This is a genomic window from Streptomyces umbrinus (genome assembly GCF_030817415.1).
GTDB lineage: Bacteria > Actinomycetota > Actinomycetes > Streptomycetales > Streptomycetaceae > Streptomyces > Streptomyces umbrinus_A.
This window is the reverse complement of the sequence record NZ_JAUSZI010000002.1, coordinates 3,262,797-3,378,139: the sequence shown is the minus strand read 5'-3', so window position 1 is coordinate 3,378,139 and position 115,343 is coordinate 3,262,797. Positions and strand designations below refer to the sequence as shown.

Annotated in this window: 99 protein-coding genes and 4 pseudogenes (2 of these 103 cut by a window edge); 47 read left to right on the top strand and 56 right to left on the bottom strand. The window is 71.2% G+C overall.

The window, feature by feature from the left end; genetic code table 11:
• The 10 genes from QF035_RS14890 to QF035_RS14845 all read right to left on the bottom strand — a co-directional run.
• Positions 1-112, bottom strand: partial view of an alpha/beta hydrolase gene (locus tag QF035_RS14890; RefSeq protein WP_307520792.1) — the start only. The gene continues 1,463 nt to the left of window position 1, outside the view; the window shows 112 of its 1,575 coding nt (coding positions 1-112); it begins with the start codon at positions 110-112; its stop codon lies beyond the left edge, outside the window.
• A 129-nt stretch (positions 113-241) separates the two neighbouring features.
• On the bottom strand, positions 242-1,018 hold the full coding sequence (locus tag QF035_RS14885; RefSeq protein WP_307520790.1) for a TIGR04222 domain-containing membrane protein: 777 nt from the start codon (positions 1,016-1,018) through the stop codon (positions 242-244).
• 103 nt (positions 1,019-1,121) lie between these two features.
• Positions 1,122-1,994, bottom strand: a complete 873-nt coding sequence (locus QF035_RS14880; protein WP_307520789.1) for a DUF4142 domain-containing protein — start codon at positions 1,992-1,994, stop codon at positions 1,122-1,124.
• A 423-nt stretch (positions 1,995-2,417) separates the two neighbouring features.
• A complete protein-coding gene (locus QF035_RS14875) occupies positions 2,418-3,800 on the bottom strand; it encodes a DUF692 domain-containing protein (RefSeq protein ID WP_307520787.1) in 1,383 nt (460 codons plus the stop codon).
• Between the two features lie 171 nt (positions 3,801-3,971).
• Positions 3,972-4,781, bottom strand: a complete 810-nt coding sequence (locus QF035_RS14870; RefSeq protein WP_307520786.1) for a DUF4142 domain-containing protein — start codon at positions 4,779-4,781, stop codon at positions 3,972-3,974.
• A gap of 186 nt (positions 4,782-4,967) precedes the next feature.
• Positions 4,968-6,164: a glycoside hydrolase family 64 protein gene (locus QF035_RS14865; protein WP_307520785.1), complete on the bottom strand. Its 1,197-nt coding sequence runs from the start codon at positions 6,162-6,164 to the stop codon at positions 4,968-4,970.
• Positions 6,165-6,390: 226 nt separating this feature from the next.
• The gene (locus QF035_RS14860) at positions 6,391-7,932 is read right to left on the bottom strand and encodes an amidohydrolase (RefSeq protein ID WP_373466655.1); all 1,542 of its coding nucleotides are present in this window, start codon (positions 7,930-7,932) and stop codon (positions 6,391-6,393) included.
• A complete protein-coding gene (locus QF035_RS14855; RefSeq protein ID WP_307520784.1) occupies positions 7,929-8,573 on the bottom strand; it encodes an FMN-binding negative transcriptional regulator in 645 nt (214 codons plus the stop codon). The genes QF035_RS14860 and QF035_RS14855 overlap by 4 nt, the downstream gene beginning before the upstream one ends.
• Before the next feature lie 17 nt (positions 8,574-8,590).
• Positions 8,591-9,598: an ABC transporter ATP-binding protein gene (locus tag QF035_RS14850; RefSeq protein WP_373466654.1), complete on the bottom strand. Its 1,008-nt coding sequence runs from the start codon at positions 9,596-9,598 to the stop codon at positions 8,591-8,593.
• Positions 9,588-9,737, bottom strand: a complete 150-nt coding sequence (locus tag QF035_RS14845) for a hypothetical protein (RefSeq protein WP_307531118.1) — start codon at positions 9,735-9,737, stop codon at positions 9,588-9,590. Before QF035_RS14845 ends, QF035_RS14850 begins: the two co-directional genes overlap by 11 nt.
• A 34-nt stretch (positions 9,738-9,771) precedes the next feature.
• On the opposite strand from QF035_RS14845, the gene QF035_RS14840 reads away from it, so the two are divergent.
• Positions 9,772-10,446, top strand: a complete 675-nt coding sequence (locus QF035_RS14840; protein WP_307520783.1) for a transposase — start codon at positions 9,772-9,774, stop codon at positions 10,444-10,446.
• A 37-nt stretch (positions 10,447-10,483) separates the two neighbouring features.
• Here the strand turns inward: QF035_RS14840 and QF035_RS14835 are convergent, their stop codons facing one another.
• From QF035_RS14835 to QF035_RS14815, 5 genes are all read right to left on the bottom strand, one after another.
• Positions 10,484-11,911 carry a cellulose binding domain-containing protein gene (locus QF035_RS14835; protein ID WP_307520782.1) on the bottom strand — a complete coding sequence of 476 codons (1,428 nt, stop codon included), beginning with the start codon at positions 11,909-11,911 and terminating at the stop codon, positions 10,484-10,486.
• A 47-nt stretch (positions 11,912-11,958) separates the two neighbouring features.
• Positions 11,959-13,494, bottom strand: coding sequence for a beta-N-acetylhexosaminidase (locus QF035_RS14830; RefSeq protein ID WP_307520781.1), 1,536 nt, complete (start codon positions 13,492-13,494; stop codon positions 11,959-11,961).
• 65 nt (positions 13,495-13,559) lie between these two features.
• Complete coding sequence (locus QF035_RS14825; protein WP_307520779.1) at positions 13,560-14,402, bottom strand: carbohydrate ABC transporter permease; 843 nt, start codon at positions 14,400-14,402, stop codon at positions 13,560-13,562.
• Entirely contained in the window at positions 14,399-15,388 is a 990-nt protein-coding gene (locus QF035_RS14820) for a carbohydrate ABC transporter permease (RefSeq protein WP_307520777.1), read from the bottom strand. Before QF035_RS14820 ends, QF035_RS14825 begins: the two co-directional genes overlap by 4 nt.
• A gap of 44 nt (positions 15,389-15,432) precedes the next feature.
• Positions 15,433-16,701: an extracellular solute-binding protein gene (locus tag QF035_RS14815; RefSeq protein ID WP_307520776.1), complete on the bottom strand. Its 1,269-nt coding sequence runs from the start codon at positions 16,699-16,701 to the stop codon at positions 15,433-15,435.
• Positions 16,702-16,962: 261 nt separating this feature from the next.
• On the opposite strand from QF035_RS14815, the gene QF035_RS14810 reads away from it, so the two are divergent.
• Positions 16,963-17,802: a GntR family transcriptional regulator gene (locus QF035_RS14810; RefSeq protein WP_269651089.1), complete on the top strand. Its 840-nt coding sequence runs from the start codon at positions 16,963-16,965 to the stop codon at positions 17,800-17,802.
• 25 nt (positions 17,803-17,827) lie between these two features.
• Here QF035_RS14810 and QF035_RS14805 read toward each other — a convergent pair whose 3' ends face one another.
• Positions 17,828-19,438, bottom strand: a complete 1,611-nt coding sequence (locus QF035_RS14805; protein ID WP_307520774.1) for an MFS transporter — start codon at positions 19,436-19,438, stop codon at positions 17,828-17,830.
• A 156-nt stretch (positions 19,439-19,594) separates the two neighbouring features.
• On the opposite strand from QF035_RS14805, the gene QF035_RS14800 reads away from it, so the two are divergent.
• Complete coding sequence (locus QF035_RS14800) at positions 19,595-20,206, top strand: helix-turn-helix domain-containing protein (RefSeq protein WP_307520772.1); 612 nt, start codon at positions 19,595-19,597, stop codon at positions 20,204-20,206.
• A gap of 92 nt (positions 20,207-20,298) precedes the next feature.
• Positions 20,299-21,186, top strand: coding sequence for a class I SAM-dependent methyltransferase (locus QF035_RS14795; RefSeq protein WP_307520770.1), 888 nt, complete (start codon positions 20,299-20,301; stop codon positions 21,184-21,186).
• A gap of 29 nt (positions 21,187-21,215) precedes the next feature.
• On the opposite strand, the gene QF035_RS14790 is transcribed toward QF035_RS14795, so the two are convergent.
• On the bottom strand, positions 21,216-22,019 hold the full coding sequence (locus QF035_RS14790; protein WP_373466653.1) for a peptidyl-tRNA hydrolase: 804 nt from the start codon (positions 22,017-22,019) through the stop codon (positions 21,216-21,218).
• 97 nt (positions 22,020-22,116) lie between these two features.
• On the opposite strand from QF035_RS14790, the gene QF035_RS14785 reads away from it, so the two are divergent.
• Both QF035_RS14785 and QF035_RS14780 read left to right on the top strand, forming a co-directional pair.
• Positions 22,117-23,088, top strand: coding sequence for an ABC transporter ATP-binding protein (locus QF035_RS14785; protein WP_307520769.1), 972 nt, complete (start codon positions 22,117-22,119; stop codon positions 23,086-23,088).
• A pseudogene (locus QF035_RS14780) lies at positions 23,085-23,752 on the top strand (ABC transporter). Before QF035_RS14785 ends, QF035_RS14780 begins: the two are co-directional and overlap by 4 nt.
• A gap of 23 nt (positions 23,753-23,775) precedes the next feature.
• Here QF035_RS14780 and QF035_RS14775 read toward each other — a convergent pair.
• The 8 genes from QF035_RS14775 to zapE all read right to left on the bottom strand — a co-directional run bounded on the left by QF035_RS14775 (position 23,776) and on the right by zapE (position 31,500).
• Entirely contained in the window at positions 23,776-24,027 is a 252-nt protein-coding gene (locus QF035_RS14775) for a hypothetical protein (protein ID WP_307520768.1), read from the bottom strand.
• 25 nt (positions 24,028-24,052) lie between these two features.
• A complete protein-coding gene (locus tag QF035_RS14770) occupies positions 24,053-24,913 on the bottom strand; it encodes an aldo/keto reductase (protein WP_307520766.1) in 861 nt (286 codons plus the stop codon).
• A gap of 190 nt (positions 24,914-25,103) precedes the next feature.
• The gene (locus tag QF035_RS14765; RefSeq protein WP_307520765.1) at positions 25,104-26,486 is read right to left on the bottom strand and encodes a PhoX family protein; all 1,383 of its coding nucleotides are present in this window, start codon (positions 26,484-26,486) and stop codon (positions 25,104-25,106) included.
• A gap of 95 nt (positions 26,487-26,581) precedes the next feature.
• On the bottom strand, positions 26,582-27,451 hold the full coding sequence (locus QF035_RS14760; protein WP_307520763.1) for a slipin family protein: 870 nt from the start codon (positions 27,449-27,451) through the stop codon (positions 26,582-26,584).
• A 139-nt stretch (positions 27,452-27,590) separates the two neighbouring features.
• Complete coding sequence (locus tag QF035_RS14755; protein WP_307520761.1) at positions 27,591-29,060, bottom strand: SulP family inorganic anion transporter; 1,470 nt, start codon at positions 29,058-29,060, stop codon at positions 27,591-27,593.
• Between the two features lie 32 nt (positions 29,061-29,092).
• Complete coding sequence (locus QF035_RS14750; protein WP_307520759.1) at positions 29,093-29,683, bottom strand: carbonic anhydrase; 591 nt, start codon at positions 29,681-29,683, stop codon at positions 29,093-29,095.
• A gap of 155 nt (positions 29,684-29,838) precedes the next feature.
• Positions 29,839-30,213 carry a hypothetical protein gene (locus QF035_RS14745; RefSeq protein ID WP_307520758.1) on the bottom strand — a complete coding sequence of 125 codons (375 nt, stop codon included), beginning with the start codon at positions 30,211-30,213 and terminating at the stop codon, positions 29,839-29,841.
• Positions 30,214-30,387: 174 nt separating this feature from the next.
• Positions 30,388-31,500 (bottom strand): cell division protein ZapE, encoded by a 1,113-nt coding sequence (zapE, locus tag QF035_RS14740; RefSeq protein WP_307520756.1) that lies wholly within the window; start codon positions 31,498-31,500, stop codon positions 30,388-30,390.
• A gap of 252 nt (positions 31,501-31,752) precedes the next feature.
• On the opposite strand from zapE, the gene QF035_RS14735 reads away from it, so the two are divergent.
• From QF035_RS14735 to QF035_RS14715, 5 genes are all read left to right on the top strand, one after another.
• Positions 31,753-32,580, top strand: coding sequence for a pyrimidine reductase family protein (locus QF035_RS14735; protein ID WP_307520754.1), 828 nt, complete (start codon positions 31,753-31,755; stop codon positions 32,578-32,580).
• Positions 32,581-32,714: 134 nt separating this feature from the next.
• Positions 32,715-33,188: an indole-3-glycerol phosphate synthase gene (locus tag QF035_RS14730; RefSeq protein WP_190226942.1), complete on the top strand. Its 474-nt coding sequence runs from the start codon at positions 32,715-32,717 to the stop codon at positions 33,186-33,188.
• A gap of 144 nt (positions 33,189-33,332) precedes the next feature.
• Positions 33,333-34,721: a UDP-N-acetylmuramate--L-alanine ligase gene (murC, locus tag QF035_RS14725; protein ID WP_307520753.1), complete on the top strand. Its 1,389-nt coding sequence runs from the start codon at positions 33,333-33,335 to the stop codon at positions 34,719-34,721.
• 28 nt (positions 34,722-34,749) lie between these two features.
• The gene (msrB, locus tag QF035_RS14720; protein ID WP_307520751.1) at positions 34,750-35,157 is read left to right on the top strand and encodes a peptide-methionine (R)-S-oxide reductase MsrB; all 408 of its coding nucleotides are present in this window, start codon (positions 34,750-34,752) and stop codon (positions 35,155-35,157) included.
• A 788-nt stretch (positions 35,158-35,945) separates the two neighbouring features.
• Positions 35,946-36,401 carry an RpiB/LacA/LacB family sugar-phosphate isomerase gene (locus tag QF035_RS14715; protein ID WP_307520750.1) on the top strand — a complete coding sequence of 152 codons (456 nt, stop codon included), beginning with the start codon at positions 35,946-35,948 and terminating at the stop codon, positions 36,399-36,401.
• Between the two features lie 48 nt (positions 36,402-36,449).
• Here QF035_RS14715 and QF035_RS14710 read toward each other — a convergent pair whose 3' ends face one another.
• The 11 genes from QF035_RS14710 to QF035_RS14660 form a co-directional block, all read right to left on the bottom strand.
• A complete protein-coding gene (locus QF035_RS14710) occupies positions 36,450-37,484 on the bottom strand; it encodes a lysylphosphatidylglycerol synthase transmembrane domain-containing protein (RefSeq protein WP_307520748.1) in 1,035 nt (344 codons plus the stop codon).
• A 670-nt stretch (positions 37,485-38,154) separates the two neighbouring features.
• Positions 38,155-38,769 carry a GTP-binding protein gene (locus QF035_RS14705; RefSeq protein ID WP_189841316.1) on the bottom strand — a complete coding sequence of 205 codons (615 nt, stop codon included), beginning with the start codon at positions 38,767-38,769 and terminating at the stop codon, positions 38,155-38,157.
• Positions 38,756-39,112, bottom strand: coding sequence for a DUF742 domain-containing protein (locus tag QF035_RS14700; RefSeq protein WP_269651803.1), 357 nt, complete (start codon positions 39,110-39,112; stop codon positions 38,756-38,758). Before QF035_RS14700 ends, QF035_RS14705 begins: the two co-directional genes overlap by 14 nt.
• Position 39,113: 1 nt before the next feature.
• Positions 39,114-39,542: a roadblock/LC7 domain-containing protein gene (locus QF035_RS14695; RefSeq protein ID WP_269651805.1), complete on the bottom strand. Its 429-nt coding sequence runs from the start codon at positions 39,540-39,542 to the stop codon at positions 39,114-39,116.
• 11 nt (positions 39,543-39,553) lie between these two features.
• Positions 39,554-42,007: a sensor histidine kinase gene (locus QF035_RS14690; RefSeq protein ID WP_307520745.1), complete on the bottom strand. Its 2,454-nt coding sequence runs from the start codon at positions 42,005-42,007 to the stop codon at positions 39,554-39,556.
• A 294-nt stretch (positions 42,008-42,301) separates the two neighbouring features.
• Positions 42,302-43,324 carry a substrate-binding domain-containing protein gene (locus QF035_RS14685; RefSeq protein ID WP_307520744.1) on the bottom strand — a complete coding sequence of 341 codons (1,023 nt, stop codon included), beginning with the start codon at positions 43,322-43,324 and terminating at the stop codon, positions 42,302-42,304.
• A 196-nt stretch (positions 43,325-43,520) separates the two neighbouring features.
• Positions 43,521-44,483 carry an ROK family protein gene (locus tag QF035_RS14680; protein ID WP_307531115.1) on the bottom strand — a complete coding sequence of 321 codons (963 nt, stop codon included), beginning with the start codon at positions 44,481-44,483 and terminating at the stop codon, positions 43,521-43,523.
• Between the two features lie 65 nt (positions 44,484-44,548).
• Entirely contained in the window at positions 44,549-46,798 is a 2,250-nt protein-coding gene (locus QF035_RS14675; protein WP_307520743.1) for a dipeptide ABC transporter ATP-binding protein, read from the bottom strand.
• On the bottom strand, positions 46,795-47,679 hold the full coding sequence (locus QF035_RS14670) for an ABC transporter permease (RefSeq protein ID WP_307520742.1): 885 nt from the start codon (positions 47,677-47,679) through the stop codon (positions 46,795-46,797). The genes QF035_RS14675 and QF035_RS14670 overlap by 4 nt, the downstream gene beginning before the upstream one ends.
• Positions 47,676-48,635 (bottom strand): ABC transporter permease, encoded by a 960-nt coding sequence (locus QF035_RS14665; protein WP_307520741.1) that lies wholly within the window; start codon positions 48,633-48,635, stop codon positions 47,676-47,678. The genes QF035_RS14670 and QF035_RS14665 overlap by 4 nt, the downstream gene beginning before the upstream one ends.
• Before the next feature lie 21 nt (positions 48,636-48,656).
• Entirely contained in the window at positions 48,657-50,450 is a 1,794-nt protein-coding gene (locus QF035_RS14660) for a peptide ABC transporter substrate-binding protein (RefSeq protein WP_307520740.1), read from the bottom strand.
• Positions 50,451-50,691: 241 nt separating this feature from the next.
• On the opposite strand from QF035_RS14660, the gene QF035_RS14655 reads away from it, so the two are divergent.
• Together QF035_RS14655 and QF035_RS14650 are read left to right on the top strand one after the other, a co-directional pair.
• Positions 50,692-51,897, top strand: coding sequence for an ROK family transcriptional regulator (locus QF035_RS14655; protein WP_307520738.1), 1,206 nt, complete (start codon positions 50,692-50,694; stop codon positions 51,895-51,897).
• Positions 51,898-51,981: 84 nt separating this feature from the next.
• Positions 51,982-53,511: a M81 family metallopeptidase gene (locus QF035_RS14650; protein WP_307520737.1), complete on the top strand. Its 1,530-nt coding sequence runs from the start codon at positions 51,982-51,984 to the stop codon at positions 53,509-53,511.
• 82 nt (positions 53,512-53,593) lie between these two features.
• On the opposite strand, the gene QF035_RS14645 is transcribed toward QF035_RS14650, so the two are convergent.
• From QF035_RS14645 to QF035_RS14635, 3 genes are all read right to left on the bottom strand, one after another.
• Positions 53,594-54,409 (bottom strand): SAM-dependent methyltransferase, encoded by an 816-nt coding sequence (locus tag QF035_RS14645; RefSeq protein WP_307520736.1) that lies wholly within the window; start codon positions 54,407-54,409, stop codon positions 53,594-53,596.
• Between the two features lie 121 nt (positions 54,410-54,530).
• Positions 54,531-54,743, bottom strand: a complete 213-nt coding sequence (locus QF035_RS14640; RefSeq protein ID WP_269647977.1) for a DUF397 domain-containing protein — start codon at positions 54,741-54,743, stop codon at positions 54,531-54,533.
• Positions 54,744-54,783: 40 nt separating this feature from the next.
• Positions 54,784-55,659, bottom strand: a complete 876-nt coding sequence (locus QF035_RS14635; RefSeq protein ID WP_307520735.1) for a helix-turn-helix domain-containing protein — start codon at positions 55,657-55,659, stop codon at positions 54,784-54,786.
• A gap of 376 nt (positions 55,660-56,035) precedes the next feature.
• Between QF035_RS14635 and QF035_RS14630 the strand changes: the two genes are divergently transcribed.
• From QF035_RS14630 to QF035_RS14615, 4 genes are all read left to right on the top strand, one after another.
• Positions 56,036-56,629 (top strand): ATP-binding protein, encoded by a 594-nt coding sequence (locus QF035_RS14630; RefSeq protein WP_307520733.1) that lies wholly within the window; start codon positions 56,036-56,038, stop codon positions 56,627-56,629.
• The gene (locus QF035_RS14625) at positions 56,607-57,086 is read left to right on the top strand and encodes a hypothetical protein (protein ID WP_307520732.1); all 480 of its coding nucleotides are present in this window, start codon (positions 56,607-56,609) and stop codon (positions 57,084-57,086) included. Before QF035_RS14630 ends, QF035_RS14625 begins: the two co-directional genes overlap by 23 nt.
• A 203-nt stretch (positions 57,087-57,289) precedes the next feature.
• Entirely contained in the window at positions 57,290-57,976 is a 687-nt protein-coding gene (locus QF035_RS14620; protein ID WP_307520731.1) for a hypothetical protein, read from the top strand.
• The gene (locus tag QF035_RS14615; RefSeq protein WP_307520730.1) at positions 57,940-58,662 is read left to right on the top strand and encodes a DUF1775 domain-containing protein; all 723 of its coding nucleotides are present in this window, start codon (positions 57,940-57,942) and stop codon (positions 58,660-58,662) included. The genes QF035_RS14620 and QF035_RS14615 overlap by 37 nt, the downstream gene beginning before the upstream one ends.
• A 40-nt stretch (positions 58,663-58,702) precedes the next feature.
• On the opposite strand, the gene QF035_RS14610 is transcribed toward QF035_RS14615, so the two are convergent.
• From QF035_RS14610 to QF035_RS14590, 5 genes are all read right to left on the bottom strand, one after another.
• Entirely contained in the window at positions 58,703-59,383 is a 681-nt protein-coding gene (locus QF035_RS14610; protein ID WP_307520729.1) for a response regulator transcription factor, read from the bottom strand.
• Between the two features lie 53 nt (positions 59,384-59,436).
• The gene (locus tag QF035_RS14605) at positions 59,437-60,618 is read right to left on the bottom strand and encodes a sensor histidine kinase (RefSeq protein WP_307520728.1); all 1,182 of its coding nucleotides are present in this window, start codon (positions 60,616-60,618) and stop codon (positions 59,437-59,439) included.
• Positions 60,619-60,735: 117 nt separating this feature from the next.
• Complete coding sequence (locus QF035_RS14600; RefSeq protein ID WP_307520727.1) at positions 60,736-62,946, bottom strand: MMPL family transporter; 2,211 nt, start codon at positions 62,944-62,946, stop codon at positions 60,736-60,738.
• Between the two features lie 210 nt (positions 62,947-63,156).
• Positions 63,157-63,609 (bottom strand): MarR family winged helix-turn-helix transcriptional regulator, encoded by a 453-nt coding sequence (locus tag QF035_RS14595; RefSeq protein WP_307520725.1) that lies wholly within the window; start codon positions 63,607-63,609, stop codon positions 63,157-63,159.
• Positions 63,610-63,741: 132 nt separating this feature from the next.
• Entirely contained in the window at positions 63,742-63,879 is a 138-nt protein-coding gene (locus QF035_RS14590) for a hypothetical protein (protein WP_307520724.1), read from the bottom strand.
• Between the two features lie 21 nt (positions 63,880-63,900).
• Between QF035_RS14590 and QF035_RS14585 the strand changes: the two genes are divergently transcribed.
• The 9 genes and pseudogenes from QF035_RS14585 (at position 63,901) to QF035_RS14545 (ending at position 73,020) form a co-directional block, all read left to right on the top strand.
• Positions 63,901-64,443 (top strand): MarR family winged helix-turn-helix transcriptional regulator, encoded by a 543-nt coding sequence (locus tag QF035_RS14585; RefSeq protein ID WP_307520723.1) that lies wholly within the window; start codon positions 63,901-63,903, stop codon positions 64,441-64,443.
• Positions 64,444-64,605: 162 nt separating this feature from the next.
• A pseudogene (locus tag QF035_RS14580) lies at positions 64,606-65,001 on the top strand (response regulator); the annotation flags it as partial.
• Entirely contained in the window at positions 64,883-65,386 is a 504-nt protein-coding gene (locus tag QF035_RS14575) for a winged helix-turn-helix domain-containing protein (protein ID WP_307531113.1), read from the top strand. The pseudogene QF035_RS14580 and the gene QF035_RS14575, both read left to right, overlap by 119 nt.
• 427 nt (positions 65,387-65,813) lie before the next feature.
• Complete coding sequence (locus tag QF035_RS14570; protein ID WP_307520722.1) at positions 65,814-67,058, top strand: cytochrome P450; 1,245 nt, start codon at positions 65,814-65,816, stop codon at positions 67,056-67,058.
• 58 nt (positions 67,059-67,116) lie between these two features.
• Positions 67,117-67,314, top strand: coding sequence for a ferredoxin (locus QF035_RS14565; RefSeq protein WP_055617289.1), 198 nt, complete (start codon positions 67,117-67,119; stop codon positions 67,312-67,314).
• Positions 67,311-68,531 (top strand): NAD(P)/FAD-dependent oxidoreductase, encoded by a 1,221-nt coding sequence (locus QF035_RS14560; protein WP_307520721.1) that lies wholly within the window; start codon positions 67,311-67,313, stop codon positions 68,529-68,531. The genes QF035_RS14565 and QF035_RS14560 overlap by 4 nt, the downstream gene beginning before the upstream one ends.
• A 58-nt stretch (positions 68,532-68,589) precedes the next feature.
• A complete protein-coding gene (locus QF035_RS14555) occupies positions 68,590-69,432 on the top strand; it encodes an SDR family oxidoreductase (RefSeq protein WP_307520720.1) in 843 nt (280 codons plus the stop codon).
• A gap of 45 nt (positions 69,433-69,477) precedes the next feature.
• Positions 69,478-71,307 (top strand): flavin-containing monooxygenase, encoded by a 1,830-nt coding sequence (locus tag QF035_RS14550; protein WP_307520718.1) that lies wholly within the window; start codon positions 69,478-69,480, stop codon positions 71,305-71,307.
• A gap of 84 nt (positions 71,308-71,391) precedes the next feature.
• On the top strand, positions 71,392-73,020 hold the full coding sequence (locus QF035_RS14545) for a hypothetical protein (protein WP_307520717.1): 1,629 nt from the start codon (positions 71,392-71,394) through the stop codon (positions 73,018-73,020).
• A 109-nt stretch (positions 73,021-73,129) separates the two neighbouring features.
• On the opposite strand, the gene QF035_RS14540 is transcribed toward QF035_RS14545, so the two are convergent.
• Entirely contained in the window at positions 73,130-73,780 is a 651-nt protein-coding gene (locus tag QF035_RS14540) for a TetR/AcrR family transcriptional regulator (RefSeq protein WP_307520716.1), read from the bottom strand.
• Between the two features lie 178 nt (positions 73,781-73,958).
• On the opposite strand from QF035_RS14540, the gene QF035_RS14535 reads away from it, so the two are divergent.
• Positions 73,959-75,752, top strand: a complete 1,794-nt coding sequence (locus QF035_RS14535; RefSeq protein ID WP_307520714.1) for an ABC transporter ATP-binding protein — start codon at positions 73,959-73,961, stop codon at positions 75,750-75,752.
• 66 nt (positions 75,753-75,818) lie between these two features.
• Here the strand turns inward: QF035_RS14535 and QF035_RS14530 are convergent, their stop codons facing one another.
• A complete protein-coding gene (locus tag QF035_RS14530; protein ID WP_307520712.1) occupies positions 75,819-76,904 on the bottom strand; it encodes an ABC transporter substrate-binding protein in 1,086 nt (361 codons plus the stop codon).
• Between the two features lie 433 nt (positions 76,905-77,337).
• Here QF035_RS14530 and QF035_RS14525 point away from each other — a divergent pair, with 433 nt between their 5' ends.
• Both QF035_RS14525 and QF035_RS14520 read left to right on the top strand, forming a co-directional pair.
• On the top strand, positions 77,338-79,140 hold the full coding sequence (locus tag QF035_RS14525; protein ID WP_307520711.1) for a S8 family peptidase: 1,803 nt from the start codon (positions 77,338-77,340) through the stop codon (positions 79,138-79,140).
• A gap of 224 nt (positions 79,141-79,364) precedes the next feature.
• Positions 79,365-80,042: an AIM24 family protein gene (locus QF035_RS14520; protein ID WP_307520710.1), complete on the top strand. Its 678-nt coding sequence runs from the start codon at positions 79,365-79,367 to the stop codon at positions 80,040-80,042.
• A gap of 89 nt (positions 80,043-80,131) precedes the next feature.
• Here QF035_RS14520 and QF035_RS14515 read toward each other — a convergent pair whose 3' ends face one another.
• The 3 genes and pseudogenes from QF035_RS14515 to QF035_RS14505 form a co-directional block, all read right to left on the bottom strand.
• The gene (locus QF035_RS14515; RefSeq protein ID WP_307520709.1) at positions 80,132-81,604 is read right to left on the bottom strand and encodes an LPXTG cell wall anchor domain-containing protein; all 1,473 of its coding nucleotides are present in this window, start codon (positions 81,602-81,604) and stop codon (positions 80,132-80,134) included.
• 32 nt (positions 81,605-81,636) lie between these two features.
• Complete coding sequence (locus tag QF035_RS14510) at positions 81,637-82,194, bottom strand: hypothetical protein (RefSeq protein ID WP_307520708.1); 558 nt, start codon at positions 82,192-82,194, stop codon at positions 81,637-81,639.
• A gap of 108 nt (positions 82,195-82,302) precedes the next feature.
• A pseudogene (locus QF035_RS14505) lies at positions 82,303-83,602 on the bottom strand (cytochrome P450).
• Positions 83,603-83,757: 155 nt separating this feature from the next.
• Here QF035_RS14505 and QF035_RS14500 point away from each other — a divergent pair.
• The 5 genes from QF035_RS14500 to QF035_RS14480 all read left to right on the top strand — a co-directional run bounded on the left by QF035_RS14500 (position 83,758) and on the right by QF035_RS14480 (position 89,130).
• Complete coding sequence (locus tag QF035_RS14500; RefSeq protein ID WP_307520707.1) at positions 83,758-84,747, top strand: ABC transporter substrate-binding protein; 990 nt, start codon at positions 83,758-83,760, stop codon at positions 84,745-84,747.
• A gap of 23 nt (positions 84,748-84,770) precedes the next feature.
• Entirely contained in the window at positions 84,771-85,550 is a 780-nt protein-coding gene (locus QF035_RS14495) for an ABC transporter permease (protein ID WP_307520705.1), read from the top strand.
• Between the two features lie 326 nt (positions 85,551-85,876).
• Entirely contained in the window at positions 85,877-86,668 is a 792-nt protein-coding gene (locus QF035_RS14490; protein WP_307520703.1) for an ABC transporter permease, read from the top strand.
• Positions 86,665-88,374, top strand: coding sequence for a benzoylformate decarboxylase (gene mdlC, locus QF035_RS14485; RefSeq protein ID WP_307520701.1), 1,710 nt, complete (start codon positions 86,665-86,667; stop codon positions 88,372-88,374). Before QF035_RS14490 ends, mdlC begins: the two co-directional genes overlap by 4 nt.
• 9 nt (positions 88,375-88,383) lie before the next feature.
• On the top strand, positions 88,384-89,130 hold the full coding sequence (locus QF035_RS14480; protein WP_307520699.1) for an ABC transporter ATP-binding protein: 747 nt from the start codon (positions 88,384-88,386) through the stop codon (positions 89,128-89,130).
• A 259-nt stretch (positions 89,131-89,389) separates the two neighbouring features.
• Here the strand turns inward: QF035_RS14480 and QF035_RS14475 are convergent, their stop codons facing one another.
• Positions 89,390-89,647: a hypothetical protein gene (locus QF035_RS14475; RefSeq protein WP_307520698.1), complete on the bottom strand. Its 258-nt coding sequence runs from the start codon at positions 89,645-89,647 to the stop codon at positions 89,390-89,392.
• 100 nt (positions 89,648-89,747) lie between these two features.
• Here QF035_RS14475 and cyc2 point away from each other — a divergent pair, with 100 nt between their 5' ends.
• Both cyc2 and QF035_RS14465 read left to right on the top strand, forming a co-directional pair.
• On the top strand, positions 89,748-91,934 hold the full coding sequence (gene cyc2 / locus QF035_RS14470) for a germacradienol/geosmin synthase Cyc2 (RefSeq protein WP_307520697.1): 2,187 nt from the start codon (positions 89,748-89,750) through the stop codon (positions 91,932-91,934).
• A 184-nt stretch (positions 91,935-92,118) separates the two neighbouring features.
• On the top strand, positions 92,119-92,793 hold the full coding sequence (locus QF035_RS14465; RefSeq protein WP_307520696.1) for a S1C family serine protease: 675 nt from the start codon (positions 92,119-92,121) through the stop codon (positions 92,791-92,793).
• Positions 92,794-92,880: 87 nt separating this feature from the next.
• On the opposite strand, the pseudogene QF035_RS14460 reads toward QF035_RS14465, so the two are convergent.
• Positions 92,881-93,207 (bottom strand): annotated as a pseudogene (locus tag QF035_RS14460) (phosphodiesterase); the annotation flags it as partial.
• 406 nt (positions 93,208-93,613) lie between these two features.
• On the opposite strand from QF035_RS14460, the gene QF035_RS14455 reads away from it, so the two are divergent.
• The 3 genes from QF035_RS14455 to QF035_RS14445 all read left to right on the top strand — a co-directional run bounded on the left by QF035_RS14455 (position 93,614) and on the right by QF035_RS14445 (position 97,622).
• Positions 93,614-94,987: a transposase gene (locus QF035_RS14455; RefSeq protein WP_307520694.1), complete on the top strand. Its 1,374-nt coding sequence runs from the start codon at positions 93,614-93,616 to the stop codon at positions 94,985-94,987.
• A gap of 535 nt (positions 94,988-95,522) precedes the next feature.
• Positions 95,523-96,647, top strand: coding sequence for an aminopeptidase P family protein (locus QF035_RS14450; RefSeq protein ID WP_307520693.1), 1,125 nt, complete (start codon positions 95,523-95,525; stop codon positions 96,645-96,647).
• Positions 96,648-96,692: 45 nt separating this feature from the next.
• Complete coding sequence (locus tag QF035_RS14445) at positions 96,693-97,622, top strand: aminoglycoside phosphotransferase family protein (RefSeq protein ID WP_307520692.1); 930 nt, start codon at positions 96,693-96,695, stop codon at positions 97,620-97,622.
• Between the two features lie 39 nt (positions 97,623-97,661).
• On the opposite strand, the gene treZ is transcribed toward QF035_RS14445, so the two are convergent.
• Positions 97,662-99,407 carry a malto-oligosyltrehalose trehalohydrolase gene (gene treZ / locus QF035_RS14440; RefSeq protein WP_307520691.1) on the bottom strand — a complete coding sequence of 582 codons (1,746 nt, stop codon included), beginning with the start codon at positions 99,405-99,407 and terminating at the stop codon, positions 97,662-97,664.
• A gap of 181 nt (positions 99,408-99,588) precedes the next feature.
• Here treZ and QF035_RS14435 point away from each other — a divergent pair, with 181 nt between their 5' ends.
• The 3 genes from QF035_RS14435 to QF035_RS14425 all read left to right on the top strand — a co-directional run bounded on the left by QF035_RS14435 (position 99,589) and on the right by QF035_RS14425 (position 102,240).
• Positions 99,589-100,146, top strand: coding sequence for a DUF1707 and FHA domain-containing protein (locus QF035_RS14435; RefSeq protein WP_307520690.1), 558 nt, complete (start codon positions 99,589-99,591; stop codon positions 100,144-100,146).
• 222 nt (positions 100,147-100,368) lie between these two features.
• Positions 100,369-101,772, top strand: a complete 1,404-nt coding sequence (locus QF035_RS14430) for a M14 family zinc carboxypeptidase (protein ID WP_373466652.1) — start codon at positions 100,369-100,371, stop codon at positions 101,770-101,772.
• A gap of 42 nt (positions 101,773-101,814) precedes the next feature.
• A complete protein-coding gene (locus QF035_RS14425) occupies positions 101,815-102,240 on the top strand; it encodes an SSI family serine proteinase inhibitor (protein ID WP_307520689.1) in 426 nt (141 codons plus the stop codon).
• A gap of 293 nt (positions 102,241-102,533) precedes the next feature.
• On the opposite strand, the gene QF035_RS14420 is transcribed toward QF035_RS14425, so the two are convergent.
• The 3 genes from QF035_RS14420 to glgX all read right to left on the bottom strand — a co-directional run bounded on the left by QF035_RS14420 (position 102,534) and on the right by glgX (position 108,666).
• A complete protein-coding gene (locus QF035_RS14420; protein WP_307520688.1) occupies positions 102,534-103,784 on the bottom strand; it encodes a M14 family zinc carboxypeptidase in 1,251 nt (416 codons plus the stop codon).
• A 181-nt stretch (positions 103,785-103,965) separates the two neighbouring features.
• Positions 103,966-106,371, bottom strand: a complete 2,406-nt coding sequence (gene treY, locus QF035_RS14415) for a malto-oligosyltrehalose synthase (RefSeq protein WP_307520687.1) — start codon at positions 106,369-106,371, stop codon at positions 103,966-103,968.
• A 165-nt stretch (positions 106,372-106,536) separates the two neighbouring features.
• Positions 106,537-108,666: a glycogen debranching protein GlgX gene (gene glgX, locus QF035_RS14410; protein WP_307520684.1), complete on the bottom strand. Its 2,130-nt coding sequence runs from the start codon at positions 108,664-108,666 to the stop codon at positions 106,537-106,539.
• Between the two features lie 179 nt (positions 108,667-108,845).
• Between glgX and QF035_RS14405 the strand changes: the two genes are divergently transcribed.
• The 4 genes from QF035_RS14405 to QF035_RS14390 all read left to right on the top strand — a co-directional run bounded on the left by QF035_RS14405 (position 108,846) and on the right by QF035_RS14390 (position 113,338).
• Entirely contained in the window at positions 108,846-109,661 is an 816-nt protein-coding gene (locus QF035_RS14405) for a Tat pathway signal sequence domain protein (RefSeq protein ID WP_307520683.1), read from the top strand.
• A gap of 100 nt (positions 109,662-109,761) precedes the next feature.
• Positions 109,762-111,108, top strand: coding sequence for a copper amine oxidase (locus tag QF035_RS14400; protein ID WP_307520682.1), 1,347 nt, complete (start codon positions 109,762-109,764; stop codon positions 111,106-111,108).
• Positions 111,109-111,211: 103 nt separating this feature from the next.
• Positions 111,212-112,444: an SAV2148 family HEPN domain-containing protein gene (locus tag QF035_RS14395; RefSeq protein ID WP_055616093.1), complete on the top strand. Its 1,233-nt coding sequence runs from the start codon at positions 111,212-111,214 to the stop codon at positions 112,442-112,444.
• Between the two features lie 150 nt (positions 112,445-112,594).
• Positions 112,595-113,338 (top strand): 3'-5' exonuclease, encoded by a 744-nt coding sequence (locus tag QF035_RS14390; RefSeq protein ID WP_307520681.1) that lies wholly within the window; start codon positions 112,595-112,597, stop codon positions 113,336-113,338.
• Positions 113,339-113,351: 13 nt separating this feature from the next.
• On the opposite strand, the gene QF035_RS14385 is transcribed toward QF035_RS14390, so the two are convergent.
• Entirely contained in the window at positions 113,352-114,362 is a 1,011-nt protein-coding gene (locus tag QF035_RS14385; RefSeq protein ID WP_307520680.1) for a DMT family transporter, read from the bottom strand.
• Positions 114,363-114,466: 104 nt separating this feature from the next.
• Here QF035_RS14385 and QF035_RS14380 point away from each other — a divergent pair, with 104 nt between their 5' ends.
• On the top strand, positions 114,467-115,343 hold the 5' portion of the coding sequence (locus QF035_RS14380) for a LysR family transcriptional regulator (RefSeq protein WP_307520679.1). Its footprint extends 26 nt past the window's final position; the window shows 877 of its 903 coding nt (coding positions 1-877); it begins with the start codon at positions 114,467-114,469; its stop codon lies off the right edge, out of view.

Sequence of the window (115,343 nt, the reverse complement as noted above, 5' to 3'; positions counted from 1 at the left end):
TGCCGTGCAGTTCGGGCCGGCCGAGGGGGGTCTGGGCGCTGCCCGCGGGGGCGGCGACGACGGCGGTCAGAACCAGGGACCCGGCCGTTCCGTAGAGGGCGGCAGCTCGCATCGCGTTCCCTTCAGTGCACGGCAGCAGCAAAAGGGATATTTGGTTTGGTGCTTGGCGAAGTAAAGCACCGGCTCGCCGGTGTCGGCCCAATGACCCCGATGCGCGTCCGGCGCGCGTCCAGGGCGCGCTCTAGGCGTGCGGTTCGCGGTGCGCGAAGGCAGCCCGGAGGCCCGGTTCGCCGATCGCGCGGATGCCGCGTACGGCCACGGTGGTGAGGTACGTACGGTCGTCGCTGCCTGTGTCCGCGCGGCGGGCCAGGGCGCTCAGCAGGTGCTGGCCGGCCGGGGACGCCCAGCGCGTGTAGGGGTGGACCTCGATCCGGGCTATGGCGAGGCAGCTCAGGGTGAGGATGAGCGGGAGCGTGAACCAGATGGCCACCAGGGCCCGGTTCTCCTGCGCCTGAGACGGCATCAACAGGGCGACCGCGCCCAGCACCAGCACGGCCGCCGCTGCGGCCCGCACCTGGCGCACCGCACCCGCGACGGTGGTGCGGGCGCCGTCCGGCACGGCGAGGCCCGCCGCGACGAGGCGGTCGGCGAGGACACGTACGGATTCCGCGGCGGCCGCGGTCGTACGGACCGGCGCGATCCGGGACTGTCCGTACGGGCCTATCGCGCCCAGTACCGAGCGCTCCATCTCGTCCCGGCCGCGCGGGTCCACGACGGTCGCCCAGCCCGTGTGGGCGAGCAGCAGGCGGCGCTGGCGGGCCATCGACACCAGTGTCAGATCGGCGACCCGCGCGGGGCCGCCCGACAGGAACGCCGCCTCGTACAGCGTGAGACCGCGGCCCTGGAACCGGTCCGTCTCGTCGACGACGGCGGCGGCGCGGACCGAGGCCAGGCACAGACGCGTGCACGTGGTGCCGGCCGCGACCCAGGCCAGGAGCAGGAGGAGGACCCAGAACATGCGGGATTTCTATGCGAAGGAGGCCCGGGCGCGCCACGGCTTGTTCACAATTTGGACGGAGCGTCGCCACAGTGTGACGTTTCGCTTCGCTGCGTTCCGGTTGTCAGGGCTTCTTGTCCTCGGACTTGCCCTCGTCCTTGTCCCCGCCCTTCGAGGCCGCGGACTTCTTGGATTCCGTGGATTCCTTCGGCTTGTCGTCCTCCGGTGGGCGGCTCGTCGCGGGCGGCGGCAGCGTGTACGTCGGCGAAGGGGAGGGGGAGGCCGGGGACGGGGAGACCGGGACGGGCGCGCTCGGGGAGTCCGTCGGACCGGGCGGGGCCGGGGAGTTGGTGAGCGGCGGCGGGCTCGCGGTGGCCGCGTCCCGGGCCAGGGCGTCGAAGTCGACGAGTCCGGTGGCCTCCAGGACCGTGATGTGGTCCAGAACCGTGGTGTTCGCGTCGTCGGCGAGACCGCGGACGAGCGAGTTGCGGGTGCTCGCGCGGACCTGGGCGACCAGGCCGAAGACCTTGCCGTGCGCCTTGCGCAGGATGTTCGCGAACTGGACGTCGTATTCCTCGCCCCGTGCCGCGCTCAGCGTGCCGAGCCACGCCTGCTGCTGCTCGTTGGGCTGGTTGGGCAACTGGAGCCCGAGCCGCGAGGCCACGTCGCGCACCCGCTCGTCCAGGAACGTGTGCCCCTCCACGAGGTGCTCGCCCGCCGTCTTGACCGCCTGGGTCGTGCCGCGTTCCTCGGCCTGCTGGCCGGCGGGCAGCTCCCACAGGCCAGCGAGCCGCACCTTGGTGACGAACTCCCGGTCCAGCGCGGACAGCGGGCCGTACCTCGTCGACAAGGTCTGGGCGTTGAGCGTGTCCACACCGGTGCCCGACCGGTCCGAGTACGACCAGACCGGGAAGATCAGCGCCACGAGGGTCGCCGCCAGGCCCGTGACGATGAGCCCGGTGCCGCTGAACAGTCTGCGGCTGTTGATGGATCGCATGGTGCCTCCTGTTGCGGCACCGCACGTTAGTGCGCTTCGGGTTGAAGGTGGAATATTACTGCGCGGTGTACGTCAACTGAGGTACGGGTTCGGACGGTTGCCGTACGAATCCGGACAGACGGCCGCAGGCAGGGTGTTTTCGCAGGTGGCGGGCGGTGCGGCGGCGCGCGGCCCACGGCGGGCGGGCTTTCGTGCACCACGCGCACACGCGGGGTGCGCCCGGCGCCGGCCGGATGCGAGCCCGCGCGCCCGGCCGTCGGCGCAGTGGCACTGAGCAGGCAAGGGGCCCGCTGTTCTGTACAGATCCGGCGCCCGTGTCGCCCGGTGAGCGATGTCACGCGGTGACGAAGGCCTCTACGCCCGGTGTCGACTCGTTCTCAACGCCCCGGGCGGGACCCCGTCATCGCCTCAGCGGGACGCGCCTCATCGCCTGAGCAGTACCCGCCGCGTGGCGCGCGCCAGCCTGGCAGCCGGGTGCTGCGACAGCGGCGCGGGACCCGAGCGCTCCAGCCACCAGTCGCTCACCCGCCGCCGTACGTCCGGGTCCTCCAGCCGGCCGCCCAGCAGCAGATGCTCGGCGAAGTCCAGCGCGTCCCGCCGGTAGCCGCCGGTCATCGGGTGGCCGTGCGCGTACGCGACGAACGACGTGCGGTACGCCGCCGCCAGAATCTCCGGCAGCTCAGGCGCGACCTTGGCCACGACATCGGCCCGCTTGCCCGCCAGCGCCCGGGCCTGCACGGACAGCCGGGTCCCGTCGAAGCCCTCCGGCACGGGCGTCCCGGCGACCAGCGCGGACAACAGGGCCGCCTGCGCGAGGGCGAGCCGCTGGCGGGAGGGGTCGGTGGAGGGTGACGCCTTCGGTGCGTCACCGGAATCCGGGTCGGTGGTTCCGGAAGCGTCGGAGGCCTTGGAAGCGTCGGAGGTCTCGGAGGCGGCGGTCTCGGATGCGGCCTCGGCGGACACCGTCGGAACCACCGAGAGAGCCCCCTTCTCCACCGTCTCCCGGATCGCCGTCAGCTCTCGCTCCAGCTCGGCCGGTGCGGGGAAGTTCTCGTCGCGCTCCAGGAGTACGCCCGGCGGGCGGACCCGGGAGGACAGGTCGGCGAGGATCGCGAGGACGGCGGGCGGCACGGCGTGGGCGTGGCTGTCGTGCCACACGCCGTCGCGTTCGAAACCGCCGGCGACGTGGACGTACGCGATCGCCTCGACGGGCAGCTCGTCGAGGGCCTTGGCGGGGTCCTCACCGCGGTTGACGTGGTTGGTGTGGAGGTTGGCCACGTCGATGAGGAGGCGTACGCCGGTGCGGTCGGCCAGGTCGTACAGGAACTGCCCCTCGGTCATCTCCTCGCCCGGCCAGGAGATCAGCGCCGCGATGTTCTCCACCGCTAGCGGCACGGGCAGCGCGTCCTGGGCGATGCGGATGTTCTCGCAGAGGACGTCGAGGGCGTCCCTGGTGCGGGGGACTGGCAGCAGGTGCCCGGCCTCCAGGAGGGGCGAGGCGGTGAGCGCCCCGCCCGCGCGGACGAACGCGATGTGCTCGGTGACGAGAGGGGAGCCGAGGGCCTCGGCGGCCGCCGCGAGATCGGCGAGCTTTCCCTCGTCGGGGCGGTCGGCGCCGCCGAGGCCGAGCGACACCCCGTGCGGAACCACCGTGACGCCGCGCTCGCGCAGCCGCACCAGCGACTCGGGGAGATGCCCCGGGCACACGTTCTCCGCGACGGCCTCGACCCAGTCGATGCCGGGCATGCCCTCCACGGCCTCCGCGATCTCCGGCCGCCACCCGATTCCCGTACCCAAGTGCTTCATCTCGTCCCCCTCCTTCACCACGGCTTCACCAGGACCTGTGCGTCGTCTCCTTCGACGGACCTGTGTTCCGGCGTGACGGGGTCATGGCCCCGGGAAGCGGGGCCGAACCCATCGGCGGGGACGTTCAGAGCAACATTTGAGCTTCGGGACGCGGGCGGCGGTCATGCCCCGCTACGGCGCGGACGAGGTTTGAGTCGAGACCGGGTTGTCCGGGTCCTCGGCCTCCGGCCGGTTCGTGTTGACCGTGCCCGGCGCACCCGGTGAAGGCCGTGAGGTGGTCTGGATGTCGCCTGTGGCCTCCGCGGGCGGCGCCGCGGGCGGAGCCACGCCCGAGACCGGCGGCGGCGGACCACTCGGGCTGGCCGTCGATCCGGCCACCGAGTCGTTGGCGATCGCGTCGAAGTCGATCGCGCCGGTCTTCTCAAGGACCGTGATGTGATCCAGCACGGTCTGGTTGGTGTCCGAGGCGAGCTGACGCACCAGCGTGTTGCGCGTCTGGTTCCGGACCGTGCCGATCACCGGAAAGATCTTGCCGTGCGCGGACCGGAGCAGGTTCGCCCACACCTTCACGTAGTCCTCGTCCGACGCCGCGGACATCTGGTTCAGCCAGCCCTGCTGCTGCTCGTTGGGCTGGTTCGGCAGTTCGACACCGAGATCCCGGGCGACGCTGCGTGCGCGCTTGTCGAGGTCGGTGTGACCGACGATCAGGTGGTCGGCCGCCTCCCGTACCGGACCGTTCGGGAAGCGCTCGGCAGCCTGCTGCCCCGCCGGCAGCTCCCACAGACCCGCCAGTCGCACGCGGACGATCAGGTCGCGGTCGTTGGCGGTCAGCGGACCCCAGCGAGTCGGTACGGTTCCGGAGGCGAGGTTCGCCTGCCCCGTACCGGCGCGGTCGGCGTACGACCACACGGGGAACGCGAGCGCGCCGAGTGTGCCGACGAGTGCCACGATGACGAGGGCCGTGCCGTTGATACGCCGCAAAGGTGCCTCCCGGGATATGCCAACTGGTCGTTGGGAATCTGTACTTGGCCAGCGCAGGGAGATACGTGCGGGGCGGTCGGTGTGTTCAACAGTTGATGTTTGCTGAGTCACTTTTGTTGTTCGGGCGTGTCGCGAGGACCGGGCAGACCTGCCGGGTCCTCGCGACACGCTGTCGGATCGGCTCGCTCAGCTGAACGGGTCCAGCGTGATGTACGCCGTCTGCGGGTTGTTGTCGTTGACGAGCGACTCGTGGTTGCCGACGTCGTCGAAGGCGAAGCCGTACGCCTTGCCGTCGACCATCTGGGCGTGGATCTTCCGCGAGTAGTGGTTGGTCACGGTGTCCTGGTAGAAGCCCGCGGAACTCGTGTCGGGCTGGTTGGGGTTGGTCAGGAGCGTGGAGCGGTTGAAGCCCGCGCACAGGGTGCGGGAGATCGGGCCGCGTACCAGGTCGTTCGGCGCGTCCAGCAGCTTGTAGCAGCCGAAGATGCTGTCGGAGTCGGGCTTCTGGAAGCTGGTGACGACGGCGCCGGAGCCGTTGGTGAAGTTCATGACGTTGCCGGAGACCCTGCCGTAGTACTTGGTGCCCGGCTGGTCGGCGAACGGTGTCACCGTCAGTGTGGAGGTGGAGTACTTGGACCACACCCGGTTGATGTAGTCGTTCATGACGGTGGCGGGCAGGGCGCCTGCCTCGATGCCGTGGCCGGGTGCGAGGGCCCGCAGGACGGTCCCGTCGGAGCGGGTCCTGATGAGGTTGGCCCAGCCGCCGGGCTGGCCCCTGAGGGCGTTGAAGAACCCGTTGTAGCCGCCCGGCTTCAGGTGACCGGTGTTCTTGACGGCGCCGGCGGTGTTCTTGACGCCGACCGCGTACGGGGCCGAGAACATGTCGACCTGTGTGCTGTTGATCCACAGTCCGGCGTCGTTGAGCGTGTACTCGGTCCAGTTGAAGAGGATGTTCACGTTCGGGTCGGACGGGTTCTGCACCGCGGGCTGTACGAGACCGCCGGTGGTCAGCTTGAAGACGAGCTTCTGGCCGTAGGAGAAGTAGACCCGGCCGGAGAACTTGGGCATCCGGATCGTCTTGGTCTGGCCGTTGGCCGGTCCGGCGATCGACGCGTCGGGGGCGGGGGTCGGCGGGTTGCCGCCGGCGGGCCAGGCGTGGAACGTGCCGTTCGCGTCGGCCCAGCCCTGCTGGCCGGTCGAGAGCAGGGTCCCGATGTTGTAGATGTACACCTGATCGCTGCGCCCGGAGGTGTTCTTGATCTCGAGCGGGATGGTCGTGGGCACCGCGGCTTCGGCGCGGGATGCGGGGCCCACCGTCGTGAGTCCCGCGGTGACGGTTGCCGCGGCGACCAGGGCCACCAGCGCTTTCCGTAGGGCAAGCACGCTCGTCCTCCTGCCAGGTGGGCTTCTCCCACCGGAGTCGAAATGCGACGGACGGATGGTCGGGGGCCGCGTCCCGTGATGGGGAGGCAAGGGCGGCGCGGCCCCCTCCGGTCGTTTTGAGAGCGCTCTCAGAGTGGTCCTCATGAGTGGGACACGTCAAGGTCTAGACCAAGATGGTCATCGTCGGGCCGGAACAGGTCACAGCGCACCGGGTACGGCGAGCCGGTCACAGTGACGGCCCGTGGGTCCAGGCGCCGGCGAGCAGCGTGGCGTGCACCGGCATCTCGCGCAGGGTCCGGGCGTCCGCGGTGAGCGGATCGGCGTCGGTCACCACCAGGTCCGCCCGGTCGCCGACCCGGATCAGCCGCCGGCCCCGGGACGAGCCGGCGAGGGCGGCCGCCACCGGTATCCGCTGTTCCGGGTGCCACGGCGGGCGCTCGTCGCCGGTCCGGGTCACCGCGGACGCCATGGTCAGCCAGGGGTCGAGCGTGGCGACGGGGGCGTCGGAGCCCAGCGCCAGGACGGCCCCGGCGTCGAGCAGGTCGGCGAAGGCGTACGCCCGGTGGGTCCGGCCCGCCCAGTGCCGGTCGGCGACGTCCCGGTCGTCCACCGCGTGGGTGGGCTGGATGCTCACGGTGACGCCCAGTTCGGCGAAGCGCGGGATGTCCTTGGGGGCGAGCAACTGGCCGTGCTCGATCCGGCCGTGGCAGCGCACCGCCTCGAACGCGTCGAGAGTCATCTCGTTCGCGCGGTCCCCGATCGCGTGGACCGCGGGCTCGATCCCGTGGGAGGAGGCGTGGCGCAGCAGGGACACCAGCTCCTGCGGGGGCAGTTGCTCCAGTCCGTGGGAGCCGGGCTCGCCGGGGACCGCGCCCGGGTACGCCTCGTGGCACAGCGCGGTACGGGTGTTGAGCGAGCCGTCGGTGAGCAGCTTGAACGGCCCGACCTCCAGGAGCCCGCCGGGGGTGTCCAGGGTCTGGCCGGTGCGGAGCCCGCGCCCGATCGCCGCCTCCAGTTGCGGGGACCAGATGGAGGCGGCCACACGGAGCGGCACCGGGGCGCCGTTCATCCGGCGGGTCCAGTCCGCGATGTTGTCCGCGTACTCGAAGTCGACGATGCCGGTGATCCCTCGCGCGGCGGCGGCGACGCAGGCCTCCTGCACCCATTGGTCCGTCAACTCCACCGAGGCGGTGGGGAGTTGGGCCATGGCCTGGATGCACTCGTCCTCGCGCAGCAGTCCGGTGGGGTGGTCGCCGCGTCCGACCAGGGCGAGTCCGGCCGAGTTGAGCCAGGCGGAGTGCAGATCCATGCTGATCAGCAGGGCGGGGCGGTCCGGGACGAGGGCGTCGAGGAGGTTCTTGTGGGGTGCGTCCGGCCACAGTCCGTCGCGGAAGCCGTAGCCGATCATGTGCTCACCGGCCGGCAGGGCTGCGGCCTGCCTGCCGACCGCGTCCGCGGCCTCCCGCGCCGAGCGGGCGCCGGACACGTCGAGCCGCCGGCGCAGGCCCGCCCACTGGACCATGTGTACGTGTGAGTCCCACAGCCCCGGCAGCAGCGTACGGCCGTCGAGGTCGAGGCTCTGCCCGTCCGCGCGCGGTGCTTCGCCCGCCGGAAAGACGGCCCTGACGAGACCGGACTCGATACGGACGTCGCTCAGCGGTCCGCCCGCGCCGAGGTGGACGCGGTGCAGGGTGAGCGGCTCGGCGGTGGCCGAGGGGGCGCCGGTCGCCGCGGTGTTCGGGTCGGTCACGCTGTTCGGCTTGGTCACGGCTTCCTCCGGATGTCGCGCATGGCGCGGGCGAGTTCGGGAACGGCGTACGGCCCGCCGGATTCGAGGGCCCCGGCGAGGCGGAGGACGATCTCCTCGCGCTCGTCCTGGCTCAGCTTCGCCTTGGCGGTCACCTTCGTGGCGGGCAGCCGGAATCCGGTGACGGCGGCGGCGATCCGGTGGGCGTAACTCTCCACGCGGGCCGGCCGCCATGGCTCGGGCAAGCGGTCCTCGAAGTGGTCGACGGTGGCCGACAGCACGTCGTACGTGTCCGCCGGGTCGAGGACCTCGGGGCGGCCGTGGACGTGCAGGACGGTGAAGTTCCAGGTCGGGACGTGGGGTGTCTCCCCGTACCAGCTCGGCGAGATGTAGCCGTGCGGCCCCTGGAGCACGACGACGACCTCGTGGGAGCCGAGTTCGTGCTTCCTGGCGTCGGTCCTGGCGAGGTGACCGAGGAGCGTGCAGCCGGCGTCCCGGGTGTCACCGGTGTCCTGGCTCGAGTCGTCGACCAGGACCGGCAGGTGGGAGACGACCAGTCCGCGGTCGGGAGTGTGACTGATCAGGGTGGCCCAGGGGTGGGCTCTCGCGAGATCACGGATCCGTCCGGGGTCGTCGACCCGGAAGATCTCCTGCTCCAGCATGCGGCTGTTCCGTCCTGTCAGTTCTCGGGGAAGTGGCAGGAGACCTGCCGCCGTCCGACGGCCAACTCAGGGGTCGGAACAGGCTGTTGATCCACGCAGATCTCCTCGCTCTTCCAGCAGCGCGTGTGGAAGGCGCAGCCGGTGGGTGGCCGGGTCGGGCTGGGAGGGTCGCCCTGCAGCACTATGCGGCCGGTGGCGCCCCGCCCGCGCGGGTTCGGATCCGGGACGGCCGAGAGCAGCGCCCGGGTGTACGGATGCGCGGGGCGAGAGTAGACGGTGTCGCGGTCGCCGTGCTCGACGATCCGCCCCAGATACATGACGGCGACCTCGTCGGCGACGTGCCGGACCACGGCCAGATCGTGCGCGATGAACACGTAACTGAGCCCGAACTCCCGCTGCAGCTCCTTGAACAGGTTGATCACCTGGGCCTGCACGGACACGTCGAGCGCCGACACCGGCTCGTCGCAGACCAGGATCTTCGGGCGGAGCGCGAGTGCGCGGGCGATGCCGAGGCGCTGGCGCTGCCCGCCGGAGAACTGGTGGGGGTGGCGGTGCGCGTGCCCGGGGTCGAGCCCGACCATGTGGAGCAACTCGTGCGCCCAGGACGCGCGTTCCTTCGTCGGCATCAGGTCGCGGTGGATGTCGAGCGGTTCACGGACGATCTCCAGGGCCGTCATCCGGGGATCGAGGGAGGCGTACGGGTCCTGCATGACCAGTTGGATGTCCCGCCTGCGGCGGCGCAGCTCGGCCGACGGCAGGGTGAGCAGGTCCCGGCCCTCGACGAGGACGGTGCCGGAGGTGGGCCGGTCCAGTGCCATCAGCAGGCGGGTGAGGGTCGACTTGCCGCAGCCGGACTCGCCCACGAGACCGAGGGTCGAGCCCCGCCGCAGGGTCAGGTCGACGCCGTCGACGGCCTTGACCGTGGCCCGGCGCCTGCCGCCGAGGGGCAGTCCGCCGGACCGGTAGTGCTTGACCAGGCCGCGCGCCTCAAGGAGCGGGGCACAGGTCGGGACGTCATCGGGCACCGGAGACCTCCAGCGGATAGTGGCAGGCGACGAGGCGCGCGGGCGGGTCGGGGAGGGCCGGGAGCAGCATCGGCTCCTGCGTCGCGCAGCGTTCACCGACGTCAGGGCAGCGCGGATGGAAGGCGCAGCCGGCGGGCAGCAGGCCGGGGCCCGGCGGGCTGCCCGGGATCGGAGTGAGGTCGTCGGTGTGCTATCTGGACCGGCAGGAACAGCTCGCCGAGCGGGCCATCGAACTGCTCGGCCCGGAGGAGGAGGCGCCTCGCCGCCGCCTGGGCAACATGCGCGACTACATGCGCTGGGTCCGGGGCAGCCACCACGACCTGCTGACCCAGTGGCGGACTTACCGGTCCCAGGCCGCCGACCAGACGACTGACCGGCAGACGGACCGGCCCACGGAGGAGACCGTGGCCCCGGCCGCCGGGCTCCGGGAGAAGGGCGGCCCGGCGGCCGGGGAACCGTCGTCGACGCCCGCGCCGACGGACGACGACGAGGAGATCCGCGAGCACCTCTCCGCAACGCTGAGCCCCGTCCTGGCACGGCATCTCGTACCGGACGCGCTGTGGGCCGCCGCCGAACCGCTGCTGGCCTCAGAATCCGCGAACGAACGCGCGGCGTTCACCGCCGTGGTCTACGTGCTCACCTCGGGCTGCAGCTGGCAGCAGCTCCCGGCACAGTTCGGGATCTCGCACTCCACCGCGCACCGCCGCTTCACCGCGTGGAGCAGGGCGGACCTCTGGCGGCGCTGGCTCGACACCCTGTCCGCGGCGCCCGTGGACGCCGCGGACCTCGCCTGGTGCTCGACGATCGTCAAGTCGGCCGCGAGCCGCCGGCCCGGCAGCGGAGGGTGACCGGTCCGGGGCGGGCCCCGGGCCGGTCAGGGGCCCGTCAGGCGCCGGGGACGGTGTCCTCGAACCTGGTGCCCGCGCTGCGGTACGCGTTCAGCTTGGCGCTGACCTGGGCCGGCGTGAGGACCTGGTCCTTGACGTGCATGACGTAGTCGACCTGCTGGTCGTACGCCCGCGCGGTGGTGCTGGTCTGGCCCGCGAGGTCGATCAGCCACTGGTTGAAGTTGATCGACATCGGCCGCTCCGGCAGGTACTGGGCGCCGTGGGTGCCGAAGAGCTGTCCGTCGACGTAGTACTTGATGGTGCTGTTGTCGATGGTCAGCACCAGGTCGTGCCAGCCGCTGAAGCTCTGGCGGGCCTCGGTGTGCTGGTTGACCGCCACCCACGGGTCGGCCTGGTAGGTCTCCCAGGACGTCGTGTAGAGGATGTTGGCCGGCTCGCCCCAGCCGCCGTTGGGCAGGTACTCGAAGTCGTACTCGGCGTAGTCGTCCGCCATCGGCGCCTTGAGGTCGTTGATCGTGAAGAACGTCTGGACGAGTCGGTCGCCGTCCGGGCCGTACTTGGGCGCGTCGTTGAACCTGACGCGGGCCGCGTAGGTGCCGTTCTTGAACTTCGTCGACCTGGTGAGGATCTCGGTCTGCTCGGTGCTCGCCGCGGTGCCTGCGGTCGAGGTCTCCAGGTTCATGATGGAGTTGCCGCCCGTGGTGGCGAAGGTGACGTTCTCGGGCGCCCAGGTGGCGCCGGGCACGCCGGGGCCACCGGAGTTGGAGCGCACGTTCCAGCCGTTCGCCGAGATCCTCGGGTCGGTGTGGCCGCTGTAGTTGAAGTCGTCGAACAGCGCGGCGCCCTCGGCCGGAGGATCTGTCGGCGGGTCGGTGGGCGGATCCGTCGGCCCGTTGCCCGCCGGGGCCTGGCCCCACAGGAGCGTGCCGGCCAGCTGGGCCGTGACCTTGGTCCAGTCGCCGTACGACGTCCGGGAGGCGCCGAAGGAGTAGTCGTCGCTCTGGTTCAGCGACGCCCAGTTCGACTGGAAGAAGCGCAGTTGCAGGTCGCCGGTGTCGGCGCCCGGGGCCAGCGAACCGGCACCGGAGGTGAAGCCGACCTCCAGGTAGCGGTCGGCCGTGGCGGTCGGGTTGGCGAGTGTGCCGAAGGTGCCCGTGACGTTGGCACAGCCCTTGACCGCCCAGGAACAGGCGAAGCGGTAGGTCGCGTCCGGCGAGTCGGCCTTGAAGTAGTAGCGGACCTTGACGCCGCTCAACGGCACGCTGGTGGTACCGGTGTTCTTCACCTTGAACCAGGGTTCGGCCTGGTCGGCGCCGGCTCCGGTGGCGCTCGTACGGTACTGGACGCTCAGCCCGTCGGCGGCCGCGCTCGCGGTGGTGGGGAGTGCCGTGAGCGCGGCGGCGCCCATGGCCACGGCGACGGCGGTGTGTGCGGTGGCGCGCAGCCTCTTCTTCGCGAATCTCATCGTTGTTCCTCTCCAGAAAGGTGGGGGTGATTCCCGGAACGGACAGGTCAGGGGTGGCGGTGGATGCCGAGCGCGTCGAGCCGGGCGGTGTGCTCGCCGAGCCGGGCACGGAAGTCGGCCCAGTCGGTCGCGCCGCTCCAGCCGCGGTCGGCGAGGGCGCACAGCCGCGGATAGGTGAGGTATTCGATGTGGGCGGGCGTCGTGACGAACTCGGTCCACAGCTGGGTCTGGGTGCCGAGCACCCGTCCGGCCGCCTCGGCGTCCGCGTCCTCGGGGACGGGGTCGTGGGAGTGCACCGCGCGCAGATCGACGACGGTGCCGGGCTGGGCCGGCGGCTCGTGGGGGTCGTCGGACTGGACGTAGTCGAGGTACGTGGCCCGGTGGTACGCGTTGATCACGGGGTGGCCGCGGCGGGCCGCCGTCAGGGTGTGGGACGGGTCGCGCCAGGTCATCACGGTGAAGTCCAGGGGCAGTTCGGCCCCGGTCTCGGCCCAGCCGACCGGTCGGCGTCCGCGGCGGACGAGGAAGTCGCCGATCTGTCCGAGGAACCACCCGTGCAGCGCCTCGGCGTTCGGCAGGCCCTCCGCCACCGCTCGTTCGCGTGCGGCGACGCTGTGCGTCCACTCGGCGGTGGGGCACTCCTCGCCGCCGAGGTGGATGTACGGCGACGGGAACACGTCCATGACCTCTTCGAGGACCGTGCGGCAGAAGTCGAGGACCTCGTCGTGGACACCGAGGACGGTGTCGCACACACCCCAGCGCGTCCAGACGTCGAGGGTGCGCTCCGGGTGGTTGCCCAGTGAGGGATAGGCGGCGAGGGCGGCGCGTACGTGCCCCGGCATCTCGATCTCCGGCATGACAGTGACGCCGCGAGCGGCCGCGTACCGCACCAGACCGGCGAGTTCGGCCCGCGTGTACGCACCGCCGTGCGGGACGCCGTCGTACGTGCCGCTGCCGGCCGGGCCCGTCTGGGACTCGGCGCGATGGCCGCCGATCTCGGTGAGCTTGGGGCGGGCGGCGACCGGCATGCGCCAGCCCTGGTCGTCGGTGAGATGCAGATGGAACACGTTGATCTTGTGCAGGGCCAGCACGTCGACGTACTGGCGCAGATAGGAGACGGGCTGGAAGTGGCGTGCCACGTCCAGCATCGCGCCGCGCCAGGGGTGCCGGGGGTGGTCGGTGATCTCGGAGCACGGCAGCAGCCACGGAGTGTCGCCCTGCGGAGTCCCCGACAGGGCCTGTGGGGGCAGGAGTTGACGGATCGTCTGGATACCGCGCAGCAGCCCGGTGAGGTGCGCGGCGCGCAGCAGTACTGCGTCCGGGGCGATCGTGAGGACGTATCCCTCGTCGCCCAGGCTGCCGCCGAGGCCGGAGTCGATGGCCAGCTTCAACTGCCCGGTCGGGGACGGTGGCAGGGCCAGTCCGGTGGCGGGGGCGAGCAGGGTGCGCAGCAGTTCCGCGGCCGGTTCGGTGCCTGCGCCGATGTTCAGGGCGGTGTCGTCGTCCAGCGTGAAGTACCCCGGCCGCAGCACGGTCTCGGTGGGGCGGGGGACGAGGGTGATTGCGGACGGCTGTGCGGGCACGGATCGCCTCCGGAACGAAGCTCGCGGGGGACTGCGGGGGGAGTGTGCTGGGGGAGTGCGCGGGGTCAGCCCTTGACCGCGCCGGCGGCGAAGCCCGAGGTGACATGGCGCTGGAGCACCAGGAACACCACGAGTGCCGGGGCGGCGAAGAGGGTCGAGGCGGCCATGGTGGCGCCCCAGTCGGTGCCGAACACGTTCTGGAACGAGGACAGCCACACGGGCAGCGTGCGGTTGTCCTGCTGCTTGATGATCAGGAAGTTGGCGTACGTGAACTCGTTCCAGGCGGTGATGTAGCCGAACAGCGAGGTGGCCATCAGGCCCGGGGCGAGGAGCGGGAACGCGATGTGCCGGAAGGCGCCGAGCCGGGTGCAGCCGTCGACCTGGGCCGACTCCTCCAGCTCCGGGGGGATGGTGTCGATGAAGCCGCGCAGGACGATGAGGGTGAACGGCAGCGTCATCATGAAGTAGACGAGGGTCAGGGTCGGCAGCCGGTCGAGCATGTCGGTGTCCCGGGAGATGATGTAGACCGGGATGATCAGCGACTCCCAGGGCGCCATCTGGGCGATGAAGACCATGAGAACGAACTGCCGGCGCCCCCTCCACCTCATCCGGGCGACCGCGTAGGCGGCGCCGAGCGCGATGACGAGGGCGAGCGCGACGGCGCTCAGTGTGACGAGGATGCTGTTGCGCCAGAACAGACCGAAGCCGTCGGCGCCGACGGCCGTGCGGAAGTGGTCGAGCGTCCAACTCTCCGGCAGGAGCCGGGGGTTGTCGGACTGGATGTCGCGGCTCGGGGTGAACGCGGTGACGACCATCCAGTAGACCGGGAACAGGCACACCACGACCGTGACCACGGCGGCGGCGTTCAGGGGCAGTCGGCGGAGGCGGAGCCGGGTGGTGGTGCTCATGAGAGCTCGTCCTCCTGGCGGAACATCTGGCGGAAGTAGAGGACGAGGACGCCCGACATCAGCACGACGGTGACCATGGAGGCCGCCGATCCGAGGTCGTAGCGCTGGCTCGACAGGGCGGTCTGCACCGCGTACACGGGCAGGATCGTGGTCGCGTCGCCGGGCCCGCCGTTGGTCATCACCCAGATCTGGACGAACGCCTTGAAGGTCCAGATCACTTCGAGCGAGAGCACGAGCATGAAGATCGGCCGGACGATCGGAAAAGTGATGGAGCGGAAGATCCGCGGCCCCGACGCCCCGTCGAGCCGCGCCGACTCGTACAGCTCGGTGGGGACGGTGGTGAGGGCCGAGTAGAGGGTGATCGCCGCGAACGGCACGGACTGCCACACGATGAGGGCGACGAGGATGGCGAAGGCGGCAGGTCCGTGCGCGAACCAGGGGTAACGGTCGAAGGACTCGAACCCCAGGTCCGTCAGGACCGCGTTGACGATGCCGAACTCCGAGTGGAACAGCCACTGGAAGACGGTGGTCGCCGCGATGACGGGCATCGCCCAGGTCAGCACCAGCGCGCTGAGGACCGCGATCCGGCCGAACCGGCCGAGCCGCTCGATCATCAGCGCCACCAGCGTGGACAGCACCATGATCAGTACGACGTTGACCGCCATGAAGAGGAACGTGCGGCGCACGACCTCCCAGAAGCGGCTGTCGCCGAGCAGCGTCTCGTAGTTCTTGAGCCCGACGAAACGCGCGTCGCCCAGGATGAGTTGACGCAGCCCGAAGTCCTGCAGCGAGATCACGACGGCGCGGACCAGGGGATAGACGAGCAGGTAGAGCGTGCCGAGGACGGCGGGTGCGATCAGGACGTACGGCCAGATCCCGCGGCCGCCGTCCTGCGACGGGCCGCGCCGTCCTGGGCCGGTGGTGCGCCGGGGCCGGGGGGTGCTCGGTGGGGGGTGGGGCGCGGTCTGCTCTCGGACGGCCGACACGGCACTCTTCCTCCGGTGCGTTGGCGGTTCCGCCGCGTTGGCGGTCAGGAGCCGGAGTTCATCGCCGTGGTGATGGCGTCGGACGCGGTGGCGGCTTCCTTCCTGGCGTCGCCGCCGGTGAGAACGGCCGTCATGTAGTCCTTGATCGGGTTCTTGGCCTCGACGGCGGCCCAGCCCGGTGTGTTGGGTGTGGCATGGCCTTCGGCGGCGCCGACCGCCATGGCCGAGGCGCCCGGGTCGGAGGCGACCGCGGAGGCCAGGGTGGTCTTGTTCGGGACGTAGCTCATGGCGACGGCGAGCTTCTTCTGCCAGGCGTCGCCGGTGAGTTCCTTGATGAACGTGTAGGCCGCGTCCTGCTTGGCGGAGGCCGTCGGGATGACGAGGTCGGAGCCGCCGGTGAACACTGCGCCTGGTGTGTCGGCGGTCTTGCCCGGGATCGGGAAGAAGCCGAGCTTGCCCTTCAGCCGGGGGTTGTTCTCGATGATGACGTTGGCGCCGCCGGGAGTCGAGATGACCTGGGCGACCTTCCCCTTGGCCATGACGTCCGCCTGCGGAGGGCTGTCCTCGTCGGAGTCCTTGGGGCCCTTGCCGAGTGCCTGGAGCTTCTCGTAGAACTCCATGCCGCGGATCGCCTCGGGGGTGTCGAGGTCGCCCTGCCACTTGCCGCCCGACTCGGTGGCGAGGTCGCCGCCCTCGTCCCAGACGAAGCCCGCGAGGGCGTACCACATCTGACCGGGCAGATAGATGCCCTGTGTGTCACCGGAGTTGAGCTTCCTGGTGGCGGCGATCCACTGGTCGCGGGTCTTGATCGCGGCCGGGTCGACGCCCGCCTCCTTGAAGAGGTCGGTGCGGTGGATGACGACGCGGTTGGCGGCGTAGTACGGGATGCCGTACTGCTTGCCCTCGTAGGCGCCGGGCTCGGCGAGACCCTTGAGCCAGTCCTTGCCCCCGAGTTCGTCGACCTTGTCGCTGAGGTCGAGCAGGCCACCGCTCTGCGCGAACTGGGCGACCTGGGTGTTGCCGGTCTCGATCACGTCCGGTGCGTCACCGCTGGCGAGGGCCGCCGTGACCTTCTCGCCGATCCCGTCCCACTCCTGGATCTGCACCTTGGCCTTGATGTCCGGGTGAGCGGCCTCGAAGCCCTTGACGAAGTCCCTCTGGAACTCGGCCGAGACGCTGTCGCGCATCAGCCAGACGTCGATGGTGGTGCTCCCGCCGGAACTGCCGTCGGAGTCGTCGGAGGAACTGCTGCAGGCACTCAGCCCGGCGGTCATCACAAGCACGGACACACCGGCAAACAAGCGGAGCTTCACGGTTCACCTCTGGAGGACATGACCCAACCACCTGACCAGTGAAGCCCACTGGACAGCTCACCTCTTGATGCGGGGATGAAACTGGCATAGACCAATCAGTGGCGTCAACCCCCCGCGCCCGCTGGGTTTTTGACACCTGAGCCGGTCAGGGCCTGGGCGATCACCGTTCGGCAGCGGTTACACTTCGCCCCACCAGGAGGGCAGTTGCGCGCGACCACTGGTCAACTGGTAAAGCGGCTGGCGCGCATGAGGGGGCACGGCATGAAGGAAGACGCACCAGGCGCGGTGCTCAAGCGGGAGCGGGTCCGCGACTTCATCCTCGATCTCGTCGAGTCGCGCAGCCCGGGTGACGCGATCCCCTCCGAGCGAGCCCTCTGTGCCCGCCTCGGCGTGTCCCGTCCGACCCTGCGCGCGGCGGTCGACGAGCTCGTCGCCGCGGGACTCCTGGTGCGGGAACACGGCCGCGGCATGTTCGTGGCGCCCGAGAAGATCACCCAGGAACTCGTCTCCGGCCAGCAGACCATGACGGCGCCCCAGGCGTCCGGGGCCTGGTCGAGCCGCCTCCTGGAGTTCACCACCTTCGCGGCAGGCGCCCGCGTGGGCCGCAAACTGCGCATCTCACCCGCCGCCGAGATCGTGTACGTGGCACGGCTGCGCCTGGTCGACGGCGCCCCGATGGCCATCGAGCATCTGCACATCAGGGCCGACCTGGTCCCCACCCTCTCCGCCGAGGAACTGGAGGCCGGCGACCTGTACGAGCACCTGCGCGAACAGCACGGCGTGTACGTCCAGGAGGCCGTGCAGGCGATCGAGCCGACCGTCGTCACCCGGGCCGAGGCCGAACTGCTCGACGTTCCCGAGCTGTCCCCGGCGCTGCTCTTCGAGCGGCTCACCTCGGACACCACGGGGCAGCCCGTCGAATACGTCCACTCGATCTACCGCGGCGACCGCTACCGCATCGTCTCCCGGCTCACCCTCGACCCCTCGGCCACCGCGCAGCCGGCCCGGCTCGGACACCACCCGGGCATCCCCCCGGGCGACTTCGCGCACCGCGACACCATCGCTTCCTCGACGCGGGGGGACATCCAGTCGGCACCGTGAGCGGGCTTCTCGTGGTGGTCGGGGGTTACGGAGCGATCGCGTCGGCCGCCGGTTCCGGCCGGCTCGCCGGTGCGCCCGTGGGCTGCTGAGGCCCTCGGGCGAGGACGTAGACGAAGAGGGCGGCCATGACGGCGACGCCTGCCCACATGGCGTTCTGCCAGCCGTCGACGAACGACTCCTGGGCGGCGCGCACCAGCGACCGCGCATGGGCGCCGGCCTGGGGCGCGGCGTCGAGCGCGTTGGCGACACCTTCGCGCGCGGTGTCGGCCGGGCCCTCGGGAACGCCGGCGAGCCGGGAGTCGATGGCGCCCCGGTAGCCGGCGGACAGGAGAGCTCCGAGCAGGGCGACGCCGAGCGCGGTGCCGAACTCGCGGGTGACGTCGTTGAGCGCGGACGCGACGCCCTGGCGTTCCCGCGGGAGGGCACTGGTGATGGCCTCGGTGGAGGGCGTCATCGACAGCCCCATGCCGATGCCCATGGCGAGCATCCCGGGTAGGACGGACAGGTAACCGCCGTCGACGGAGACGACGGCGGCCATGAGCGCCAGACCCGCACCGGCCAGGAGGATGCCGGTGGCCATGGTCGCCCGGGGGCCGACACGCGCGGCCAGCCGCGGGGCGAGCCCGGAGGCCATCATCATCATGACGGCCATGGGCATCAGCGCCAGGGTGGACAGCAGCCCCGACCAGCCGAGGACGGCCTGGAAGAACGGGAAGAGGACCACGAAGATGCCCGCCTGGACCCCGAAGACCACCAGAAGCGTGACCGAGCCCCCGGCCAGACCACGCTCACGGAACAGACGTACGTCCAGAAGCGCGGCGTCCCGACGGCGCAGTTCCCAGGTTACGAAGCCGATGGCGGCGATGACGCCGACGACCAGGCCGATCAGGGTCGCCAGGGCGGTCCAGCCACGTTCGGGACCTTCCTGGAGGACGAAGATGAGCCCGACCACCGCGACGACGGACGTCAGCGCGCCGACGGTGTCGAAGGCGTGCCCGGACCTCTCGCGGGAGTTGGGGACGGACCGCAGTGTCATGGCGAGGGCGACCACGACGAGTGCGATGGGCAGGACGAACAGCCACCGCCAGCTCACCGCGTCGACCAGGGCGGCCGAGAGGAACATGCCCAGGACGCCGCCACCGCCGGCCACACCGGTCCACACCCCGATCGCCCGTCCCCGTTCCTCCTTGGGAAAGGTCGAGGTGATGACGGCGAGGGTGATGGGCATGATCATCGCCGCGCCCACTCCGCTCAGCAGCCGAGCGGCGAGCATGACCTCGGTCGACGGGGCCAGACCCGCCACCGCACTGGCGACGCCGAAGACGGTCAGGCCGGTGAGCAGCATGGGCTTGCGGCCGAAGCGGTCGCCGATCGCGCCCAGCGGCAACAGGAGCGCGGCCAGGCTCAGCGTGTAGATGTTGATGATCCACAGGACCGTGCTCTGGGAGGCGTCGAAGGCGACGGCGAGGTCGGGCTGGGCCACGTTGAGCCCGGACACCGACGCGATGACGGCCATCAGCGCGACACAGACGGCGATCAGGATCGTGCGACGCTGGCGCGCGTCCGGGACGCCTTCGCCCGGGGCGCCGACGCCGCTCGGCTCGGGGCTCTCTTCTGGAGCCTGGTTCGTACTCATGGATTCCTCGGGATTCCTCTCAGGAGGGCATGCGGACATCGGCGCCGGAGCGCCAAGGGTGATGGGTGACAGGGGTGGGCCCAGTCCTTGCGGACTGCGGGGCCGGACAGGAACGACGCTAAGCGCTTCTTGCCGCGCGGGCATACGATGTTGCCTATGACGCAAGACAATGGCGAGCTGGACAGCCTGGTACGCAAACGCATCCGTGCCCTGCGCGTGGCCCAGGGCTGGTCCCTGGAGGAGCTGGCCACCCGCGCCCAGGTCAGCCAGTCCACGCTCAGCCGCATCGAGACCGGTCAGCGCCGCCTGGCCCTGGACCAGCTCGTCACCCTGGCCCGTGCCCTCGACACCTCCCTGGACCAACTGGTCGAGACCGCCACGGACGACGTCATCTCCAACCCGATGATCGACGCGACCCACGGGCTGATGCGCTGGCCCATCAAGGCGGAGCCCGGCATGACCGTCGTACGCCAGCGCATGACAGACCCGCCGCCCGACAATCCCGCGCGGATGCGCGCCCACCCGGGCCGCGAATGGCTCGTCGTCCTCTCCGGCACCGCGATCCTGCTCCTGGGCAACCGGCGCCTGCGGATCGAGACCAACCAGGCGGCGGAGTTCACCACGATGCTTCCGCACGCCATCGGTGCCGAGGGCGGACCGTGCGAGATCCTCGGCATCTTCGACCGCGACGCCCGCCGCGGCCACCAGCGCCGCGACGATGCGGAGAAGGCGGACCGCCCGTCTCAGCCACCGTCTGCGTCGCCGTGACCGCTTGCGTGTCCCGCAGCTCAGCCGGTCATCGTCTTGCGCATTCCGGAAGCCACCAGGTCGGACGCGAACGGCCCGCCTAGCTTGGGCGCATGAACCACGCCTCCCCGCACACAGCGAGCCATGTTCACGAGCACGAGCACGACGCAGGCGACCACTCGGAGATGCTCGACCTGGACGCGGAAGTACTCGCCGAACACATCGAGTCCATCACCGCCTGGCTGCCCGTGAGGGCCGGCCTCCGCCGCATGGTGGATCTGGGCTGCGGGACCGGAGCCGGCACGTTGGCTCTGCTGGAGCGCTTTCCCGATGCGGAGCTGACGGCGGTCGATTCCTCGGCCGCCCACCTGCACCGCCTCCAAGAGAAAGCACGAGGGAGGGCGCCGGAGGGGGCGCAGGAGGAGGCAGGCGCGGCCGACCGTCTGCGCATCGTGAGGGCCGACCTCGACGCGTCGGCGTGGCCCGACCTGGGCGCGCCGGAGCTGGTCTGGGCATCGGCCTCCATGCACCACATGTCCGACCCCGACCGCACCCTCCGCCAGGTCCACGACCTGCTGGCACCGGGCGGGCTGTTCGCCGTCGTCGAGCTGGCCGGTTTCCCACGGTTCCTGCCCGCCGGGGCCCCGGAAGAGGCTCCCGGCCTTGAGGAGCGCTGCCACTCCGCACTCGACCACCACCACGCCGAGCAGGTACCCCACCGCGGCGCCGACTGGGGAACCAAGCTGACGGAAGCCGGTTTCACGGTCGAGGGCGAACGCACCATCACGGTCGACATCGGCCCGCCCCACACCGACGCAGTGGGCCGCTACGCGCTCAGCAGTCTGCGCCGCCTGCACGGCAGCGCCGCATCGGCCCTGACGGCCGAGGACCTGACCGCTCTCGACCGACTCCTCGACACCGACAGCCCGCACAGCGTCCTGCGCCGCACCGACCTCAGCGTGCGTACCGAGCGCACGGTGTGGGCCGCGCGCCGCACCTGACCCTTACTGTCCGTGGGGACGCGAGTGTTCTAGTCGGCCGACCGACGCACGTGGTCCGGCCGGAGGGCGCCGACGCGGTCGTATCCCTCGACGGCGACCGTTGTCCCCGGCGCGATCTCCGTGAAGCCAGCGTCGCGCACCAGCGGCAGCCCGCTCGTGGTGAGTTCGGCCCAGCGGGCGGGGGCGGCAGTACGGACCGTGAGGGGGAAGCCCGCCTCGCGCCAGGCCGTGCGGTCCTCGTCCGACAGCTCCCACCAGGCCAGTTGGGCGCCGTGGCCCGCCTGGGCCATCGACTTGCCGGCCGACATGTCCAGGTCCGGGTTCATCCAGAGCACGGGCGCCGCCGGGTCGGCGTCTGCCGGCGGCTCCGGGTCGTCCAGGTCGGTGCCGGAGACCTGGAGACGTGCCAGGTCCTTGGGCCAGCCGTCGAGCGGGACCGGCGGGAAGACCCGGACCTCGGCCGACTTCCCGGTGACGGTGATGCCGGGCAGCGCCTCGGCCCGCCGCCACTCGGCGCCGCGCGCCCGCCGGACGACCTTGCGGATCCGGGCGTCCTGCCAGTCCCGCATCGCCTGCGCCCACTCCCCGTCACCCAGCGACCGTTCGTCGCTGAGCATCACCAGGACGGCACGGGCCGCGGTCTCCAGCGCGTCCGTACGCCCCGGAGGTTCGTTCCGCTCGATGCGGACGACCAGGGGCAGCACGTACTGCGGCGCCTCGTCGCGGGCGGTCCGCTCGTCCCGGAAGGGGCTGTCCTGCGGGGTGCCGTCCGGGGAGTCCTGCGGGGCGTCCCCTGCGTCGGCGCCGGAGGCGGTCGTCTGGTCGCTGCTCACGCTCTCCAGTCTGCCAGGCGGAAGATCGGTTCCTTCGACCAGTTCCTCTGACCAGTTCCTCTGGGCCCACGCGAACGTCCGCGCGAGGATGGGGCGCATGAATCGCGCGTTGCTGCTGGAGGGCGTCGGGCGGCGGTACGGTCTCGGCGGCGCCCCATGGGTGCTGCGCGGCGTCGACCTCACGCTGGCCCCGGGCACCCTGACGCGGATCGAGGGCGCCAACGGCACCGGCAAGTCGACCCTGTTGCGCCTGCTCGCCGGGATCGACGCGCCCACCGAGGGCCGCATCACGGGCCGCCCCCGCACCGCGTACGTTCCCGAACGCTTCCCGGCCGCCCTCCCGTTCACCGCGGCCGGCTATCTGATCCACCTCGGCAGCGTCCACGGCCTGTCCCGCGGGGAGGCCGCCGGGGCCGCCGTCGAGTGGCTGGAACGCCTGGGCGCCGCCGAGTATGCCCGTACGCCGATGCCGGAACTCTCCAAGGGCAGCAGCCAGAAGGTCGCGGTCGCCCAGGCACTGCTCGCCGAACCGGAACTGCTCGTCCTCGACGAGGCCTGGACCGGCCTCGACACGGCCGCCCGTACGGAACTGGAGCGGGCGGTGCTGGAACGCAGGGCCGCGGGCGGCACGGTGGTGTTCGTCGACCACGACCCGCGACGGCTGGCGGGGGCACCGGACTTCACGTACGCGGTCGTGGACGGCAACGTCCGTACGGTGACGGGCAGTTCGGTGCCGGCGGAGGAGTCGTACGTGGTTGTCGAGGTCGAGGGGCCGCCGGGCGCCGAGCCGCCCGCCGAGGCGACGCGCCTGGCCGTCTCCATCGAGGAGCCCGGCCCCGTGCCCGCGCCCGTGCCCGCGCCCGTGCCCGGAAGGCTCCGCCTCGCCGTCCCCGCGACGCATTCGGACACCCTGCTCAGGACCCTGCTGACGGCCCGCCCGCCGTGGCATGTGGTGAGCGTGGGGGAGGGGACTTCCGTGGCCGGCGTACTGCCACGAGCCCCTGCCGCAGCGGCTGTTGATGCCGACGCCGACGCCGGTGCAGATGTCGACGCCGAGGTCCGCTCATGATCGCGCTCCTCCGCAATCAGCCGCGCTCCTGCTGCGCTCCCAGCGCTGGCTGCCGCCGGTCATCCTGTACGCGGCCGTTCTGGGGATCGGCGTCCAGACGGGCCAGCCGGTGCTGGACTCGCTCGGTTACGCGGCTGCCGCGGTGCTCCCCGTCGCGGCCTGGCTCGTACGCATCTGTGCCACCAACGAGCCGCCCGCCGCCCGGAGTTGTGTGGGTGCGGCGGCCGGGCCCGCGCGGGCGCATCTCGCCTGTCTGCTCGTCGCGTTCGGGGCGGCGGCGCTGCTCGGGGTGGTGGCGACGGTGGTCGTGACCGTGGTCAGCGATCCGGCGAGCACCGACCACCGGACGCCGGTGCCCGTCGTACCGGCGGGCGGCGCCGGGCTGCTCGCCGCGCTCGCCTGCGCCCTGCTCGGCACGGCGGTCGGAGCGCTCACGACCCGGCCGCTGCTGCGGTCGACCGGCCGGGCGGTCCCGGCGATGCTGCTCGCGGCGGTGCTGGCGCTGGTGGTGACGGGGTCACCGGCCCGCGTGGCGGTCACCGACCTGGTGACGGGGTCGCAGGCGGGGGTCGTACCGGCGCCGGTGCTGCCGCTGTTCGTCGCCGGGGCGATGGCAGCGGCGGCCGTCGCGGTGGCTTGCGCGCTCACCGCCCGCCGGGGTTGATCAACCGGCCGGATCGCTCGGCCTCATCCGGAGCAGGCCGTGCGCTGTGCCTCCTGCCACTCGCAGACGGGGCACAGGGTGATGCCCCTGTGCGACTCCGGGTACTCGGTGGGCTTCTGGCAGAGGACGCACTCGGCGAAGCCCTCCGGGGGGAGGCCGGTGGGTGACGTGTCGGCCGTCGTGGGCTGGTCGCGCCCCGCGGCGGAGCCGCATGATGTCACAGCCCCGCGCCCCTGAAGGGGCGCGGGGTGCTCGGAGTCGTAATCGTTGCTCATTGGTCCCAGGGTAGGTCGGGCCCCGTCACGCCGCGTCCAGGCGTGCCTGTTCCTCCGCGGACAACTTCAGTTCCGCAGCAGCCACCGAGTCGCGGATGGTTTCGGGGCGGGAGGAGCCCGGGATCGGGATCACCACCGGTGCCTTCGCGAGCATCCAGGCCAGGCAGACCTGCTGGGGGCTCACGCCGTGGGTCCGGGCCACGTCCGCGAACGCGGCGTACCGCGAACCCAGCTCGCCGGCGTTCGAGATGCCGCCCAGCGGGCTCCACGGCAGGAACGCGATGCCGAGTTCCGCGCAGAGCTCCAACTCGGGCTCGCTGGCACGGAAGGAGGGTGAGAACTGGTTCTGCACGCTCACCAGCCGGCCGCCGAGGATCTCGTTGGCCAGCCGGATCCGGTCGGGACTGGCGTTGGAGATGCCCGCGAAGCGGATCTTGCCCGCGTCGAGCAGATCGCGGATCGCCCCGACCGACTCCTCGTAGGGGACGCGCGGGTCGGGCCGGTGGAACTGGTAGAGCCCGATGGCCTCGACCCCGAGCCGTTCCAGCGACGCGTCGCAGGCCTTCTTCAGGTACTCCGGCGAGCCGTTCAGCGTCCACGAGCCGTCGCCCGGGCGCAGATGACCGCCCTTCGTCGCGATCAGCACGTCCGAGGTGTCGCCGCCGTACTCGGCCACCGCGCGGGCGATCAGGGACTCGTTGTGACCGACCTCGTCGGCGTCCCGGTGGTAGGCGTCCGCGGTGTCGATCAGCGTGACGCCGGCCTCCAGCGCGGCGTGGACGGTCGCGACCGAACGCTGCTCGTCGGGGCGTCCCTCGATGGACATCGGCATACCGCCCAGACCGATCGCTCCGACCTGGACGTCACCGACGGTGCGTGTCTGCATGGAGGTTCCTCCTGGGGATTCATTCGGTACGCCCCAGCCTCCACCGTGACCTTTTAGCCGTCCAACAAGAGAATCCGATCGCTTTCAGCGGTGGCGGTGATGAATCCGGAGCCGGACCCGCAGGGGTGGGACCCGTTGTCAGCGTCCCACCCCTCCCCTCGGCCGAGGCTCCTGCCCGGCGAGCGCGGAATTACCTCCGCCAGGGTCCCGTCACCGCGAACGTCGTCCCGGGGGTGTAGCAGTTCACGTACATCGTTCTGCCGTCGGGCGAGAAGGTGACGCCCGCGAACTCGCCCCACTCGGGCTCCTCCGGCGTGCCGATGTTCTGCCGGTTGCGGGCCATCGCGTACACCTCGCCGCGCCGCGTCACGCCGTACACGTGCTGTACGCCCCCGCCGTCCTCGCAGACCATCAGGCCGCCGCTGGGGGCGAGGCAGATGTTGTCGGGGGACTCGCCGGGCAGCTGTACGTCGGTGTCGGGTCCGAAGACGATCACCAGGGTGAGCCGGCGGGCGTCGGGGTCGTACCGCCAGATCTGGCCGAAGTGGTCGGCGGCCGAACCCTGGCTGCTGTGCGCGAAGGACGAGACGAAGTAGACGGACTTGCCGCCCCAGTAGCAGCCCTCCAGTTTCTGGGCATGGGTGATGCCCTTGGGGCCGAAGTCCTGGAAGCGGATGGCGGTTTGGGCGGCGAGCGGGTCCGGGACATCCACCCACTCGACACGGTCGAAGCTCGCGCCCGTCTCCTGGATCGAGGAGAGGTCCGGTACGCCCGGCACGCGCATCGCCTGGAGCCGGCCGCCCGCGCGGAGCGAACCGCGGCCGCCCTCGGGCTTGTTGGGCAGGAAGCGGTAGAAGAGACCGAAGGGCCTCTCGAAGGCGTCCTCGGTCTCGTAGACGATGCCGCGCTTCGGGTCGACGGCGATCGCCTCGTGCTGGAAGCGGCCCATCGCGGTGAGGGGCACCGCGCCCGTGCGGTGCGGATGCGCCGGGTCGACCTCGAAGATGAAGCCGTGGTCCTTGGTGTAGCCGTTCGTGCCGGCCTTGTCCTCGGTCTCCTCGCAGGTGAGCCACGTGCCCCAAGGGGTGGGCCCGCCCGCGCAGTTGACCGCCGTACCGGCGATCGCGACCCGCTCGTCGAGCACGTTCCCACGCGAGTCGACCGTCAGCGACGTACAGCCGCCCTTGCCCATCGGGTCGTAGGTGAGGCCCTCGATCGTCGGGACCGGGATACGGCCGGTGTTGCGGTTCTCGTGGTTGCGGACCAGGTGGACGACCCGGCCGTGTCTGTCGCCGGAGCCGGACCGCCCGGCGAACGCGGCCATGCCGTCGTGGTTGCTCGGCACTCGGCCCTCGCCGGAGCGCAGTTGGTCGCCCTCGCGGGAGAGCACCCGGTAGCGGAAGCCTTCGGGCAGGTCCAGCAGGCCGTCCGGGTCGGGGACCAGGGGGCCGTATCCGGTGTGGCCCAGGGCGGTGGCCGTGCCGGTGAAGAGCTCCGACATGGCTCCCGTGAACGCGATGCCCACTCCCAGGGCACCGGAGCGGGCGAGCACCTCGCGTCGTGTTGCGGACATGGGGCAACCTTCCTGTTGGCGGACAGGAGAACGTGACCCGCCTGTGTGTATCACGCAGCACCGGACACGTGAACCACGCGCGTAGCGTGGCGTTCTCACGCAGCGTCAGATGACCCGGATGGCGGGGGAGTTGGGCCCCGGCCCTCAGTTGGTTCGTCGGGTGCCGACGCCACCTGCGGAACGTCCGTCCCGTGCGCCTCGTTCGGTTGCTGTGCCCGCTCCAGGAACCGCAGCAGCTCCACCGGGAAGGGCAGCACGAGCGTCGAGTTCTTCTCGGCGGCGACCGCCACCACGGTCTGCAGCAGCCGGAGTTGGAGCGCGGCGGGCTGCTCGGACATCACTCCGGCGGCCTCCGCCAGCTTCTTCGACGCCTGGAGTTCCGCGTCGGCGTTGATGATCCGCGCCCGGCGTTCACGGTCGGCCTCGGCCTGCCGGGCCATGGACCGTTTCATCGTCTCCGGCAGCGACACGTCCTTGATCTCGACGCGGTCGATGGACACGCCCCAGTCCACCGCCGGGCTGTCGATCATCAGCTCCAGGCCCTGGTTGAGCTTCTCGCGGTTCGACAGGAGGTCGTCGAGATCGCTCTTGCCGATGATCGAGCGCAGTGACGTCTGCGCCATCTGCGAGACCGCGAAGCGGTAGTCCTCGACCCTGATGATCGCGTGCGCCGCGTCGACCACCTTGAAGTAGACGACCGCGTCCACGCGCACCGTGACGTTGTCCCGGGTGATGCCCTCCTGCGCGGGCACGGGCATCGTCACGATCTGCATGTTCACCTTGTGCAGCCGGTCGACCGCGGGGACCACCATCGTGAACCCCGGAGTGCGCGGCTCTCCGCGCAGCCGCCCGAGCCGCAGGACCACTCCGCGTTCGTACTGCTTCACGATCCGTGCCGCCGCCGCGACGTACACGACTCCGACGGACGCGACCGTCGCCGCCGCGACCAGGAGTTCCTCGACCATGACGACCCCTGCCCTCCGCACCTTGTGCCGATCGAGCCGCCGCTTATGTGGCTAATTCAACGATACGCCCGGGTTCCGGCAACGGAACGGCCCGGGGCTCTGTCGAGCCCCGGGCCGTTCCTGCCTGCTCACGGGGGGTCTACGGCGTGGTGACCTTCACCGGCTCCGTGCCCGTCGCGCTGTGCCGCTCGGCCCAGTTCTCCAGGGCCGTCCGGCACGCGTGGTCCAGGTGGTGCAGCCCCGACAGGTCCAGCTCGACCGGCCGGTCCTGGGGCAGTGCCTCCAGGTTGTCGAGGATCTTCGGCAGCCGCAGGAAGGTGGCGTTGCCGGACAGGTAGGCCTGCACGGGGCCCGCTCCCTTGTCGATGACCTCCAGCTTGAGGTGCGAGGCTTCCCAGGCCGTCTTGGCGACCGCGAGGGCGAGCCCGATCAGGACACCCTCGAACATGCTGATCGCGACGATCGACACGGCCGTGACGATCAGGATCAGCGCCTCACCCCGGTGCTCGCGCCACAGCGACACGATCCCGCGCAGCGGAATCAGCTTCCAGCCCGCGTGCACCAGGATGCCCGCGAGGGCCGGCAGCGGAATGTAGGCGAGCACGGCGGGCAGCAGCGCCGCGAACAGCAGCAGCCACACACCGTGCATGACCCGGGACGCCTTCGTCCGCGCGCCCGCCTGCACGTTCGCCGCGCTGCGCACGATGACCGCGGTCATCGGCAGCGCGCCGAGCAGCCCGCAGACCGTGTTGCCCGCGCCCTGCGCCATCAGTTCCTTGTCGTACTCGGTACGCGGTCCGTCGTGCAGCCGGTCCACGGCGGCGGCGCTGAACAGCGACTCCGCCGAGGCGATCAGCACGAAGGCCACCACCGTGCCGAGCACGCCGAGACTCGCCAGCTCGCCGACGGTCTCGAAGCCCGGCAGCTGGATCGAGTCGAGCAGGCCCTTCACCTCGACGGTCGCCACGGGCAGGCTGAACGCCAGTGTCACGAGCGTGGCCAGCGCGACCGCGCCGAGCGCCCCCGGCACCGTACGCACCTTCTTCGGCAGGTGCTTCCACAGCACCAGTACGGCGATGGTGCCGGCCCCGAGTCCGAACGAGGCCAGTGCCTCGGTGGACCCGGCGGAGTCGGCGATCAGTCCCGGCAGTCCGGCCAGCTTGCCCAGACCCGAGGAGGGTGCCTGTGCGCCCGCCACCGAGTAGAGCTGCCCGGCGATCAGGACGAGCCCGATCCCGGCCAGCATGCCCTCGACGACGGCCACCGAGATGGCCCGGAAGTAGCGCCCCAACTTCAGGGCGCCCATGGCGACTTGGATCAGACCCGTGGCCAGCACGATGACTCCGAGCACGGGCAGTCCGTACTCCTGCACCGCCTCGAAGACCAGCACGGTCAGACCCGCGGCCGGACCCGAGACCTGCAGGCTGCTGCCGGGCAGCAGACCGGTGACCAGGCCGCCCACGATGCCGGTGACCAGGCCGACTTCGGCGGGCACGCCCGACGCCACCGCCACGCCCACGCACAACGGCAGGGCGACGAGGAAGACGACGAGCGAGGCGGCGAAGTCCTGCCGCAGATGAGGGAACTTCATTCGGTTGCTTGTGCTCATTCGGTTGCTTGTGGGGGTGTCCATCGCGTTGCTCACAGCTCCTCGAAGGAGTCGGCGTGCACGTCGTGCGCCAGGACGGAGCCGGTGTGCACCTCGTAGAACCAGCCGTGCAGCCGGAGTTGACCACTCGTCAGACGCCGTGCCACGCACGGGTAGGAGCGCAGTCGCAGGAGCTGGGTGAGTATGTGGCTCTGCACGGCCTCGGTGACGGTCGGGTCCTCGACGGCGCCTTCGGGTCGGGGAGTCGAGTGCGCGAGCCAGTCGCGTACGGCGGGTACGGCGGTCAGGTCGTCGCCGCGTACCAGCGCGCCGACGGCACCGCAGTGGGAGTGGCCGCAGACGACGATGTCCGCGACGCCGAGCACCTCGACGGCGTACTCGATGGTGGCCGCCTCGCTGGTGGGCTGCGAGGAGGTGTGCGGGGGGACGATGTTGCCCGCCGTGCGCAGTTCGAAGAGTTCACCGGGCCGGGCTCCGGTGATCAGGGCCGGGACGACCCGGGAGTCGGAGCAGGTGATGAACAGGACCTGCGGGGACTGGCCTTCGGCGAGACGGGCGAACTCCTCCGGGCGGTCCTCGGACTGCTTGCGGAAGGAGCGTGCGTGATCGATGAGGGGCTGCATGTGTCAGTTCCTCCTGGCGCGCCACAGAGCGCGTCGGTGTACAAAACGGAGCGCATGCGGGTACGGCGACATGACCCCACGTCGACGCGCTCGGCGGACGTGGCGTGTGAGGGTGGGTCAGGTCGGAGTCGCTTCGTGCCCGGTGGGGGTCGGGTTCAGCAGCGGAACACTTGAAGTGCCGCCGCGGAATGGGCTGTCGACGATCTCGTCGTACGGTGGTGCGCCGCGGGAGCGGCGATGTGCGACGGGTCGTCGTGGTAGGTCGCGGGGTCCTTGCAGAGCAGCGGACGCGCGGGCGACTGGGGGACGTGGTCCGCGACGCGGATCCGGTCACGGGTCCGCAGGGGGCCCGTCGGGCTGCCCGGGTGCAGGGCCTCGCCACAGGTGACGAACTCGGCCTTGCTCTTGGGGCCCGTGACAGGTACCGCGTGCGCGGAAGCGAACGCCGAAGCCGGCGCGGAGAGTTGCAGGGCGAGCAGGACGGCGGCGAGAACGGTGAACAGGGTCCGGGCCGTCGTACCTCGTAACATGCGCCCCCTCCCGGCCGGCTTCAGGTCAAGTGCTCTCACGTCAACATGAACGTTAACGGGTGAAGTTGTTTGCAGGGTTAACTTAACGTTTCACCCTGAAGAGAGCCTGAAGAGGGCTGAAGAGTGCCGGAAGCAGGCCGGAAACCGGCTGATGAAGGGCGGTCGGTCAGCCCTTCACGAAGCCTTTCGTGTTCCGACCAGGTCCTTCGCGTCCCGTGCCAGCGCCGTGAGCCGGGAGATCGCGCGGAAGTACTTCTTGCGGTAGCCGCCGTTCAGCATCTCCTCGCTGAACAGCCGGTCGAAGGGCATCCCCGAGGCGAGTACCGGCACCTCGCGGTCGTACAGGCGGTCGGCGAGGACGACGAGCCGCAGCGCGGTCGACTGGTCCGGGACCGGCTGGACGTCCGTGAGGCAGACCGCCGTGATCCCGTCGGTCAGCGCGCCGTACCGGCTGGGGTGGACCCGGGCCAGGTGGTCGAGCAGATGCGGGAAGTCGTCGAGCGAGGCCCCCGGCGTGGCGTACGCGGCCTTCGTGACCTGCTCGTCGGAGTACGGGTCCGGGGCCTCGGGCAGCCCGCGGTGGCGGTAGTCCTCGCCGTCGATGCGCAGCGACCGGAAGTGTGCCGACAGGCCCTGGATCTCGCGCAGGAAGTCGACCGAGGCGAACCGGCCCTCGCCGAGCTTGCCCGGCAGCGTGTTGGAGGTCGCGGCGAGCGCCACCCCCGCCTCGACCAGCCGGGCGAGCAGGCTGGACACGAGGACGGTGTCGCCGGGGTCGTCGAGCTCGAACTCGTCGATGCAGAGCAGCCGGTGGCCGCTCAGCGTCTGCACGGTCTGCTGGAAGCCGAGGGCGCCGACCAGGTTCGTCAGCTCCACGAACGTGCCGAAGGCCTTCAGGGAGGGCTCGGCGGGGGTCGCGTGCCAGAGGGAGGCGAGCAGGTGTGTCTTGCCGACGCCGTAACCACCGTCGAGGTAGACACCGCGGGGGCCCGCCGGCGTCTTCGCGGCTTTCTTGCCGAAGCCGAGGAAGCCCCGCTTGCCGGAGCCGGTGGCCTGCGCCCCGCCGAGCCCCGCCGCGAAGGCGTCCAGCACGTGGACGGCCTCGGTCTGGCTGGGCTGGTTCGGGTCCGGAATGTACGTATCGAAGCGGACCGAGTCGAACCGGGGCGGCGGCACCATCTCGGCGACCAGCCGATCCGCGGGAACGCGCGGCTCACGGGCGCAGAGGGACGACGGGGCCGCGTCGGCTATGGAACCGAGACCGGAGGCGCTGGTGGAGGTTGACACGGTTCCCCACTGTAGGGCCTGTCGTCAAAGGTGGCGTCGTCCGCCCGGAGGGCGGGCCTCGCGGCACCCGGTGCGTGCGATCGCAAGGCGCCGGAGTGTCCTCGATGGGGGTCCCCCCCGGTCGAGCGAAGTCGAGAGTGGGGGAGGAGCTACTAGGGCATTTCGGCAACGCGGCGAGCGTGCGTGCCATGCGCCGCGAGGCAGACGCCACCTTTGACGACAGGCCCTGAGGGCCGTGCCAGACTGCAGGACATGCGACGCCTGTTCCCTGTGACCGACGAGACAGCAGCCCGGGACTCGGGTGGGGGCCCCGGTACGGCCGGTCGGGCCGGTGCGGAGGGGACCGACCGGGAGTGGGGGCTGGAGGAGCTGGCGGCGGCGTACGCCTATCCGTCCGGCTCCGGTCCCGCGGGGCCGGAGCCGTGGCTGCGGGCCAACATGGTGTCCACGCTCGACGGGGCCGCCCAGCACGACGGGCGTTCGCAGCCCATTTCCAGCGCCGCCGACATGCGGATCTTCGGCACGTTGCGGGCGCTCGCGGACGTTGTGGTGGTCGGTGCGGAAACGGTCCGCCAGGAGGGTTACCGCCCGGCACGCGCCCGGGAGGACTTCGCGGCGCTCCGGGAGGCGGCGGGGCAGGGCCCGGCCCCGGCGATCGCGGTGGTCAGCGCGAGCCTGGACCTGGACTTCTCGCTGCCGCTCTTCACCTCGCCCCTGGTCCCCACGCTCGTGCTCACGGGCGCCGCGGCCGCCCCCGACCGGATCGCCGCCGCCGAGAAGGCCGGCGCGCAGGTCGTGATCGCCGGGGACGGCATGGGCGTGGACCCCGCCCGGGCTGTACGCGCGCTCGCCGACCTGGGCCTGTACCGGCTCCTGACCGAGGGCGGGCCCCGGCTGCTCGGCCAGCTGGTCGCGGCCGGGGTACTCGACGAGCTCTGTCTGACGGTGTCCCCGATGCTCACCGCGGGCGACGCCCAACGCATCGCCGGCGGCCCTCCGGTGGCCGTGCCGAGGCGGTTCGAGCTGACGTCTCTGCTGGAGGAGGCCGGGTTCCTGTTCAGCCGTTACCGTCGGACCTGACCAAATAGACGGAATCATCCGTTCCGTTTGACTTTCGCTGGGCACACTAAATCTCGCAGTACCCGTGCGGTTACGGGGCAGGATGGTTTCCGCAGGGGCCTACGGACGGCCCACGGATGAGAAGGGCGCCTGTCGTGTTCACAAGCGTACTGATGATCGAGAAGGCCCTGACGTCCGCGGACGTGGAGTTCGTCACCAGTTTGCACGGTGACGAGGACGTCGCCTTCCATGTGCTGCTCCAGCCCCGCGGCGACCAGGCCGACCGGTTGCTGCGGGCCATCGACGACGTGGCGCTCGGCGAGCTGGACGAAGCGGCGCGCGAGAACGAGACGCCCGAGGGCGAGGAGGCCGTCGGCCAGGGGCAGAAGGCCCTGGAGGTGTCGCTGGTGGCGCTGCGGGCGGCGGGGAGCGCGGCGGAGGGGCGGCTGATCGAGGACCACCCGCTGGATGCGCTGAAGGGCCTCGTGGACGAGATCGACGCGGACGAGGTCATCGTGCTGACCGATCCCCATTACGTGGAGGAGTTCTTCCACCGGGACTGGGCCTCGCGGGCTCGGCACAAGGTGGGGGTGCCGGTGCTGAAGCTGTTCTCGCACAGTAAGTCGTGAGTGGGGCTGTGGGGGTCTGAGTTTCGGCTGCGGGTGCGTGGGGGCTGGTCGCGCAGTTCCCCGCGCCCCTGAGGGGGCGCGGGTCGCCGCAGCTAATAGGCTGGGCGCGCTCACCGTCCTACCCGAGTCCTGGGAGTAACACGTATGGCACCCGGTCTTCCCACCGCCATGGACCGACCGCACTTCATCGGCATCGGCGGTGCCGGGATGTCGGGGATCGCGAAGATTCTCGCGCAGCGCGGGGCGAAGGTCGCGGGCAGTGACGCGAAGGAGTCCGCGACCGCGGAGGCCCTGCGCGCGCTGGGGGCGACGGTGCACATCGGCCACGCGGCCGGGCACCTCGCCGACGACGCGACCTGCGTGGTCGTGTCGTCCGCGATCCGCGCCGACAACCCGGAGCTGGCCCGCGCGGCCGAGCTGGGCATCCCGGTCGTCCACCGCTCGGACGCCCTCGCCCGTCTGATGGACGGCCTGCGGCCGATCGCGGTCGCGGGCACCCACGGCAAGACGACCACGACGTCGATGCTGGCGGTGTCCCTGGCGACGCTGGGCCTGAACCCGTCGTACGCGATCGGCGGCGACCTCGACGCCCCCGGCTCCAACGCCCTGCACGGCGAGGGCGAGATCTTCGTCGCCGAGGCCGACGAGTCGGACCGCAGCTTCCACAAGTACGCGCCCGAGGTGGCGATCGTGCTGAACGTGGAGCTGGACCACCACGCCAACTACGCGTCGATGGACGAGATCTACGAGTCCTTCGAGACGTTCGCCGACAAGATCGTGCCCGGCGGCACCCTGGTGATCACCGCGGACCACGAGGGCGCGCGCGAACTGATCCGGCGGCTGTCGGACGACGTCAGGGTGGTGACGTACGGCGAGTCCGAGGACGCGGACGTACGTGTCCTGTCCGTGGTCGCCCAGGGACTGAAGAGCGAGGTGACCGTCGAGCTGGACGGCTCGCCGCTCACCTTCACGGTCTCGGTCCCGGGCCGCCACTACGCGCACAACGCGGTGGCGGCGCTGGCGGCGGGCGCGGCCCTTGGCATCCCGGCGGCGGAGCTGGCCCCGGCCATCGCCTCGTACACGGGCGTGAAGCGGCGGCTCCAGCTGAAGGGCGAGGCGGCGGGCGTGCAGGTCATCGACTCGTACGCGCACCACCCGACGGAGATGACCGCGGACCTGGAGGCGATGCGGGCGGCCGCCGGCGACGCGCGCATCCTGGTCGTCTTCCAGCCGCACCTGTTCTCCCGCACCCAGGAGCTGGGGAAGGAGATGGGCGAGTCCCTGGCCCTGGCGGACGCCTCGGTCGTGCTGGACATCTACCCGGCCCGCGAGGACCCGATCCCGGGCGTCACGAGCGAGCTGATCATCGAGGCGGCCCGGGCGGCGGGCGCGGACGTGACGCCGGCGAAGGACAAGGCGGACGTGCCCGCGGTCGTGGCGGGAATGGCGAAGCCCGGTGATCTCGTTCTCACCATGGGCGCGGGTGACGTGACGGACCTCGGACCCGAGATCCTGACCCGCCTGTCGAAGTAGCCGTACCTGTAGTGAGGGGTTGAGCTTCATGTCGTACGACATCGAAAAGCCGGACGAGCAGTGGCGCGCGGAGCTGAACCCGGCCGAGTACGCGGTCCTGCGCAAGGCCGGCACCGAGCCGGCGTTCACCGGCGAGTACACCGACACCAAGACGAAGGGCGTGTACTCCTGTCGCGCCTGCGGCGCCGAACTCTTCACCTCCACCGAGAAGTTCGAGTCGCACTGCGGCTGGCCCTCCTTCTACGACCCGAAGGAGTCCGACGCGGTCGAGCTGATCGCGGACCGGTCGCACGGCATGGTGCGCACGGAGGTACGGTGCGCCCGCTGCGGCTCGCACCTCGGGCACGTGTTCGAGGGTGAGGGGTATCCGACCCCGACCGACCAGCGGTACTGCATCAACAGCGTCTCGTTGCGGCTGACGCCGGACGAGGGCTGAGGCGGCAGGCCCGCCGACTGCTGACGACCGGGGGCGCCTGAGGAGGCGCCCCCGGTCGTGTCTGCGCGGGTCGGACGAGGAGTCAGGGGCCGGTGTGGATGTGGGAGGCCCAGTCGTGGGGCTGGTAGCCCTTTTTGGTGTCTCGGAGGCGCCGGATTGCCGCGTGGACGGCGCGGGCCGGTTCCGTGCCGCTATCGGCCACCGAACGGGGTTCGGACACCAGGACTCAGCTCGGCAGGTCCTGCGTGACGTCGCGTGTACACGCACCCGGACCATGACGACAGTGCTGCGGGAACCGGTGCGACACGGCGGCTGTGTCGAGGTCGGCGACGAGGACGGCACCGTGTGGGCGGTCCGACGGCAGGGTGAGGAGCCGGAGTGACAGGTGTCCCACTTGACGCCGAGGCACTGTTCGACGAGCTGTTCCGCGTGTGGCATCGACGGCTGTTGGCCCAGGCACTCATGGTCTCCGGCGGACCGAGGGCGCCGGCTGACGACGCCGGTCCAAGAAGCGTTCCTGTTGTGCCGGGAACTGATGCACGCCATCCATCTCGAGCCCGTTCGCAACTGGCCGGCATGGCTGCGGACCACGACGGTGCATGAAGTGCTGCGGCTGAAACGAAAGGCAGAGCCGGTGGGCTTCGACCCGGAAGTGCACCGGCTCGTGCACGTCGTGCCGGAACCGGGTGGCTCGGTCTTGGATCGGGAGGGGATCCGGCGCACTCTTCCGCTTGTTCGTGTGCGTCGTCGAAGCCCCCTGCCGCCCGGCCGCTGAGTAGGCTTCGGACATGCGGATCTCCGTCTCCTCCGACATGGACGAACCCGTCGCCCGTGCCCTGCTCGAAGAGTTGCGCGGGCGTGGTCACGAGGTGCTGGCGTACGGGGCGTTGAGTCCCGGGGACGATCCGCAGTGGGCGGTGTGTTCGGAGACGGCGGCCCGTCAGGTCGCCGCCGGGGACGCGGACCAGGCGGTCGTGTGCTGCTGGACCGGTACCGGCGCGTCGATCGCCGCGAACAAGGTGCCCGGGGTGCGGGCCGCGCTGTGCACGGACGCGTACACCGCCCAGGGCGCACGGCGGTGGAACGACGCCAATGTGCTGGCGCTCAGTCTGCGCCTGACGTCCGAGCCGCTGCTCAAGGAGATCCTCGACGCGTGGTTCGCCGCGGAGGCCAGTGAGGACGCCGAGGACCGGGGGAACGTGGCCCACGTCGGGCGGCTCGATCTCGGAAGAGGCGAGTCGTAACCTCCTGTGGTCCAGTAGCCCTTGGCGGGGCCCGTCCTAGGGTGTGGCTCACAGCACCTTGCGGTGGACCAGGATCGACAGGACCAGCGCGCCCGGCAGCAGGGGTACCCAGACCGTCAGGACGCGGTAGCCGATGACGGTCGCCGCGGCGATGCCGACCGGTGCGCCGAACGCGACCATCGTGAACACCAGTGCCGCGTCGACCGGCCCGATGCCGCCCGGCGCGGGCACGGCTCCGACGGCCGTGCTGGCGAGGAGCAGCGCGAGGATCACCTGCGCCCAGGACAGCGGCAGCCCGAGCGAGAACCCGACCGTGGCGATCACGCTCCCCTGGAGCAGCGGGGTCGCGGCCGAACCGCCCCAGAGGGCGAGGATCCGGGCCGGCCTGGTGTGCAGCACCCGGACGTCGGTCAGCGCGGTGCGTACGCAGTCGAGGGCCGGGCGGCGCAGCGGACGTACGGTGGTCACCAGCAGCGCGGCCGAGCCGAACCCGAGGGTCACGGCACCGGCGACCAGGAGCATGGTCCGTTCGTCCGGGACGAGTTCACCGAGGTGCAGCAACTCCGGGAAGGCCACCATGAAGACCAGCAGCACCAGCGTCTTCGCGATCGGCTTGACCAGTGAGTACAGGGCGAGCGAGGCGGTGGCCCTGGCCAGGGGGATGCCGCGGCCCTGCAGGAAGCGCAGGGTGACGGCGTGGGCGCCGATGCTCGCCGGGAGTACGTGGTTCGCGGTACCCGCGGCGACCTGGGAGGCCAGCAGGAGTCCCGGCGGCAGCCGGTCAGGTATGGCGCCCTGCCGCACACACGCGGCGGCCACCCAGCCCAGGCAGGTGAACAGGGCCGCTGCCAGCAGCCACCAGGGATCGGCGGAGGCCAGCCGGGCGGCGCCGTCACGGACGGCATGCCGGTCGAGCACCGCCCACGCCCCGATGAGGAGGAGCGGGAGCAGGCTCAGCGTCCAGCGGGTCAGGCGCGCGGCGACGGAGAAGCGGGAACGGGAAGGGGAAGGTGCAGCGGACGGGGACGGGGAGGGCGTGGGGAGCGCCCGGGGGACGGTGGTGTCGAGCGGCAGCAGGGACACGGCGCACGTCGTCCTTCCGCGTCACGCCCGCGCGGGGAGCGGGGCGGACGGATACAAGGCGAGGCAGGAGGGGACGACCGAAACGTGCCCGCTCGGTGTGACGCGACGGTGTCCGGGAGCGGAAGGGGCGCGGGCGGGCGGGCGACGCGGGTCACCCCGCACGGAGTACGGGGTGTGCGGAGTGCGGAGTGCGGAGTACGGACCGTGCGGAAGGTGCGCCGTGCGGAGTGGGCGGGGGCGGCCTGGGGAGTGCGGCCCGGTCACTGGTTCCGGCGCTCGTCCATTCCCGCCGTGACGGCCTGGTGGCTGCGGCGCACGTGTTCGCGCATCACGCGCTCCGCGCCGGCGTGGCGGGGCATCCTGAGGGGGCATCAGGCCGGGCGGGGCGGCGACCGGGTTCCGGTGCGGCCCCGGTGCGGCGCCACTCAGTCCACTTCAGCCCGGTCGCCCTAGTCAACTCGGCCCAGCCGATCAGCGATCCCAGCGGGATCAGCCATCCCTGCCGGACCGGCCGTTCCTGCCGGATCAGCCATCCCTGCCGGACCGGCCGTTCCTGCCGGATCAGCCATCCCTGCCGGACCGGCCGTTCCCGCCGGACCAGCCACCCCAGTCAGCCCCGCCACCAGTCAGCCCCGCCGAGCCAGGACCCGGCCGGTCCCTTCGAAGGCGCTCACACCCGCCCGCTGGGCCGTCCGCTTCCGTTGCTCTGCGCCGACGTGGCTATCAACTGGTCTATCAGCGCTATCAATACGTCCCGGCACGACTCCCGGTCGCGGGCGTCGCAGAGCAGTACGTGGGTGTGTTCCGGCAGGGCCAGGGCGTCCCGGATCTCGTCCGCGGCGTACGGATGCTCGCCGTGGAAGCCGTTGACGCCGACGACGAACGGGATGTCGCGCCGCTCGAAGAAGTCGATGGCGGCGAAGCTGGACTCCGGGCGGCGGACGTCGACGAGGACGACGGCGCCCAGGGCACCGATGGCCAGGTCGTTCCACATGAACCAGAACCGCTGCTGCCCCGGCGTGCCGAAGAGATACAGCACGAGTTCCTGGCTGAGCGTGATCCGGCCGAAGTCCAGGGCCACCGTCGTGGCGTGCTTCTCCGGGATGCCGTTGAGGTCGTCGACGCCCAGGCCGGCCGAGGTCAGCGGTTCCTCGGTGCGCAGCGGCACGATCTCGCTGACCGCGCCGACCATGGTGGTCTTGCCGACGCCGAATCCCCCGGCGATCAGGATCTTGACCGTGTCGGGTGCTGAGGTCCCCTGGATGACGGGGTCAGAGCCGGCCAAGGCCGTCCCTCACTTTCTGCAGCAGGTCCATGTCCGAGGTTCGGGAGATCTGGCGTGGGGCGTGGGCGACGATCCGGCCCGCCTCCAGCAGGTCGCAGAGCATGATGCACACCACGCTGACCGGCAGGTCGAGCTGGGCGGCGAGCTCCGCGACCACGACCGGCTTCGCGCACAGTCGCAGGATCCGGGCGTGCTCGGGCTGCGGCCGCGCGGCCCGGTCGGGCGGCGGGTCCACCGTGGTGACCGACGTGATGAGGGTGAAGTCGGTGCGGCTGGGCCGGGTACGGCCGCCGGTCAGCGTGAACGGCCGCACCAGACGGCCGCCCGCGTCGCCTCCGTTCACTTCACTCGCCGTTGTCGATGACGGCGACGCCCGCCCGCGGTGCCGCGCTGAGGTGCTCGCCGATCTTCTTCACCAGCATGTTCATCTGGTACGCGACCACTCCCACATCCGCACCCTGGCTGGTGAGCACGGCCAGATGGGCGCCCGGCCCGGCCGTGCTGAGTATCAGGTAACTGTTGGCCATCTCGATGAGCGCCTGCCGCACGGGTCCGCCGCGGAAGTCCATGCTGACGCCCTTGCTGAGGCTCATCAGCCCGGACGCGGTCGCCGCAAGACGCTCGGCGTCATCACGTAGGAACCCCGTGGACCTGCTGACGACCAGTCCGTCCTCGGAGAGCACGACGGCGTGGTTCACCTCGGCGACCCGGTCCACCAGTCCGGTGAGCAGCTGGTCGAGCTGGCTGTGCGTGGCGGGGATGGGGCGTGTCATTTCTCTGTCCTTCATGAGCGGTCTGCGGGCGGAGTCGAGGTGACGGATGCGCCTTCGGGTGCTGGTTCTTCCCCTTGGTCGTACGCCGTATCCGTGTCGTTGTCACGCGCCTGGAGCGTTCCGCGCTGGAAACCGGAGAGGGAGGAGGCCGCGCGCTCCGCGGTGAAGTCGGCGAAGGGGTCGTCGGCCTCGGCGGACGCGACCGGCGGCGCGTCCTCCCGCAACTCGGCGGCCAGGCTGGTCTGCGGCACCCGGCGCGGCAGCGGGGCGATGCCGCCGGAACCCGCCGCGGCCGAACCGGAGCGGGCCGCACCGGCGGCGACCCGTGTCTCGGCCGCCTGGGGCGTCCGCGTCCGGGCGACGGGCTGCGCCTCCCGCGAGCGCTCGTGGGTCTGCCGGTCCGCCGAACCCTTCGCGGCGACGCCCACCGGCTCCGCGACCGGCTCACCGGCCGGTTCCCCGCCCTGCTCCCGGGCGGCCGGCAGGGCCCCGTTCGCGTTCTCCGCGTCCGCGGAGGGTGGTTCGAATTCGAGGGGCTCGCGCACCACGATCTCGTGCGGGATCAGCACGATCGCGGTGGTGCCCCCGTACGGCGAGGACCGCAGTGTGACGGTGATGCCGTGCCGGGTGGCGAGCCGGGCGATCACGAACATGCCGAGCCGCAGGTCGTCGGCGAGCGCCACCACGTCGAACTGCGGGGACACCGCCAACTGGGTGTTGAACGAGGCGTAGTCCTCGTCGGACATGCCGAGACCGCGGTCCTCGATCTCGACGGCCAGCCCCTTGGCGACCATTCCGGCCCGCACCCCGACCGGGCTGGGCGCGGGGGAGTACGCGGTCGCGTTGTCGATGAGTTCGGCCAGCAGGTGGATGACGTCCGCCACCGCCGGAGGGGTCAGGAACACCTCCTCGTCGGTGTTCACCTCCACCCGCTGGTACTCGGCGACCTCACCGACGGCGCTGCGCAGGATGTCGATCAGCGCGACCGGTTCGGTCCAGCTGCGCCGCGGCTGCTCGCCGCTGATGATGACGAGGTTCTCCTCGTAGCGGCGCAACTGGCTCGCGGTGGAGTCCAGTTCGTACAGGCCCTTGAGGATGTCCGGGTCCTGGTGCTGCCGCTCCAGCGCGTCGAGCTTGGTGAGCTGGAGGTTGACCAGGTTCTGGCTCTGCCGGGCGATGCCCAGGATGACCTTCTGGAAGCCGCGCCTGGTGTCGGCGAGTTCGACCGCCGTGTGGACCGCCGTGCGCTGCGCGGCGTTGAACGCCTGGGCCACCTGCCCGAGTTCGTCCCGGCCGTAGTCCAGCGGGGGCGTGGCCGACTCCACGTCGACCTTCTCGCCGCGGTTGAGCCGTGCCACCACGTCGGGCAGCCGCTCCTCGGCCAGGCTGAGGGTGGCGATACGCAGTCCGCGCAGCCGCCGGGAGAGGGAGCGGGTGATCCGCCAGGACATCAGGACGCACACCAGCAGGGCGACGAAGCCGCCGGTGCTCAGCGCGGCCGCCTTGATCAGCAGGTCCTCGGCCCTGTCGTCACTGCGTTCCAGCAGCGCCGCCGTCTCCTGGCGGATCAGGGCGGTGTACTGGTCCCCGAGTTTGTCGAACGCGGGGCTCCACCGCTTCTGCGCGTCCGGCAGGGTGATCTTCCGGCCGTCCGTGAGGCCCTTCGCCCGGGCCGCGACGACCTGGTCCTCGACACCCTCCAGGGCCTTCCACTCCGGGCCCTGGAGGATCCGCTCGGTCTGCGCCTTCACCGAGCCGCGCAGCGAGGGCACCAACTGGTCCTCGACGAGCCAGCGCTTGGTGTTGACCAGCTGGACGTAGTGGTTCCACGCCTTCTCGTCGAGCTTCCCGGACGGCCAGGCCAGGTGCAGCTGGGCGTCCTCCTGGGAGACCAGCTCGGCCGAGTGCTCCAGGGCGACGAGCGGGCCGGCCTGCGAGGTGAGTTCGCCGTCGTCGACCTGGGAGAGCTCCTGGAAGGCGTGGATCTGGTCGTCGATGATCGAGGTGTACTGGTCCAGCGCCTGGTCGGGAGTGATGTCGGTGGGGTTGTCCACCTGGCCCCGGTAGTACTCCAGGCTGCCCACCGACGCGATGACCGAGTACATCCGGTCGCTGATCCGCTCGGGGGCCTTCTGGATCGCGTCGGACTGGCCGACGAGGGTCGCGACCGCCTTGTCGGTACGGGCCCGCTGCTCGTCCAGGGCGGTACGCGAACTGCCGGGCCTGGCCAGCAGTACGGCCGACAGACTGCGCTCCCGCTGCAGCGCGAGCGTCGCCTCGGTGCCCATGGCCCCGGTCGACTTGCTGAGCTCCGTCTGGTCCCGCAGCCGCAGCCCCTCCGAGAACATCTGGATCGTCGTCACGCCCCACATGGCGGCGAGGGTGACGCTGGGAACCAGAGCCAGCAGGATCAGTGAGAGACGTATGGAGCCGAGACGGCGGCGGGAGCCTGTCCGTGGAGACATCGTCGTCCTAGAGCGATCAGCGGTGAGCGGAAGGGGTCTTGGCGGAAGCCGGGTGGTCAGCAGGGGTGAGAGAGGGGACAAGGGCGGCGGGTGACCGCGTGTCCGGAACAGCACAGGGGATGCGCAGGATGCTATCCGTACCAGTGACCGTACGCACGGTGAGTACCCCAAACCTTGGCGACGCTGTTACCTGACGACGCGGGATCGGCCGGTCCCGCACACCGGATCAGCCGGTCCCGCACGGCGGTTCGACGGGTCCGGCACCGCCGTTCGGCCGGTCGGCCACGGGGTGTTTCACCGCGTTCCGTTGGTCGCGAACTTCGAGACCGCGGCGACGTTCTGCTTGGTGACGAAGGCCGGTCCGGTGAGCACGGGCTCCTCGCCGCCGCCGCTGAAGTTGCCGTTGGTCCTGTACAGCCAGAACGCGTCCACGGCGAGGTAGCCCTGCAGATAGGGCTGTTGGTCCACGGCGAACTGCACGTCCCCGCTCTGCACGGCCTTCACCAGGTCCTTGTTGAGGTCGAAGGTGGCGACCTCGGCCTTGCTGCCCGCCTCCTTCACCGACTTCACCGCCGCGAGCGCGAATTCCGCGCCGTTCATGACGACTTCGTCGATGGTCCGGTCCTGTCGCAGGGCGGCCGCGACGGAGTCGGTCACCGCGTCCATGTCGGTGCCGTCCACGTAGTGCATCTCGGTCCGGCCGGCGAACGTCTTCTTCACCCCGGCGCAGCGGGCCTCCACGGCGACGTTGCCCCGCTCGTGGATGACGCACAGGGCGTGTTTGGCGCGCAGGGCGTCCAGCTTGTCGCCGACCGCCTGGCCCGCGACGCTCTCGTTCTGGCCGAAGTACTGCAGCAGGCCGCCGGACTTCCAGGCGTCGATACCGGAGTTGAGGCCGACCACGGGGATGCCGGCCGCCCTGGCCGCGGCGACCGCGCTCCTCATGGCCTCCGGCTTGGCCAGGGTCAGGGCTATGCCGTCGACCCGGTCGGCGACCGCGTCCCGCACCAGGTCGGCCTGGCCCTTGGAGTCGGGGTTGCTCTCGTACGTCAGGTCGATGCCGTCCTTGGCGGCGGCCGCCTGCGCGCCCTTTTTCACCAGCTCCCAGAAGGCGTCGTCGGGGGCGCCGTGGGTGATCAGGGCGACCTTGATCCCGCCTGCGCTCGCCTTGCCCGCCGCGTCGGCGTCCGAGCCCGCGTCCGAACCTCCGGAACCGGAACAGCCGGACGCGAGCAGACAGACGGCCGCGACGGCGGCGGCCACAGCGGTGCCGCGTGCGGATCCTGCGGGGACGGGACCTGAGGGAGTCGTGTTCATGGGGGGTATGGCACCTCGCTGTGCGGCCGGGCAAGCGGAAGGGGAGCGTGAAGTCGGTGTGACCGTCGGCGGATCAGGTGTGCCGACTGTCGGACTTTTGCTGGCCGGAGCCAATCGTGTGTGACGCCTGGTAGTCAAGTGAGCGCCCAGATGGCCGGAGTTGTCTTTTTTGATCTTGAGGTGGAGTGAGAAGCGGTCAACCACTCTTGAAAGTGGCCGAGTTGGTGCCTTCGGAGAGGGGCCGGAGCGGAGTGAGCGGTTCCCTGGATTCCGTACGGGCGCGGGAGGCGGCCCCGACCGCCACGGCCGCGGTGCCGAGCCCGGCCCGTACGACCCGGAGCGGATGGCCGCTGACGGGAGGTTCGGCGGTGAGCGCGGCCCGGATCGACGGCTCCAGGAGCGTCCAGGCGCCGCCGACCCCGCCGCCGATCACGAAGGTCGTGACGTCCAGCATGCCCGCGGTGATCAGGATCGCTCGGGCGACCGCGGCGCCGGCGGCCTCGTACACGGCGAGCGCGTCCGGGTCGCCGCGGCCCGCCGCCTCGGCGACGGCGCGGGCGCTGCGGTCGAGCCCGGTCCGTTCGCCGTACCGCGCGGCGATGGACCGGCCGGAGGCCAGGGTCTCCAGATGGCCGCGGCCGCCGCAGGTGCACGGGAGGTCCCCGAAGCCCGGGATGTGGCCCGTCTCGCCCGCCGCGCCGTTCGGTCCCTCGTACAGCGCCCCGTCCAGCCACAGCGCGCCGCCGACCCCCGTGCCGAGCGTCATGCCGAGGACGTGCCGCTCGCCCGCGACGGCGCCCCGGGCCACCTCGCCGCGCAGGAACGCGTTGACGTCGTTGTCGAGGAAGACCGGAACGCCGAGCGCGGCCTCCATGGTCGCCGTCACCTCGAAGCCGGCCCAGGCGTGGAAGGAGTCGCTGGCCACGAGGACGCGTCCGGCGCGGGCGTCGACCAGACCCGCCGCGCCCACCCCGACGGCGCGCAGCCGGGCCGGTGCGCGCGCCAGGAGCAGGCCCAGGGCGTCGAGCGCGGCGCCGACCATCGCCGTGCCGCCCTCCGCGGCCGGGGTGGGCACCTCGTGGCTGTCCACGACGTCGAGTTCGGGTGTGCAGAGCACGACCTGCGTGGTCGTGCCGCCGATGTCGACACCGGCGAACACCTCGGGGGCGGGGGGAGAGCCGGGGGCGGGTGGACGCGGTCGGGGTGGACGCGGCTGGGGTGCGGTCACGCCCCGCCCTCCGTTCCGGCGGCGGCGAGCGCGGCCTGTCGTTCGGTACGGCGCACACGTTGGAGCACCGGGTCGGGTACGGGCACGGCGGCGATGAGCCGGCGGGTGTAGTCGGTCTCCGGGTGGGTGAGGGTGGTCGCGGTGGCGCCCTCCTCCTCGACCCGGCCCGCCCGCATGACGACGACGCGCCGCGCGAACTGCTGGACGACCGCGAGGTCGTGGGAGACGAAGAGGCAGGCGAAGCCGAGCTCGTCCTGGAGTTCGGCGATCACGTCGAGGACGGTCTGCTGCACGCTGACGTCGAGCGCGCTGGTCGGCTCGTCGGCGACCAGCAGCCGGGGGTCGAGGACCAGCGCCCGGGCGAGACTCACCCGCTGTCGCTGCCCGCCGGACAGCTCGCGCGGCCCGCGGCCCGCCAACTCCCTGGGCAGCCGCACGCGTTCGAGCACCTCCGCGACCCGCTCCCGGCGCTCGGCCGCCGCCATCCCGCGGCGGTGCACCCGCAACGGCTCGGCGACACACTCCGCCACGCTCATCCGCGCGTCCAGCGAGGCCACCGGGTCCTGCAGCACCACACCGACCCCGGAGAGCAGGGCCCGGCGCGCGCGTCCCCGGGCCCTTCGAAGATCGGCACCGAACAGCGACACCGACCCGGAGGAGGGCGCCACCAGTCCGAGCGCGACCCGGGCCGCCGTCGACTTGCCGGACCCGGACTCCCCGACGAGCCCGAGGGTTTCCCCGGGCCGCACGGTCAGCGATACGTCGTGCAGCGCCTGCACGGCCCGCGGCCCACGCCCGAACCGTACGGAGACGCCGTGCAGTTCGACGACCGGGGCGTCGGCGGGGGTTCCGGCGAGGGTGTCGGGGTCGGCGTCGGTTTCTGGGGTGCGGTGGGCGGACGCGGGGGCTACGGGCCGGGTGACTGCAGGCCGGGAGGCCGAGGGCCGGGAAACTGTGACCTGGGGGACTGCGGGCCGAGCGTGCGCGGGCCGGGGCACCGCGCCGCTGCTGACCGCTTTGGCACCTGCCGCGCCGTCGCCGACCGCGGTGACGCCTCGGGCGTCGGCGAGCGGCGGCTCGGCCTCGCTGCCGCGCACAGCGGCGGCAGCCTCCCGCGCCGCGCCGATCCCCGGTTCGGCGGAGGCCGGTTGCGGTGCGGCCCTGCCGACCGCCGCCTCACTGACCGCTGCGATGCCAGGCGCCGTCCCGCCGGGCGCCGCGGTGCCGCCCGATGTGCGCCTGACGGCCGCGGTGTCGGGTGCCGTCCCGCCGCCGGAGGTGCCCCCGCCCGCCGTCCCGCTGCCCGCCGTCCCGTCGCCCGCTGTCCCGCCAGGCCCCGCGCTGCCGGCCACAGCCCCGCTGGGCGCCGCTCGACCGTCCGCCGCCATGCCGCCGGGCGGCTGCGGCACGCCCGCGCCGCCCACCCCCGCGACAGTCAACCGAGGCACAGCCGCCAGCAACCGCTTCGTGTACTCGTGCGTCGGCCGCAGCAGGACCTCCTCCACCGGGCCGGTCTCCACGATCTCCCCGTCCAGCATCACCGCGACCCGGTCCGCGAAGTCCGCGACGACGCCCATGTTGTGGGTGACGAGCAGGACGCCGGTGCCGGAGTCCGCCGCGAGTGCCCGGAGCAGGTCGAGGATCTCGGCCTGGACGGTGACGTCGAGCGCGGTGGTCGGCTCGTCGGCGATCAGGAGGCTCGGGGAGTTCGCGATCGCCATGGCGATGACGACCCGCTGCCGCTGTCCGCCGGAAAGTTGGAAGGGGTACGCGGACGCCCGCTTCTCCGGATCCGGGATACCGACCCGGCGCAGCAGTCCGACCGCCTCTCCGGCGGCTTCGCGGGCGGAGACCGTCCGATGGTTCCGTACGACCTCCGCGATCTGTGCCCCGATCCGGGTCAGCGGATCGAGGGCGGTCGCGGGCTCCTGGAACACCATCGACACCGTGCGCCCCCGCAAACCCACGAGGTCGGTCTCGGCGGCGCCGACGACGTCCGTGCCGTCGACCGAGGCCCGGCCCGACGCCCGCGCGTTCCCCGGCAGCAGCCCCATCGCGGCGAGCGCGACCGTCGACTTGCCGGACCCGGACTCGCCGACCAGCGCCAGCGTCTCCCCGGGCCGTACGTACAGCGACACCCCGCGCACGGCGGGCACGTCACCCGTCTCCGTGGAGAAGGTCACCCCGAGGTCCTCGACCTCCAGGATGCCGCCCCTACTGCCCACACCGCTCGTCGTGCCCTTCATGCCCGCCCCTTCACGTCGAACGCGTCCCGCAGCCCGTCCCCGACCGCGTTGAACGCGCACACGACGAGGATGATCGCGAGGCCCGGCGGCACGATCAGCCACCAGCGCCCGGAGTACGCGGCCGTCAGCCCGGCCGACAGCATTCCGCCCCAGTCGGTCGAGGGCGGCTGGACACCGAGTCCGAGGTACGAGACGTACGCGACGAGCAGGATCGCGTCGGCGACCTGGAACGTCGCCGCGACCACGATGGTCGAGACCGAGTTCGGCAGGATGTGCCGGAAGATCGCCCGGCCGTGCGTCCCGCCGATCGCGCGGAGCGTAAGGACGTAGTCGCGGCTCTTCAGGGTGAGCGTCTCCGCCCGTACGAGCCGGGACGGGACGAGCCAGGACACGAATCCCAGGATGAGGATCAGCCCGAGCGAGTCCGGGGTCGTGATCGCCGAGACGACGAGCAGGATGAAGAGCGCCGGGATGGCGATCCCGGCGTCCACGACCCGCATCATGACCGCGTCGACCCAGCCGCCCGCGTACCCGGCGACCGCGCCCCACAGCGTCCCGATGACCGTCGCGAGGAGACCGGCCGCGAGCCCGACGAGCAGCGACACCTTCCCGCCGAACATCAGCCGCCCCAGCTCGTCGTGCCCGACCGCGTCGGTGCCGAGCCAGTGCGCACCGCTCGGCGCGAGGTTCACCTGGGTGAGGTCGGTGTGGGTCTGGTCGGTGGAGTACGCCAACGGGCCCACGAAGCAGAAGAGCAGGAAGAGGACGACCACCAACAGCCCTGTCACCGCGAGCCTGTTGCGCGCGAACCGCCGCACGGAGAGGCGGTATCCGGTGGCCAACTCCCGTGTGGCCGCCTCAGTTTGAAGTACGGCACTCATGTCCGGCCCGCCTTCACACGAGGGTCGATGATCCGCTGGACGACATCGGCGAGCAGGGTGCCGACGACGGTCGCGACGGAGATGACGAGCACACAGCCGAGCAGCACCGGATAGTCGGAGGACTGCGCGGCGCTCCAGAACAGCAGCCCCATCCCCGGGTAGTTGAAGAGCTGCTCGACGACGAGCGCACCACCGAAGAGCACGGGCACGTAGTAGCCGAGCATCGCGACGACTGGCGTGAGGGAGTTGCGGAAGACGTGCCGCCACAGGATCGCGCGCGGCCGCGAACCACCGGCCCGCGCGGTCCTTACGTAGTCCTCCTGGAGGTTCTCCAGCGTCGCCGCCCGCATGTACCGGCTGAACACCGCGACCATCGACGCGGCCCCCGCGACCACCGGCAGCACCAGGGCGCCCGGCTGCGCGAACACGTCCGCGAGCGTCTCGCCCTGGGGTGCCTGTGAGGGGAACCAGTTCAGCCACTGGGTGAAGACGAGCACGAGCACAAGTCCCAGGAAGTACACGGGAGTCGCGTACGCCACGAAGCTCAGCGTGGTGATGACGTAGTCCACCGGCTTGTTGCGCCGCACGGCCTGCCACATGCCGAGCGGGATCGCCAGCAGCAGCCCGACGAGCGCGGAAAGCACGGTCAGGACGAGCGTCTTGGGCAGCCGCTGCTCGATGAGTTGGAGGACCCCCTCGTTGAGCGTGTACGAGGTGCCGAGGTCGCCCTGGGCCAGCGTGCGCAGGTAGTAGAGGTACTGGACGGGGAGTGAACGGTCCAGGCCCTGCTCGTGGTTGAAGGCCGCGATCTGCTGGGCCGTCGCCTGCGGGCCGAGGATCCCGCGTGCGGGACCCCCGGGCAGCGCGTGCAGCAGGCAGAAGACCACGACCGTGACGATGAGGATCACCACGAGGGCCTGGAGGACCCGCCGGGTCAAGTAGAGGAAGGTGTCCATGAGTTGGATCTCAGCCGGTCCTCACCTGGTCCACTTCCACTGCGCCGGGTGGAAGTTGGCGAGCGAGTCCTGCGAGAAGCCGCCGAGGCCGTTCTTGACGACGGAGATCTGGTAGTCCGGCGCCGGGAGCCAGATGACCGGCAGGTCCTTCGCGAGGGCCGCGCTGTAGTCCTGGACCGCCTGCGACGAACTCGACGTCGTGGACGCGGTGATCAGCTTGTCGACGTCGGGGTTCGAGTAGTTGCCGAAGTTGGAGCCGCCCTTGGTCTGGAACAGCGAGTCGCCGGTCGGGAAGGCGTTGAAGTACCAGCTGCCCGCGGTGCCGAAGAACGACAGCTGCCACTTGCAGATCGGCTGGCCCGAGGTGCACTGCGGGGTCTGCGAGAGCACCGAGTTGACGGGCGCGGTCTTGATCGAGAACTTGATGCCGGTCTTCTCCAGCGAGGACTGGATCGAGCTCATCATGTTGTCGGTCACGGCCGAGCCGGACTGCGACAGCACCTGCATCTCGAACTTCGTTCCCTCGGCGACGCCTTCACCGCACTGCGCGTCCCCGGTCCCCGGGTCCGTACAGACCATGACCCCGCCTTTCTCCTGCCAACCATGGCCGGTCAGCAGGGACTTGGCCTCCGACGTCGAGAACGGGTAGGGGTTGTCCTTCTGCACCTGCGAGACGAAGTCGGACGCCTGCGCCTGCGGGACCGGGCCGTAGCCGGGCACGGCCGTGCCGTTGAAGATGACCTTCGCCAGGCTCGTCTGGTCGATCGACCGCTGGACCGCCTGACGCGCGTACAACTGCTTGAACACAGCGCCCATGGCGGGGTTGTTGAAGTTGTACGGCATGTAGGTGATCGCCCAGCCGGACCACGGCTTGACCGTGTAGCCCTGCGCGGTGAACCGGTCCTTCTGGTCGAGGTCGGTCGCCTCGATGTAGCCGTAGTCGACGCTCCCGGAGCGCAGCGCGTTCTTCTCGGCGTCCGCCGTCGTGAAGGGGAGCAGGTTCACCGTCGCGATGTTCGCCTTCTCACCGCCGTCGTACTTCTTGTTGGCAGCGAGCACGACCTTGCCGGACGTGGAGAACGACTTGACCGAATACGGGCCGCTGAGGGTCTTCCACAGCGCGTCCTTGTCGTAGCGGGAGATGTTCTTGGCGGCCGAGTTCAGATACGTCCAGACTTTCTTCGCGCCGGCGGCGGTCCGGTCGGCGTCGGACACCTGGGCGGACGCGTCGGTCTTGTCCCATACGTGCTGCGGCAGCGGAGTGATCTCGCTGAACTCGTTGGCCAGCATCCACTGGGAGTTGTAGGCCTTGTCGAAGGTGATCGTGAAGTGCCGGTCGTCGACGGTCTTGAACGAGGTCCAGTTGTCCGGCGCCTTGCCCGGGTTGTAGCCCGCCCACTCCGCCTTGTTCGCCTTGATGAGGTTGAACCAGAACTCGACGTCCCGCGAGGTGATCGGCTTGCCGTCGCTCCAACTGCGGTCGCCCAGTGTGACCTTGACGCTCCTGCCGTCGGACGCGAAGTCGGCGGCCGTGGCGATGGACGCCTTCTTGTTCCAGGCGATCTTGCCGGTGGAACCGTCGTAGGCGACGAGCCGCTCCCACAGACTGTCGGCGATGGACCGGTTGTTGGTGTTGAGGTGCGCGGCCGTACCGATCGGCAGGATCCAGTTCGGCGTGAAGTTCGCGGGCAGCGCGTAGTCGATGGAGTCGGGGGACGCGGACGACGTGTCGTTCGTCCCGGAGCAGCCCGCGAGCAGCAGTGTGCCCGCCGAGACGACGGCACAGGCGACGAGCGTCGTGCGAGCAGGGGACATGGCTCTCCTCAGGTGAACAAGGGCTCAGGGTGCGCGAGGCCGGACGCGGGGCCGGAGATGAACGGCGGCGTTCGGCGGAGCCAGTCAACGACCGGAAGGTTCGAAGAAACAGGCGGACCGCTGTAAAAAGTCTGTTACTGCTGTTCTGGAAAAAGTCGCGCGAGGGACATACGGGCATACGCTCGTCGCCTCGACCTCCGGATTTCCCCGACTTTCCCCAACCCTGGGAGTTACTTCGTCCATGTCTGAAAAAAGTGCGGGACACCGGAGGGGCGTCACGGGCGTCTCCTCGCTGGCTGAGCGCGTCCTCGAACTCCTCGCCTCAGGGCAGGCGTCGACCCGCACGGAACTCGCCGCTCTGCTCGGTGCCGCACCCTCGACGATCTCGCTCACGGTCGGCCAGCTCGTGGCGCACGGACTGGTCGCCGAGCAGGGCACGCGGTCCTCGACCGGCGGGCGCCCGCGCAAGGTGCTGCGCCTCGGCGGGAGCGAGGGGTTCGCCGTCGCGGCCGACCTCGGCGGACGGCACGCGCGCGTCGGGGTCGTCCTGCCGGGCGGCGGGTTCACCGAGGTCTCCACCGTGCCGTTCGCGACGGCCGAGGGGCCCGAGACCGCGCTGCCGGCACTCGCCGAGACCCTGGAGACCCTCGCCGGGCGACGCGGCCGGGAGCTGCTGCGCGGCGTCGGCCTCTGTCTCCCGGGCCCGGTCGACGTCGTACCGGGCGTCGTCACCCTCCCCTCGCGCATGCCCGGCTGGAACCGCTTCCCCGTCCGGGACTGGCTGGAGGAGCGGTTCGGCGTACCGGCCGCGATCGAGAACGACGCCAACTGCATGGCCGTGGGCGAGCACAGCGTCCAGCCCGCCGAGCGCCGCCAGTCGATCATGGTGAAGATGGGCTCGGCGATCGGCGCGGGGGTCATCGCCGACGGGAAGCTGTACCGCGGCGCGACCGGCGCCGCCGGCGAGATCACCCACGTACGGGTCGAGGCGGGCCACGACATCCCCTGCTCCTGCGGCAACACGGGGTGCCTCGAGACCGTCGCCTCGGGCGCCGCGCTCGTCCGGATCCTGCGCGAGCGGGGCCTGGACGTCGCGTCCATCGAGGACGTCGTACGCCTCGCCTCCGACGCCGACCCGGAGGCCACCCGCGCCGTGCGCCAGGCCGGCCGCTACCTCGGCATGGTCCTGTCCGCGAACGTCAACTTCTTCAACCCCGACGCCGTGTACCTCGGCGGCCTCCTCTCGACGCTCGAACCGTTCGTCGCCGCCGTCCGCAGCCAGCTGTACGAGGGATGCCATCCGCTGGTGACCAAGCACCTGGTGATCGAGCGGGCCGGCCTCGGCGCGGACGCGGGACTCGTCGGCGCGGGCCAGTTCGCGCTCCAACGGGCCCTGGCGAACGCCCTCCAGGCCGTCACGGGCGCCGTCGCCCCCGCCCATCACTGACCACCGACACCCACCCCCCGTGCGAGTCGCTGACCCCCACCACCGCGCGAGCCACTGACGACACCCACCACCGTGCGAGGAGCCATGCCACAACCGCGTACCCCCGTCGCCCGTCCCGTCATCGCGATCGCCGGACTCGGCATCGAGTCGTCGACGTTCTCGCCGGCCCGGACCGAGGCCCCCGCCTTCCACCCGCAGCGCGGTACGGACGTCCTGACGCGCTACCCGTTCCTCGTGCCCGGATCACCGCTGAGGGACGCCGCCGACTGGCGCGGCGCCCTGGTCGGCAAGGCGCTGCCGGGCGGTACGGTGACGGCGGCCGCGTACGCCGAACTCTCCGACGAACTCATCGCGAGACTCGGGGAGTCGGGCGATCTCGACGGCCTCTGGTTCGACATCCACGGCGCGATGACGGTGGAGGGCCTCGACGACGCCGAGGCAGACCTGCTCGCCCGCGTCCGGGAGACGGTCGGCCCGGACGTGATCGTGTCCACCTCCATGGACCTGCACGGCAACGTCTCGCGCGAACTCGCCCACCTGAGCGACCTGATCACCTGCTACCGCATGGCCCCGCACGAGGACGCCATGGACACGAAGGAGCGGGCGGCCCGCAACCTCGTGGACCTCCTGACGACCGGCGCGCCCCGCCCGGTCAAGGCCTGGATCCCGGTTCCCGTGCTGCTGGCGGGCGAGCAGACCTCGACCCGTATCGAACCCGCGAAGAGCGTGTACGCGGCCGTCGACGAGGTGGAGGCCACGGAGGGCGTCACGGACGCCGCGATCTGGGTCGGTTACGCCTGGGCGGACGAGCCGCGCAACCGGGCGGCGGTCGTGGTCACGGGCTCGTCGCGAGAGGCCGTCACGGCGGGCGCCGAACGCCTGGCGCGGGGCTTCTGGGAGGCACGGCACGACTTCGCCTTCGTCGCCCCGACGGGCACGCTGGACGACTGCCTGGACGAGGCACTGGCCGCCTCCGAGGCGAACCGGCCCTACTTCATCAGCGACACCGGCGACAACCCGACGGCGGGCGGCGCGGGTGACGTCACCTGGGGGCTCGAACGGGTGCTGTCCCGGCCGGAGTTCAAGGACCCGTCGGGGCCGACGGTCATCTACGCCTCGCTCCCCGGCCCCGCCGCCGTGGAGACGGCGGTCCGGGCCGGCGTCGGAGCGACCGTCACCGTCACGGCGGGCGCCGAGGTCGACGACCGGCACGCCGGCCCGCTCACCATGACCGGCGTGGTCCACGCGATCCGCCACGGCGACCCGCATGCCCAGGTGGAGGTGGTGCTGCGCGTCGGCAGTGTGCACGTGATCCTCACCGCGCTGCGCAAGCCCTACCACCACGAACACGACTTCACCGAGCTGGAGTTGTCACCCCGCAAGGCCGACATCGTCCTCGTCAAGATCGGCTACCTGGAACCCGAACTCTTCACCATGGCCGCCGACTGGAAGATGGCCCTCACCCCGGGCGGCGTCGACCAGAACCTTCTCCGCCTGGGCCACCACCGCATCAACCGCCCGATGTACCCGTTCGACAGAGAGATGCCGGCCCCGGACCTGACGGCCAGAATCATCCCCGCGTCGACCGAACAGCTGGGCGCGCACGACGAGTAACCCGCGCCCCTTCAGGGGCGCGGGGAACTGCGCGACGAGCTCCCACCGGGCCGCGGATCAAAAACTGGCGGCCGGCGGAGCGCTACGGCTTACGGGCCACCGCTCCGTACATCGCGATGTCCTCGTCCCGAATCCCCTCACCGCTCGTGGCGTCCGGGTGCCACTTGTGGACCTGGACGATCCCGGGTTCGACGAGTTCGAGGCCCTCGAAGAACTCGTCGGCCTCATCGATCGTGCGCAGCCGCATGGGCATGTTGCGGGCCGCGTACTCGCGGGCGACCCGCCCCACGTCCTCGGGCGCGAACTCGGCGGTGCCGATGGACATCGCGAGGTAGCTGCCGGAGGGGAGGGGCTCCAGGAGGCGGCGCACGATGCCGACCGCGTCGTCCTCGTCCAGGACGAAGTGGACGATCGCGATCACGGTCAGCGCGACCGGCTTGTCCAGGTCGAGCGTCTCGCGGAACTCGGGGGAGTCGAGCACGGCCTCCGGGTGCTGGAAGTCGGCCTCGATGTACGCCGTCCTGCCCTCGGGGCTGCTGGCCAGCAGCCCCTGGGAGAGGGTGAGGACGATCGGGTCGTTGTCGACGTAGACGACCCGTGACTCGGGGGCCACCGACTGGGCGATCTCGTGGAGGTTCGGCGAGGTGGGGATGCCGGTGCCGATGTCCAGGAACTGGCGTATCCCGGCATCCTTCGCCAGCCAGGCCACCGCGCGGTTCATCCAGTCGCGGTTGGCCTTCATGTGGATCGGCAGGGCGGGCCACTCCCGTGCCATGGCGTCGCCCGCCTCCTTGTCGGCCGGGTAGTAGTCCTTACCGCCGAGGATGTAGTCGTAGATGCGCGCCGAGTGGGCGTTCTCGGTGTCGATCCGGTCGGCCGGCCATCCGTTCTCGGGCAAAGCCGCCCCTCCTGTCAGGTCGTCGGGTTCGAAGTCAACGCTCAGGAAAATCAAGGGTGTTGATCAAAGCAGAAGTGTTCAGGAAACCAGGGAAGTCTGTGTGCGGGAACCAGGGGGTGCCTCAGAGCAGGAAGTCGGCGGCACCCGCCTTCACGCCCGACAGGAAACTCGTCATCTCGCGGGGCGTGAAGACCAGCGCGGGGCCGTCGGGATCGGTCGACTGGCGCAGGGCGACCCGGCCGTCGCCGAGCTTCTTCGCCTCGACGCAGGCGCCGCCCGCGTCGTCGCTCCACGGCTTGTACCAGCCGCGTGTGCCGAGGTCCCGGGACGGCATGCCGTTGCGTATGTGTCCGTCGCGTATGTGGTGGTGCACGTCAGAGCTCCTTGCGAATCGCACCGAGGAGAGCCTCGGTCTTTCTGGCGGGCGTCGCCTGCGCGCCCAGCCGGTCCAGAGCCTCGCGATAGACCAGGACGTCGTCGTCCTTGTCCAGATAGACAGCGCCCACCAAACCGTTCAGGTAGACGATGTCCGGCAGTTCGCGCGCCCGGAACCGGAAGAGATGGAAAGCCCCCGCCCGCATCGCCGGATGCGGCCCGTTCTTGAACGGCATGATCTGCAATGTCACTTGGGGTAGCGAGTTGACCGCGATCAGATGGTCGATCTGGGCGCGCATCACCTCGGCTCCGCCGACCGGCCAGCGCAGCACGGTCTCGTCCATCACGATCCACACGCGCGGCGGCGAGGGACGCGACAGCAGCTCCTGGCGCCGCATCCGCAGCGCGACCCTGCGCTCCGTCGCCTCGGTCGCGGCGTGCGGATTCCCGGCGCCCAGCAGGGCCCGGGCGTACTCCTCGGTCTGGAGCAGGCCGTGCACGAACTGGGCCTCGTACGCGCGGATCTGCAGCGCCGCCTGCTCCAGGCTCAGATAGGCCGCGAACCAGTCCGGCAGCACGTCACGGTAGGTGTGCCACCAGCCGCGCTTGTTGGCCTCGCGGACCGATTTGAGGAAGGTGTCGATCTCCTGCTGGTCGGTGACGCCATACACCTGGAGCAGTTTCTCGGCGTCCGGGAGCCTGAGCCGGGCCACCTTCGCGGCTTCCATCCGGCGGATCGTGGAGTGGCTGACCCCGATCGCCGTACCCGCCTCCTCGAACGTCAGTCCGGCGCGGGTGCGCAGCTCCTCCAGTTGCCTGCCGAGGATCATGCGAAGGACGGAGGGCGCGCCGCCCCAGTCGGTTTCAGCGGTCACGGCTTACCCCCTCACAGCGGGTTCGAGGTCGCAGTCTGTCACGATCATCCGTTCGACGGGGGAAGCATGCACCTGTCGAATTGCAATTTTCAACTTGTCGGTTGCGGGGTGTTGTTGGCAGGTGTCACAGTGGGGCGTACCGTCCCGGTCCGGTGAACGGCGAGACGACGCGGCCCAGTTGGGGGAGAACAGGCTGCGATTCGTCACCGTGCGCAACGGGTTGTACGCGCCTCGCGGCGGAACCGGATCAAGCGGTACCGGCACTGGCCCGACCCCCGGTGCGAAGGCAGAAGAAAGGCGAACGGCGATGGCTCCGCCCTCCCTCCCCAAGCCATTGGGCCGACTGCCCGCGAGCGAACACCCCCACAGAGCGGGCGTGTTCGGACTCTCCCCGACACCCGCCTCGGTGGGAGTGGCCCGCAGGAACGTGCGCGAACTGCTGAGCGAATGGGGCGTGAGCCCCGAAACTTGCGACAACGCTGTCCTGGTGACCTCCGAGCTGGTCACCAACGCGCTGACGCACACGGCGAGCGAGTGGATCGTCTGCAGACTGCGCACCGCGGGCGGACGGCTCCACATCGAGATCGAGGACCAGAACCGCGGCCTGACGCTCCCCGCACAGCGCAGTGCGGGGCCCGACGACCAGGGCGGCCGCGGACTGATGCTCGTCGGCGTGGTCAGCAGCGACTGGGGCGTCAAGGACAGCGTGAACGGTTCCGGACGCGTCGTCTGGGCCGTCCTGCCCTCCCAGCCGGTGCCGTCACCGCCGGCGTCCTCCCCGCCGGTGTCGCTGCGGTCGGTGCCGCCGCAGCCGACGTCGTCGGAGTCACGAGAACCCCCCTCCACCGGGCGCGCACCCCTCACGCACGAACCCGCCTCGACCGGGCGCGCGCCCACCACGCACCTCACCCGGCCCAACCCCCACTCGGCCGAAGGACACCTGCCTCATGGAACTGCAGCACGCCCCTGAACCGCGGCCTCGCACCTACGGCTCGCGGCTGCGCCCCTCCGCCACCTTCCCGTCCGGGAATCCCGGCCGTCTGGTCATCCCCGCCCAGCTGCGCGCCGGGCTGGGCTGCGACGCCGTGACCACGTCCCGCGAGCACGGCGAACGCATCATGAACTCCCTGCCCCGCGTGGGCTGTGTCTTCGCCGACGACTTCGAGGGCGAGGAGCGCTGGTGGTGGATCGTCCCCTCCGGGTCCCACATCGGCGTCAGCTGGCCGCCCTCCACGACGTACACCGTCGGCGCGCACCTGGCCGACCCGTCCTGGACACGCGCCCGCCGCGGCCCCTGGGCGGACCGGCCCCGGCTGATCCACAGCCCTGCGGGAGGCTCGCCCTACACCCCGCCGATACCCCTGTACTTCCTCACGTGCCGCCTCGCGGGGAGCGTCCCGAGCTGGTCCCTCGGCACGGCGGACTGAACCGCTCCCGCCCCGCCCGAACACCGGCGGGTTCCGCCCGGTCCGACCCGGGTGAACGGCCCCATCACCTCTGACGTAGACGTATGCGACAAGGTGAACGCGGCGGAGGATGATGGGCGACCGTGCCAGGTGACCATGTGACGCAGTGCGACGGCCGGAGCCAGGGCTCCCGGCCGAGTCGCGCGGGCGCCCGGGTCCGGGCCGTGACGTTCGCCCTCGTCGGCAGTGTGCTCGCCGCCGTCGGCCATCACGCGGTCGAGGGCGGGCAGGTGCCGTGGCTGCTAGTGACCGCCTTCGCCGTCGCGCAGTTCGTCGTCGTACGGCCCTTCGCCCGCCGCCGCCCCGGACTGCTCGCGGTCGTCGGATGCACCCTGGCGGCACAGGCCGCGATGCATCTCGCGCTCACGACGGCGGGTGGCCACCGCGCCGGCATGGGACACATGGCCCACGCCCGGCACGACGCCATGACGACGGGCTCCGGCGGACACCCCTGGCAGCACGCCTCCGAAACGGCCATGACGACCGCGCACGTCGTCGCCGCCCTCGTCGTCGCCTGGCTGCTCCACCGGGCCGACACCGCGGTCGCGGCGGCCCTGGCCACCGGCCGGACGCTGCGCGCGGCCGCGGCGGCGGTCATGGCCCGGTTCCTGCCGGGCGCGGCCGTCGCCACCGCCCACCGGCCGCCGCCCGTACCGCTCGCCGGCTCCTTCGAACTCCCGGCAGGAGCACGGACCTGGACCCTGGAACACGCGCTGGTGCGCAGGGGACCCCCGGGACGGACACCCGTCCCCGTCGTCCCCCTCACCCGGGCCCGGCCTCGGCCCGCCCGGTTCCACAGCCAAGGAGTTCCACCATGTCCCTGTCCCTCAACGGGCGTCGTGTCGCACTGACCGGCGCCGCCGCGCTCACGGCCGTCCTCGCGCTGGCCGGTCCCGCCTCGGCGCACACGGAGGTCGAGGCCGACAAGGCGGAGGCCCTTGCCGAGAACGTCACCCTCACGGTCGTCTGCGAGGCGGAGTCCTCCTCCGCGGGCTTCCGCGAGGTGCGCGTCGTGCTGCCCGAGGGGATCGCACCGGCCGACGTGACGCTCGAAGAGGCCCCCAAGGGCTGGCAGTTGAAGACCACCGACGACGGTTACGTCGTGGGCGGCACCCCGCTCAAGACCGGCGTCGACGCCGAGTACAAGGTCAGGATCCGCCAGCTCCCGGACGTCGAGGAAGTGGCGTTCAAGACCATCGACACCTACAGCGACGGGAAGGTCTCGCGCTGGATCGAGCTGCCCAAGGGCGGTGAGGAGCCCGAACAGCCCGCCCCGCTCCTCAAGTTGAAGGCGGCCGCACCGGGCGCGAAGCCGATCAGTCCCAGCCCGACCGCGAGCCCGACGCCCAGCCCGACCCCGTCGGTCACCGCGACGCCTTCCGAGTCCGGGGCCACGGCGGCCGCGGCCGACACGAAGAAGGACGACGACGGAACGCCCATGAGCCTCGTCGTCGGCGGAGTGGTCGTGGCGGTGCTGGTCCTCGGTGCCGGAGCGTGGTGGCTGACGAACCGCCGCGCCTCCGCAGCGGGGAGCTGATCCCACCGGCCCGTGGGACGCGCACGTCCCACGGGCCGGATCAGGACGCGGGCGGCGGGGCCTGCACGAGCCCGGACTGGTAGGCGATGACGACCAGTTGGGCCCGGTCGCGGGCGCCCAGCTTCGTCATCGCGCGATGCACGTGCGTACGTACGGTCAGAGGGCTGACGAAGAGGCTCTCGGCGATCTCGTCGTTGGACCTTCCCTCGGCGGCCAGCGCCATGACCTGCCGTTCGCGGGCCGTCAGGGTGGCGAGGAGTTCGGGCGCCGCCAGCCGGTCGGCGGGCGTGGGGGCGGCGAGGAAGCGGGTGATGAGGGAGCGCGTGGCGAGCGGGGAGAGCAGGGACTCGCCGACGGACACCGTCCGGATGCCGTCGAGGAGCACGTCGGCGGTGACGTCCTTGCCGAGGAAGCCGCTCGCGCCGGCGCGCAGGGCCCGGGCCACGTACTCGTCGGTCTCGAAGGTCGTGAGGATGAGGACCCGGGTGCCCGAGAGGTCCGGGTCGGCGCAGATCGCGGTGGTGGCGCCCAGACCGTCGGAGCCGGGCATCCGGATGTCCATGAGGACGACGTCGGGGCGGAGGGTGTGGGTGAGCCCGACGGCCTCCTTGCCGTCCGTCGCCTCGCCGACCACCTCCATGTCGTCGCAGGAGTCGATCAGGATCCGGAAGGTCGCTCTCAACAGGGCTTGGTCGTCGGCGAGCAGGACGCGGATGGTCATCTGATTCGGTTCGCTTCCGGGGTCGTAGTTGCGGCCGGGGGTCGGGGTCGGGGTCAGAGATGGATCGGCAGTTCGCCGGTGACGCTGAAGCCGCCCTCGGGGCGGGGTCCCGTCCGGACGCGGCCGCCGACGGAGTGGGCACGTTCTCGCATGCCGATGAGGCCGAAGCCGCCGCTCGGGGAGGGTGCCACGGGAGTGTCCCCGGATCCGTCGTCGGTGACCGTGACGGTCAGCCGGTCGTGCGTGTACGCCAGTGTCACCTGCGCGGCCCGCGCGGACGCGTGCTTGGTGACGTTGGTGAGTGCTTCCTGCACGATCCGGAACGCTGTCAGATCCACGCCCGGTGAGAGCGGCCGCCAGTCGCCCTCGGTGACTATGTCGACCGTCAGCCCGGCGGAGGCGAACGCGGTGGCCAGCTCGGTCAGCCGCCCGAGTCCGGGGGCGGGTTCCAGGGGTGCCTCCGAGTCGTCGGGCCGGCGCAACAGGCCGACGGTGGCCTTCAGTTCGCGCAGCGCGGTGGAGGTGGTGCCGACCAGGTCGGCGAGGATCCGCTCCGTCTGCTCGGGGCGGCTGGCCGCGAGGTGTGCGGCGGTGCCGGCCAGTGCGTTGGCCAGCGCCATGTGGTGGGCGACCACGTCGTGCAGTTCGCGGGCGATGCGCATGCGCTCCTCGGCGACCCGGTGGCGCGCCTCCTCCTCACGGGTGCGCTCCGCGTGTTCGGCGCGGGCCTGCACGGCCTCCAGATAGGCGCTCCGCAGCCGGGAAGCCGTACCCCAGGCGATCGGCAGCACCACCCAGGCGGCGGGGCCGATCGTCTTGAGGGCCAGCGGATGGCCGTACTGGTCGAAGAGCATCGCCGTGGCCACCAGCAGGGCGGTGACGGCGAGGCAGTGGACGCGTGCGGTCCTGCGGTCGGTGTGGACGGCCAGCCAGTACAGCGCGGCCATGACCGGTGCCAGCAGCAGCGGGGTGAGCAGATAGCCGACCGCCCCGGCGGTGTTGCCGCAGATCGCGGTCACCGCGACGACGGTACGGGGGTGGCTCCGGTGCCACAGCAGGGCGACGCAGGCGATGCCGCCCAGCAGCACGCCGAGACCGAGCGATCCCTTCGTCCGGGAGTCTGCTGCCGTGGTGAACGCGCTTCCCAGGACGACGGCGGCGTGGAGCTGCACGATCACCACCACGTCGACGACGCGGGGATGGTCCTTGGCGTACCGCTGCCAGCTGGTGATCATCGGACTCTCCGGTGGGAAGTGAGCTGGGGCCATGGTGGGTGACGGCCCGTGCGTACCGGCCGACGAGGGCCGTCCGTGACGAGCACGGGCGGCCCTCGGGCGCGTACGGGATGCGGGTCAGACGTGAGCCGACTCCCGGTCGTGCGTGCCGGCCACGGTGAGGGGCACGGCGGGCTTCCGGTGGAGGGCCGCGCCCTCCACGTCGATGTCGGGCAGCAGCCGGTCCAGCCAACGGGGCATCCACCAGGCAGCCTTGCCCAGCAGGGCGAGGACCGCCGGAACGAACGCCATACGGACGACGAACGCGTCGAACAGTACGGCCACGGCCAGCCCGAAGCCGATCATCTTGATCATGGATTCACCGGCCCCGATGAATCCGGAGAACACCGCCATCATGATCAGTGCGGCGGCGACCACGACCCGGGCGCTGTACCGGAAGCCGGTGACCACGGCCTGGCCGGGCCGGTCGCCGTGCACGTACGCCTCCCGCATACGGGTCACGAGGAAGACCTGGTAGTCCATGGCGAGCCCGAAGACGATACCGATCAGGAAGATCGGCGTCATGCTCATGATCGGGCCGGTCGTCTCCAGGCCGAGCAGGTCCGCACCCCAGCCCCACTGGAAGACGGCGACGACGGTACCCAGGGCCGCGAGCACCGACAGCAGGAACCCGAGCGCCGCCTTGATCGGCACCAGGACGGACCGGAACACGAGCAGCAGGAGCAGGATCGCCAGACCCACCACGACGATCAGGTACGGGATCAGCGCGTCCTGCATCTTCTGGGCGACATCGATGTTCAGTGCGGTGGTGCCGGTGACCTCGAACTCCGCGCCGGTCGAGGCCTCGGTCGCGGGCCGCTCGTCACGGATGGTGTGGACGAGGCCCTTCGTACGCTCGCTGGTGGGCGAGTCGGCCGGGACCGCGGAGAAGACCGCGGTGTCCCCGGCCGGGTTGAACCGGGCCGGCGAGACGGACACGACTCCCTCCGTGGCGCCGATCTCCTTGGAGATCTTGGCCACGGCGGTCTTCGCGTCCCGGGCGCCCTTGGCGTCCACGACGATGGTCAGCGGCCCGTTGAAGCCGGGGCCGAATCCGTCGGCGAGGTCGTCGTAGGCACGGCGTTCGGTGGTGGAGGTCGGTTTGGCCTCGTCCCCGGGCATGCCCAGCTGCAGGTCCATCACGGGTATCGCGAGTGCGCCGAGTCCGGCGACGGAGGCCAGCAGGACGGGCACGGGGCGGCGCAGGACGAAGCGGGCCCAGCGGCTGCCGCCGTTGTTCTCGCCGCCCTCCTTGACACGTCCGCTCCTGCGGGCCCTGCGCGAGAGAACGGCGTTGGGCCAGAAACCGAGCACGGCCGGGACGAGTGTCAGCGCGATCAGCACACCGACGACGACCGCGCCCGCGGCGGCAAGACCCATCTTGGTCAGCATCGGGACACCGACCACCGAGAGCCCGGCCAGCGCGATGACGACGGTGAGCCCGGCGAAGACGACGGCGGATCCGGCAGTGCCGGCGGCCAGGCCCGCCGCCTCCTGGGGGTGGTGTCCGTTGGCCCGCTCCTCGCGGTAGCGGGAGACGACGAACATCGCGTAGTCGATGCCCACCGCGAGGCCGAGCATCGTGGCCAGCGTCCCGGTCGACGAGGACAGTCCGAACGCGTCGGACAGCGCCATGATCGACGCCATGCTGACGCCGACGCCGAGGACGGCGATGAGCAGCGGAAGACCGGCGGCAGCCAGCGATCCGAAGGTCATCATCAGCACGACGGCCGCGATCGAGACGCCGATGATCTCCGCCGTAGCGCCTGCCGACGGCTGGGTGGCCAGCGCGGTGCCGCCCACCTCGACGGTCAGCCCCGCGTCACGGGCCTGTTCGACGGCTTTCTCGAGGTGGTTCTTGCCGGCGTCGGTGAGGTCCTCGGCCTTCACCTTGTAGGTGACGGTGGCGTACGCGGTCGTCGCGTCCTTGCTGACCGCCTCGGCCTGGAAGGGGTTCACGGCACTGGCGACCTGCGAACCGTCGCCGGCCCGCTCGACGAACGCGTCGATGGTCTTCCGGTTGTCGGCGGCCGTGATCTTCTGCCCGCCGTCCGCGATGAAGACGACCCGCGCGTTCGCCCCGTCGGCCGTGGCCCCGGGGAAGCGCTGGTCCATCAGGTCGAACGCCTTCTGGGACTCGATACCGGGCATGGACAACCCCGTGTCGGGTGCCTCGGGCGCCTTGACGGCGGCGAAGCCGACCGCGGCCAGCACCGCCACCCACAGGAACGTCACGAGCCAACGCCGTCGGAAGGTCAGACGGCCCAGTCGATAGAGAAAAGTAGCCACGGAACGGAGGTCTCCACATCTGGTCTCGGGTACCTCCCAAGACTCCCGGGCAGCGGCCGCCACGTCGTCGTGCGCCTGCCGACACTCTCCCGTACTGAGAGCGCAGTACGCCGGTGCCCGGGACGTCCTCCGAGGGCACTACGGGGCACGCCGCGGTCAGCATCGAGGCGTACGGGGAGAGGGGCCTCGCGGTCTCAGAGGTTCCCGTGCTCAGGGGCGGGGCCAGGGCCGCTCGTCGAGGTTCTCGATGTCCGTGTTGAACCGCTTGAGGTACCCGGCGAAGGTGGCGACCTCCTCGGGGCCCCAGTCGGCCATCACCTTCTCCAGTCCCTGGATGGCCTCCGCGCGATGTGTGTCGAGGCGGTGCTCGCCCTCGTCGGTGATGCGGAACTTGCGGGCCATGCCCCCGTCGGGGTCCGGAATGCGCTCGACGAGACCGCCGCGCAGCATCGCGGCGGTCTGTCGGTTGAGCGTGGAGGCGTCAAGACCGAAGGCGTCGCTGAGCTGCCCGATGGACATCGGGCCCTCCATACGGATGCGGCTCAGCAGGATGTACGCGCTGCGCTCAAGGCGGCCGCCGGTCCGGGCCCGGGGCGAGTTGAGGTAGAGGTGCCGCCCGAGCAGCATCGCCTCGAACTCGATCAAGTGCGTGGGCTTGTCCATGCGGCCGGTCCTTCCCCAGATCTGGACTCTCGCCCCGAACCTGAGCCTGGGCCTGAGGTCAGAGCAGGAGCCATGACATCAAATATGCACCACGCACCTAATGTGTACGGTACATATCCCCAGGTCCGCCACTCAATCCTGGTCGTCGAAGGTGGCGGCGATGCCGATGAGTTTCGCGAAGCGCCCGCGGTGTTCGACCGGTTCCGGGGTGGCCTCGAAGATCTCGGCGCGGCAGCACTGCGAGGCTCTGGATTTACTTGAGTTAGGCAAGTAGCTGCTAAGGTGGATCCCATGTCCACATCGTCGCCCGCGCGCACCCCTGACCCTCTCTCCGGAGCCGGAGCCGCCCCCGTCTCCAGCGAGGTGATCGAGATCGAGCGAGCCCTCAACCGCATCGTCTATCTGACCGGTCGGGTCAGGCAGCACGACCGCCTCATGGCCCTGGCCGGGGTGTCGCTGGACCGGGCCGCGGTGGCGCTGCTGCGGCAGATCGCCGACTCGGAGCCCCTGCGCCCCGGCGAGCTGGCGGCACGGTTGGCCGTGGAGGCGTCGCACGTCACCCGGCAGGTGCAGCAGCTGGAGAAGGGCGGTTACGTGACCCGGGTGCCGGATCCGGACGACCGCCGCGCCCAGCGCATCCAGCTCACCCCCGTCGGCCAGGAGGCGATCGACCGTATCCGCATGGCGAGTTGCCGGGGCATGGAACTCGCGCTCTCCCACTGGTCGCCGGAGGAGCTGCGGCAACTGTCCACGCTGTTCCATCGGATGGTCGACGACTTCCTGCACACCGAGGGCACGCTGGAGGGCGAGGATTCCTCGCCGCGCCAGGCCTGACCGGATCCGGCCGCCTCCGGTCGACGGCACGGTCGGCGCGCGCCCTCGTCGCCGGAGTCCCGGGGTGCGAGGGTTTTCTCGGTGTCGTTCGGCGCGCCCGCCGTTCGTACGCGACGTGTGAGTCCGGCACGAGGTGGTGTCGCCGCCGCCCGCCTCCTACTCATGAACGAGGTGCATGCGATGGACGGGACGGACGGGGTGGACCGGGTGCTCGGAATGGTCGGCGTCGGCGTCGGCGGGGTGCGCGGGAGTGACGCGGAGGTGTCCGCGCCCGCACGTGGTAACGGGCAGCGTGTCCTGGTCATCGTCCACGACTCGGCGATCGTCGAACTGCTCACCACCACACTGGAGTTGGCGGACTACCGGGTGACCGCCGCCCGCACCGGCGCTCAGGGGATGGCGCGGCTCGCCGAGCACCGCTTCGACCTCGTGGTCATGGATGTGTCGGTCCCGGACATCGAGGAGCTGGGGGAGGGGCGCCGCTTCCGCCCGGCCGACCGGCCTCCGGTGCTCTTCCTCGCCGAGTACGAGAAGTTGGGGCTCCTCGTCCCCGAACTCGGCCTGGGTGAATCGGACTACGTCACCGTGCCGTTCCGGATCTCCGAAGTCCTCACCAGGGCCCACGTGTTACTGCGCGGCCGCGGTTCGGTGCGCCAAGGGCCGTGCTACGGCGACCTCGTCCTCGACGACGCCACCTGTCAGGCCCCGGCGCGGCCGACGGGCCCTCGACCTCACCCCGGCGGAGTACCGGCTGCTGCGTCATCTGCTCGTCAACGCCGAGCGGGTGCTGTCGAAGGAACAGATCTGTCGGCACGTCTGGGGCGAGACCCGGGCCGGCAACGCGATCGAGAAACTCGTCTCCCGACTCCGCCACAAGGTGGACCAGGAGCAGCCGCCACTGATCCACACGCGCCGGGGCTTCGGCTACCGACTCGGACGCTGAACCCGACATCGCCCGGCGCCCCCAACTCCCCACGCCCTTCAAGTCTCGACGCCCGGCGCCCTCAACTCCCCACGCCCGGCGCCCTTCAAGTCCCGACGCCCGGCGTCTCTCAAATCCCGCGGCTCTCGACCACCCGCACCTCCAACTCCCTTACCCCCACACCCTTTTAGCCTTCCACCTCGGCGGCCGTGCGTCTCTCGTACCCGGCCGCTTCGTCGTGTCCGTGGGCCACGGTGCGACGCGAGGTGGCGCGAAAGTGTGCGCAGGTGGCCGACCTCCTACGGGTCAAAGCTGTGATCTGGGTCACGTCAGCCCAATGTCAGGCACCTGGCCGGAAGCCGTCAGTCCGCTCCGCTTGCATGTGGTCCCAGAGGTCTCCAACCCTTCCCCGTTCTCCGCCCCGGCGGAGCCCCCACCGAGGAGTCAGATGGCCGAGACACTGGCCGGAGCCGCGTCCGACGCAGCCGAGGCGATGCCCGAGTTCCCGATGCCGAGGGCGGCCGGCTGTCCGTTCGCCCCGCCGCCGGCCGTGGAGGAGCTGCGAGAGCAGAACCCGATCAGCAAGGTCCGGATCTGGGACGGCAGCACGCCCTGGATCGTCACCGGGCACGCCCTGCAGCGGGCCCTGCTGACCGACCCCCGCGTCAGCGCCAACGACAAGAGCCCCGGCAACTTCCCGTTCGTGACGGCGTACCGGCAGCAGATCGCCGAGTACACCCCGGAGCTCATCGTCAACACGGACGCCCCCGAGCACACCCGGCTGCGCCGGATGGTCAACGGGCCGTTCATCATCAAGCGGATCGAGGCCATGCGGGCCCCGATCCAGAAGATCGTCGACGGTCTGATCGACGACATGCTGGCCGGGCCGAACCCTGCCGACCTCCTGACGGCGCTCGCGCTGCCCGTGCCCTCGCTGGTGATCAGCGAACTGCTCGGAGTGCCGTACGCGGACCACGAGTTCTTCCAGGAGAACAGCAGCCTCGCGCTCGACCGTGCCGCCGCACCCGAGGACTCCAGGGCGGCGAGCACCGCGCTCTCCACATACCTCGACGACCTGCTCGGCAAGAAGCTCACCGACCCCGGTGACGACGTGCTGTCCGAGATGGCGGGGCGCGTCCAGGCCGGCGAGATGAGCCGGAGCGAGGCCGTCCACATGGGCGTGGCGATGCTCATCGCCGGCCACGAGACCACCGCGACGATGATCAGCCTCGGCACGCTGGTCCTGCTGGAGAACCCGGAGCAACTCGCCCTGGTGCGCGACTCCGAGGACCCCAAGATCGTCGCCGGCGCGGTGGAGGAACTGCTGCGCTACCTGAGCATCGTCCAGGTCGGTCTGCGCCGCGTCGCCACCGAGGACATCGAGATCGGCGGCCAGGTCATCCGCGCGGGCGACGGCCTGATCGTGGACCTGCACGCCGCCAACTGGGACCCCGAGACCTTCCCCGGCGCCGACCAGGTGGACGTCACCCGCCCCGCGCGCCAGCACAACGCGTTCGGCTACGGCCCCCACCAGTGCCTGGGCCAGTCCCTCGCCCGCCTGGAACTCCAGGTCGTCTACGGCACCCTCTACCGGCGCGTCCCCACGCTGCGCCTGGCGGCCAAGGTCGAGGACCTCGAGTTCGACCACAGCGGCACCACGTACGGCGTCGCCTCCCTGCCCGTCACCTGGTGACCGGCCCGCACCGATGAACGCAGTGGGTGAACGTACCGAAGGAGCAAGGAAGAAGACCATGCGTGTGGAACTGGACGAACCGAAGTGTGTGGCGGCGGGTCAGTGTGTGATGGCCTCCCCGGAGGTCTTCGACCAGCGTGACGACGACGGGGTGGCGATCCTGCTGGAGGAGCAGCCCGCCGACGAACTCCTCGACGGGGTGCGCGAAGCCGTGGCGATCTGCCCGGCGGCGGCGATCCGGCTGGTCGACCAGTGAGGCGGATTCTCGTCGTGGGTGCCTCGGCGGCCGGACTCTCGGCCGCCGAGACGCTGCGCCGGGAGGGGTACGACGGCACGCTCACCCTGGTCGGTGACGAGCCGCACCCGCCGTACGACCGGCCGCCGTTGTCCAAGCAGATCCTGGCGTCCGAGTGGGAGCACGACCGGCTGACGCTGCGCTCGACCGGCGAACTCGACGCCCTGAAGCTTGACTTGAGACTCGGAAGCGCGGCTACGGGCCTCGACCTCGACGGGCGTGAGGTGCTGCTCTCGGACGGGACGCGGGTCGCGTACGACGGACTGGTCGTGGCCACCGGGGTGCGCCCGCGGCGGCTGCCCGGTGACGGGCACGCGCATGTGCTTCGCACCCTGGACGACGCACTCGCGCTGCGGGACCGGCTGGGGGAGGGGCGGCGGCTCGTGGTCGTCGGCGCCGGGTTCCTGGGCGCCGAGGCCGCCGCCGTGGCCCGGGGTCTCGGCGCCGAGGTCACCCTTCTGGAACCGGCGCCCGTACCGCTCGGCCACGCCGTCGGCGACGAGGTCGGGCGGGTGCTGTCGGCCGCGCACCTGGAGCACGGGGTGGACCTGCGCACCGGGGTCACCGTCCGCGAGGTGACCGAGGACGGAGTGCGGCTGGCCGACGGTGAACTGGTCGTGGGCGACGAGGTGTTGGTGGCTGTCGGCTCCCTTCCGAACACTGAGTGGCTGGCGGACAGCGGCCTCACGGTGGGCGACGGCCTGGTCTGCGACGAGTACTGCGAGGCGGTCCGGGAGGCCACCGGGCCGACGAAGTCCCCTGGGCCGACCACCGGGGGCGTGTACGCGGCCGGTGACGTAGCCCGCTGGCACAACCCGCTGTTCGGGGCGTCGATGCGCATCGAGCACCGTACGAACGCCGCCGAACAGGGCATGGCCGCCGCCCGGAACCTCCTGCACCCGCAGGCGCGCAAGCCGTTCGCGCCCGTGCCGTACTTCTGGTCGGACCAGTACGGCATGAAGGTCCAGGCGTTCGGCTTTCTGCGCGGTCACGACGAAGTCACTGTGGTGGAGGGGGACTTGGCCGAGCGCCGGTTCCTGGTCGCCTATCGCAGGGGCGACCACCTGACCGGGGTTCTCGCGGTCGGTATGCCGCCGAAGGCGATCCGCGGCTGGCGGCAGGCCGTCGCCGTGCGCTCCACGTGGCACGACGCCGTACCGGCCACTGGCGTGTTGTAGCCCTCGCGCTCAACCGGGCGTCGGTAAAAGGTAGTTCGAACGATCAGGGAGGTTGTTCATGGTCGACCGTCCGAACGAGGAGCGTCGTGACGTGGTCGTGGTCACGGGGGCGGGAGGGATGGGCGTCGCGGTCGCGCGCCGGCTGGGCAACGGGCGGAACGTGCTCCTCGCCGACGCGTCGAGCCAGGGGCTCGACCGGGCCGTCACCGCGCTCACCGACGAGGGCTACGCGGTGCGCGGCATGGTGACCGACGTGTCCGACCGCGGGGCGGTGCACAAGCTCGCGGAGGCGGCGGCCGCCGAGGGCCGGGTTGCCGCGATCGTGCACACCGCGGGAGTCTCGCCCGCGACCGGGCGGGCGAAGACGATCATCGACGTCAACCTGCTCGGTACCGCCCATGTCATCGACGCGTTCGAGACGGTCGCCACCCGCGGTACGTCCCTCGTGGTGATCTCCAGCATGGCCGGTCATGTCGCGTCCCTGAGCCGCGAGGAGGAGGCCGCCCTCGCGACGGCCGCCACCGAGGACCTCCTCGGCCTCGACGTCGTCACCGCCATCGGCGACGACGCGCAGACCGCGTACATCGTGACCAAGCGGGCCAACCACCTACGGGTGCAGGCCGCCGCGCTCGCCTGGAACCTGCGGGGCGCCCGGGTCAACAGCGTCAGCCCGGGCGTCATCGCCACCGCGATGTCCCGGGCGGAGGCCGCGTCGCCGTCCGGGGCGCACATGATGGACATGCTGGACGCGAGCGGATCGGGCCGCGTCGGGACGCCCGGGGAGATCGCCGACGCCGTGGCGTTCCTGACCGGCCCCGAATCGTCGTACATCACCGGGACCGACCTTCTCGTCGACGGCGGACAGGCCGCCTGGCTCCGCCTCCACTTCCGCCCGCGGTAGCGACCGGGCGACGACCGCACCCCCTCCACAACAGAAGGGACACGCATGACCACCCCCCACACCCCGCCCGCCGCGCCCGACTTCGACCCTCAGCAACTCGGGTTCGACCCGGAGGCCCTGCGTGCGCGCTACCGGGCCGAGCGCGACCGGCGGATCCGCCCCGACGGCAACGCCCAATACCACCGCGCCGCCGGTGAGTTCGGCTACTACGCCGACGATCCGTACGTGGAGCAACCGGAGTTCAGCAGGGAGCCGCTGACCGACCGGGTGGAAGTGGTCGTCGTAGGCGGCGGGTTCGGCGGGCTGCTGGCGGGAGCGCGTCTGCGGCAGGCGGGGGTTCGGGGCATCCGGGTCATCGAGCAGGCCGGGGACTTCGGCGGGACCTGGTACTGGAACCGGTACCCGGGAATCCACTGCGACATCGAGTCGTACGTCTACATGCCGCTCCTCGAAGAGATCGGCTACGTCCCTCAGTGGAAGTACGCGCCCGGCGAGGAGATCCGGCAGCACGCGCGGGCGATCGGGCGCCACTTCGGCCTGTACGAGGACGCCTGCTTCCGGACCCGGGCCACCGAACTCCGGTGGGACGACACCGATTTGGAGTGGATCGTCACCACCGACCGCGGCGACCGAATGCGGGCGCGCTATGTGGTGGTCTCCAGCGGCACGCTCAGCCAGGCGAAACTCCCCGGCATCCCCGGCATCGAGAACTTCAAGGGCCACACCTTCCACACCAGCCGCTGGGACTACGCGTACACCGGGGGCGACGCGAACGGAAACCTGGACCGGCTCGCCGACAAGCACGTGGCCGTGATCGGCACCGGAGCGACCGCCATCCAGGTCGTGCCGCACCTCGGCCGCGACGCCGAGCGGCTGTACGTGTTCCAGCGCACGCCCTCCTCGGTCGACGTACGCGGCCAGCGCCCCACGGACCCCGGGTGGGCCGAGTCGCTGGAACCGGGCTGGCAGCGGCGTCGCAGGGACAACTTCCTCAGGACCGTCACCGGGACCCAGGCGGACGAGGACCTGGTGAACGACGGCTGGACCAGCAGCGCCCGGCTGCTGCAGAACTTGATCCCGACCAACAACTACGCGGACCTCCTGCCCGAGGAACGCGACCGTGTGAACGAACTCGCCGACTTCCAGAAGATGAACGAGATCCGCGACCGCGTGCACACCGTCGTCGAGGACCCCTCCACGGCCGAGGCTCTCAAGCCCTGGTACCGCTACATGTGCAAGCGGCCCACGTTCAGCGACCACTACCTGGACACGTTCAACCGGCCCAATGTGACGCTCGTCGACACGGCCGACCACGGGGGCGTCGAGCGCATCACCGAGGACGCCGTCGTGGTCGGCGGGGCCGAGTACGAGGTCGACTGCGTCATCTTCGCCACCGGATTCGAGGTGGGCGTCTCGGGCATCCTGTCCGGCCGGCTCCCCGTGCACGGAAGGGAGGGCGCCACGCTGCCCGGGGCCTGGATGCAGGGCGGGCCGAAGACGCTCCACGGCTTCTACAGCCACGGCTTCCCGAACCTCTTCCAGCTAGGCCCGCTGCAGAACGCCAGCGCCGTGAACTACGTCCACATCCTCGACGAACAGGCCGGCCACGTCGCCGAAGTGGTCGCCGAGGCACGAGAGCGCCGGGCCCGGTACGTGGAGCCGTCCCCCGAGGCCCAGGACGCCTGGGTCGCGACGATCCGTCAGAAGGCCGCGGACCTCTACAAGTTCCAGGCCGAGTGCACCCCCGGCTACTACAACAACGAGGGCAGGCCCCGAAAGCGCAGCGAGTCGTACGGCGACGGCCCCGTCGCGTTCCACGGACTGCTCAGGCGCTGGCGGGCGGACGGCGGCATGAACGACGTCATCGTCGAGTGATCCGCCCGGGGCGCCCGACCACGGGGGTGTGGGCGCCCCGACCGTACGAGTGACCATCACCGAACCCAGGGACGGGGAACGACGATGCGGCCCAACCGATTCGACGTCACCGGCAACACGCCTTCCACGAGCGGCCGTTGGGACCTGAGGAGACTCAACCCCCCGAACCGCCTGTGGGGTTCGAACGGCGTCACCTTCGGACCCGACGGGCGGCTGTACGTGGCACAGTTCCTCGCCGGGCAGATCAGCGCCGTCGACACGGCCACGGGGGACGTCGACGTGGTGGTGCCGCTGGACGGTCCGGTGCAGGCGCCCGACGACCTCGCCTTCGGGGCGGACGGTTCCATGTACATCGCCGACCTGACACCGGGGCGGGTCTGGCGGCGCAGCCCCCATGGCGCGTACAGCCTCGTCTCCGACCAGGTGCAGGTGCCCAACGGCATCACCTGTGTCGGAGACCGGCTCTTCGTCAACGAGATGAAGATGAACGGCCGCCTGCTGGAGCTGTTCCCGGACGGCGGCGACCCGGTGGTGCTGACCGACGGGCTGGCCCTCGGCAACGCGATGCAGCTCGGCCCGGACGGCTGTCTGTACTACCCGCACATGATCGGCAACCAGGTCTGGCGGATCCCGCCGGACGGCGGCACACCCGAACTGTTCGCCGAGGAGGTGGACGACCCGGTCGCGGTCCGGTTCGACAAGGGCGGCGTCCTGGTCGTCCTGTCGCGGGGCCCGGCCGGCATCGTGACGCGCATCGATCTCGCCACCGGGGCGCGGTCGGTGGTCGTGAGCGGCGTCCTCGGGCTGGACAACGCGGCCTTCGACGCGGAGAACCGCATGTTCGTCTCCAGCTTCGGCAGCGGCGGGGTCACCGAGATGCGCGAGGACGGCCGCACCTGGGAGATCGTTCCCCGAGGACTCAGCGGCCCCTTCGGGGTGACCGTCGACGTCGGCGGCACGGTCTACGCGGCGGACCACTACCGCCTGGCGAGCCCCGGCGACTCCGGGGAGCACGACTCCAGCGGCGTGATCACCCACGAACTGCAGCCCTTCGTCCACGGCATCACCGCGGACGACGGACTTCTCCACTTCGCCTCCGAGTACGGCGACGTCCGTACGTACGATCCCGTCCGCAGGACCACGCGGGTACGGGTGCAAGGGCTGAACGAGCCCACCGGGATCGAGCGCTCGCCCGACGGAGCCCTCGTCGTGGCCGAGTCGGGCGCCGGCCGCGTCGTACGGATCGACGGGCGGATCGACGGGACGGACACCGTCACCGTCCTCGCGGAAGGGCTTCGGCACCCTGTCGATGTCGCCTTCGACGCCGAGGGGCACTGCTACGTCAGCGACGACGAACTCGGGGCCGTGCTACGGATCGACGACGGGGAGGCGGTGGCCGTCGCGGAGGGCCTCGGCGCGCCGCAGGGGCTGGCCGTCCGCGGGGACGAACTGTTCATGGTGGACGTCGAGCACCGGTGTCTGCGGGCGTTGTCCCTCACGACGGGGGAGACCCGGATCGACGCCGAGGACCTCGCGGTCGGCCTGCCCCCGGGCATCACCCGCACCGAACCCACCCTGTTCACCGCGGGCATGCCCGGCTCTCCGCACTCGTTCGCGGGCCTCGCAGTGGCCCCGGACGGCACACTCCTCCTCTCGGCAAACGGCGAGGGAAGCATCCTTCGCCTGTCGGCCCGCGGGCCTTCGGAGAATTGAGGGGCCCGGCGCCCCTTGTTGAGGGGCCGGTGCCCCTTCAGGGGCGCGGGGAACTGCGCGCCCAGCCACAACGCACCCGCAGATGAAGCACGGCCCTTCCAGCGGAGCGCTACGTGCCGGAGATGCCCCCCAGGCAGAACCGCCAGACCTCCTCCGAGCTGACCGGCTCGGCGTGACCGTCGGCGGCCGAACCATGGGCCTGGACGGCGAACATGACGGTCTGCAGGACGAGCGCGGCCTGGCGGCGGGGCCGCCCGGCCGCGATGGCGCCCGCGTCGGCGGCCCGCTCGATGAGCTCCGCGAACACCGTGAGCAGCGGCCGGTGGGCGGCCGCCACCTGCGAGGGGTGCTTCACCAGCAGTTGCAGGGCGAAGCCGCCGAACAGCTGCCGCGGTACGTCGGGGCCCGGCCGAGCCCGATCGTGGAGCATCTCCACGGCCAGGCGGAGCGCCCGGAGCGGATCACTCTTCGACGCGGCCGCTTCCCTGATCTCGTTCGCCGACTTGGCGAGCGTGTCCTCGAACAGGGCGAGCAGCAGCTCGTGCTTCCCGTCGAAGTACTGGTAGAAGCTGCGCAGCGACTGCTTCGAGCGGTTGACGACCTCCTGGACGGTGAAGTCCGTCGTGCCCTTCTCGGCGATGAGCTCGTAGGCCGAGTCCAGAAACCTCTGTACGCGTTCCTCCGCGCGCAGCTTCGCGGCCCGGGTGGATCGCTCGACGGCACGCCGGCGCCACGCCGGTTGTTCGGGGGCAGCGGTCATTCATCGAACGTTACTCGACGGGCCTGTTCGGTTACCGCCGGTCGAAATCCCCTACGGCACTGTCAGTGGCATCGGCGATACTTCCATCGATCCCCCTTGCTCCGGACGAGGCCCCGGACCGGACTCCGGACGGGACTCCGGCCGAGAGCGGGAGGGGAGACGACCGAGGGGGAGCACCGTGTCACAGCCCGACCCGTCCGAAGCACCGTCCACGCCGCCGTGGCGGCTCCTGCTCGGGTACGTCCGCCCGTACCGCTGGACGCTGCTGCTCGGGGCCGTGCTGTCGCTGCTGACCGGCGCCGCCGGGCTCGCGCTGCCGCTGGTCGCCCGAACGCTCATCGACGACCTGGGGCACGACCGGGCGATCACCGGCGCGCTGCTGGCCATGTCGGCGCTGGTGGTCGCCAACGCCGCGATCGGGGCGCTGGGCGGGTACGTGCTGCGGTACACCGCCGAGTCCGTCGTGCTCGGCGCGCGGCGGGGCCTGGTGTCGCATCTGCTGCGGCTGCGCATATCCGCCGTCGACCGCAGCGAGCCCGGCGATCTGATGGCCCGGATCACCTCGGACACCACACTGCTCAGGGAGGTCACCACCGACTCGCTGGTCGGACTCGGCACGGGCGGGCTCACCCTGGTGGCCACGCTCGCGATGATGGGGTTCGTCGACCCGGTGCTGACGGGCGTCACCCTGGGCGTGGTCCTGGCCGCGGGCACGGTGATCGGCGTGATCGTGCCGCGGATCAACCGCGCCAGCAAGCGCGCGCAGGACGCCGTCGGAGCGATGGGTGCCTCGCTGGAGCGGACCCTCGGCGCGCTCAGGACCATCAAGGCGTCCGGCGCCGAGCACCGCGAGGAGCGGGCCGTGCACGCGGCGGCCGAGGAGTCGTGGCGCCAGAGCGTACGCGCCGCCAAGTGGTCGGCGCTGGCGGGGAACACGGCCGGCCTCTCGATGCAGGTCGCCTTCATCACCGTCCTCGCCGTGGGCGGCGCACGGGTCGCGACCGGAGCCATCGACATCGGCACCCTCGTCGCGTTCCTGCTGTACGTCTTCTACTTGATGGCGCCGATCCAGCAGGTCGTCGGAGCCGTCGCCCAGTACCAGACCGGCTCGGCCGCCCTGGCCCGGATCGAGGAGGCCAGGCTGCTGCCCGCCGAACCGGCCGCCGAGCCCTCGCCGCTGCCCCGGCCCGGCGCCGAACCCGCCTCGATCGCCTTCGAGGACGTCCGCTTCCGCTACGACGACGACCTGCCGTACGTGCACCACGGCGTGACCTTCGCCGTCCCGCCGCGCGGCATGACCGCCTTCGTCGGACCGTCCGGCGCCGGGAAGACCACGGTGTTCTCGCTCATCGAGCGGTTCTACGACCCGGAGCAGGGGACCATCGCGCTGGACGGCCGCGACCTCACCGACTGGGAGGTCTCCGCGCTCCGGTCCGCCATCGGCTATGTGGAGCAGGACGCGCCCGTCCTCTCCGGCAGCCTCCGCGACAACCTCCTGCTCGGCAATCCCGACGCCGACGACGGCGAGGTGCTCCGCGCGCTGAAGACCACCCGCCTCGACTCCCTCGTCGACCGGCTGCCGAAGGGGCTCGACACCCTCGTCGGCCACCGCGGCACCAAGCTCTCCGGCGGTGAGCGCCAGCGCGTGGCCATCGCCCGCGCCCTGCTCAGGCGGCCCCGGCTGCTGCTGCTCGACGAGGCCACCAGCCAGCTCGACGCGGTCAACGAGGCGGCGCTGCGCGACACCGTCGCCGATGTCGCCCGCACCACCACGGTCCTGGTCGTCGCCCACCGGCTGTCCACGGTGACCATGGCCGACCGGATCGTCGTCATGGACGCGGGGCAGGTACGGGCGGTCGGCACCCATCGCGAACTCGTGGCCGGCGACCCGCTGTACGCCGAGCTCGCCGCCACACAGTTCCTCGCGGCCACGGACGACGGCCTGACGGTGCCCGAGACGGTCGACAGCTGAGCCCGGCGACCGGGCTTGACGGCGGCTGAGCCCGGCGACAGCGGAGCACCGCCCGTGGAGCGGCGGCTACGGGGTCAGGGGCTCCGACTGCCGTAGCGCCGCCGCCAGTTGCTCGATGCGTGGCGCGTACCCGGCGTGGCTGTACCGCTCCTCGACGGCCCACGGGAACGTCCGGTCCGCCCGTACGGCGGGCAGTCGGGCCCAGGTCGGCTTGGTCTTCTTGAGGTCGGCCGGCTGGAGGTTGCCGACGCGGTTGTCGACGAGGATCAGGTCGGCCTCGTACATGTCGGCGTTCTCCCAGCCGAGTTCCTGCCAGAAGCCGCCCGAGCCCGTCTTCGAGGGCGTCACGAACTCGACACCGAGCGACTCGTAGTAGCGCAGGTCCGTGAAGGCGTCCGGGGCTGCGACGTACAGGATGTCGGCCGAGGCGGAGACCACCATGACCTTCAGGCCACCACGGCCCTTCGCGCGGGCCTCTCCGGCCGCTCGGCGCAAGGTGGCAGAGGCCGACTTGAAGTGCTCCTCCGCGGAGGTGACCGGATCGGCCGTCAGGTCCGCGCCGAGTGACTTCGCGAGGTCGGCGAAGCGGCCGATCACATGGGTGAGCGAGCTCTTCGCGGTGAGGATGCCGACGCTGGGGGCGAGCGACTCGATCTTCTCGGCCGACTCCTCGGGGACGTACCAGAGCGCCGGCGGCTCGGTCATCTGGGCGATCAGCAGGTCGGGCCGCAGTCCGGCGTACCGCTCGACGTTGAACTGGGGATAGGTGTTGCCGAGGATCGTCACCTTGTCCACGTCGATGCCGCCGGCCCGGGGGTCGGGCTTGCCGTTCGCCAGCTTCGTCGGGCCGAAGACGCCCGTGCACTCGATGCCGAGGTCGTGCAGCGCGGCGGCCGCGCCGACGAAGGCGACCAGGCGCTTCGGCGTCCGGTCCGCTTCGGCCGTCGTCCCGCGGTCGTCCTTGAAACGCCATGTTCCCCCGCCGGTGGACGGGTTGGTGGCGTTGCCGCCGTCACTGTCCTTGTCTCCGTCGCTGCCGCACGCCGTGAGCAGACCGCCCAGGCCGAGGGCTCCCACCGCGGTGAGGGCCCCGCGACGGGAGAGCGCGCGGACGGGCGCGGGCGCAGGGGCGGCGGGGCGCGGGGCATGCATGGGCGACTCCTTCGGCGGGAGACATCGCAACGGGAGACCAGGGAGAGGAAAGTAAGGCTAACCTAACTTCTTGCCCGGCGGCAGCCCCTCCCGCCTCGCCCGCATCCCTTGCCGGCGAGACAGGACTGAACGTCCGGAAAGGGTGCTTTCTCGCCAACTGGGCGGTCCCCGTAGGGGGTTCTCGGCCATGGATCGAGGGTTTTCCCCGTATCCGCGGGATAAGGGCTCCGCCTATTGTTCGACCACAGCCGAACCACAGGTAACCCCTGACTGGAGGCTCGCGCACGGCCGGCCTCGCGCCTTCTCGATTGCACCCCCCGCCGCTTCGACGACGAAGCGAATCGAACCGCTGCTCCGCACCGCACGGCACCGCATGCACCGCATCGCACCGCCTGTTCCGCGCTGCCCGGAGCCGGCCACGAAAGGCACTCACTTGCGTACTCCTCGACCCGCGAGACGGAAGCTGATATCCGTCGCCGCGATCTCCGCGACACTCCTGGCCGGGACCGCCACGTCCCTCGCGCTGGCCGGTCCCGCCACCGCCAAGGTCCCCGCCGAGCAGGCCGCGAAGACCGCCGCCGCTGCCGTGGCCGCCCCCGCCGAGCGACTGATCGTCGGCTACAAGTCGGGCGCCACCGAGGCCAGGTCGAACAAGGCCGCCTCCGCCGACGCCGAGGCCAAGGGCAAGGAGGCCGGCGAGAGCCTGGACTTCCAGCGCCGCCTCGGCACCGGTGCCGCGCTGGTCGACCTCGGCGAGCAGCTGAGCAAGGCCGATGTCGCCGACGTCGTCGCCGAGTACCAGGCCGACCCGCAGGTCGCGTACGTCGTGCCGGACCGCCTCAACAAGCCGCAGGCCGACCCGAACGACACCGAGTACAGCAAGCAGTGGGACCTCTTCGAGACCACCGCGGGCATGCGCGTGCCCGGCGCCTGGGACACCGCGACCGGCAGTGGCGTGACCGTCGCCGTCATCGACACCGGTTACGTCACCCACTCCGACCTCGCCGCCAACATCGTCGCGGGCTACGACTTCATCTCCGACACCGCGGTCTCGGTCGACGGCAACGGGCGCGACAGCAACCCGGCCGACCCGGGCGACTGGTACGCCGCCGGCGAGTGCGAGCAGACCACGGGCAGCTCCTCCTCCTGGCACGGCACCCACGTGGCGGGCACCATCGCGGCCGTCACCAACAACAGCAAGGGCGTCGCGGGCATCGCGTACAACGCGAAGATCTCCCCGCTGCGCGTCCTCGGCAAGTGCGGCGGCTACGACTCCGACATCATCGACGCCATCACCTGGGCGTCCGGCGGTACGGTCTCCGGCGTCCCGGCCAACACCAACGTCGCCAAGGTCATCAACATGAGCCTGGGCGGCGGCGGTGCCTGCACCACGGCCACCCAGACCGCCATCAACAACGCGGTCGGCCGGGGCACCACGGTCGTCGTCGCGGCGGGCAACAGCAACGCCAACGCGGCCAACTACTCGCCGGCCAGCTGCGGCAACGTGATCTCGGTCGCCGCCCTCAACCGCGCGGGTGCCAAGGCGAGTTACTCCAACTACGGCTCGGTCGTCGACATCGCGGCACCCGGCGGCCAGACCAGCACCGGCACCGCCAACGGCATCCTGTCCACGCTGAACTCCGGTACGCAGGGCCCCGGTTCGGAGTCGTACGCCTACTACCAGGGCACCAGCATGGCCGCCCCGCACATCGCGGGTCTCGCCGCGCTCGCCAAGTCGGCGAACTCCACGCTGACCCCGGCCCAGATCGAGTCCGCGATCAAGACCAACTCGCGTGCTCTGCCCGGTGCCTGCTCGGGCGGCTGTGGAGCGGGTCTCGCGGACGCGGCCAAGACGGTGCAGGCGGTAAGCGGGTCCGGAGGCTCCACGGGGGGCACCACCTTCACCAGCACCACGGCCGTCTCCATCCCGGACGCCGGCTCGGCCGTCGAGTCCTCGATCGCGGTGACCGGCCGCACCGGCAACGCGCCCTCGGCCCTCCAGGTCGGCGTCGACATCACCCACACCTACCGCGGTGACCTGGTGATCGACCTGGTCGCCCCGGACGGCACGGCGTACCGGCTGAAGTCCTCGGGCTCGGACTCGGCCGACAACGTCAACACGACCTACACCGTGGACGCGTCCAGCGAGACCGCCAACGGCACCTGGAAGCTGCGCGTGCAGGACGTGGCCTCGGCGGACACCGGCACGATCAACAGCTGGAAGCTGACCTTCTGACCGTCGAGCGGCCGTCGGACGACTGCTGACCCAGGCGGACGGCGGCTGATCGACGACTGACGAACCACCCCCCACAGGGTGGGGCCGAAAGGCCCCCGCAGGGGCGGCCGACGCGAGCGGGCGTCGGCCGCCCCGCCTTTCGTTCCGCGGACATATACCTTCGTTGTCGCCTTTCATCCCGTCGCTGGATGGTGGAACCCGCGCCTCCGGGACAGGATGCCCGCATGAAGGGTGATCTGTTTTCCAGCGAGTACATGGTGCAGCCGGCCACTGCGGCGGGCATGAGTGTCGAGAACGCCAAGTCGATCAAGTACGCCGTCAACGGCGAGATGCTCGCCCGGCAGGGCGCGATGATCGCCTACCGGGGCAGTCTGCAGTTCGAGCGCAAGGGCCAGGGCGTCGGCGGCATGCTCAAACGGGCGGTCACGGGCGAGGGGTTGGCGCTCATGGCGGTGCGCGGGCAGGGGGAGGCCTGGTTCGCGCACGAGGCGCAGAACTGCTTCATCGTCGACATCGACCCCGGTGACGTCTTCACCGTCAACGGCCGCAACGTACTGTGCTTCGACGCCTCACTGAAGTACGAGATCAAGACGGTGAAGGGCGCGGGCATCACGGGTGGCGGGCTGTTCAACAGCGTCTTCACCGGACACGGCAGGCTCGGTCTCGTCTGCGAGGGCAACCCGCTGGTCATCCCCGTCTCGCCGCAGTGGCCGGTGTACGTCGACACGGACGCGATCGTCGGCTGGACGGCCAACCTCCAGACCTCACTGCACCGTTCGCAGTCCATAGGCTCGATGATCCGCGGTGGCTCCGGCGAGGCCGTGCAGTTGATGCTCCAGGGCGAGGGATACGTCGTCGTACGGCCGACTGAGGCGACACCGCAGAAGGTCCAACAGCACTGACACGGGCCCTTGTCGGGCCTGTTCACGGCTCTTGGACCTTTCCGGGGGTGCTGGTGTCCGCCTGTCTCCTTCGCGATCCGCCGACGGGCCTACGTCGTGGCCCGTCGGCGGCGCCACAGCACCGCGGCGGTGCCGGCGGCGAGCAGCGCCGCGGTGCCGGCCGCGGCGGGCAGGAGCACGTCGGTGCCGGTCGAGGCGAGCGAGCCGTCGCCGGTGGTGTCGAGCGAGCCGCCACCGGTGGTGGTCCGCGCGCCACCGCTTCCCGTGCCGCCCGCGCTGTCTCCGTCGGCGGTCGGACCGTCGACGGGAACGATGGTGCCGGAGCCGGTCGGGTCGGCGTCCGGTCCCGAGTCGCCGGGCGACGGCTCGGACGTTCCGTCCGAGGGGCTGGGCGAGGCCGGGTCCGAGGGCGAAGGCGACCCCGGGTCGGACGGTGACGGCGACTCCGAGGGCGGCGGCGGCACCGGCGCCCGGAACACGGTGAGCGAGGCCTCGGACGGGCTCGCGACGAACACCGAATCGCCGCCCGGTGTCACCGCGACGGACGAGCTGCCCAACTGGCCGTTGACGCCCGGCAGTTCGGCGCCCATGTCGAGGTCCTTGAGCGTCGCCGTGTCGTACACCGCGAGCTGCCCCACGCCGTCCCCCTCCTCCGGCGGGTTGCCCCAGTCCTGCCACACGGCGAACGCCCGGTCGGAGTGCGGGTCCACGGCGACATCCGCGATGGTGTCGCCGGGCTTCGCGTCGAAGGAGGCGGCCAGTTTGCCGGTGGCGATGTCGTACGCCTCCAGTACGGTGCCGCGCCCGGCCCACAGCACTCCGTGCTCGGTGTCCCACTCCAGGAAGGACACCGCGGCTCCCGCGGCCAGCGGGATCTCCTTGCCGTCCGGCGTGAAGTCGGCCGAACCGACCCTGAGCAGCAGGCTGTCGGTGTTGTCGGTGACCCAGATCTGCCCGGCGGCGGTGTCCACGGCGAGCGGACCGCCGGCGGCCGGCAGGGTCAGGGAGCGCTCCACGGTCACCGAGGTCTCGCCGACGGTGACCTCCTCCAGTTTCGTCCCGCGTACGACCACGACCGTGCCGGCTTTCGCACCGGCCTTGGCCTGCGTGATCGTCGTGCCGGTGAGCCAGCCCCCGCGCCCCGCCGCGTCGCCGTCCTTCACGGCGGCGATCCCGCGCAGCCCGACCAGGTAGTGCACCCCGTCGCCCGGCAGCGGCCCGACGAGCCGTTTGCCCGGAAGCTGGGCGGGTGCGCCCGTGCTGCCGGGCGAGGTCTTCACCCAGTTCAGTACGTTCCCGGAGGCCGGGTCGACGACATAGACCCCGGCGAGGCTCCCGCCCGTCGTACCGGCGACGGCGTCGGAACCGACGTACAGCTTCCCCGACTCGGGGTGCACCAGCAGGTCGAGCGGCTTGCCGACGGTCGTGAGGCGGGCCGTCTGCTCATACCCCTTCGTCCCCGGCTGGTCGTCGGCGCCGACGGCGGGCGTGCTGACGACGACGGCGGTGAGGACCACCGCCGTGATCCCCACGAGGGCGCCCGCCGCCCGGGGGCGGAGCACATCGCTCCGCCCCCGGGTTCTGAGAGGCGCGGTCACGAGAAGGTGACCGGGATGTAGACGTCGTACGAGCGGGTGCCGCTCGCCGTGTGGTCGGCGCGCGTCACGATGGCGCAGTCGACGTCCGTGCCGCAGACCTGGCCGGAGGCGATGTTCGGGTTCACGTGCACGCTGACGTCGAAGGAGCCGCCGGAGCCGTAGGTGGAGCTGTTCGCGACCGTGCCGCCGCCGAAGTTCGACACCCAGTGCGAGGCGCCCGTGGTGCCGGACTGGTCCGCGCCGCCCAGGCAGGGGGTCGGCCGGGAGGTGTACGTCGACGGGTCCCCGGGCACGACGCCGTCGGGTATCACGCACAGGCCGACGTAGACGCCCTGGAGGGTGTTGTAGCCGCTGCCGGAGACGGTGATGTTCTGCCCGGCGGCCGACAGGGCGTCGGGGGCCGTCAGCGACAGGTTGTACGTCGTTCCGCTCACCGTCACGGACCGCGTGGCGGTGGCGGCCGAGGCGGAGGTGGCGAGCCCGACCGTCAGCGCGGCGGCGGTGGCACCGACGGCGGCGATTCGGGTGGCACGGGCGAACACGGCGGATCTCATGGGCAGTTGGCCTTTCGGAGGCGAAAACCACTTAGGTAAGGCAAACCTAAGTTGCAGGTCAATGGATCGTCAACCCGTACCTCAGGGGGCCCAGCCGGACCGGCCGGCTCAGGCCACGTGCAGCGGCAGCGACTTCAGGCCGTTGATGAAGTTGGAGACGAGCCGCCGGGGCGGCCCGGCGACGCGCGGCGGCACGGGCAGGGCGCGCAGCGCCTCCTCGTACAGCACCCGCAGCTGCAGCCGGGCGAAGTGCGCGCCCAGGCAGACGTGCGGTCCGTCCCCGAAGGAGACGCGCGGATTCGGCGTACGCGCCAGGTCGAGCCGGTGCGGCTCGGCGAACACCCGCTCGTCGTGGTTGGCGGAGGCGTGGAAGACCACCACCTTGTCCCCGGCGCGGACCGGCGTCCCGGCCGGCTCGGTGTCGCGCACGGCCGTGCGGCGGAAGGTGAGCACCGGCGGGTGCCACCGCAGGAGTTCGTCGACGGCCGACTCCAAGTCGACGACACCGGAGTGCAGTTGGGCGTACGCCTCCGGGTGCTCGGCCAGCGCCAGCAGCCCGCCGGGAGCAGCGCCGCGTACCGTGTCGTTGCCCGCGACCGTCAGCAGGAAGAAGAACATCTCCAGTTCCGCGGCGGCGAGTTCACCGTCGGCCGCGAGCACGGTCATCACGTCGTCGCCGGGATGCCGCCGCTTGTGTCCGGCCAGCTCCCGGGCGTACGCGAACATGTCCCGCAGTGCCGCCGGGGAGCGCGGGTTGACCGGTCTGCCCACGGCGTCGAGCACGGGCGGGCCCGCCTCGTCCGGGTCCTGGTAGCCGATGACCCGCTGGGTCCAGTGCAGCAGCAGCCCGCGGTCGCTCTCCGGTACACCGAGCAGATCCGCGAGGTTGAGCAGCGCGTAGTCGTCGGTGACATCGGTGGCGAGGTCGCACGTGCCGTCGTTCCTATGTGCGGTCGCCACCGCCTGCTCGAACAGCGAGCGGGCCCGGGTGCGTGCGACCGACGCGAAGTGGTCGACGCGTGAACGCCCGGCTGACGAGACGCCTCAACCTCCCGTGCCCCGGCAGATCCTGATTGGGCATCATCCGCCGGACGAACGGCAGGTCGTCCGGGTCCGGATCCCTGATCTGGGTCGCCCCGAGATACGAGGAGTACGTCTCCGAGTCCTTCAGGACCCGGACCACATCGGCGTGCCGGGTGACCGCCCAGAAGCGGGGCCCGGCCGGCCGGCCGAGAACCTCGTGCTCCTGCTGCCAGGCCACGGGGTGGTGGTCGCGCAGGACGCGGTAGGCGGCGTGGGGGACACCGGCGGCGTACTGCCGGGGGTCGAAGACGTCGGGGACGGCGTCCGGGCCGGCGTCCGGACCGGGTCCCCCGGCGGGTGGCGTGGGCGTCGCTCGTGAGGTCACGCCACCACGGTGACCCGGCCGCGGCGGGGCGGCAAGGGCGTGTGCGCGGGCTCCGGCGACCGGCGGCGCGAATGTGCTTTCGCATTTTCCCGAAGGCCGCGGGAACGGCGCATAAGTGTGTGGTGATCACGTCAAGTGGAGGGCATCATGCGCGCATGCCGACGCGCCGAGCCCGCTTCCGTACGGGAAAACCGACCGTCGCCGCGATCGCCCTGGTGATGACTCTGGCGGCCTGCGGCGGCGACTCCGACGACTCCGATTCCAGTAACGCCGGGGGCAACGGGCTGGAGAGGTCGAGCATCACCGTCGCCGCCCTCCCGTTGGCCGACGACGCACCCCTCTACATCGCGCAGGACCGCGGCCTGTTCAAGAAGGAGGGCCTGGACGTGCGCATCCAGCCCGTCCAGCAGAGCATCCAGGCACTGCCCGCCCTGTCGAAGGGGCAGGTCGACGTCATCGCGAGCGCGAACTACGTCACCTTCCTCCAGGCCCACGAGAAGGGCACCCTCGACCTCCGCATCCTCGCCGAGGGAGCACGGGGCGCGCCGCACATGATGGACGTCCTCGTGCCCCAGGACTCGGACATCAGGAGCGTCGCCGACCTCAAGGGCAAGAAGGTCGCCGTCAACATCCTCAACAACATCCAGTCACTGACGCTGAACGCGATCCTCGACCAACAGGGCGCCGGCCGCCCCGAGTACCGGCAGATCGCCTTCCCCCAGATGGGGCCCGCCCTGGAGAAGGGACAGGTCGACGCCGTCCACGCGGCCGAGCCCTTCAACAGCGCCATCCAGAACGACCTGAACGCCCGCGTCCTCGTCGACGGCGGCTCCGCCCCCGTGGAGTCCATACCGATCAGCGGCTACGTCACGACCCGCGGCTACGCCTCCGAGAACCCCAGGACCGCGGCGGCCTTCAAACGGGCCATCGCGGCGGCCGCGGAGATCGCCACGCAGGACCAGAGCGCCGTACGCGAGGAGTTGCCCAAGTACGCCAAGGTGACCGCGGACCAGGCCGAATCGCTCCGCCTGCCGGCCTACCCGGCGACCACGGACGTCACCCAGCTGCGCCGCCTCACCGAACTCATGAAGAAACAGGGCCTGTTGAAGAAGGCGATCGATCCGGGAACGTTGCTCGTCAAATGAGCCGAGTGAGCCGAGTGAGTCACGTGAGGAGACGTCGTCAGGAACTGCTGCTCGGCGCGCTCGGTGTGCTGCTCGCCTTCGGAGTGTGCGAGGCGGTCGGCCGGGCCGGTCTTGTGCGCCGCAGCTATCTGCCGCCCGCCTCCGAAGTCCTCGCGCGCGCCGTGGAGTTGGCGGGCGATCCGGTCTTCCTGGACGGGGTCGGAGCCACGGTCCGGGCCTGGGCTTACGGTCTCGGCCTCGCCTGCGCGATAGCCGTCCCGCTGGGTCTGCTGCTCGGCAGTGTGCCCGTGGTCGACGAAGCCGTGCGCGCGATCGTCGAGTTCCTGCGGCCCATGCCGTCCGTCGCGCTGATCCCGCTGGTGTCCCTGCTGCTCGGTTCCGGTACGGAGACGAAGGTCGCCCTCATCACGTACGCCTCCGTCTGGCCCATCCTCTTCAACACCGTCTACGGCCTCGGTGAGACCGATCCCCTGGCCAAGGACACGCTGCGGGCCTTCGGCTTCGGGCGTCTCTCGGTGCTGCTGCGGGTCGAACTTCCCGCGACCGCGCCCTTCATCGCCGCCGGTCTTCGCATCTCCGCCGCCATCGCCCTCGTCCTGGCCGTCGCCACCGAGATCCTCGCGGGCTTCGGGGAGGGCCTCGGCATCTTCATCGCCCAGTCCGGCCTGGCCACGGACGGCACGCGGGACGTATTGGCGGGGGTGGTGTGGGCCGGGGCCCTGGGGTTGGTCATCAACAGCGTGCTGGTGTGGGGGGAGCGGAGGCTGTTCCCTTGGACGCCGGAGCATCGGGGGATGCGGTGAGGTGGCTGCGGGGTTCGCTTTTCGCCCCCGCCGCCCCTACCCTCCCCCACTCTCGGCTTCGCTCGAGCGGGGGGACCCCCATCGTCCTTCTGGGGCTCCGCCCCAGGCCCCGTGGGGTGTGTTGTCGGGTGCGGGTTGGGTGTGGCTGGTCGCGCAGTTCCCCGCGCCCCTTAAAGGGGCGCGGGGAACTGCGCAATCTTTTGGCGGGGGTTCGGGGGCGGAGCCCCTGAGTCAGGGACGATGGGGGTCCCCCCGCTCGAGCGAAGCCGAGAGTGGGGGAGGGTAGGGGCGGCGGGGGCGAAGAACCAGGACGGTGAGGTCGGTCCATGAGGGGCGGTAAGGCGGCGCGCAGCGCACTGCTCCGGTGGGGCGTGCTGGCCGTGGCGATCGGCGCCTGGCAACTCGCCACCCGCACACACACCAGCGTCTATTTCCCGCCACCCTCAGAAATCGCCCGCCACACCCACAACCTGTGGTTCTCGGGCCCACCCACCCACGCCTTCCTCACCCCGGAGGCCACGGAAAACATCCTCCCCAGCCTCGCCCGCATGACCACAGGCTTCGCCCTCGCCGCAGCCGCGGGAATCACCCTGGGCACAGCCCTGGGCCGCTCCCACCGCGCCTACGCCCTCTGCAACCCGGCCCTCCAGTTCGCCCGGGCCATCCCACCCCCGGCCCTGGTCCCCGTCTTCGTCGTGATCTTCGACTTCGGCACCCAGATGCAACTCGCGTCGATCGTCTTCAGCGCCGTCTGGCCCGTACTGATCAACACGGCGGAGGGCGCCCGCAACACCGACCCCCTACGCATCGACGTGGCGGCCGTGCTGCGCCTGACCACGGCGCAACGACTCTGGCTCCTGTTCCTGCCCTCGGCCCTGCCCCGCATCTTCGCGGGCCTGCGTCTGAGCCTCTCGCTCTCCCTCATCCTGATGGTCTTCTCGGAGCTGCTGCCCGGCACGGCGAACGGCATCGGCTTCACCCTCACCGACGCCCAGTCGCGCTCCGACCTGCTCACCGTGTGGGCCGCGCTGGTGCTGCTCGGCGCACTCGGATACGTACTCAACACCGGCCTGTTGGCGGTCGAGAAGCGACTGCTGGGCAAAGGGAGGCCTGCATGAAGCCGAAGCCGAAGCCGAAGCCGAAGCCGGAGCCGGAGCCGGAGTCCGAGTCGAAGCCGGACGCGGGTCCGGCCCGCGCGGCGGAAACCGTCACCGTCCTGGAAGCTGTCATCCGGTTCTGCCGAGACACCGGCATGACCACCGTCTTCGGCAACCCGGGCTCCACGGAACTGCGTATGTTCCGCGACTGGCCCGACGACTTCACCTATGTGTTGGGACTACAGGAATCCGTCGCCGTGGGCATGGCCGCAGGACACGCACTGGGCACGGGCCGCGCAGCCCTCGTCAGCCTCCACTCGGCGGGCGGAGTCGGCCACGCCCTGGGCGCCGTCTTCAACGCCTACCGCGACCGCGTGCCCCTCGTGATCCTGGCCGGCCAGCAGTCGCGCGCCCTGACCCAGCTGAGGCCGTTCCTCGGAGCCGACGACCCCGTACAGTTCCCGCGCCCGTACGTGAAGTCGAGCCGCCAGCCGGACCGCGCCGCCGACGTACCCGCCGTCCTCGCCGAGGCCCACCGCCTCGCCATGTCGCACCCGCGCGGCCCCGTCTTCGTGTCCGTCCCCGAGGACGACTGGGACCGGCCGGCCGCGCACGTCGAACCGCGCACGCTGCACGGCGGGTTCACCGCCGACGCGGGCTCCCTGACCGCCCTGGCCGCACGCCTGGACGCCTGCGAGCGGCCCGCGCTGGTCGTCGGCCCCGGAGTCGACGACGAGCACGCGACCGCCGAGGTCCGCGCCCTCGCCGAACGCACCCGCGCCGCCGTCTGGATCAGCCCGATGTCAGGCCGCTCCGGCTTCCCCGAGTCGCACCCTCTCTTCCAGGGGTTCCTGCCGCCGGCGGCCGACCGGCTGGCGGCCTGCCTGGAGGCGTACGACGTGGTGGTGGCCCTGGGCGCGCCCCTGTTCACGTACCACTTCCACACGGAGAGCCCGCCGCTGCCCGCGGGTACCGAGCTCTTCCACCTCGACTGCGACCCGGGGCAGGCGGCCTGGCTGCCGACGGGCACGAGCATCGTCACGACGCTGAAGCCGGCCGTCGGCCGACTCGCCGTGCTGGTGGGGGAGTCGGACCGCAAACCGCCGCCCTCCCGCCCGGCACCCCTCCCGGCTCGCACCCCCGGCGACGGTGGCGGCGACGGCCCGATCACGCCGGAGCTCGTACTCGACCTGGTCCAGGAGCGACTGCCCCGCGACCGCGTCCTCGTGGAGGAGACACCCAGCCATCGCGAAGCGCTCCACGCGCGCGTGCGCATCGATTCGGCGGGCGGCTTCCTCACCACCGGCAGCGGGGCGCTCGGCTGGGGGCTGCCGCTCGCCGTCGGGCGCGCGCTGGCCGACCGGCGGCGGGTGGTGTGCCTGGTCGGCGACGGCTCGGCGATGTACTCCGTACAGGCCCTGTGGACCGCCGCGCGCCATCGGGTGCCCGTCACGTACGTCCTCCTCGACAACGGCGGATACGCCGCCGTACGCGCCCTCGGCCGCCGCATCGACATCGCACCCGTGCCCGGCACGGACATCGGGGGCATCGATTTCGCCCGGGTCGCGACGGGCTTCGGCTGCCCCGCGGCGTACGTGGAGGAGTCCGCCGACCTCCCCGCCGCACTCGACCGTGCGCTGGCCGGCCACGGTGACGACGACGGGCCCTTCCTGCTCCACGTCCGGGTCGACGACGGCGCGTTCGACTCCGGCTCCAGGGACAGGTGACCGCCCCGCATGCTCCGTCTCGACTCGCTCGGCCAGCGGTACGGCGATCATCCCGTCCTGCACGACATCACACTCACCGTCCCTGACGGCCAACTCCTGTGCGTCGTCGGGCCGTCCGGGTGCGGCAAGTCGACGCTGCTCCGCACGATCGCGGGGTTGCAGCCCGCGCGGGAGGGAACCGTCAGCGTCGACGGGGAGCCCGTCACCGGTGTGCCCGACCGGCTCGCCGTCGTCTTCCAGGACTACGGTCGGTCGCTCTTCCCCTGGCTGTCCGTCCGGGAGAACGTCGCCCTTCCCCTGCGACGGCGGGGCCTCGGACGGGCCGAGCGGCGGGACGAGGCCGAGCGGATGCTGGAACGGGTGGGGCTCCCCGGGGCGGGTCGCCGCCACCCTTGGCAGCTCTCCGGCGGTATGCAACAACGCGTCGCGATCGCCCGCGCCCTGGTCTGCCGCCCCTCCCTCCTCCTCATGGACGAGCCCTTCGGCTCCCTCGACGCCCAGACCCGCGAGGACCTCGAGGACCTCCTCCTCGAAGTCCACCAGACCGAGGGGCCGACGATCGTGTTCGTCACGCACGACATCGACGAGAGCGTGTACGTGGGAGACCGCGTCGTCGTCCTGTCCTCCGGCCCCGGTTCCCGGATCGTCCTCGACCTCCCGGTCACCCTGCCCGGCAAGCGCGACCAGATCGCGACGAGGGGCTTGCCGGAGTTCGTGGCGTTGCGGGCGGAGGTGGGGAGGGCGGTACGGGGGTGAGGGGCGGGCTTTTCTTCGCCCCCGCCGCCCCTACCCGTCCCATCCTTCTGGGGCTCCGCCCCAGGCCCCCTGGGGTGTGTTGTCGGGTGCGGGTTGGGTGTGGCTTGTTGCGCAGTTCCCCGCGCCCCTAAAAACCTGGGGGCGCGGGGAACTGCGCAGTCTTTTAGCCTCTCCGGCGTTTGAGGAGCGGGGGTTCGGGGGCCGGCCCCCGAATAGTGACGGGAATGGGTAGGGGCGGCGGGGGCGAGAAAAGACCCCCTCACCCCAGCCGTACGTCCTGCCACACCATCCGGTGGTCCGACGTCGGGACCACCGTCCCGTTGCCGACCAGGCGGTAGAGCGGGTCGTCGGACGTGGGCCAGAAGACGCCGTTGTCGGCAGAGATCAGACCACGGGACGGGATGACATGGTCGACCCGGAGATTGCCGGGCGCGGTGTCACCGAAGTCCGCCGTGTCGTACGCGGGCTTCCCGACATGAGAGGCATTCGCACACCGCCGACCCGCAGGACAGCACACCTTTCCCCGAACCGCCTCCCGACACTCATCCGTTCACGCGATGGTGCGATCATGTGCCGCCGTACGGATGCCGGCCGGAGGCCGCGGGTAGGGCCGGGCCATGACGCAGCCGTTCGAACTCCCGCACTTCTACATGCCGTACCCCGCGCGGCTGAACCCGCATCTCGACGAGGCGCGTGCCCATTCGAGTGAGTGGGCACGCGGTATGGGCATGCTGGAGGGCTCCGGTATCTGGGAGCAGGCCGACCTCGACGCGCACGACTACGGCCTGTTGTGCGCGTACACGCATCCGGAGTGCGACGGACCGGCCCTCTCGCTCATCACCGACTGGTACGTGTGGGTCTTCTTCTTCGACGACCACTTCCTGGAGACCTTCAAACGCAGCCAGGACCGCTCCGGCGGCAAGGACTACCTCGACCGGCTCCCGCTCTTCATGCCGCTCGACCTGTCGACCCCCGTGCCCGAGCCGCGGAATCCCGTCGAGGCCGGACTCGCGGACCTCTGGGCACGCACGGTCCCCTCAATGTCCCTGGGCTGGCGCAAGCGGTTCGCCGAGTCCACCGAGCATCTGCTCAACGAGTCGATGTGGGAGCTGTCCAACATCAACGAGGGGCGGATCGCCAACCCCGTCGAGTACATCGAGATGCGTCGCAAGGTCGGCGGCGCACCCTGGTCGGCGGGGCTCGTGGAGTTCGCGACGGCCGAGGTCCCCGAACCCGTCGCCGGATCACGGCCGTTGCGGGTACTCATGGAGACCTTCTCCGATGCAGTGCACCTGCGCAACGACCTCTTCTCCTACCAGCGGGAGGTCGAGGACGAGGGCGAGTTGAGCAACGGCGTGCTCGTCCTGGAGACCTTCTTCGGCTGCACCACCCAGCAGGCCGCCGACACGGTCAACGACATCCTCACCTCGCGGCTGCACCAGTTCGAGCACACCGCGCTCACCGAAGTGCCCGCGCTGGCCCTGGACAAGGGCCTCACACCGGACGAGGTCCGAGCGATCGGCGCGTACGCACAGGGGCTGCAGGACTGGCAGTCGGGCGGCCACGAGTGGCACCTGCGGTCGAGCCGCTACATGAACGAGGGGGCTCTCGCGACCTCACCGCTGAGCGGCCTCACGGGGCCCGGCAACTCCGCCGCCGACGTCGGGGCGCTGCTCGCCGCCGCCGGTGCCGAGCGGCTGCGCGCGTACACCCATGTGCCGTACCAGAAGGTGGGACCGTCCCAACTCCCCGATTTCTACATGCCGTTCCAGGTCCGGCTGAACGCCGATCTGGACGGGGCCCGGCAGCGCATCACGCCGTGGGCGCACAGCATGGGCATCCTGGAGGAGGGCGTCTGGGACGAGGACAAGCTCGCCGCCTACGACCTGCCGCTGTGCTCGGCGGGCCTCGATCCGGACGGTACGCCGGAGGCGCTGGACCTCAGCGCGCAGTGGCTCGTGTGGGGGACGTACGGCGACGACTACTACCCGATGGTGTTCGGGCACCGGCGTGACGTCGCCGCGGCGAAGCTGTGCACCGAGCGGCTGTCCGCCTGTATGCCCCTCGCGGGCGAGGAGATCCCGCCCCCGGCCAACGCGATGGAGCGGGCCCTCGCCGATCTGTGGCGGCGTACGACGGCCACGATGACCCTGGAGGCGCGCCGCACCTTCCGGGCCTCGGTGGACGTGATGACCGAGAGCTGGGTGTGGGAGCTGTCCAACCAGCTTCAGAACCGCATCCCCGACCCCGTCGACTTCCTGGAGATGCGTCGCGCCACCTTCGGCTCCGACCTCACCAAGAGCCTGTGCCGTCTGGGCCACGGCCCGGCGGTGCCTCCCGAGGTCTACCGCAGCGGCCCGGTCCGTTCACTGGAGAACGCCGCGATCGACTACGGGATGCTCATCAACGACGTCTTCTCGTACCAGAAGGAGATCGAGTACGAGGGAGAGGTGCACAACCTGATCCTCGTCGTGCAGAACTTCTTCGGCTGCGACTACCCGACGGGACTCGGCGTCGTCCATGACCTCATGACCCAGCGCATGAAGCAGTTCCAGCATGTCGCCGCCAACGAGTTCCCTCTGCTCTACGAGGACTTCCAGCTCTCCGACGAGGCCCGCGAGATCCTGGAGGGCTATGTGGTCGAGCTGCAGAACTGGATGGCCGGCATCCTGAAGTGGCACTACGACTGCCGCCGTTACGGGGCCGCCGACCTGGCCCGCCGCGCCCACGGCTTCGTACCGGGACAGCTCCCGGGCCTGCCGATCGCCGCCAGTCGGCAGAGGGCGTCGATCGGCGCTCTCTGACGGTACGAGGCCTCTCCCAGCCGGAGATCGACCCCGACGCCCCGGTCGACGGGGTCGATCTCCGGCTGGTCGCGTCGCCGGAAAAGCTGATGGACGGACCGGTCGAGCGGGAACGAATCGCATCACCCGTTCGAGGACCATGGTGGGCCGCTGCGGAGGGTAGAGCTCTGGCCGGAGGCGATCCATGGAACAGACCGCATTGCGTCCCAAACCGATGCCGGGCCGGGAGCCGGGCGGCGGCCGCCCGGCTCCCGGCACGGTCCGCCGCCCGCACGCCGCACGCCGGCGCGGGCGACGGCTCATGACCTTGTTGTTCAGCCTGTTCGTCGGGGCGGTCCTCGTGCTGTCGGGGATCGGCCTCGGCACCGTGGGCGCCACGGTGATCGGGATGAGCAAGCTGGCCGACCTGCGGAGGGAGGCGGGCGAACAGGGTGGTGCGCAGGGAGCATCCGGCCCGGCGCAAGGGTCGGTGGAGGGCCCGGCACAGGGATCGACGCAGGGGCCGGGCGGCTCTAAATCGGCCCCAGGCGCCGGGAGTTCCGCCTCGCCGAAGAATCCGTCCCGGGATCCGCGGAACGACTCGCCCGAGGGGCGCCCCACCCTCGGCGTGGAGGTCGTCGACTCCTCCAAGGGCCCGGGCGCGCTCCTCGTCGGCGTGCACGTCCCCGGACCCGGCTACACCGCGGGTCTCGTACGGGGTGACGTCCTGCTCGTCTTCGGCAGGACCCGTGTCGACTCGGCCGCCGACCTCGCGCGGGCCGTCGCCGCCGCGCGCCCCGGCACCGCGGTCACGCTCACGCTGCGGCACGCGAGCGGCGGCTACCAGCAGCTGTCGGTGACACCCGGCGTAGTCACCTGACGGGACCCGGCGTCATACGGCCACGCCGGACCCGGCGTCACACGGTCACGCCGGACCCGGCGTCACACGGTCACGCCGGACCCGGCGTCACACGGCCACCCTGAAGTGGCTCGTCAACCGGCCCTCGTCGGCCAGCACATGAAAGGCGAATCCGGGAGGTGCCTCCCGGTCCGCCGCACCCTCGCCCTCCCACGGCAGCCGCAGCGTCCAGGTCACTCAGGGCCCGACGACCAGCGGCCGCCCGCCGAACGTCGTGGCCGCGGGCGTGTGGGCGTGCCCGGTGATGATCCCGGCGACCTCGCTCCTGCGCTCCAGCAGCGCGGCCGGCGTCGACGGCCGGCGCAGCTGGTGTGCGTCGGGCAGCGGATGGTGCGGCGCCACCGGCTGGTGGTGGAAGGCGAGCAGCGCCGGCAGGGTCCCGCATTTCCTTAGGTATCCGTAGTGATTCGTCATGCGTCGGCGTCATGCTGTGTGCTCGGTGTCGGGGTCGGGGTCGTATGTGAGTACGTGGATCGAATGCGTGACCTTCCGCTGGGTGTGTCGTTGATCGGATGACAGCATCGCGGGCGGGAAGGGGGCACGGGTGAGCCGGAAGTTGCCGCTCGCTGAGGGCAAGAGTGCCCGCACCGCCTGCGCCCGTGGCCCGCTGCGACGGGGTGTGGAGGAGAAGACGGGTGAACTCCTGTCCGCCTCGGTGCTGGCGATGGGGGTCCCCCGCTCGAGCGAAGCCGAGAGTGGGGGAGGGTGGGCTGGGCCGCTGATCTGGTGTCGGGCATGGTCGCCTCCCTGCTGGCCGAGCGCTGGAACACCCTTGATGTGGATGTGCTGGCCTCCGGTGTGGATGCGGGAGGCCGGGAAGCTGCCGTCGAACACATGGATGGCCCTGCGTCGCCTCGGCTGGACCGTGAAGCCTGGCGCCAAGGTCAATGACCGGATCGTCCGCATGGCGCAGGAGCAGGCCGGGCGTACCCTGCGTGCGGCGAAGTGGCGGGCCGACCTGACCGCCGGAATTCTCAAGACGTGGCCCGCAGACCCGAAAAAGCGCACCGCCGATGAGTGGGATGCCGTTCGTGAGGCGGTGCCGGGCGGACAGTTCCTGCCGTCCACCGTCATCACCTCACGCACCCGGCAGATCACCGCCTTCCGGCAGAAGAACGACCTGATGCCGGCCGACGTCTTCGAGCTGGAAGGGGAGCCTCGCATTGCCCGAATGCTTCTGCTGTCCGCCTGCGACGGGCAGCAGGCCACCATCGAACGCGCCGACGAGCCGGGCCGGGCGCTCTTGCGCTTGCAGCTGCCCACCCGCCCCGACCCGCAGTCGTACGCGGACTGGACATGGGTCGCCGGCCCGATCGCGCTGCCGCCGACGATCCCCGCGAACGCGGTCCTGCACCTGCCCACCCTCCGCATACGCCAGGGCGAAGTACGGGCGGATCTCGCCTACACCCACCCCGTCCCGAAGGCCCAGCGCACCGGCCACACAGTGGCTCTTGGCGTGGACTGGGGGCTGAACACCCTGCTCAGCGCGGGTGCCACCCGGCTCCACGACGACGGACGGATCATCACGCTCGGCAGTGGCGGCATGTTCCGCTCCTGCGGTGTCCTCGCCAGGCAGCACCGGCTGCGCCGTCAGGGCGAGTCCCTGCACACCAAGGCCGACCAGTACGACCGGCTCATCAGCGGTGCGGAACGCCATGCCCTCACGGACAAGCGCCAGGTTCTCACCGATGAGATCCGGCGCGTCTCGACCCGCCGCTCGAACCTGAACGACGCCCTGTCCTGGTCTGCCGCCCGCTGGGCCGTGGACCAGGCGATCGCCGCCGGGGCCACCGTCATTTACGTCGAGGACCTGCGGTCGATGGAAGCCCAGGGCATGGGCCAGGGCCACAACACCCGCATGTCACAGGCGGTGCGTGGGCAGATCGTGGACCGGATGCGGCATCTGTCCGCCGAGGCGGGCATCGCCGTGGTGACGGTTGTGGCCCGCAACACCTCGAAGCACTGCCCGCAGTGTCTGGTTCTGCTACGCCACCGCCCCCCGACCGGCCGACCGTGCCGGGCTGGAAATGGGCCGTCTGCCGCTCGTGCGGCTGGCAGGGCGACCGTGACCAGGGTGCCTGGCGGCGCATCGCCGCACGCGGACTCACCCACCAGGCGAAAACCGTCATGGACCGCACCAGCGGCGCCATGGTGATCCGCAACGTGGTCGACAAACTCGAAGCCCAGGCGGTCATCACGCCGAAGACCAGTCGGGACAGATCCAAGACCGGCCCGACGAAAGCAGCATGTCCGACGCCCAGGCGACGCCGGACACCCTCCCCCGCTGGCGGGCCAGCGTCCGGAGGGACACGCGCACACGGACCGGACCCGGCTGCCTCGTGCAGCCCTCCGGAACCAGGGCGTGACGACGATCAGCACACACCGTCCGCGAGGGGCAGTCCTGGGTGCGGGTTTCCACCTGCACGCCCACGCCTCCCCTCCCCGGTGGGAACACATACCAGGCACTGGGCCTGACTATGTTTCCCTAAGCTGATCAGAGACGCTGGAACAGGTCTCCGGAGGAGTGCTGCTGCTCCTCGGCGCCCGCCTCGCCCTGGAGAGCTGATGCCGTCACCACAAGGCGCTGTCACGGAAGCCGCTGTCGCGAAAGTAGTGGTGACCGGCTCGCGCCGCCCCCGCTGTCCGGGCAGGATGCTGCCCGTAGCCCCTTTTGAACCACGGAGGCCCGGATGACCGGCACGCCCGCGCCCTTCACCGCCGACGACTACCAGGCACGGATGGAGCGCGCCGCACGGGCCGCCGCCGACGCCGGGCTCGCCGGAGTACTGGTCGCGCCCGGCCCCGACCTCGTCTGGCTCACCGGCTACGCGCCGCCCGCGGCCACCGAGCGGCTCACCCTGCTGGTGCTCGCCGCCGGACAGGACCCCGTGCTCGTCGTGCCCACCCTGGAGGCACCGGACGCCGAGAAGGCGGCGGGCGCGCCCGCGCTGACCCTGCGCGACTGGACCGACGGCAAGGACCCGTACGCGACGACGGCCCCGCTCCTCGACGCCTCGGGCCGCTTCGGCGTCAGCGACAACGCCTGGGCGCTGCATCTGCTGGGCCTCCAGAAGGCGCTGCCCGGCACCTCGTACGTCTCCCTCACCGAGGGCCTGCCGATGCTCCGGGCCGTCAAGGACGCGGCGGAACTGGAGCGGCTGGCGGCGGCGGGAGCGGCCGCGGACGCGACGTACGAGGAGATCCTCAAGGTCTCCTTCGCCGGCCGCCGCGAGTCGGAGGTCGCCGGTGATCTCGCCGATCTGCTGCGGCGGTTCGGGCACTCACAGGTGGACTTCACGGTCGTCGGGTCGGGACCGAACGGCGCCAACCCGCACCACGAGGCGGGCGAACGCGTCATCGAGAACGGCGACATGGTCGTCCTCGACTTCGGAGGACTCAAGCACGGCTACGGCTCCGACACCTCCCGCACCGTGCACGTCGGCGAACCGAGCGCCGAGGAGCGACGAGTCCACGACGTCGTCCGAGAGGCCCAGGAGGCGGCGTTCCGGGCCGTACGGCCGGGCATCGCCTGCCAGGACGTCGACCGGGTCGCCCGCGCGCACATCACCGAGGCCGGGTACGGCGACCGCTTCATCCATCGCACCGGGCACGGCATCGGCGTCACCACCCACGAACCGCCCTACATGATCGAGGGCGAGGAACAGCCGCTCGTGCCCGGGATGTGCTTCTCCGTAGAGCCCGGAATCTATCTGCCGGGCCGTTTCGGAGTACGCATAGAGGACATCGTGACGGTCACCGAGGACGGTGGACACCGCCTCAACAACACCTCCCGGGAGATGGCCGTCGTGCACTGACCACCCCCAGGAGACACCGGACCCCGAACGGCAGACGGCGCGACCATGACCCAGGCAGCGACACCCACCGCGGACACCGTGCGACGCCTCGTCCGCTCCCTCCTCCCAGATGGCGACGGGCCCGAGATCCGGCCCGTCGCCGAGGGCGGCGAGCACTCCACCTGGTTCGTGGGCGCACGCCATGTGCTGCGGCTCGCCCCGGACCGCGAGGCCTCCCTGCGCCAGCGGCGCGAACTGCGGCTGCGCGACCTGGTGCGCCCCCACATCGGCGTCTCCGTGCCGGTGAGCATCGCGCACGGCGAGTGGGCGAGCGGTCTGACGTACACGCTCGACACGCTGATCCCGGGCGGCTCAGGCGAGCGGCAGGACGTCTCCGCCGTGGGCGAGGCCGACCTGGCGGGACTGCTCACGGGACTGCGCGAGGTGCCGGTGCGCCAGGCCGAGGCGTTCGGTGTGCCCCGGGCCGCGCCCCGGTCCCTCGAAGTGCTCCGGACCGCCGCCGAGCGGGCCGCCGAACAGCTCGCCGCGGCCGACGAGTTCGACCCCGCCCGGCTCCAGCAGCTGACCGCGCCCGCGGCCGGCCAGCTCGCCGCGCAGCCCGGTGCCGCCTTCCTCGTCCACCACGACCTCAAGGGCGAGCACCTCGTGGTCAGCGCCGACGGCCGCGTACGCGGCGTCCTCGACTGGACCGACGCGGTGGTCGGCGACCCGGCCGAGGACATCGCCGGCCTCGCCCTCGCCGTCGGCGCCCCCGCCGCCGTCCGCGCGGCCACCCTCGCCGGTTACGGCGCCCGCCCCTGTCTGCGCGGCCTGTGGCTCGCCCGCTGCGACACCCTCACCCGCCTCGCCGACCGCCTCCGGAACCACGACAAGGGCCCCGTGCCGCTCCTCCGCTCCCAACTGCGGCGCTCCTGGGAGGCGATCCTGCTGGAACGGGTCACGGAACTGCGGGACGAGACGGACGAGACGCTGTAGGGGGAGCGCCCCCGTCGCCCCTGCGGAAGCACCACCCGGTCACCCCTGCAGAAGCACCACACACGACTCGCCCGGCAGGCTGAGCACTCCGTCCGCCCCCGGAACCTCCACCGGCTCCCACGCCGCCAGTACGCGGGCAGGCCGGGTGCCGAGGGGGATCGCCGCGGGGTCCTTGCCGAGGTTCACGGCCACCCGGACGTCACCGCGGCGGAAGGCGAGCCAGCGGGTGTGCTCGTCGAATGCGACCTTGACGTCCGCCAGGTCGGGGTCGGAGAGGTCCGGCTGGGTGTGCCGCAGGGCGATGAGCTCGCGATACCAGTCGAGCACGCGCGCGTGGAGCCCGTTCTCCGGTTCGGACCAGTCCAGGCAGGAGCGGTCACGGGTGGCGGGGTCCTGCGGGTCCGGGACATCCTCCTCCGCCCACCCGTGCGCAGCGAACTCCCGTCGCCTGCCCCGGCGTACGGCCTCCGCCAGCTCGGGATCCGTGTGGTCCGTGAAGAACTGCCAGGGCGTGCCCGCCGCCCACTCCTCGCCCATGAACAGCATCGGCGTGAACGGCCCGGTCAGCGTCAGCGCGGCCGCGCAGGCCAGCAGGCCGGGGGAGAGGGAGGCCGAGAGCCGGTCGCCCTGGGCGCGGTTGCCGATCTGGTCGTGGGTCTGCGTGTACCCCAGGAGGCGGTGCGCGGAGACCTTCGTGAGGTCCAGCGGGCGGCCGTGCCGGCGACCGCGGAAGCTCGAGTACGTACCGTCGTGGAAGAAGCCCGTGGTCAGCGTCTTCGCGACCGAGGCGAGCGGGGACCGGCCGAAGTCCGCGTAGTAGCCCTGTGTCTCACCGGTCAGCGCGGTGTGGAGCGCGTGGTGGAAGTCGTCGTTCCACTGCGCGTGCAGCCCGAGCCCGTTCTCCTTGCGGGGTGTGATGATCCGCGGGTCCGCCAGGTCCGACTCGGCGATGAGGAACAGCGGCCGGCCCTGCTCCTCGGCGAACGTGTCCACGGCGGCCGACAGTTCCTCCAGGAAGTGGCACGCGCGCGTGTCGCGCAGCGCGTGCACGGCGTCCAGCCGCAGCCCGTCGAACCGGTAGTCGCGCAGCCACGCCAGAGCGCTGCCGAGCAGGAACGCACGCACCTCGTCCGAGCCGGGCGCGTCCAGGTTCACGGCGGCGCCCCAGGGCGTGTGGTGCGTCTGAGTGAAGTACGGCCCGAAGGCGGGCAGATAGTTGCCGGACGGCCCCAGGTGGTTGTGCACGACGTCCAGGACGACACCGAGCCCGAGCTCGTGCGCCCGGTCGACAAAGCGCTTCAGCGCCTCGGGGCTGCCGTACGGCTCGTGCACGGCCCACAGCGACACCCCCTCGTACCCCCAGCCGTGCCGCCCCGGGAACGGGCACAGCGGCATCAACTCGACGTGCGTCACGCCCAGTTCCACCAGATGCCCGAGCCGCTCGGCCGCCGCGTCCAGGGTTCCCTCGCGCGTGTACGTGCCCACGTGCAGCTCGTACAGCACGGCGCCCGGCAGCCCGCGCCCCGCCCACTCCGTACGCCACGCGTACCGCTCGTGCTCGACGACCGCGCTCAGCCCGTCGGGCCCGTCCGGCTGCCTGCGCGAGCGCGGATCGGGCAGTACGGGGCCGTCGTCGACCGCGAACCCGTACCGCGTCCCGTCCTGCGCCTCGGCCTCTCCCGTCCACCACCCCACGCGCTCCGGATCGGGCTCCAGCGCGCGCGTGGTGTCCGCGCAGTGGAGCGTCATGCGGTCGGCCTGTGGTGCCCACACCTCGAACTGCACGGACGGTTCTCCCTCGTCTGCTCACCGTGACGTCACCGGTCCCATGGTGCGTCAAACGAGATCAATTCACCTTCGAATCCTCCGGATCGAACGACTTGAAAGGACCGGATCCGACGTAGGTACTGCTCTGAAGTGCTGCGTTTTCTGGACACTCCGGCCGCGCTGCCAGACAATCGGCTCCGTGACGTCGTCCTCCGAGTTCCACACCTATCCCGCTCCCGCGCGGTTGTCGGACGCCGAGCGCGACCGGGCGCTGAGGGTGCTGCGGGAGGGCGTCGCCCTCGGAAGGCTCTCGCACGACACGTTCGTACTGCGGATGGAACTCGCCTTCGCCGCCCGCACCTTGGACGAACTCGCCGCGCTCACCGCCGACCTGCAGACGGAGAACCGTTGGTCGCGGATGCTGTTCGGCGCGGTCGAGGCGGTCTCCGGCTTCACCGTGCGGCTGCGCAGGGCGTGGCAGGCCGAGCGGCTCCCCAAGCTGCTGCTGCCCCGGCCCGACAACCGGTACCCGCTGCGTATCGGCCGCGACCCGGCCAGTGGTCTGCGGCTCAGCCACGAGACGGTGTCCCGTGTGCACGCCGAGCTCACCCGCCAGGGCGGTATGTGGGTGCTGCGGGATCTGGGCTCGACCAATGGCACGTCCGTGAACGGGCGGCGGGTGATCGGGGCGGCCGTTGTCCAGGTCGGGGACCAGGTCAGTTTCGGGCGGATGGCGTTTCGGCTCGCCGCGGACTGAGCTCCGCGGGGTGGGTCGTCTTTGGGCGCGGGTTCGTTGTGGCTGGGCGCGCAGTTCCCCGCGCCCCTGAAGGGGCGCGCCGGTACCGCGCCTGCTCGGCCCGCCCGGACGGAATCGAAGCCTCCGCCGGGTGGCCCCCGCTGACGTGAACGTTTCGGGTGTGCAGTGGTGTTGACGTACCTCCGTAGTCGTGACTCACTGTGCGTACGCCATGCACGCCAAGTGAACCGATGGCTCTTCACAGCGGAGGTCAAGACGCTGCCGCCACTCCTCCGCTATCTGTCCGTCGACGAGCTTGGCGTGCGGGCGGCCGCGCTCGTCGACCGCCGCCCGCGGGACGCCCGGCTGCGCCAAGTGGGCACGTCACGGGCCGGACTGCCCCTGTTGCTGCTGTCCGTCGGGCACGGCAGCCGGCAGGCCCTGATCGTCGCGGGACCCCACGCCAACGAGCCGGTCGGCGGCGCCACCGCGCTGAGGCTCGCCGAACGGGCCCTCGCCGACCCCCGGTTGTGCGACGGCGCCGACGTGACCTGGAACCTGCTGCTGTGCCTCGACCCCGACGGCGCCCGCCGCAACGAGGGCTGGCTGTCGGGCCCGTACACGCTCGGCCACTACTTCCGGCACTTCTTCCGACCCGGCTTTCTCGAACAGCCCGAGTGGCTGCCCGACGGCGCGGCGGCGGCCGCCCTGCCGGAGACCCGCGCCCTGCTCGCCCTCCAGGACGAACTGCGGCCCTTCTTCCAGTGCTCCCTGCACGGCGTCGACGTGGGCGGCGGCTTCGTCGAGCTGACCCGCGACCTGCCCGGACTCGCGCCGCGCCTCGCGCACATCGCGGGGCGCCTGGGCATCCCGCTGGAACTCGGGTCGTACGACACGCTGTACTGGCCCACCCTGGGGCCCGCGGTCTACCGGATCCCGCCGCCGCGGCGCGGTGACCTGGCCGCGGCCATCACGGAGGCGGCGGTCGAGTCCACCTGGTTCCACCCGCACCCGTACGGCACGGTGACCGCCGTCGTCGAGGCGCCCATGTGGGGCGTGGCGGCCGTGGGGGACGCCTCGGCGCCCGCGGACGCCGACGGGGCCCTGCGGGCCGTCAGCCGCACGCTGCGGCGCGACACGGCCCTTCTGGAGGCACTGCTGGCCCGTATCCGCCCTTCCCTGGACACGGCTCCGGACGCGGACCGTCTCCTCGCACCGGTCGACGACTATTTACTGGTCTGCCCCGGTCTCGCCGACTCCTGGGACCCCGACACCGGTCCGGACCCCGACGCGGACGGCGGCGCGCGCCCGCTGCCGCCGCTCGACACGGCCCGGCTGACCGCGCTGCGCATCTCCGGGCGGCGGATAGCGCTGCGCACGGCGGGGCTGCTGCGCCAGTTGGTGACCGCCGCCGGGCAGGACCCGTCCGGCGCGACGGCGGACCTCGACCGGCTCATCGACGCGTGGTGCGCGGACTACCACGACGGCCACGGGGCTCGCTGGATCCCGGTGGCGCGGCAGGTCGAGTACCACGCGCGCGTGGTGCTCGCCGCGTTCGACCTGGCGCGGCACCGGGCGCCCGTCCCGCCGGCCGGCGCGAGTCCGCTCGGTACGCCCCCGAGGAGGGCCGAAGTGCCGTTCGAGTGAGTCGGGGTGGGCATCGGGGCCTCGTGTGCCGATGCACAGGCAATGACGAACACTCACAAAGCGACGGCGGCGGTACGGGCCTGTCTGCTGACCGTCTGCGCCCTCATCGTGGCGGGTTCGGTGCCGGCCCGGGCCGCGGCACCCCCGGAGTCCCTCGCGGGCAACTGGCTCTACGTCACCGTCACCCGCGGCGACGCCCGCTCCAGCGACACGCGCGGCACGCTGCTGCTGTGCGACCCGCCCCAGGGCCACGCGCACGCGGTACGCGCCTGCGAGGAACTCCGCGCCGCGGGCGGCGACATCGGCCGCATCCCGCCCAAGGAGGTCTACTGCCCGATGATCTACGCCCCGGTGACCACCTCCGCGCGCGGCGAGTGGGGCGGCCGCGCGGTCAGGTACAAGGAGACGCACTCCAACTCCTGTGTGATGGCGGCACGGACGGGATCGGTGTTCGCCCTGTCGGACTGAGCTGCTCGCAGCGAACCGCCGGGCACGCGCGCAGGCCGACCGCGCGGCACGCGCACAGGCCGACCGCCAGGCACGCGCGCAAGCCGACCGCCAGGCACGCGCGCAAGCCGACCGCGAGGCACGCGCGCGTGCCGCAAGGCGAGCCCTACGCGCGCGCCGCGGGAAAAGCCCCCACGCGCGCGTGCCGAGATGAAGAGCCCCCGCACGTGCGTGCCGCACGACAAGGCCCACGCGCGCCGCTGGGGGCGATCCACGCGCGCGTGCCGCGGAAAAAGGCCCCACGCGCGTGTGCCTCAAGCCGCCCGGTCCCGGGCGTGCCGCGCCGCCGCCACCACCGTGCGGCTCTGGTGTTCGACCTGGTGCTCCAGCGGCACCCAGCGCGCCCGGAAGCGTTCCGCGAACGCCTCGCTCCAGGACGCGACCAGGCGCTCCAGAGGGGGCGCGGCGCGGTCGTCGGCCTCCTGGAGGACCCGCAGGAGCATCGCCGCGGCCCGCAGCGGCAGCCGTCGTCCGAACGCGTCCACGCTGCCGACGTACGCCATCGTCGAGTCCGCGGGCGGCGCCTGCGCCCAGTCGCCCGCCAGCCCCGGCACCAGCTCCAGCGCCCACTTGGCGGCGCGCAGCAGCGGACCGTCCGGCCCGGGAAGGCGCGGCAGCACCTCGGCGAGGACGCTCTCGACCTGGACCGCGTCCTTCAGGAGGCGACGCGCCAGACGTCGCATGGCCGCCGCCGGCGCGGGATGCGGCGCGGGATCGTCGACCAGGTCGCTCGCCCACATCGGCACCTCGACGACCGCGGTCAGACCGCCGTACCGGTGGGCGTGGTACCAGGTGCTGTGCCGGGCGTCGTCCGGCATGCTCGGGTACGCCAGGTCGGAGCCCGGGGCGGGCATCACATGCACACCCGGCCCGGACGCGGGCCAGCCGGCGGCGTCCGAGGCGCCCGTCTCCACCGGGATGTTCAGCTCCGCCGCGGACTTGGCGAACGGTTCGGCGAGCCCCGGGATGTCCTTGGTCAACTGCACCCAGCTGCCGCCGAGATCCGTTCCGTGGAGGGTGACCTGGAGGTAGGGGCGCAGTTCGTCGATGACCCGGGTCAGGGCCCGCGTCTCGGGCGGCAGCCGGTCGGGCGGCAGCACGGACGGCGACCACTCGGGCTGCTCGGGCCCCGCGGGACGGAAGAAGCCGAGATGGTAGTCGAGCAGGGTGCGCGGCGCCGGCGTCACATGGAGGCTGGCGCCGTCCGGGTCCGCGCAGAGCAGGAAGTGCCAGGAGGTGTCGGACCGCAACTCCCGTTCGCGCAGCACCCGTTCGGCCAGCGACAGGAGGGTGGAGCCGCCCGTGGGCTCGTTGGCGTGGGCGCCCGCGACGACCAGCACCGAGCGCGCGGCATGGCCGACCGAGAGCAGCTGCAGCGGCCGGCCGGCGCGCGAGGAGCCGACCTGTCTGAGCGAACACAGGCCCGGCCGGTGGGCCGTCAACGCCCGGGCCGAGGAAACGATTTCGGTCACACTGGGGTAGCGCAGCTCCGGCAGGAGACTCACCCCCGACTAGGTCCGCTCCGGCGTCGCAATCCGCAGTACTCCACGGACCGGATGAACTGTCAAGGACGTGAAGGGGCGCCACCGGGGAGCGCCCAGCAGCATTTACCGGTAGCCGGGGGCATTTCACCCCCGGACGGCGGGCGTGGCCCGTGCCCTCCGCCGGGCGCCGCCGGAGGTCCGCTCACCCGGAGCCGGCGCCCGAGTCGTCGCCGACCCGCTCCAGCAGCACCACGGGCAACGGTCCGAAAAGCTCCTCCACGCGCGCGTGCCCCGTGAACTCCCGCCCCGGAGCGAGCAGGTCCGCCCACCGCCCCGCGGGCAGCGCCAGCACCGTGTCGCGCCAGCCGCCCGCCTCCTCCAGACGCAGCGACAACCGGGTCACGGCCGTGACCACCTCCCCGGAGCGCACGAACGCCACACAGTGCGCGGCGCCCGGCCCCTCCGCGGGAAGCGGAGCGTAGGTCGCCGACTCGCCGAAGACGGTGGGCCGCCGCCCGCGCAGCCGCAGCGCGCCCACGGTGAGCGCCGCCTTCTCGGCGGACAGGCCGTCCGGGTCGGCCGGCGGGAAGTCCGCGGGCCGCCGGTTGTCCGGGTCCACCAAGGCCCGGTACTCGACCTCCGTGCCCTGGTAGAGGTCCGGCACCCCCGGCATCGTCAGATGGACCAGCGCGGCCCCCAGGACGTTCGCGCGCACATGCGGCTCGACGGAGCTCCTGAACCCGGCCACCAGCTGCCCGGGCGTCCCGCACGGCCCCGCCTTGAGGAACTCCGCCACGGCGGCCTCGTACGCGGGATCCTGCTCGGTCCACGAGGTGCCGAGGCCCGCCTCGCGGACGTGCTTCAGCAGCGCGCCCTGGAGCCGCTCCCCGGCCGCAGGGCCGAGCCCGACCGCGGTCTGCCACGCGGCCCAGGCCACCTGCGGATCCGGCGCGCCGACCCCTTCGGCCGCCGTCCACCCGGTCACCTCGGCCAGCAGGTCGGCCCAGCGCTCCGGCACCTGCGTGAGGACCGAGATCGCCGCCCGTACGTCGGCGCTGCGCTTGGTGTCATGCGTGGACAGGACGGTGCCGGTGGCGGGCCAGTCGCGCTGCACGCGCGCGCAGTACGCGTGGAAGACCTCCGGGGACACGGCCGGGGACCCCGGTTCGCCGCCCACCTCGGTCGCCGACAGCAGCGGAACGTACCGGTAGAACGCGGTGTCCTCCACGGACTTGGCCCGCAGCGCCGACGCGGTCTGCGCGAACCGCGCCCGGAACGCCTCGTACTCGGGCCCTTCACCGGCCCGGCCGAGCACCAGATCCCGTACGAGATCGACCGCCTGGGCCTCCTCGGGCACCTTGAAGGCCAGGCGGGCCTCGTCCGCGGCCTCCTCGGTGACGACCGACGCGGCGTCCCCGGAGGTGTACGGCCGGTAGACCTCCATGCGGACCAGGAGCTCCCGCAGCGCCGTGCGCAGGGCCCAGGGGGCGCGGTCGCGCAGCGCGGGGTCGGGCGAGGTGCGGCACAGGCGGTCCGCCTCGCGCGTCAGCCGGTCGACCTCGGCGGCCAGCTCGTGATGGACCACCTTGTACGCGGCACGCCGCACGGTCGCCTCCCAGACGCCTCCACGGTCGGCCTGGGGAGCCGCGAAACGCCGGTACTGGCCGAGGAGTTCCCCCGCGCCCGCCGGGTCCGTGAGAAGGCCGTCCACGTGCCGCAGCGCGTCGTACCCGGTGGTGCCCGCGACCGGCCAGGCGGCGGGCAGCGGCTCGCCGTCCGCGAGGATCTTCTCGACGACCGTCCAGCGCCCGCCCGTCGCCTCGTTCAGACGGCGGAGGTAGGCGTCGGGGTCGGCGAGGCCGTCCGGGTGGTCGATCCGCAGACCGTCGACCACGCCCTCGTCCAGCAGCTGAAGGATCTTCCCGTGCGTGGCCGCGAACACCTCCGGGTCCTCGACACGCACCCCGATGAGCTCCGAGATGCTGAAGAACCGCCGGTAGTTGAGCTCGGTGCGGGCCAGCCGCCACCACCCCAGCCGGTACCACTGCGCGTCCAGCAGCCGGGGCAGCGGCAGCTTCTCCGTGCCGGCCCGCAGCGGGAACACGTGGTCGTAGTAGCGCAGGACGTCCCCGTCGACCTCCAGGGCCCCGGTCTCCGCGCTGAGCGGCTGCCCCAGGACCGGCAGCAGCATCCGCCCCTCGTGGGCCCGCCAGTCGATGTCGAACCAGCGCGCGTACGGCGAGTCGGGGCCCTCGCGCAGCACCTCCCACAGGGCGTGGTTGTGGCGCGGGGCCATCGCCATGTGGTTCGGCACGATGTCCACCACGAGCCCCAGACCGTGCTCCCGCGCGGTGCGCGACAGGGACCGCAGCCCCGCCTCGCCGCCCAGTTCGTCCCGCACGCGCGCGTGGTCCACGACGTCGTAGCCGTGCCCCGAACCCGGAACCGACTCCAGGACCGGCGACAGATGCAGATGCGAGACGCCGAGCGAGGCCAGATACGGGACGGCCGCCTCGGCCGCCCCGAAGGGGAACTCCGGTTGCAGCTGGAGCCGGTAGGTGGCGGTCGGCGCGACGGGGGCGACCGGGTCGGGACGCTCAGGTGTCATGGGAACCTACGTACCCGCCCGGTGGCCTTTCGTGTCATCAGACACGCGCGGAGACGACTCCCATGTGTCGGCGCCCCGCGAACCCGCGCCCCCGAAGGGGCGCGGGGAACTGCGCGACCAGCCACGGACGGCCCGCAGCTGGTCGACCGCCGTCGTGAGGAGCGCTCACGCCGGGCGCTGCAGCACCATCATGCTGTGGTCCACCAGGGACAGGCGGTCGCCCGCCTGGACCTTCGCGCCCGTGCCGCGTTCCAGGCCGGACGGCCGCGCCGTGTCGACGACGACCTGCCACTGGCGCCCGTGGTTGACCGGCACCACGAACTCCAGGGTCTTCGGCGAGGCGTTGAACATCAGCAGGAACGAGTCGTCGCTGATGCGCTCACCGCGCGGCCCGGGTTCCGAGATCGCGTTGCCGTTGAGGAACACCGACAGGGCCCGCGCCTGCGTGGAGTCCCAGTCGCGCTGGGTCATCTCGTCGCCCTCGGGGGTGAACCAGGCGATGTCCGACAGCTCGTCGTGGGTGCCCTCCACGGGCCGGCCGTGGAAGAACCGGCGCCGCCGGAACACCGGATGGTCGCGGCGCAGCCACACCATCGCCCGCGTGAACTCCAGCAGCTCGGCATCGCCCTCGCCCTCGCCCTCGGCGTCCTCGGGCCACGGCACCCAGGACAGCTCGTTGTCCTGGCAGTACGCGTTGTTGTTGCCGCTCTGCGTGCGCCCGAACTCGTCGCCGTGGCTCAGCATCGGCACGCCCTGGGAGAGCATCAGCGTCGCGGTGAAGTTCCGCATCTGACGAGCCCGCAGCTCCAGGACCTCCGGGTCGTCGGTGTCGCCCTCGGCCCCGCAGTTCCACGACCGGTTGTGACTCTCGCCGTCGCGGTTGTCCTCGCCGTTCGCGTCGTTGCGCTTCTCGTTGTACGACACCAGGTCGTGCAGCGTGAACCCGTCGTGGCAGGTGACGAAGTTGATGGACGCCAGCGGGCGCCGCCCGTCGTCCTGGTAGAGGTCCGAGGAGCCCGTGAGCCGGGACGCGAACTCGGCGAGCGTCTGCGGCTCGCCGCGCCACATGTCCCGTACGGTGTCGCGGTACTTTCCGTTCCACTCGGTCCACAGGGGCGGGAAGTTGCCCACCTGGTAGCCGCCCTCGCCGACGTCCCAGGGCTCGGCGATCAGCTTCACCTGGGAGACCACGGGGTCCTGCTGCACGAGGTCGAAGAACGACGACAGCCGGTCCACCTCGTGGAACTGCCGGGCCAGGGTCGCCGCGAGGTCGAAGCGGAACCCGTCGACATGCATCTCGGTGACCCAGTAGCGCAGCGAGTCCATGATCAGCTGGAGCACGTGCGGGGAGCGCATGAGCAGCGAGTTGCCGGTCCCCGTGGTGTCCATGTAGTAGCGGGGATCGTCGGTGAGCCGGTAGTACGAGGCGTTGTCGAGCCCCTTGAAGGACAGCGTCGGCCCCAGGTGGTTGCCCTCGGCGGTGTGGTTGTAGACCACGTCGAGGATGACCTCGATGCCGGCCTCGTGCAGCGCCCGGACGGCCGACTTGAACTCCAGGACCTGCTGTCCGCGGTCGCCCCAGGAGGCGTACGCGTTGTGCGGGGCGAAGAAACCGATGGTGTTGTAGCCCCAGTAGTTGTTGAGGCCCATGTCGACCAGACGATGGTCGTTCACGAACTGGTGAACGGGCATCAGTTCCAGTGCCGTGACGCCCAGTTCGGTCAGGTGTTCGATGATGGCGGGGTGGGCGAGGGCCGCGTACGTGCCGCGCAACTCGTCCGGCAGCCCCGGGTGCTTCATCGTCAGGCCCTTCACATGGGCCTCGTACAGGAGCGTGTGGTGGTACTCGGTGCGCGGGCGCCGGTCGTCGCCCCAGTCGAAGTACGGGTTGACCACCACGGAACTCATCGTGTGGGGCGCCGAGTCCAGGTCGTTGCGCTTGCCCGGCGACCCGAAGTGGTAGCCGTACACCTCCTCGCCCCATTCGATACCGCCGCTTATGGCCTTCGCGTAGGGGTCGAGCAGCAGCTTCGCGGAGTTGCAGCGCTGCCCCCGCTCGGGCGCGTACGGACCGTGCACACGGAAGCCGTACCGCTGGCCCGGCATGATGCCGGGCAGGTACGCGTGCCGTACGAACGCGTCGGTCTCGCGCAGCTCTATCGCCGTCTCCGAGCCGTCGTCGTGCAGCAGACACAGCTCGATCCGGTCGGCGGCCTCCGAGAAGACCGCGAAGTTGGTGCCGGCGCCGTCGTACGTGGCACCGAGTGGGTACGCCTGTCCAGGCCAGACCTGCATGGATGCAACTCTTCCAGTTGTGCGACGTCGCCGGGGGCGACTCCCGCCCGAGTCTCCCCGAAAGTGATGGAACCACCTATGACTTACGTCCCTCTTACCGAGCGACCAGTGCATACGCGGTATGCCGAACCAGTGGGACTCGAGCGACTCCTAGAGATCCAGGGGGAGTAGGGGGAAATGTGCGCACGATAGTGCACCGCCATCTGGGCAAGGTGGTGGCGGGTGCGGCCATCGCGGTCGCCGGGACCGCCGTCATGGTCGGGATCACCCTGCCGGGCTCGGCGGGTGCCGACGACTCCGGTGGCGGCAACGGGGCGGGCCAGACCTCACAGCAGGCAGGGCAGAGCCAGGACCAGGCTCAGGGTGCCGTGCAGCCCGGCGTCGTCGAAGACGCTCCGGCCGAGGGCGACAAGGGCAAGGGGCGCGACCCGCTCACCGACGACGAGACCGAGCGTGTCGAGAAGCTCGCCCTCGACCGGCAGCTCTTCCGCTCCAGCGAGAACGTCGAGGGCGACAAGGGTCCCCAGCGGATCACCGTCGACCTCGCCGAGCCCGACGAGAGCGAACTGGACGACCCGAACGCGCCGCGCCGCGCCGAGGTGTCGTTCTACGACTACAAGGACGACTCGCTCGTCACCAAGACCGTGAACCTCGACACCGGCAAGGTCGAGGGGACCGACACCCAGCACGGCGTCCAGCCGCCGCTCAGCCGTGCCGAGACCGTCGAGGCCGCGCAGCTCCTGATCGCGGACCGGCTCGGCGCCGGTCTGAAGGCCGACTTCAAGGACGCCACCGGCAAGGAGCTGACCACTCCCGACCAACTGCTGCTCAACAGCATGGTCTACCGGGCGAACGCCGGTACGCCCGCGGCCCTCGCCGACTGCGGCAAGCACCGCTGCCTGCGGCTCTTCGTGAAGGCCAAGGACGGTCCCTGGATCGACAGCCGTGACCTGGTGGTCGATCTGAGCGCCCGGAAGATCGCCAAGGTCGGCTGACCTTCCGTTCCGTTCAGCCTCCTGCGTTCGCCGGCCTCGGAGCACCAGGGGCCGGTTCACCTTTCCAACTTTCCTGCTTGTGCAAGGGAGTCATTTCTTCATGCGCGTACAGCATCTGCTCAGCGGCCTCCGGCCGCGGGGAGTCAACCGCGCCCGCAGGCGGACGGCGGTGGGCCTCTCGGTGGCCGCCCTGACCGTCGGCGCCACCACGGCCGCGGGGCCGGCCGTCGCCCAGCCCAAGGCCGCCCCCGCGGCGGCCGCCGACTGCAGCGCGGCGTACAAGATCGAGCAGACACTCACCACCGGCACCAAGTGGTCGATGTGCTGGCACTACGAGAGCGAGGCCGGGCTCGTCCTGGAGAACATCTCGTACCAGCCCAAGGGCGAAGCGGCCCCCATACGTGTCCTGACGAGTGCGAAGCTCGCCCAGATCCACGTGCCCTACGACGACGGCTCGGTCGAGTACGACGACCTCACCGGCGCCGGATTCGGCCAGGGCCTGATGAACATGGCCCCCGGGGAGTGTCCCGGCGGCACCATCAAGACGGTCAAGGTCCCGGACTCCTGGGACCCGGAGCACCCGGACGTCAAGGGCCTGTGCACCACGACCCGTTCGCGCGGCCACGCCTACCGCATGCAGGGCGACTCGGCGAGCAAGGTCTTCCAGCAGCAGGGCAAGGACCTGCTCGTCTACACCGTCAACCAGGTCGGCTGGTACGAGTACATCACCGAGTGGCGCTTCTCGGACGACGGCGCGATCAACATGAACGTCGGCGCCACCGGCAGCCTCTCGCCCGGTGACTACGACGCCGGTGACGGCCGCGGCTGGCCGATCGGCAAGGGCGCCAGGGCGTACGCCACCAGCCACAGCCACAACGTCTTCTGGCGGCTCAACTTCGGCCTCGACGGCAACTCCAAGAACAAGGTCGAGCAGTACGACTCCGTGGTCAGCCCGCCCGCCGCCAACGGCGAGGCGCCGCGCAACAAGACCACCCGCACGCCGATCACCAAGGAACTCGCGGGCGACGCCAAGAACATGCGCTGGTGGCGCGTGGTCAGCACGACCGGCAAGAACAAGGACGACCACGCCCGCTCGTACGAACTCGTCCCGGGCGCCACCTCCAAGTACCCGGGCCGCAGCTACACCAAGCGCGACGTCTATTTCACCCAGTACAAGAAGTGCGAGCAGTTCGCCAGCAACAACCTGCGCAACTGCGGTACCGGAGCCGGTAAGTCCGTCGACAAGTGGGTCAACGGACAGAACCTCACGCACCCCGTGGCCTGGGTGAACATCGGCTTCCACCACGTCGCCCGGGACGAGGACCAGCAGCCCATGCCGGTCCACTGGCAGGGCTTCTCCATCGCCCCGCGCGATGTCACCGCTATGAATCCGCTCACTCCGCCGGAGCTGGCCGATCAGAACGGCAGGCCGGACAACGGTAGTTGAGAAACGACCTGTCCATCCGGCTGCACCGCCGGCTGCTCCCGGGAGTACCCTTCCTTGATCGTTGGCTGGGGGAGTGCTCGGGGGAGCGGAAGGCGGTGCGCGGGTGGGGTCCGGAGGGCTGGAGTTGCCCCCTGGTGACGGCGGTCACGAGGGGAGCTCCACGGATGCCCCACCGGGCGCGGTGTCCCTGGCACGACCGATGGAAATCGGAGCGGAGCTGGACTGGGGCGCCGACGCCTGGCGCGAGGTGCGTACGCGCGCCCAGCGGGCCGGCCGGGCCTACATCTGGCTGAACCTCGTCGAACAGCGGCTGCGCGCGGTCGTGGCCGCTGTTCTGCGCCCGATCTACGAACCCGTCCACGGCGAGGACGACTGGGTGGTCGCCGCCGCCGGACCCGCGGGGCAGGAGTGGGTGCAGCGGGCCGTCGCCGTACGCGAAGTCAGCCGCCGCAAGGGCTACTTGCTCGACCCCGCCGACGACAACGTCCTGAGCTTCCTCACGTTGCCCCAGCTGCGCGAGCTGATGGTGCAGCACTGGCCGTGCTTCGAGCCGTACTTCGACGAGCGCCGGGACGTCGAACTCGCCCTGGACGAACTGGAAGTCACCCGCAACGTCGTCTCGCGCAACAGGGCGCTGTCCGAGGCCGTCCTCGCCCAGGCCGAGCGCGCCTCCGCGAAGCTCCTGGAGATACTCGGCGCGGGCAGCGACGTACCGTCCGCGCGGCGGCTTCCGGTCGACGCGGTCGAGAACCTGGTCGGCGACCGGTATGCGGACGTGGTGGGCGTGCACTCGGACCGGGTGCGGCTGATGCGGCAGTTCCCCGCCGAGGACATCTTCGGCGGAGCGCGCCGCCTCGACGCCATCGGCATCGGCCTCAACCTCCTCGTGCAGAACTTCTCCGGACGGCGGCTCGTCAGGCTGGCCGAGTCCGGCTGCCGGGTGCGGCTGCTGTTCCTGAACCCGGCCTCAAGCGCGGTCAAGCGCCGCGAGCGTGAACTCGGCATCAAGCGGGGCGAGTTGAGCCGCTCCGTCGAGATGAACATCCTGCACATGCGCCGGGTCAGGGCCCGGCTGCGCGATCCCGGCGCTTTCGAGATCCAGGTCTACGACGAGACGCCCCGTTTCACGGCGTACCTCGTCGACGGGGACGGCTCGGACGGCATAGCGGTCGTGCAGTCGTATCTGCGGCGGACGCGCGGGATGGAGGCACCGGTGCTCGTGCTGCGCGGCGGGGGGCGGGTGTTGAAGCCGGACGAGGTCGGCGAAGAAGGGCTTTTCGGGACGTATCGCGAGGAGTTCGAGGTGGCTTGGGCCGATTCGCGGCCTGTGTCCTGACGGCTCCCGTGGCGGGCTTGTGTCCGGCCTCGCGGCCGGCCCGGTGGCGGGGCCTGATGAGCGTCAAGCGGAATGCGGTCGTCGGATTGTCAGTGGCCCATGGGATCGTGGAGGTCATTGGGGGATCGCACCACGAAGAAGGGGGCCGGCATGGGTTGGCACGGGGAATTGCTGGTCGGCTTCGACCTGGAGACGACCGGGACGGATCCGCGCGAGGCGCGCATCGTCACCGGGGCCGTGATCGAGGTCAGGGGAACAGAGCCGGTCGGGCACCGCGAATGGCTCGCCGACCCGGGAGTCGAGATCCCGGCGGACGCGGTGGCGGTGCACGGGATCAGCAACGAAAGGGCGACGGCCGACGGCAGGCCCGCCGACCAGGTGGCCGACGCGATCGCCTCGGTCCTCGTCTCGTACTGGCAGTCGGGCGTCCCGGTCGTGGCGTACAACGCGGCCTTCGACCTGACCCTGCTCTCCGCCGAACTGCGGCGGTACGGACTGCCGTCACTGCGTGACCGGCTCGGCGGAGTCGATCCGGCGCCGGTCATCGATCCGTACACGATCGACCGCTCCGTGGACCGCTACCGCCGCGGCAAGCGGAATCTCGAAGCGGTCTGCGCGGAGTACGGGATCGCGCTCGACTCCGCCCACGACGCCTCGGCGGACGCCCTGGCGGCGGCCCGCCTCGCAGGCGCGATAGCCGCCCGCCATCCCAAGGTCGCGGCCCTCGGCCCGGCGGAGCTGCACCGCCGCCAGATCGAGTGGTACGCGGAATGGGCGGCCGACTTCCAGGCCTTCCTGCGCCGCAAGGGGGACGCCACGGCGGTGGTGGACGGGGTGTGGCCGCTGCGGGACCTGGCGGACGCGGGGCAACGCTCCGCGGGGAGCGGACGTTGACGGGGGTTGTTCGTCACCTGCGGGTTGGTTGTGGCTTGTCGCGCCCACGCGGCGGAGCCGCAGATGTCACAGCCCCGCGCCCCTGAACGGTGCGGGTCTCTGAAGGGGCCGACGCCGTCGACGGCGGCCGAGCCCCCTCGGAGGTGGCGGCGCGGTGGGCGCGTTCGATGGACTGGCCCCAGTACGTTCCGGCGACCATCATCGCCGCGCCGAGACCCGTGAGCGGGGTGAAGTGGTCGCCGGCCAGGGTGATTCCCACGGCTGCGGCCCAGATCGGTTCGGTGCCGAGGAGGAGGCTGGCTCGGCTCGCCGAGGTGCGCTGGACTGCCCAGGTCTGCGCGAGGAAGGCGAACACGCTGCAGAACAGGGCGAGATAGAGCAGTTGGGCCCAGCCCGCGACGCCGATGTGGGCGAGCGTGGACAGTTCGCCGGACGCGGGCAGCAGGAACAGCGCCGAGCCGACGAGGGTCTGCACGGTGGTCAGCCGCAGCGGGCGGATCGCACGGTTCACGGTGAGCCGGCCGACGAGCGCGACATGCACCGCCCGGATCAGCGCGGCGGCGAGCATCAGCAGATCGCCGAGACGGGGAGCGTGGAAGCCGTTGCCCGACATGAGCAGGCCGACGGCCAGCAGGCACACGCCGGCGGCCGCGTAGAAGGACAGCGGGAGGCCGCCGCGGTGGCCCGAGCGGTCGAGGAGGGGAGTGATCACGATGGTCAGGCTGATGATCAGCCCCGCGTTCGCGGCACTCGTGTGGGCGACACCGTACGTCTCCACCACCAGGACGGCCGCCTGGGTGACCCCCAGAGGCACGCCGATCCGGATCTCGTCGCGGGTCCACCCGCCGGACTTCCGGTCGGTGGCGACCAGACCGAGACAGGCGAGCGCGGACAGGGCGTAGCGCGCGAACAGCACGACCAGGACGGGCAGTACGGCGGTGGCGGTCTGGGCGGACAGATAACTGGAACCCCAGACGAGGGCGACGAGGAGAAGTACCGCATCGGTACGGCGGGCATCAGGCACGCGCTCACCCTGCACCGTCCACGTCCCTGTAGCCCAGAGCCAACTTCTTAAACGATCCTTTAGCATCCCTACATCGGGAACGATGCGATCGCTGGGACGAGGACATGGACGAACGGCAGCTGAGGATCCTGCGTGAGCTGGGCGAACTCGGCAGCGTCACCGCGGTCGCGGAGGCGCTGCTCGTGACGCCCTCGGCGATCTCCCAGCAACTGCGGCTGCTTCAGCGCGCGATCCCCGTGCCGCTCACCGAGCGCCAGGGACGGCGGCTGGCGCTCACCGACGCCGGGCAGGCGCTGGCCGGGGCGGCGATCGAGGTGGAGACGGCACTGGAGCGGGCCCGGCACACCGTCGCGGAGTTCGTCGACCGGCCGGACGGCGAGGTGTCGGTGGCGGCCTTCCACAGTGCGGCTTCGGCGTTCTTCCCGCTGCTGCTCCAGGCGCTCGCCGAGCCCGACGGGCCACAGCTGTCCCTCGCCGACGCGGATGTGACACAGGACGACTTCCCGCCGCTGACCAGGGAGTACGACCTCGTGCTCGCCCACCGCCTCGAACACACCCCGGGCTGGCCGCGCACGGTCACGGCCACCACCCTCCTGCGCGAACCGCTCGACGTGGCGATGCCCGCCGACCACCCGCTGGCCGTCAAACGGCGGCTCACCCCGCGCGATGTGGCCGAGCAGCCCTGGATCACGGCACACGACGGCTTCCCGATCGTGGCGACCGTCGACGCCATCGCCACCGCCGCGGGACGCCGACTCCGTCTCGCGCACCGCATCAACGAGTTCGCGGTGGCAGCCGAGGCCGTCGCCGCCGGAGGGGGCCTCGCCCTGATGCCCCGCTGGACGATGCGCCCGCACCCCGCGCTGGTGCTCAAGCCGCTCAGCGGCGTCCAGGCCCGGCGGCACATCGACGCGCTCCACCGCCCCGAACGCACGGCCCGCAAGGCCGTACGGACGGTACTCGCCGAACTGCACCGGGCGG

Coding starts and splice junctions, on each gene's coding strand:
- QF035_RS14570 (WP_307520722.1), top strand. CDS start 65,814: ATGGCCGAGACACTGGCCGGAGCCGCGTCCGACGCAGCCGAGGCGATG.
- QF035_RS14500 (WP_307520707.1), top strand. CDS start 83,758: ATGCCGACGCGCCGAGCCCGCTTCCGTACGGGAAAACCGACCGTCGCC.
- QF035_RS14450 (WP_307520693.1), top strand. CDS start 95,523: ATGACCGGCACGCCCGCGCCCTTCACCGCCGACGACTACCAGGCACGG.
- QF035_RS14445 (WP_307520692.1), top strand. CDS start 96,693: ATGACCCAGGCAGCGACACCCACCGCGGACACCGTGCGACGCCTCGTC.
- QF035_RS14555 (WP_307520720.1), top strand. CDS start 68,590: ATGGTCGACCGTCCGAACGAGGAGCGTCGTGACGTGGTCGTGGTCACG.
- QF035_RS14605 (WP_307520728.1), bottom strand. CDS start 60,618: ATGATCACCAGCTGGCAGCGGTACGCCAAGGACCATCCCCGCGTCGTC.
- QF035_RS14530 (WP_307520712.1), bottom strand. CDS start 76,904: ATGCATGCCCCGCGCCCCGCCGCCCCTGCGCCCGCGCCCGTCCGCGCG.
- QF035_RS14685 (WP_307520744.1), bottom strand. CDS start 43,324: ATGAACACGACTCCCTCAGGTCCCGTCCCCGCAGGATCCGCACGCGGC.
- QF035_RS14885 (WP_307520790.1), bottom strand. CDS start 1,018: ATGTTCTGGGTCCTCCTCCTGCTCCTGGCCTGGGTCGCGGCCGGCACC.
- QF035_RS14765 (WP_307520765.1), bottom strand. CDS start 26,486: ATGTCCGCAACACGACGCGAGGTGCTCGCCCGCTCCGGTGCCCTGGGA.
- glgX (WP_307520684.1), bottom strand. CDS start 108,666: ATGCAGGTCTGGCCTGGACAGGCGTACCCACTCGGTGCCACGTACGAC.
- QF035_RS14425 (WP_307520689.1), top strand. CDS start 101,815: ATGACGAACACTCACAAAGCGACGGCGGCGGTACGGGCCTGTCTGCTG.
- QF035_RS14520 (WP_307520710.1), top strand. CDS start 79,365: ATGAAGGGTGATCTGTTTTCCAGCGAGTACATGGTGCAGCCGGCCACT.
- QF035_RS14585 (WP_307520723.1), top strand. CDS start 63,901: ATGTCCACATCGTCGCCCGCGCGCACCCCTGACCCTCTCTCCGGAGCC.
- QF035_RS14510 (WP_307520708.1), bottom strand. CDS start 82,194: ATGAGATCCGCCGTGTTCGCCCGTGCCACCCGAATCGCCGCCGTCGGT.
- QF035_RS14545 (WP_307520717.1), top strand. CDS start 71,392: ATGCGGCCCAACCGATTCGACGTCACCGGCAACACGCCTTCCACGAGC.
- QF035_RS14755 (WP_307520761.1), bottom strand. CDS start 29,060: ATGAGCACAAGCAACCGAATGAAGTTCCCTCATCTGCGGCAGGACTTC.
- QF035_RS14400 (WP_307520682.1), top strand. CDS start 109,762: ATGCGCGTACAGCATCTGCTCAGCGGCCTCCGGCCGCGGGGAGTCAAC.
- QF035_RS14805 (WP_307520774.1), bottom strand. CDS start 19,438: ATGAGTACGAACCAGGCTCCAGAAGAGAGCCCCGAGCCGAGCGGCGTC.
- QF035_RS14640 (WP_269647977.1), bottom strand. CDS start 54,743: ATGCCGTCCCGGGACCTCGGCACACGCGGCTGGTACAAGCCGTGGAGC.
- QF035_RS14770 (WP_307520766.1), bottom strand. CDS start 24,913: ATGCAGACACGCACCGTCGGTGACGTCCAGGTCGGAGCGATCGGTCTG.
- QF035_RS14490 (WP_307520703.1), top strand. CDS start 85,877: ATGAGGGGCGGTAAGGCGGCGCGCAGCGCACTGCTCCGGTGGGGCGTG.
- QF035_RS14390 (WP_307520681.1), top strand. CDS start 112,595: ATGGGTTGGCACGGGGAATTGCTGGTCGGCTTCGACCTGGAGACGACC.
- QF035_RS14650 (WP_307520737.1), top strand. CDS start 51,982: ATGCCACAACCGCGTACCCCCGTCGCCCGTCCCGTCATCGCGATCGCC.
- QF035_RS14690 (WP_307520745.1), bottom strand. CDS start 42,007: ATGTCTCCACGGACAGGCTCCCGCCGCCGTCTCGGCTCCATACGTCTC.
- QF035_RS14785 (WP_307520769.1), top strand. CDS start 22,117: ATGAATCGCGCGTTGCTGCTGGAGGGCGTCGGGCGGCGGTACGGTCTC.
- QF035_RS14660 (WP_307520740.1), bottom strand. CDS start 50,450: ATGTCCCCTGCTCGCACGACGCTCGTCGCCTGTGCCGTCGTCTCGGCG.
- QF035_RS14550 (WP_307520718.1), top strand. CDS start 69,478: ATGACCACCCCCCACACCCCGCCCGCCGCGCCCGACTTCGACCCTCAG.
- murC (WP_307520753.1), top strand. CDS start 33,333: ATGGCACCCGGTCTTCCCACCGCCATGGACCGACCGCACTTCATCGGC.
- QF035_RS14465 (WP_307520696.1), top strand. CDS start 92,119: ATGGAACAGACCGCATTGCGTCCCAAACCGATGCCGGGCCGGGAGCCG.
- QF035_RS14810 (WP_269651089.1), top strand. CDS start 16,963: ATGAAGGAAGACGCACCAGGCGCGGTGCTCAAGCGGGAGCGGGTCCGC.
- QF035_RS14595 (WP_307520725.1), bottom strand. CDS start 63,609: ATGGACAAGCCCACGCACTTGATCGAGTTCGAGGCGATGCTGCTCGGG.
- QF035_RS14625 (WP_307520732.1), top strand. CDS start 56,607: ATGGAACTGCAGCACGCCCCTGAACCGCGGCCTCGCACCTACGGCTCG.
- QF035_RS14665 (WP_307520741.1), bottom strand. CDS start 48,635: ATGGACACCTTCCTCTACTTGACCCGGCGGGTCCTCCAGGCCCTCGTG.
- QF035_RS14775 (WP_307520768.1), bottom strand. CDS start 24,027: ATGAGCAACGATTACGACTCCGAGCACCCCGCGCCCCTTCAGGGGCGC.
- QF035_RS14670 (WP_307520742.1), bottom strand. CDS start 47,679: ATGAGTGCCGTACTTCAAACTGAGGCGGCCACACGGGAGTTGGCCACC.
- QF035_RS14540 (WP_307520716.1), bottom strand. CDS start 73,780: ATGACCGCTGCCCCCGAACAACCGGCGTGGCGCCGGCGTGCCGTCGAG.
- QF035_RS14750 (WP_307520759.1), bottom strand. CDS start 29,683: ATGCAGCCCCTCATCGATCACGCACGCTCCTTCCGCAAGCAGTCCGAG.
- QF035_RS14455 (WP_307520694.1), top strand. CDS start 93,614: ATGTGCTGGCCTCCGGTGTGGATGCGGGAGGCCGGGAAGCTGCCGTCG.
- QF035_RS14880 (WP_307520789.1), bottom strand. CDS start 1,994: ATGCGATCCATCAACAGCCGCAGACTGTTCAGCGGCACCGGGCTCATC.
- QF035_RS14875 (WP_307520787.1), bottom strand. CDS start 3,800: ATGAAGCACTTGGGTACGGGAATCGGGTGGCGGCCGGAGATCGCGGAG.
- QF035_RS14795 (WP_307520770.1), top strand. CDS start 20,299: ATGAACCACGCCTCCCCGCACACAGCGAGCCATGTTCACGAGCACGAG.
- cyc2 (WP_307520697.1), top strand. CDS start 89,748: ATGACGCAGCCGTTCGAACTCCCGCACTTCTACATGCCGTACCCCGCG.
- QF035_RS14695 (WP_269651805.1), bottom strand. CDS start 39,542: ATGACACGCCCCATCCCCGCCACGCACAGCCAGCTCGACCAGCTGCTC.
- QF035_RS14800 (WP_307520772.1), top strand. CDS start 19,595: ATGACGCAAGACAATGGCGAGCTGGACAGCCTGGTACGCAAACGCATC.
- msrB (WP_307520751.1), top strand. CDS start 34,750: ATGTCGTACGACATCGAAAAGCCGGACGAGCAGTGGCGCGCGGAGCTG.
- QF035_RS14610 (WP_307520729.1), bottom strand. CDS start 59,383: ATGACCATCCGCGTCCTGCTCGCCGACGACCAAGCCCTGTTGAGAGCG.
- QF035_RS14655 (WP_307520738.1), top strand. CDS start 50,692: ATGTCTGAAAAAAGTGCGGGACACCGGAGGGGCGTCACGGGCGTCTCC.
- QF035_RS14675 (WP_307520743.1), bottom strand. CDS start 46,798: ATGAAGGGCACGACGAGCGGTGTGGGCAGTAGGGGCGGCATCCTGGAG.
- QF035_RS14565 (WP_055617289.1), top strand. CDS start 67,117: ATGCGTGTGGAACTGGACGAACCGAAGTGTGTGGCGGCGGGTCAGTGT.
- QF035_RS14825 (WP_307520779.1), bottom strand. CDS start 14,402: ATGAGCACCACCACCCGGCTCCGCCTCCGCCGACTGCCCCTGAACGCC.
- QF035_RS14760 (WP_307520763.1), bottom strand. CDS start 27,451: ATGGTCGAGGAACTCCTGGTCGCGGCGGCGACGGTCGCGTCCGTCGGA.
- QF035_RS14855 (WP_307520784.1), bottom strand. CDS start 8,573: ATGCTGGAGCAGGAGATCTTCCGGGTCGACGACCCCGGACGGATCCGT.
- QF035_RS14835 (WP_307520782.1), bottom strand. CDS start 11,911: ATGAGATTCGCGAAGAAGAGGCTGCGCGCCACCGCACACACCGCCGTC.
- treY (WP_307520687.1), bottom strand. CDS start 106,371: ATGACACCTGAGCGTCCCGACCCGGTCGCCCCCGTCGCGCCGACCGCC.
- mdlC (WP_307520701.1), top strand. CDS start 86,665: ATGAAGCCGAAGCCGAAGCCGAAGCCGAAGCCGGAGCCGGAGCCGGAG.
- QF035_RS14745 (WP_307520758.1), bottom strand. CDS start 30,213: ATGTTACGAGGTACGACGGCCCGGACCCTGTTCACCGTTCTCGCCGCC.
- QF035_RS14715 (WP_307520750.1), top strand. CDS start 35,946: ATGCGGATCTCCGTCTCCTCCGACATGGACGAACCCGTCGCCCGTGCC.
- QF035_RS14615 (WP_307520730.1), top strand. CDS start 57,940: ATGTCCCTGTCCCTCAACGGGCGTCGTGTCGCACTGACCGGCGCCGCC.
- QF035_RS14735 (WP_307520754.1), top strand. CDS start 31,753: ATGCGACGCCTGTTCCCTGTGACCGACGAGACAGCAGCCCGGGACTCG.
- QF035_RS14575 (WP_307531113.1), top strand. CDS start 64,883: ATGTGTCGGTCCCGGACATCGAGGAGCTGGGGGAGGGGCGCCGCTTCC.
- QF035_RS14480 (WP_307520699.1), top strand. CDS start 88,384: ATGCTCCGTCTCGACTCGCTCGGCCAGCGGTACGGCGATCATCCCGTC.